The 115343-nt window shown below is 61.7% G+C and carries 90 protein-coding genes, 1 tRNA gene and 1 pseudogene (2 of these 92 cut by a window edge); 46 read left to right on the top strand and 46 right to left on the bottom strand.

The window, feature by feature from the left end:
* From V1278_RS05000 to V1278_RS04990, 3 genes are all read left to right on the top strand, one after another.
* Positions 1-2262: the 3' portion of a marine proteobacterial sortase target protein gene (locus V1278_RS05000; RefSeq protein ID WP_334379892.1), read on the top strand. 9 nt of this gene lie to the left of the window's left edge; 2262 of the gene's 2271 nt are visible here — the last part of the coding sequence; the start codon falls outside the window, past its left edge; the stop codon is at positions 2260-2262.
* 234 nt (positions 2263-2496) lie between these two features.
* Positions 2497-3072 (top strand): class GN sortase, encoded by a 576-nt coding sequence (locus V1278_RS04995; protein ID WP_334379891.1) that lies wholly within the window; start codon positions 2497-2499, stop codon positions 3070-3072.
* Positions 3073-3248: 176 nt separating this feature from the next.
* Positions 3249-5471 carry an acetate--CoA ligase family protein gene (locus V1278_RS04990; RefSeq protein WP_334379890.1) on the top strand — a complete coding sequence of 741 codons (2223 nt, stop codon included), beginning with the start codon at positions 3249-3251 and terminating at the stop codon, positions 5469-5471.
* Positions 5472-5775: 304 nt separating this feature from the next.
* Here V1278_RS04990 and V1278_RS04985 read toward each other — a convergent pair whose 3' ends face one another.
* On the bottom strand, positions 5776-6537 hold the full coding sequence (locus V1278_RS04985) for a S1 family peptidase (RefSeq protein ID WP_334369060.1): 762 nt from the start codon (positions 6535-6537) through the stop codon (positions 5776-5778).
* Positions 6538-6645: 108 nt separating this feature from the next.
* Here V1278_RS04985 and V1278_RS04980 point away from each other — a divergent pair, with 108 nt between their 5' ends.
* The 3 genes from V1278_RS04980 to V1278_RS04970 all read left to right on the top strand — a co-directional run bounded on the left by V1278_RS04980 (position 6646) and on the right by V1278_RS04970 (position 9720).
* Positions 6646-7281 (top strand): HAD-IA family hydrolase, encoded by a 636-nt coding sequence (locus V1278_RS04980; protein ID WP_334365473.1) that lies wholly within the window; start codon positions 6646-6648, stop codon positions 7279-7281.
* Positions 7282-7388: 107 nt separating this feature from the next.
* Positions 7389-8336 carry an AAA family ATPase gene (locus V1278_RS04975; protein ID WP_334379889.1) on the top strand — a complete coding sequence of 316 codons (948 nt, stop codon included), beginning with the start codon at positions 7389-7391 and terminating at the stop codon, positions 8334-8336.
* A 7-nt stretch (positions 8337-8343) separates the two neighbouring features.
* The gene (locus V1278_RS04970) at positions 8344-9720 is read left to right on the top strand and encodes a vWA domain-containing protein (protein ID WP_334379888.1); all 1377 of its coding nucleotides are present in this window, start codon (positions 8344-8346) and stop codon (positions 9718-9720) included.
* A 6-nt stretch (positions 9721-9726) separates the two neighbouring features.
* Here V1278_RS04970 and V1278_RS04965 read toward each other — a convergent pair whose 3' ends face one another.
* Genes V1278_RS04965 through V1278_RS04955 form a run of 3 tightly spaced genes read right to left on the bottom strand, consistent with a single transcriptional unit; the run spans position 9727 to position 13798 of the window.
* Entirely contained in the window at positions 9727-11955 is a 2229-nt protein-coding gene (locus V1278_RS04965) for a xanthine dehydrogenase family protein molybdopterin-binding subunit (protein WP_334379887.1), read from the bottom strand.
* A complete protein-coding gene (locus tag V1278_RS04960; RefSeq protein ID WP_334379886.1) occupies positions 11952-12449 on the bottom strand; it encodes a (2Fe-2S)-binding protein in 498 nt (165 codons plus the stop codon). The genes V1278_RS04965 and V1278_RS04960 overlap by 4 nt, the downstream gene beginning before the upstream one ends.
* Positions 12446-13798: a cytochrome c gene (locus V1278_RS04955; RefSeq protein WP_334379885.1), complete on the bottom strand. Its 1353-nt coding sequence runs from the start codon at positions 13796-13798 to the stop codon at positions 12446-12448. The genes V1278_RS04960 and V1278_RS04955 overlap by 4 nt, the downstream gene beginning before the upstream one ends.
* 241 nt (positions 13799-14039) lie before the next feature.
* Here V1278_RS04955 and recQ point away from each other — a divergent pair, with 241 nt between their 5' ends.
* Positions 14040-15902: a DNA helicase RecQ gene (recQ, locus tag V1278_RS04950; RefSeq protein ID WP_334379884.1), complete on the top strand. Its 1863-nt coding sequence runs from the start codon at positions 14040-14042 to the stop codon at positions 15900-15902.
* A 9-nt stretch (positions 15903-15911) separates the two neighbouring features.
* On the opposite strand, the gene V1278_RS04945 is transcribed toward recQ, so the two are convergent.
* A complete protein-coding gene (locus V1278_RS04945; RefSeq protein WP_334379883.1) occupies positions 15912-16925 on the bottom strand; it encodes a 1-aminocyclopropane-1-carboxylate deaminase in 1014 nt (337 codons plus the stop codon).
* 160 nt (positions 16926-17085) lie between these two features.
* Between V1278_RS04945 and V1278_RS04940 the strand changes: the two genes are divergently transcribed.
* Entirely contained in the window at positions 17086-17550 is a 465-nt protein-coding gene (locus V1278_RS04940; RefSeq protein ID WP_334365480.1) for an Lrp/AsnC family transcriptional regulator, read from the top strand.
* A gap of 95 nt (positions 17551-17645) precedes the next feature.
* Positions 17646-18206, top strand: coding sequence for a hypothetical protein (locus V1278_RS04935; protein WP_334365481.1), 561 nt, complete (start codon positions 17646-17648; stop codon positions 18204-18206).
* A gap of 68 nt (positions 18207-18274) precedes the next feature.
* Here V1278_RS04935 and V1278_RS04930 read toward each other — a convergent pair whose 3' ends face one another.
* Together V1278_RS04930 and V1278_RS04925 are read right to left on the bottom strand one after the other, a co-directional pair.
* Positions 18275-18544: a hypothetical protein gene (locus V1278_RS04930; RefSeq protein WP_334365482.1), complete on the bottom strand. Its 270-nt coding sequence runs from the start codon at positions 18542-18544 to the stop codon at positions 18275-18277.
* A 17-nt stretch (positions 18545-18561) separates the two neighbouring features.
* A complete protein-coding gene (locus V1278_RS04925) occupies positions 18562-18759 on the bottom strand; it encodes a hypothetical protein (protein ID WP_334365483.1) in 198 nt (65 codons plus the stop codon).
* Positions 18760-19012: 253 nt separating this feature from the next.
* Here V1278_RS04925 and V1278_RS04920 point away from each other — a divergent pair, with 253 nt between their 5' ends.
* Both V1278_RS04920 and V1278_RS04915 read left to right on the top strand, forming a co-directional pair.
* On the top strand, positions 19013-19312 hold the full coding sequence (locus V1278_RS04920) for a hypothetical protein (RefSeq protein ID WP_442894618.1): 300 nt from the start codon (positions 19013-19015) through the stop codon (positions 19310-19312).
* Between the two features lie 424 nt (positions 19313-19736).
* Entirely contained in the window at positions 19737-20717 is a 981-nt protein-coding gene (locus tag V1278_RS04915) for a Bug family tripartite tricarboxylate transporter substrate binding protein (RefSeq protein WP_334379882.1), read from the top strand.
* A 60-nt stretch (positions 20718-20777) separates the two neighbouring features.
* On the opposite strand, the gene V1278_RS04910 is transcribed toward V1278_RS04915, so the two are convergent.
* Both V1278_RS04910 and V1278_RS04905 read right to left on the bottom strand, forming a co-directional pair.
* The gene (locus V1278_RS04910; RefSeq protein ID WP_334379881.1) at positions 20778-21647 is read right to left on the bottom strand and encodes a tetratricopeptide repeat protein; all 870 of its coding nucleotides are present in this window, start codon (positions 21645-21647) and stop codon (positions 20778-20780) included.
* Between the two features lie 117 nt (positions 21648-21764).
* Positions 21765-22421 carry a FecR family protein gene (locus tag V1278_RS04905; protein ID WP_334379880.1) on the bottom strand — a complete coding sequence of 219 codons (657 nt, stop codon included), beginning with the start codon at positions 22419-22421 and terminating at the stop codon, positions 21765-21767.
* A 291-nt stretch (positions 22422-22712) separates the two neighbouring features.
* Between V1278_RS04905 and V1278_RS04900 the strand changes: the two genes are divergently transcribed.
* Positions 22713-25307, top strand: coding sequence for a VCBS domain-containing protein (locus V1278_RS04900; protein WP_334379879.1), 2595 nt, complete (start codon positions 22713-22715; stop codon positions 25305-25307).
* A gap of 45 nt (positions 25308-25352) precedes the next feature.
* On the opposite strand, the gene V1278_RS04895 is transcribed toward V1278_RS04900, so the two are convergent.
* A complete protein-coding gene (locus V1278_RS04895; protein ID WP_334379878.1) occupies positions 25353-26345 on the bottom strand; it encodes a Bug family tripartite tricarboxylate transporter substrate binding protein in 993 nt (330 codons plus the stop codon).
* A gap of 234 nt (positions 26346-26579) precedes the next feature.
* On the opposite strand from V1278_RS04895, the gene V1278_RS04890 reads away from it, so the two are divergent.
* Together V1278_RS04890 and V1278_RS04885 are read left to right on the top strand one after the other, a co-directional pair.
* Positions 26580-27494, top strand: coding sequence for a 2-dehydro-3-deoxygalactonokinase (locus tag V1278_RS04890; RefSeq protein WP_334379877.1), 915 nt, complete (start codon positions 26580-26582; stop codon positions 27492-27494).
* Between the two features lie 12 nt (positions 27495-27506).
* A complete protein-coding gene (locus V1278_RS04885) occupies positions 27507-28145 on the top strand; it encodes a 2-dehydro-3-deoxy-6-phosphogalactonate aldolase (protein ID WP_334379876.1) in 639 nt (212 codons plus the stop codon).
* 145 nt (positions 28146-28290) lie between these two features.
* Here V1278_RS04885 and V1278_RS04880 read toward each other — a convergent pair whose 3' ends face one another.
* Positions 28291-29229: an MBL fold metallo-hydrolase gene (locus tag V1278_RS04880; protein ID WP_334365491.1), complete on the bottom strand. Its 939-nt coding sequence runs from the start codon at positions 29227-29229 to the stop codon at positions 28291-28293.
* Positions 29230-29342: 113 nt separating this feature from the next.
* On the opposite strand from V1278_RS04880, the gene V1278_RS04875 reads away from it, so the two are divergent.
* The 3 genes from V1278_RS04875 to V1278_RS04865 all read left to right on the top strand — a co-directional run bounded on the left by V1278_RS04875 (position 29343) and on the right by V1278_RS04865 (position 32833).
* A complete protein-coding gene (locus V1278_RS04875; RefSeq protein ID WP_334365492.1) occupies positions 29343-30338 on the top strand; it encodes a LysR family transcriptional regulator in 996 nt (331 codons plus the stop codon).
* Between the two features lie 377 nt (positions 30339-30715).
* Positions 30716-31291: a TRAP transporter small permease subunit gene (locus V1278_RS04870; RefSeq protein WP_334365493.1), complete on the top strand. Its 576-nt coding sequence runs from the start codon at positions 30716-30718 to the stop codon at positions 31289-31291.
* Between the two features lie 6 nt (positions 31292-31297).
* On the top strand, positions 31298-32833 hold the full coding sequence (locus tag V1278_RS04865) for a TRAP transporter large permease (protein WP_334379875.1): 1536 nt from the start codon (positions 31298-31300) through the stop codon (positions 32831-32833).
* Between the two features lie 202 nt (positions 32834-33035).
* Here V1278_RS04865 and V1278_RS04860 read toward each other — a convergent pair whose 3' ends face one another.
* The 5 genes from V1278_RS04860 to V1278_RS04840 all read right to left on the bottom strand — a co-directional run bounded on the left by V1278_RS04860 (position 33036) and on the right by V1278_RS04840 (position 43862).
* Positions 33036-34145 (bottom strand): TRAP transporter substrate-binding protein, encoded by a 1110-nt coding sequence (locus V1278_RS04860; protein ID WP_334379874.1) that lies wholly within the window; start codon positions 34143-34145, stop codon positions 33036-33038.
* Between the two features lie 575 nt (positions 34146-34720).
* Entirely contained in the window at positions 34721-36424 is a 1704-nt protein-coding gene (locus tag V1278_RS04855; RefSeq protein ID WP_334379873.1) for a phospholipase D-like domain-containing protein, read from the bottom strand.
* Positions 36425-36867: 443 nt separating this feature from the next.
* A complete protein-coding gene (locus tag V1278_RS04850; RefSeq protein WP_334379872.1) occupies positions 36868-42222 on the bottom strand; it encodes an AAA family ATPase in 5355 nt (1784 codons plus the stop codon).
* Between the two features lie 32 nt (positions 42223-42254).
* Positions 42255-42971 (bottom strand): hypothetical protein, encoded by a 717-nt coding sequence (locus V1278_RS04845; RefSeq protein WP_334379871.1) that lies wholly within the window; start codon positions 42969-42971, stop codon positions 42255-42257.
* A gap of 102 nt (positions 42972-43073) precedes the next feature.
* Positions 43074-43862, bottom strand: coding sequence for a gamma-glutamylcyclotransferase (locus V1278_RS04840; RefSeq protein ID WP_334379870.1), 789 nt, complete (start codon positions 43860-43862; stop codon positions 43074-43076).
* 676 nt (positions 43863-44538) lie between these two features.
* Between V1278_RS04840 and V1278_RS04835 the strand changes: the two genes are divergently transcribed.
* On the top strand, positions 44539-45318 hold the full coding sequence (locus V1278_RS04835; RefSeq protein WP_334379869.1) for a DUF2278 family protein: 780 nt from the start codon (positions 44539-44541) through the stop codon (positions 45316-45318).
* 39 nt (positions 45319-45357) lie between these two features.
* Here the strand turns inward: V1278_RS04835 and V1278_RS04830 are convergent, their stop codons facing one another.
* The 6 genes from V1278_RS04830 to V1278_RS04805 all read right to left on the bottom strand — a co-directional run bounded on the left by V1278_RS04830 (position 45358) and on the right by V1278_RS04805 (position 53391).
* Complete coding sequence (locus V1278_RS04830) at positions 45358-46569, bottom strand: hypothetical protein (protein WP_334379868.1); 1212 nt, start codon at positions 46567-46569, stop codon at positions 45358-45360.
* A gap of 119 nt (positions 46570-46688) precedes the next feature.
* On the bottom strand, positions 46689-49211 hold the full coding sequence (locus tag V1278_RS04825) for an alkaline phosphatase family protein (protein ID WP_334379867.1): 2523 nt from the start codon (positions 49209-49211) through the stop codon (positions 46689-46691).
* Between the two features lie 807 nt (positions 49212-50018).
* The gene (locus V1278_RS04820) at positions 50019-50627 is read right to left on the bottom strand and encodes a hypothetical protein (protein ID WP_334379866.1); all 609 of its coding nucleotides are present in this window, start codon (positions 50625-50627) and stop codon (positions 50019-50021) included.
* 96 nt (positions 50628-50723) lie between these two features.
* Positions 50724-50858, bottom strand: a complete 135-nt coding sequence (locus V1278_RS04815) for a hypothetical protein (RefSeq protein WP_334379865.1) — start codon at positions 50856-50858, stop codon at positions 50724-50726.
* A gap of 373 nt (positions 50859-51231) precedes the next feature.
* The gene (locus V1278_RS04810) at positions 51232-52230 is read right to left on the bottom strand and encodes an ABC transporter substrate-binding protein (RefSeq protein ID WP_334379864.1); all 999 of its coding nucleotides are present in this window, start codon (positions 52228-52230) and stop codon (positions 51232-51234) included.
* 198 nt (positions 52231-52428) lie between these two features.
* A complete protein-coding gene (locus V1278_RS04805; protein WP_334379863.1) occupies positions 52429-53391 on the bottom strand; it encodes an ABC transporter substrate-binding protein in 963 nt (320 codons plus the stop codon).
* A gap of 627 nt (positions 53392-54018) precedes the next feature.
* Here V1278_RS04805 and V1278_RS04800 point away from each other — a divergent pair.
* The 3 genes from V1278_RS04800 to V1278_RS04790 are packed head-to-tail and all read left to right on the top strand — an operon-like array spanning position 54019 to position 58522.
* Positions 54019-57006, top strand: coding sequence for a GAF domain-containing protein (locus tag V1278_RS04800; protein ID WP_334379862.1), 2988 nt, complete (start codon positions 54019-54021; stop codon positions 57004-57006).
* Complete coding sequence (locus V1278_RS04795; protein WP_334379861.1) at positions 57003-57368, top strand: response regulator; 366 nt, start codon at positions 57003-57005, stop codon at positions 57366-57368. The genes V1278_RS04800 and V1278_RS04795 overlap by 4 nt, the downstream gene beginning before the upstream one ends.
* 14 nt (positions 57369-57382) lie before the next feature.
* Positions 57383-58522, top strand: a complete 1140-nt coding sequence (locus V1278_RS04790; RefSeq protein WP_334379860.1) for a response regulator — start codon at positions 57383-57385, stop codon at positions 58520-58522.
* Positions 58523-58707: 185 nt separating this feature from the next.
* On the opposite strand, the gene V1278_RS04785 is transcribed toward V1278_RS04790, so the two are convergent.
* The 4 genes from V1278_RS04785 to V1278_RS04770 all read right to left on the bottom strand — a co-directional run bounded on the left by V1278_RS04785 (position 58708) and on the right by V1278_RS04770 (position 63168).
* Entirely contained in the window at positions 58708-59688 is a 981-nt protein-coding gene (locus V1278_RS04785; RefSeq protein WP_334379859.1) for an ABC transporter substrate-binding protein, read from the bottom strand.
* A 244-nt stretch (positions 59689-59932) separates the two neighbouring features.
* Entirely contained in the window at positions 59933-60871 is a 939-nt protein-coding gene (locus V1278_RS04780) for an ABC transporter substrate-binding protein (RefSeq protein ID WP_334379858.1), read from the bottom strand.
* 285 nt (positions 60872-61156) lie between these two features.
* Positions 61157-62131, bottom strand: a complete 975-nt coding sequence (locus V1278_RS04775; protein ID WP_334379857.1) for an ABC transporter substrate-binding protein — start codon at positions 62129-62131, stop codon at positions 61157-61159.
* 47 nt (positions 62132-62178) lie between these two features.
* The gene (locus V1278_RS04770) at positions 62179-63168 is read right to left on the bottom strand and encodes an ABC transporter substrate-binding protein (protein ID WP_334379856.1); all 990 of its coding nucleotides are present in this window, start codon (positions 63166-63168) and stop codon (positions 62179-62181) included.
* A 350-nt stretch (positions 63169-63518) separates the two neighbouring features.
* Here V1278_RS04770 and V1278_RS04765 point away from each other — a divergent pair, with 350 nt between their 5' ends.
* Complete coding sequence (locus V1278_RS04765) at positions 63519-64034, top strand: GNAT family N-acetyltransferase (protein WP_334379855.1); 516 nt, start codon at positions 63519-63521, stop codon at positions 64032-64034.
* A 107-nt stretch (positions 64035-64141) separates the two neighbouring features.
* The gene (locus V1278_RS04760; protein WP_334379854.1) at positions 64142-64495 is read left to right on the top strand and encodes a hypothetical protein; all 354 of its coding nucleotides are present in this window, start codon (positions 64142-64144) and stop codon (positions 64493-64495) included.
* A gap of 140 nt (positions 64496-64635) precedes the next feature.
* On the opposite strand, the gene V1278_RS04755 is transcribed toward V1278_RS04760, so the two are convergent.
* Both V1278_RS04755 and V1278_RS04750 read right to left on the bottom strand, forming a co-directional pair.
* Entirely contained in the window at positions 64636-65322 is a 687-nt protein-coding gene (locus V1278_RS04755; RefSeq protein ID WP_334379853.1) for an ABC transporter substrate-binding protein, read from the bottom strand.
* Positions 65323-65766: 444 nt separating this feature from the next.
* Positions 65767-66774 (bottom strand): ABC transporter substrate-binding protein, encoded by a 1008-nt coding sequence (locus V1278_RS04750; RefSeq protein ID WP_334379852.1) that lies wholly within the window; start codon positions 66772-66774, stop codon positions 65767-65769.
* A 789-nt stretch (positions 66775-67563) separates the two neighbouring features.
* Here V1278_RS04750 and V1278_RS04745 point away from each other — a divergent pair.
* Positions 67564-67848: a hypothetical protein gene (locus V1278_RS04745; protein ID WP_334379851.1), complete on the top strand. Its 285-nt coding sequence runs from the start codon at positions 67564-67566 to the stop codon at positions 67846-67848.
* A gap of 202 nt (positions 67849-68050) precedes the next feature.
* Here V1278_RS04745 and V1278_RS04740 read toward each other — a convergent pair.
* A tRNA-Ser gene (locus V1278_RS04740) sits at positions 68051-68140 on the bottom strand.
* 196 nt (positions 68141-68336) lie between these two features.
* Between V1278_RS04740 and V1278_RS04735 the strand changes: the two genes are divergently transcribed.
* Entirely contained in the window at positions 68337-68687 is a 351-nt protein-coding gene (locus V1278_RS04735; RefSeq protein ID WP_442893687.1) for a hypothetical protein, read from the top strand.
* A 173-nt stretch (positions 68688-68860) separates the two neighbouring features.
* Here the strand turns inward: V1278_RS04735 and V1278_RS04730 are convergent, their stop codons facing one another.
* From V1278_RS04730 to V1278_RS04720, 3 genes are all read right to left on the bottom strand, one after another.
* Positions 68861-70321: a trehalose-6-phosphate synthase gene (locus V1278_RS04730; RefSeq protein ID WP_334379850.1), complete on the bottom strand. Its 1461-nt coding sequence runs from the start codon at positions 70319-70321 to the stop codon at positions 68861-68863.
* A 196-nt stretch (positions 70322-70517) separates the two neighbouring features.
* Positions 70518-71354, bottom strand: a complete 837-nt coding sequence (gene otsB, locus V1278_RS04725; protein WP_334369061.1) for a trehalose-phosphatase — start codon at positions 71352-71354, stop codon at positions 70518-70520.
* 15 nt (positions 71355-71369) lie between these two features.
* On the bottom strand, positions 71370-72863 hold the full coding sequence (locus V1278_RS04720; protein WP_334365498.1) for an MFS transporter: 1494 nt from the start codon (positions 72861-72863) through the stop codon (positions 71370-71372).
* A 483-nt stretch (positions 72864-73346) separates the two neighbouring features.
* Between V1278_RS04720 and V1278_RS04715 the strand changes: the two genes are divergently transcribed.
* Positions 73347-73697, top strand: coding sequence for a DUF3175 domain-containing protein (locus V1278_RS04715; protein WP_334379849.1), 351 nt, complete (start codon positions 73347-73349; stop codon positions 73695-73697).
* 149 nt (positions 73698-73846) lie between these two features.
* Here the strand turns inward: V1278_RS04715 and V1278_RS04710 are convergent, their stop codons facing one another.
* Positions 73847-75817, bottom strand: coding sequence for a methyl-accepting chemotaxis protein (locus V1278_RS04710; RefSeq protein ID WP_334384101.1), 1971 nt, complete (start codon positions 75815-75817; stop codon positions 73847-73849).
* A gap of 505 nt (positions 75818-76322) precedes the next feature.
* Between V1278_RS04710 and V1278_RS04705 the strand changes: the two genes are divergently transcribed.
* The 4 genes from V1278_RS04705 to V1278_RS04690 all read left to right on the top strand — a co-directional run bounded on the left by V1278_RS04705 (position 76323) and on the right by V1278_RS04690 (position 81339).
* Entirely contained in the window at positions 76323-76808 is a 486-nt protein-coding gene (locus V1278_RS04705; RefSeq protein WP_334379848.1) for a (2Fe-2S)-binding protein, read from the top strand.
* 82 nt (positions 76809-76890) lie between these two features.
* The gene (locus V1278_RS04700) at positions 76891-79236 is read left to right on the top strand and encodes a xanthine dehydrogenase family protein molybdopterin-binding subunit (protein ID WP_334379847.1); all 2346 of its coding nucleotides are present in this window, start codon (positions 76891-76893) and stop codon (positions 79234-79236) included.
* 14 nt (positions 79237-79250) lie between these two features.
* Positions 79251-80051 carry an FAD binding domain-containing protein gene (locus tag V1278_RS04695; RefSeq protein WP_334379846.1) on the top strand — a complete coding sequence of 267 codons (801 nt, stop codon included), beginning with the start codon at positions 79251-79253 and terminating at the stop codon, positions 80049-80051.
* Between the two features lie 175 nt (positions 80052-80226).
* Positions 80227-81339, top strand: a complete 1113-nt coding sequence (locus V1278_RS04690) for a CaiB/BaiF CoA transferase family protein (RefSeq protein WP_334379845.1) — start codon at positions 80227-80229, stop codon at positions 81337-81339.
* A gap of 155 nt (positions 81340-81494) precedes the next feature.
* On the opposite strand, the gene hppD is transcribed toward V1278_RS04690, so the two are convergent.
* On the bottom strand, positions 81495-82613 hold the full coding sequence (gene hppD / locus V1278_RS04685; protein ID WP_334379844.1) for a 4-hydroxyphenylpyruvate dioxygenase: 1119 nt from the start codon (positions 82611-82613) through the stop codon (positions 81495-81497).
* 123 nt (positions 82614-82736) lie between these two features.
* On the opposite strand from hppD, the gene V1278_RS04680 reads away from it, so the two are divergent.
* From V1278_RS04680 to V1278_RS04670, 3 genes are all read left to right on the top strand, one after another.
* On the top strand, positions 82737-83201 hold the full coding sequence (locus V1278_RS04680; protein ID WP_334379842.1) for an Lrp/AsnC family transcriptional regulator: 465 nt from the start codon (positions 82737-82739) through the stop codon (positions 83199-83201).
* Positions 83202-83312: 111 nt separating this feature from the next.
* The gene (locus V1278_RS04675; protein ID WP_334365508.1) at positions 83313-83624 is read left to right on the top strand and encodes a DUF1272 domain-containing protein; all 312 of its coding nucleotides are present in this window, start codon (positions 83313-83315) and stop codon (positions 83622-83624) included.
* 135 nt (positions 83625-83759) lie between these two features.
* A complete protein-coding gene (locus V1278_RS04670; RefSeq protein WP_334379841.1) occupies positions 83760-85073 on the top strand; it encodes an IS1182 family transposase in 1314 nt (437 codons plus the stop codon).
* A gap of 109 nt (positions 85074-85182) precedes the next feature.
* Here the strand turns inward: V1278_RS04670 and fahA are convergent, their stop codons facing one another.
* The 5 genes from fahA to V1278_RS04645 form a co-directional block, all read right to left on the bottom strand.
* Positions 85183-86454 (bottom strand): fumarylacetoacetase, encoded by a 1272-nt coding sequence (fahA, locus tag V1278_RS04665; RefSeq protein WP_334379840.1) that lies wholly within the window; start codon positions 86452-86454, stop codon positions 85183-85185.
* 218 nt (positions 86455-86672) lie between these two features.
* Entirely contained in the window at positions 86673-88019 is a 1347-nt protein-coding gene (gene hmgA, locus V1278_RS04660) for a homogentisate 1,2-dioxygenase (protein ID WP_334379839.1), read from the bottom strand.
* A gap of 3 nt (positions 88020-88022) precedes the next feature.
* Positions 88023-88979: an MBL fold metallo-hydrolase gene (locus V1278_RS04655; RefSeq protein WP_028351999.1), complete on the bottom strand. Its 957-nt coding sequence runs from the start codon at positions 88977-88979 to the stop codon at positions 88023-88025.
* A gap of 33 nt (positions 88980-89012) precedes the next feature.
* Positions 89013-89243 (bottom strand): DUF2783 domain-containing protein, encoded by a 231-nt coding sequence (locus V1278_RS04650; protein ID WP_334379838.1) that lies wholly within the window; start codon positions 89241-89243, stop codon positions 89013-89015.
* Between the two features lie 9 nt (positions 89244-89252).
* A complete protein-coding gene (locus V1278_RS04645) occupies positions 89253-90866 on the bottom strand; it encodes an FAD-dependent oxidoreductase (protein ID WP_334379837.1) in 1614 nt (537 codons plus the stop codon).
* Between the two features lie 184 nt (positions 90867-91050).
* Between V1278_RS04645 and V1278_RS04640 the strand changes: the two genes are divergently transcribed.
* A complete protein-coding gene (locus tag V1278_RS04640) occupies positions 91051-91578 on the top strand; it encodes a MarR family winged helix-turn-helix transcriptional regulator (protein WP_334384099.1) in 528 nt (175 codons plus the stop codon).
* A 24-nt stretch (positions 91579-91602) separates the two neighbouring features.
* Here V1278_RS04640 and V1278_RS04635 read toward each other — a convergent pair whose 3' ends face one another.
* From V1278_RS04635 to V1278_RS04625, 3 genes are read right to left on the bottom strand one after another with little or no spacing between them, the layout of a single operon-like run.
* Positions 91603-91947 carry a RidA family protein gene (locus tag V1278_RS04635; RefSeq protein WP_334365514.1) on the bottom strand — a complete coding sequence of 115 codons (345 nt, stop codon included), beginning with the start codon at positions 91945-91947 and terminating at the stop codon, positions 91603-91605.
* 12 nt (positions 91948-91959) lie between these two features.
* A complete protein-coding gene (locus V1278_RS04630; RefSeq protein WP_334379836.1) occupies positions 91960-92841 on the bottom strand; it encodes an NAD(P)-dependent oxidoreductase in 882 nt (293 codons plus the stop codon).
* Positions 92842-92853: 12 nt separating this feature from the next.
* A complete protein-coding gene (locus V1278_RS04625; protein WP_065747884.1) occupies positions 92854-93660 on the bottom strand; it encodes an N-acyl homoserine lactonase family protein in 807 nt (268 codons plus the stop codon).
* A 464-nt stretch (positions 93661-94124) separates the two neighbouring features.
* On the opposite strand from V1278_RS04625, the gene V1278_RS04620 reads away from it, so the two are divergent.
* The 5 genes from V1278_RS04620 (at position 94125) to V1278_RS36820 (ending at position 101030) form a co-directional block, all read left to right on the top strand.
* Positions 94125-95609, top strand: coding sequence for a caspase family protein (locus V1278_RS04620; protein ID WP_334365517.1), 1485 nt, complete (start codon positions 94125-94127; stop codon positions 95607-95609).
* 142 nt (positions 95610-95751) lie between these two features.
* Complete coding sequence (locus V1278_RS04615; RefSeq protein WP_334365518.1) at positions 95752-96429, top strand: OmpA family protein; 678 nt, start codon at positions 95752-95754, stop codon at positions 96427-96429.
* Between the two features lie 145 nt (positions 96430-96574).
* Positions 96575-97498 carry an efflux RND transporter periplasmic adaptor subunit gene (locus V1278_RS04610; RefSeq protein ID WP_334365519.1) on the top strand — a complete coding sequence of 308 codons (924 nt, stop codon included), beginning with the start codon at positions 96575-96577 and terminating at the stop codon, positions 97496-97498.
* On the top strand, positions 97498-100647 hold the full coding sequence (locus V1278_RS04605) for an efflux RND transporter permease subunit (RefSeq protein WP_334379835.1): 3150 nt from the start codon (positions 97498-97500) through the stop codon (positions 100645-100647). The genes V1278_RS04610 and V1278_RS04605 overlap by 1 nt, the downstream gene beginning before the upstream one ends.
* Before the next feature lie 59 nt (positions 100648-100706).
* A complete protein-coding gene (locus tag V1278_RS36820) occupies positions 100707-101030 on the top strand; it encodes a DUF4926 domain-containing protein (RefSeq protein ID WP_442894617.1) in 324 nt (107 codons plus the stop codon).
* Here the strand turns inward: V1278_RS36820 and V1278_RS04600 are convergent.
* Entirely contained in the window at positions 100921-101595 is a 675-nt protein-coding gene (locus V1278_RS04600; RefSeq protein WP_065747796.1) for a Crp/Fnr family transcriptional regulator, read from the bottom strand. The genes V1278_RS36820 and V1278_RS04600 overlap by 110 nt on opposite strands.
* 217 nt (positions 101596-101812) lie before the next feature.
* Between V1278_RS04600 and V1278_RS04595 the strand changes: the two genes are divergently transcribed.
* Together V1278_RS04595 and V1278_RS04590 are read left to right on the top strand one after the other, a co-directional pair.
* Complete coding sequence (locus V1278_RS04595) at positions 101813-103876, top strand: AsmA family protein (RefSeq protein WP_334379834.1); 2064 nt, start codon at positions 101813-101815, stop codon at positions 103874-103876.
* A gap of 229 nt (positions 103877-104105) precedes the next feature.
* Complete coding sequence (locus V1278_RS04590; RefSeq protein WP_334379833.1) at positions 104106-106553, top strand: adenylate/guanylate cyclase domain-containing protein; 2448 nt, start codon at positions 104106-104108, stop codon at positions 106551-106553.
* A 488-nt stretch (positions 106554-107041) separates the two neighbouring features.
* Here V1278_RS04590 and V1278_RS04585 read toward each other — a convergent pair whose 3' ends face one another.
* A complete protein-coding gene (locus V1278_RS04585; RefSeq protein WP_334379832.1) occupies positions 107042-107308 on the bottom strand; it encodes a DUF1127 domain-containing protein in 267 nt (88 codons plus the stop codon).
* A gap of 233 nt (positions 107309-107541) precedes the next feature.
* On the bottom strand, positions 107542-109122 hold the full coding sequence (locus V1278_RS04580; protein WP_334379831.1) for a winged helix-turn-helix domain-containing protein: 1581 nt from the start codon (positions 109120-109122) through the stop codon (positions 107542-107544).
* Between the two features lie 345 nt (positions 109123-109467).
* Between V1278_RS04580 and V1278_RS04575 the strand changes: the two genes are divergently transcribed.
* The 4 genes and pseudogenes from V1278_RS04575 to V1278_RS04560 all read left to right on the top strand — a co-directional run bounded on the left by V1278_RS04575 (position 109468) and on the right by V1278_RS04560 (position 112706).
* Positions 109468-110343: a class I SAM-dependent methyltransferase gene (locus V1278_RS04575; protein ID WP_334379830.1), complete on the top strand. Its 876-nt coding sequence runs from the start codon at positions 109468-109470 to the stop codon at positions 110341-110343.
* Positions 110344-110425: 82 nt separating this feature from the next.
* Positions 110426-111172: pseudogene (locus V1278_RS04570) on the top strand (alpha/beta fold hydrolase); the annotation flags it as partial.
* 198 nt (positions 111173-111370) lie between these two features.
* Complete coding sequence (locus V1278_RS04565) at positions 111371-112273, top strand: efflux RND transporter periplasmic adaptor subunit (RefSeq protein WP_334384098.1); 903 nt, start codon at positions 111371-111373, stop codon at positions 112271-112273.
* Between the two features lie 151 nt (positions 112274-112424).
* On the top strand, positions 112425-112706 hold the full coding sequence (locus V1278_RS04560) for a GIY-YIG nuclease family protein (protein ID WP_334379829.1): 282 nt from the start codon (positions 112425-112427) through the stop codon (positions 112704-112706).
* A gap of 166 nt (positions 112707-112872) precedes the next feature.
* On the opposite strand, the gene V1278_RS04555 is transcribed toward V1278_RS04560, so the two are convergent.
* The gene (locus V1278_RS04555; protein WP_334365529.1) at positions 112873-113709 is read right to left on the bottom strand and encodes a caspase family protein; all 837 of its coding nucleotides are present in this window, start codon (positions 113707-113709) and stop codon (positions 112873-112875) included.
* Between the two features lie 413 nt (positions 113710-114122).
* Here V1278_RS04555 and V1278_RS04550 point away from each other — a divergent pair, with 413 nt between their 5' ends.
* A protein-coding gene (locus V1278_RS04550; protein ID WP_334379828.1) for a hypothetical protein crosses the window boundary here: on the top strand, positions 114123-115343 show its 5' portion. The gene runs 513 nt beyond the window's last position; 1221 of the gene's 1734 nt are visible here — the first part of the coding sequence; its start codon is at positions 114123-114125; its stop codon lies off the right edge, out of view.

The raw sequence follows: 115343 nt of genomic DNA, 5'->3' as shown, positions 1-115343 counted from the left end.
TGCGACGACATCGAGGCCGACAAACGCAACGAACGCCCCAGCCTGGTCAGGCTGGTGCTGTTCTTTGTGATACAAGGCGTTGCCGTAATCCTGGTCGGATTTGCGGCATTATTTTTGAGCTTCGAGCCGGTGTGGTCGGCGGAGCGCCTGCAATCCAATTTCCTCAAGCCCGGCGACGCACGCGCCGGCTCGCTACTCCTCAAGATCGACGAGGGATATGCCGACGCTTCGCGGCTCGGTGTCGACGTCGATCTCACCGTGTCGGGTCCGACCGTTCGTGCCCGCGTCACCCAGATTTTCCGCAACCCTTCGAAAGACTGGGTCGAGGCGGTTTATGTCTACCCGCTGTCGGCCGGCGGCGCGGTCGATTCGCTGAAGATGGTGATCGGCGACCGCGTCGTGGTCGGCGACATCAAGGAGCGACAGCAGGCGAAGGCCATCTACGAACAGGCGAAGCAGAACGGGCAGAAAGCGGCGCTGACCGAACAGGAGCGGCCGAACATCTTCACCAACTCGGTCGCAAATATCGGTCCCGGCGAAACCGTGCTGGTGCAGATCGAGTATCAGGAGCCGATCCAACAATCCGGCGACGTGTTCTCGCTGCGGGTGCCGATGGTGGTGGCCCCACGCTACAATCCCGCGCCCGTCGTGCAAAGCGTCGATTTCAAACCGGGTGGCGGCTGGGGGGCGACCAAGTCCGATCCCGTTCCGGATCGCGACCGCATCTCGCCCGAAGTGCTCGATCCCGCGACCAGCGCGCTGGTCAGCCCGACCCGTATCACCGTGCGACTGCAGGCCGGCTTCCCGCTCGGCGAGATCAAGAGCCACCATCACGCGATCAAAACCGAGAAGCCGGACGCGAATACGAGCATTCTTCGATTGGCCGAAGGCCCGGTGCCGGCGGATCGCGATTTCGAACTGACCTGGAAGCCCGTGGCCGAGACGGCGCCCTCGGTTGGATTGTTCCGCGAGCGCGTCGGCGACAGCGACTATCTGCTAGCCTTCGTCACGCCACCGTCGGTCGAGCAGGCGCAGCAGAAGCCGCTGCCGCGCGAGGTGATTTTCGTGATCGACAATTCCGGTTCGATGGGCGGCGTCTCGATCGTCCAGGCAAAAGCGAGCCTCATCTATGCGCTCGGCCGCCTGCAGCCGAACGACCGCTTCAACGTGATCCGCTTCGACCACACCATGGATCTGTTGTTTCCGTCAGCCGTGCCGGCCGACAGCGAGCATATCGGCCGGGCCACCTCTTTCGTCGGCGCACTGCAAGCCAATGGCGGCACCGAAATGGTGCCCGCGATGCGCGCGGCGCTGTCCGACAAGTCCGGCCATGCCAACTACGTCCGTCAGGTCGTGTTCCTTACCGACGGCGCCATCGGCAACGAGCAGCAATTGTTCGAAACCATCAGCGCGCTGCGTGGCCGCTCGCGTGTCTTCATGGTCGGCATCGGCTCGGCGCCGAACACCTACCTGATGACGCGCGCCGCCGAACTCGGCCGTGGCACCTTCACCCATATCGGCTCGGTCGAGCAGGTCGAAGAGCGCATGCGCGGGCTGTTCGCCAAGCTGGAGAATCCCGCGGTGACCAATCTGGTCGCGAAATTCTCCGACGCCGGTGCCGACATGACGCCGGCCGCGATTCCGGACGTCTACCGCGACGAGCCACTGGTGCTCGCGGCAAGGCTCGACAAGCTCGCGGGCTCGGTCGAGATCAGGGGCCGCATTGGCGATCGCCCATGGAGTGTCACCCTGCCGCTGGCGAATGCAGCCGAAGGCAAAGGCCTGTCCAAACTCTGGGCGCGCCGCAAGATCGCGGACGCCGAGGTTGCGCGCACCACGCGGCAGGCGGCTCCGGAAGATGCGGATAAGGCGATTCTGGCGCTGGCGCTCGAGCATCAACTCGTCACGCGGCTGACCAGCCTGGTCGCAGTCGACAAGACGCCGAGCCGTCCGCAAGGGGAGCCGCTCAAGGTCTCGGAACTGCCGATCAACCTGCCGGCGGGTTGGGATTTTGAAAAAGTGTTCGGCGAGCGCCCACGCGCCCCCGCAATGCCGATGGAACGGCGCGCGGATACGGAGGAGGCGCGGGTCCAGATCGCGGCGCTGAAGCGAGCCCAGCCTGTCGCCACCGCAGCGCCCAGCACGGTTACGCTGCCGAGGACGGCGACCGATGCCGAACTGAAGATGATTGCGGGCGTGATCCTGCTCACGTTCAGCCTGATCGTCTTGGTGTTCAATCGACGTCAGATGTCACTGCGTTGACGTCGGCTGAAAGGAGGAGGGACCCCCGACCTCCTCTTTCCAGAGCGCGCGCGGCTTCCACCCGTCCCCCCAGAGCCGCGCGCGCCGCTTTTTCTCCAACCACCGTCATTGCGAGGAGCAAAGCGACGAAGCAATCCATCTATCCCCGCATGGAGAGGTGGTTTGCTTCGCGGAGCCTGTCATCGGGCGCGCATTCGCGCGACCCGTTGGCTCGCAATGACGGGGAGAGTGTCCATGCGATTCGTCCTTCCTCTCCTTCTCGCACTCATCGGCCTGATCCTGTTCGGCCAAGGGGCGTACATCCACGCCAAGGCGCTGCTCGCGCAGGTCCTGCTCGAACGCGCCTTCGAGGAAACCGTCGCAACCGGGCGCGAGACAAAGCCGTGGTCGCGGGCCGACACCTGGCCGGTTGCTCGTATCGAGGTAAAGCGGCTCGGCGCCCGCGCCATCGTGCTCGCAGGCTCTAGCGGTCAGGCGCTCGCCTTCGGCCCGGGTCACGTCGAACAGACGCCCGACGCCGGCGAACGCGGCGTCGCCGTCTATTCGGCGCATCGCGATACGCATTTTGCCTTCCTGAAGAACGTCATTGTCGGTGACGAAATCGACGTCACGAGACGTGACGGCCGGACGTTCCGCTATCGGGTGGATACGACCTCGGTCGTGCGCTTCGATGCCTCCGGCATCGATCCGCTCGCGGGCGGGCATGAGCTGGTGCTGTCGACCTGCTGGCCGTTCGACGCACTGACTCAGGGGCCGGAGCGTTATCTTGTGCACGCCACGATGATCGGACCCGTATCAGATACGCACTGAATTCTGTGAGCCGGGAAATCTTGCGCGGCGCGAATGGCGCTCATCGCGCAACGCGTGTTGCCACCCTCGCCAAGGCTCAATAAAAAGGTCCTAATCAAAAGAAAATCACGGCGGGACGATCGTTCTCGATCGCCGCGGCCAAGAAACAACCAAGAACAACAGAGTTAGGGATATCCATGGACGCTCAGGCAAGCACCGCATCGCACACGGTCGAAAAATGGTCGCCATCGCCTGACGCCAGCGACATCGTCAAGAGCATCCATGCGATGCTGCACCCACGCAATATCGTGCTGGTCGGCGCCACCGACAAGCCCGGCAACTATGCCGAGCGCATCTGGAACAATCTGATCAAGTACGGTTACGAAGGCGGACTGTTTCCAGTCAACGCCAAGCGCGAAACGATCTGGGGCGTGCCCTGCTACAAGGATTTTACAAGCCTGCCCGAAAAACCCGATCACGTGCTGGTGCTGGTGCCGGCGCGTTTTGCGGTGCAGGTGATCCGCGATGCCGCGGCGGCCGGCGCCCGCTCCGCCACCATCGTCACCTCAGGCTTCAGCGAGTTGCAGGACGAGGAGAGCCAGCAGCTGGCGGTTGAATTGAAAGAGGCGGTGCGCGAAACCGGCCTTGCGGTCACTGGGCCGAACTGCCTCGGCAATTTGAGCGCGGGCGAAAAACTGTTCACCAACATCGACGACCGTATCGTCACCATGGAAGCCGGTCCTGTCGCAATTGTCGGCCAATCCGGCGCAATCGTGATGGCGATCCGGCAGACGCTGGAGGATCGCGGCGTCGGCGTCGGCTATATGGTGACGACCGGCAACGAGACCGGGCTCGAGACGCCGGACCTGATGACCTATTTTGCGGCTGATCCCTCGATCCGCGTCATCGTCGTCTATCTCGAAGGTGTCCGGAACACGAAAGTGTTCCGTGAAGCCTGCAAGGCCGCGCGGGCGGCCGGCAAGCCGGTCATCGCGCTCAAGCTAGGCGCCTCCGAAGGCGGCCGCGCCGCGGCGATGGCGCATACCGGCGCGCTCGCGGGTTCGATCGAAACCTTCGACGCGATCTCGACCCGCGAAGGCGTGATCCGCGTCCGCGGATTGGACGAACTGATCGAGACCACCGAATGTTTCGTCCATGCCGATCCGCCCAAGGGCAACCGGCTCGCCGCGGTATCGCTCTCCGGCGGCAAGCGCGGCCTGTTGATCGACGCGTTCTATTCGGCCGGCATGAATTTCGCGCCGCTCAGCCCGAATGCGACGGCACAATTGGCGCAAATGCTCGGGCCCGGCAGCATCGTCGGCAATCCGCTCGACGCCGGCTTTGCCGCCGTGGTCGACCCCTCCGTCTACATCAAGTCGATCAAGATCATGATCGACGATCCCGACACCGACATCGTCATCATCGACGCCGAATTGCCGAAAGCGCCGCACGAATTGCGCGAGCGCAATCTGCGCCTCGTCAACGAGATGGCGGGCGCCGCCAACAAGCCCGTGGTCTATATCAGCGCGATGTCGATCGGGTTCACCGAGTTCACCAAGGCCCTGCGCAAGTCGCTTCCGAACGTCGCTGTGATGCAGGGCCTCGACCGTGCGGTCGGGGCAATCAAGTCGCTGATCGAATATGCGTCCTTGCGCAAGGAGGTGCCTGACGTCGTCTCGAGCTCGAAAGCTTCCGCGCGCGCAATGCTGGAGAAGACGCTCAAGGCCGCCAATGGCGCCGCCGCACTCGACGAGGTTGCGTCGAAGAAACTGCTGAAAGCCTACGGCATCCCGGTTTCGAAGGAAGAGATTGCGCAGACCGCGGCGGAAGCCGTCAAGATCGCCAAGAAGATCGGCTTCCCCGTGGTGGCTAAGGTGGTCAGCGCCGACATCCTGCACAAGTCGGACATCGGCGGCGTGGTGCTGAACCTCAACAGCACGGCCGAAGTGAAGAAGGCTTTCAACGAAATCACCGCGCGGGTGAAGAAGATCAAGAGCAAGCCGAAGCTCGAGGGCATTCTGATCGCGCAGCAGGTCAAGGCCGATCTCGAACTCGTGGTCGGCGCCTCGCTCGACGCCGAGATGGGTCCCGTCGTGCTGTTCGGCACCGGCGGGGTTGATATCGAACTGATGAAGGACGTGGCGCTCGCCGGCGCGCCGCTGGACGAAGCCGAGGCGAAACAACTGATCGCCAAGACCAAGGCCGGCATCAAGATGAAAGGCTATCGCGGCAAGCCGGCGCTGCACGAGCCTTCCGCCGTGAAGGCGCTGGTCGGCCTCTCCAACCTGATGGCGGATGCCGGCAACCGCATCGCCTCGATCGACGTCAATCCGTTTTTGATCAACAACAAGCTCGGCGTGGCTGTGGATGGCCTGATCGTGCTGAACAACGCCGCCGCGAACAAGGCGGCGGGGCATTAGGTGACTGGTTCGGCAGTTTTCGTCGTCCCTGCGAACGCATGCGAACGCAGGGACCCATAACCACCGTTGCCAGTTGTTACGAAGATAACTAGCCCTGTCGTCTTGCCGATAGGCCGCGGCGTATGGATCCCTGCGTTCGCAGGGACGACAGAATAGAGGCGAGAACCTCTCAACATGTCGCCCCTGCGAACGCAGGGGCCCATACGCCGCGGCCGGCAGAATGGGCACTCGAGGCGACGGCTGCGTTTCAACAATGTGGGCTGGTGGTTATGGGTCCCTGCGTTCGCAGCGACGACGGATGTAGTTACAACCCCGCGCCCCACTTCTGCGCAGACTGCACTATCCAGCCCCGATACAGCGTCAGCGGCGTGACGCCGGTCATGCCGCCGCAGCCTGCGCTGCCGTTCGGCCCGGTCGACCAGCTCACCACGCCGACAATGACGGGACCGCCTGGCTTGTCCTCGAACACCGGCGCGCCGGAATCTCCCGTGCAAGCGCCAAGCCCGTCACGCGTGCCCTGCCCCACCGGATCGACCAGCCTGATCTGCAACGTTCCCGGCCTGCCGGTCGCGATCAGGCTGCCGAGGCGGATGGTGCCGCCGCTCTTGCCGTCGCCGCGGACGGTTACGCCGATGCCCGCGATCGTAAAACGGCTGCCGACGCTGATTGGGATATTCGGCAATCCGAGCACGGCCGCCGTCTTTCCCTTGGGTGGCGCCGCCAGTTGCAGCAACGCGACGTCCGCCGTCGCACGATGTCCTGAGATCGCCTGCATGTTGAAGCCAGGATGAATGGCGATGCTCTTCACATCCTGCAGCGAGGGTTGCCTGTCCGCACCATATTCGACGATCTTGTATTCTGCGCCGGGCTGCACGCAGTGCGCCGCCGTCAACACCAGCCTTGGCGCAATCAAGGCCCCGGTGCAGAAATTACCGCGCGATCCGACGATGGTGATGATGGAGCGGGCCACACCTTCGGTGGACGGCGCACCACCGCCCACGATGGCATGGGCAGGAACAGGGAGCAGCAGCACCAGGCCGGCTATCATTCGAGGCAGGATCTTCATCGGCGCAGCAATAGCTTGTGCGGCGCGCATCGCCAAGCGCGGCGATCGGGCTGGTTCGGGCAGTCAATCCGTGTTAGCCGCTCCCCGGAGTGCTACTTCAGGCAGGGCATGATGATCGAGGCAGTGATCTGGGATTTCGGCGGGGTGCTCACCACCTCGCCATTCGAGGCGTTCACGCGGTTTGAGACCGAGCGCGGGCTGCCGGCCGACATCATCCGGCGCACCAACGCCGCCAATCATTTGGAAAATGCCTGGGCAAAATTCGAGCGCGCTGAGGTCGATATCGAAGCCTTCGACGAATTGTTTGCGGCCGAATCGCTGGCGCTGGGCGCGGCGGTTCGCGGCAAGGACGTGCTGCCGCTACTGTCCGGCGATCTGCGGCCCGAAATGGTCGAGGCACTGAAGCGTGTGAAAGCAAAGTTCAAGACCGGCTGCATCACCAACAACTTGCCCGCCAACGCCATCGGCAGCCACAGCGGGCGCACACTCTATGTCGCCGAAGTGATGGCACTGTTCGACCATGTCATCGAATCCGCGAAAATCGGCCTTCGAAAGCCCGACCCGCGCATCTACCGGATGATGGTTGAAACGCTGAAGGTCGACCCCAAGAACTGCGTCTATCTCGACGACCTCGGCGTCAATCTGAAGCCGGCGCGCGAGATGGGCATGACCACGATCAAGGTGGTCAATGCGGCGCAGGCGATTAATGAACTGGAAGCAGCGACCGGGCTGGCATTGCGCTAGGCGGAAAATAGCGGAACTGCGCGCTCGTTATGACCAAACGGCGCTTGTCCTTTGCCGTGAACGCAGGCAGAACATTCCGAAATCATCGAATTCGGAGTTGAAACCCGGTGGCTGATATCAGGCCTTCGACCTCGATCGAGGCAGTGGAAAGCGGTCTTGCGGCGCAAGGCTATATTGCGAGCCGCCAGATCGCGACCGCGGTCTATCTGGCGCAGCAGATCGAAAAGCCCATTCTGGTCGAAGGTCCGGCCGGCGTCGGCAAGACCGAGCTGGCCAAAGCGATCGCCGCCTGGCGCGGCATGAAGATGATCCGCCTGCAATGCTATGAGGGGCTCGACGAGGCGAAAGCGCTCTACGAGTGGAAATACGCCAAGCAGCTTCTGTACACGCAGATCCTGAAGGACAAGCTCGGCGAAGTGCTCGGCGGCGCGCCGACGCTGGAAGCGGCGCTGAACCAGCTTCACGATTTCGGCGACGTGTTCTTCTCCAAGGAGTTCGTCGAACCGCGGCCATTGTTGCAGGCGCTGGAGCAACCCGCGGGCTGCGTATTGCTGATCGACGAAATCGACAAATCCGACGCTGAATTCGAATCGCTGCTGCTGGAAATCCTCAGCGATTTCCAGGTCACGATTCCGGAACTCGGGACGGTGGTCGCGGTCGCGCCGCCGACCGTGATCCTGACCTCAAACAGCGAGCGCGACCTCGGCGACGCGCTGAAGCGGCGCTGTCTGCATCTGCACATCGGCTTTCCCGAGCAGAAGCTGGAGGAGCGGATCGTCGAGAGCCGGGTGCCCGGCATTTCGCAGACGCTGCGCAGGCAAATGGTAAGCTTCATCCGCGAGGTCCGCACGCTCGACCTGAAGAAATTGCCGTCGGTGAGCGAAACCATCGACTGGGCGCGCGTGCTGGTGCTGCTGCAGGCGCCCGAGCTCGGCCACGAGATGGTCAAGGATACGCTCAACGTTCTCCTGAAATACGAGGCGGATATCGAGGCCACCATGCCGCAGGTCTCTACCTTCATCGCCAAGGCCTCGCGTCAAAACGTCTTCGGGTGAGGCGTGAATGCGCGAGAACCTGCATCGCTTCTTTCGTGCGGCGCGGGGCGCAGGCGTCAGGCTCTCGCCGGCGGAAAGCATCGATGCAATGCGGGCCGTCTCCAAGGTCGGCTTTACCGACCGCGCCATCCTGCGCGACACTTTTCTGCTGACGCTCGCCAAGACGCAGGATGAGAAGAAGGCGCTCGGCGATTGCTTCGACCTGTTCTTCGATCAGCCCGAGCCGCAATCGCCGCCCAAAGACGGCAAGCCGAACGAGCAGGATGCGGACGGATCCAACGCTGCATCCAATTCACCGAGCGAAACGAGCGGCGGGGACGAGCAAGCCGAAGGGCTTGGCGAACTCGCGCAAATGCTGCTGGCGCAGGATCGTAACCAGCTTTCGGCTGCGATTGCCAACGCGGCGAGCGCGGCCTCGCTGTCCGACATCCGATATTTCACCCAGCGCGGCATCTTCTCCGGCCGCCTCCTCGACCAGATGGGCATCCAGCGCCTGCGCGACGATCTCGATAATCTCGCGGCGACCAACCCGGCGCTGGCGGAGCGGCTGACCAACGCGCTGGACGGCCTGCGCGGCACGGTGCGCGACACGGTCTCGCAGGCGCTGATGCTGTACGGCCGCGAGGAAGCGGAAAACCTGCGCAACGAAATTTTGCGCAATGCGCCGCTGTCGCGGATCGAGCCGCGGCAGGTCGAACAGATGCGGCATCTGATCCGCCAGATCGCGCGCCGCCTGCGCGAGCGCTATTCCAAGCCGCGCAAGCGCCAGCGCCGCGGCCATCTCGACGTCCGCCGAACCATCCGCCGCAACGCCGCCTGGGGCGGCGTGCCCTTCCTCACCGCGTGGAAGCGGCGGCATCGCGACAAGCCGAAGATCGTGGCGCTGTGCGACGTTTCGGGCTCCGTGGCGCGGGTTTCGGATTTCTTCCTGCTGCTGATCCATAGCCTGCACGAGGTGGTGGACGACGTCCGCTCGTTCGCGTTCTCCGGACACCTCATCGAAGTCAGCGACATCCTGGAATCCAAATCGCCGGAAGAGGCGATGGCCGAGATCATGTCCAAAGTCGGTTTCGGCTCCTCCGACTACGGCAGTTCGCTTGCTGACTTTGAGGATGAGTGGATGAGCGCGATCACGCCACAGACCACCGTGATCGTGCTCGGCGATGCCCGCAGCAACAATCTCGATCCGCGCGCGGATATCCTTCGTCGAATTGCCGAACGGTCGAAACGGCTGGTCTGGCTCAATCCCGAGGGACGCATGGCCTGGGGCTGGGGCGATTCCGAAATGCCGCGCTATTCGACCTTTTGCACGGTCGTCCGCCAATGCGCTACCGCCAAGCAGCTTGAACGCGCGGTGTCGGACATCGTGGCGAGCTATCAGTAGCCGCCTTCATGCATCGATCGCTTCCTTGATGCGCTTGCGCGTCAGCGGCAAATTCCGCAGTCGCTTTCCCGTGGCGTTGGCGATGGCGTTGGCAATCGAGGCCGCCGCCGGGCCCTGCCCGGTTTCGCCGCTGCCGAGGAACGGCTGCCCTGGACGGTCGATGATGTGAACCTCGATGCGTTCGGGCACTGAATTGAAACGCAGGATCGGATAGGTCTGCCAGTCGATGCTGGTGATCCTGGTCTCGTCAAAGGTTACGCTTTCATACAGCGTCCAGCTCATGGACTGCACGATTGCGCCTTCGATCTGGTTGATCAATCCGTCCGGATTGACCACCTGGCCGCTATCGACCGCCGCCGCCGCGCGGACCAGGCGCGGGCGACCAGTTTCGCGGTTCACCTCCACTTCGGAAGCGACGGCGCAGTAGGCGGCCAGATTCTTGTATCGCGCAAAGGCAAAGCCATAACCGCGATCCGGCGGCGGCTTCTGATCAGGTTTCCATCCGAAGGCTTGCGCGGCCTTTTCGATCACGTCGCGGCCGCGCTGATCGTTGAGATGTTTCAATCTGAACTCGACCGGATCGGCGCCGGCGAGAATGGCGAGCTCATCGATAAAGCTCTCGATCGAGAACACATTGTGGTAGGCGCCGAGCGCCCGCATCGCCGAAATCCGCAATGGCATCTCGGAAATGAAGTGATGTACGACACGCGCATTGGGAAAATTGTAGAACGGGATTGCGTTGCGGTCGCCGCCGCCTTCCGGCAGCGGCAACGGCCTCGGAGCCGGCACGGCAAAGGGCTGCGCCATGTGCTGCGCAGCCAGCATCGATCCGGCGCCGCCCGGCCGCATCGAATGCGTATTGCTCCAGACATCGAAATTCCAGTCGGCAATCTTGCCATTGCCGTCGAGCGAGGCCTTGAGCTTCGTCACCATCGCCGGGCCGAACGGCTCCCAGGCATGTTCCTGTTCGCGCGTCCAGTGCAGGCGAACGGGTCGGCCGGGTAACGCACGGGCGATCAGCGCGGCGTCGGCCGCGGCATCGTCGGCGCCGTTATGGCCATAGCAGCCCGAGCCTTCGACATGGATCAGGCGAACGCTGGCCGGCGGCATGCGGAGCATTTCGGCGATGCCCTGGCGATCGGGATAGACGCCCTGCGTATGCGTCCACACCGTCATCGCACCATCGACGAATTGTGCCACCGCGCAGGACGGCCCAATCGATCCATGCGCCTGATAGGGCCTCGTATAGGTCGCCTCGATAGTCTTGTGGGCCGCGACGGCGGCATTGCTGCGCTCGAAGATCGTCGTGTCCTGCGCGGGCAGGCTGGTCAACACGTTGAGCAGATCATCCTGTTTCGGCAGGCGTGCGGTTTCTTTCCATTTGGCGGCAGCGGCAAGCGCGTTCATCGCCTTGATCGACTGGAATTCCTTTTCCGCGACCACGGCCAGGAAATTGCCATCACGCACGACCTTGACGACGCCGGGCAGCTTCTCGACGGCAGCGGTATCGCATTCGGTCAGTTCCGCGCCGTAGCTCGGCGGCCGCACGACGCGGGCATGCAGCATCCCGGGCAGCCGCATGTCCTGAACATAGGCCTCTCCGCCGGTCACTTTTGCGGGGATGTCGACGCGTGGTACCGGCCGGCCGATCACCTTGAATGTCGCGGGGTCCTTCAGTTTGGATGTTGGCTGCGCCTGAACATGTAACATCTCGCCTGCGACGAGCTCACCATACGACAGGCGCTTGCCATCCGGCGCGATCACCGCGCCGTCTGCCGTGCGCAGGCTCTCGGCCGACAGACCAAGTCGCCGCGCCGCTTCCGCGATCAGCAGCGCGCGGACCTGCGCCGCCGCGTTCTGGATCGCGGTGCCGCTGTCCTTCATCGAATTGCTGCCGGCGGTATAGCCTTCGTTCGCGGTCAGGCGCGTGTCAGCCGTCGTCACCTTGAGCGATTCAAAGGCAATATCGAGCTCCTCGGCCGCGATCTGCTGAAACGCCGTCTTGAAGCCCTGGCCGAGTTCGGCCTTTCCGGTAAACACCTCGACGCCATTGGCATCGATGCGGATCCACGCGTCGAGATAGGGCGATGTTTTCAAGCTGCCGGGCGGGCTCGGTGCGGCAGCCGCGGGCGCATCTTGTTGCTGGGCCGAAGCACTGCCGAGCGAGAAGCTGACGATCAGCGCGCCGCCGCCTGCCAGCACGCGACGGCGATCGATAATGAGGGGGGCGTTCATCGGGCGCTCCTGTTGGCTGCCGGTGACGCATCTGCCGTGTCCATCAGCCGCGCCGCCCTATGCACCGCACGCAGAATCCGCATATGGGTGCCACAGCGGCACAGATGCGGTTCGAGCTCAGCGCGAATTTGCTCGTCGGTCGGTTTCGAATTCTTTTGCAGCAAGGCCTGCGCCCGCATCATCATTCCCGGAATGCAATAGCCGCATTGCGCCGCCTGCTCTTCCATGAACGCCCGCTGGATCGGCGCGGGCTCGGCGATCGTGCCGAGCCCCTCCAGCGTCGTTACTTGCTTGCCTTCGAGCAGCACCATCGGCACGACGCAGGACAGCACCGCCTTGCCGTCCACGATTACCGTGCACGAGCCGCATTGTCCCAGTCCGCAACCGTACTTGGCGGCGTTGAGCTTGAGGTCGTCACGCAGCACGTACAGCAGCGGCGTATCCGCCTCCGCGTCGACCTGATGCTCACGGCCGTTGACCTTCAATGTCATCATGGCTTTTCTCGCTGCTGAGGGTCGGCAGGCGCATTGCGCGGCGCGGGCGAGGTCTGGAGAAATACGGTCTGCGTGCGTCGCGCTTCCGCGATGGTTTTCTTGAGGTCGGCCCATGCCGGCTGGTCGCTGAACCGCGCCCGCAAATAGTTGAGCAAGGCCGAAGCTTGATCATCATTCATGCTGGCGGCAAAGCCCGGCATGATCGGGCTGCGCTCGCCTTCCACCGCGTCAATGCCTGACAGCACGATGTTGGCGAGATTGCGCGGGTCGGGGCTTGAGATCGCGGTGCTGAGGCCGAGATCGACCCCGCCATAAGGAAGCGGCCTGCCACCCTCGTGGCACGACGCGCAGGCGGCAGTGTAGATCGACGCGCCGACCGGGTTTGTCTGCGAAGCCGCCTTGGCGCGCGCCAAGGCATCCTCGCCTGGTCCCGCGCGGCCAGGCGTCGGTGTACCGGAAACGCCGGCCATATAGACCGCGATGGCGCGGACGTCGCTTGCCGGCACCGAGGACAGGTTGCTGACCACCTTCGCCATCGGCCCGCGCGCGGTGCCGTGATCAGGATGCCAGCCTTCGCGCAAATAGCTGAACAATGCATCGGCGGTCCAGGGCATGGGTGAGCGGGACTGGTCGTTGATCGCATAGGCGTGCCAATCGTCGACATCGCCGCCGGCAAACCGTGCGCTGACGCGCTCCGCGCCCAGCGCATTTCGCGGCGTATGGCAGGCCCCGCAATGGGCGAGCCCTTCGACCAGATAGGCTCCGCGGTTCCACTCGGCGCTCTGCCTGGGATCAGGCCGATAGGTGTCGTGGCGAAGGAAAAGCAACTTCCATCCCGCGATGGCGAGCCGCTGGTTGAACGGGAAAGAGAGCTGGTTTTCGCGTGGCGCTGCGCGAACCGGCTGCCGCGTCATCAAGAAGGCATAGAGCGCCCGGTCGTCCTCATCGCTGACGTTGGTGAAGTGGTCGTATGGGAATGTCGGATAAAGGTGCTGGCCTTCACGGTTGACGCCCGACCGCATCGCGCGGCGGAATGCCGCTTCCGACCATCGGCCGATTCCCGTCTCCGGATCCGGCGTGATGTTGGTGGAAAAGATCGTGCCGAACGGGGTCGGCACCGGCAGACCGCCGGCAAAGCTCTTAGCGCCACGCGGCGTATGGCAATCGCTGCAATTGCCGATCGCCGCCAGGTCGCGGCCTCGCTTGACGAGGGCGGCATCGAAGGATTGCGGGTCGGGAGGATCGATTGCCGCGATTGCCGGGCGCCACGCAATGGCAAAGGCTGCGACCGCGGCAGCAATCAGCACGGCGGCAACGATGCCCGCGATGATCCGCGTCGATGCCCGCATGCTCTCGCCTCGGGTTTTTGTTGCTTGGGTTGCCTTCTAACACAAATCTCGCTGCGTCGTTCGCCCCCGGACGCGCTGATCACCGGCAGTTGACCCCTTACTGCGATTGCCGAAACGCCGCGGGAACATCAAAATCAGGCATAGACTTGCCACGATGTTTTTGGCCTATTGATCCCTCAATTCCGCGGCGCCTGCCCCAAAGGCTGGCGCCACACGCCTTCAACCGGACGACCTCACTCTCATGCCTGCCCCTGCAGCCCGGCGCTCTGAATCCGGCAATGCGCCCGACGCGCTGTCCGTCCTGAATTCCGTGTTCGGCCTGCCCGCCTTCCGCGGCGCGCAGGAAGAAATCATCCGGCACGTGACCGAGGGCGGCAATTGCCTAGTGCTGATGCCGACCGGTGGCGGCAAGTCGCTGTGCTACCAGTTGCCGTCGCTGCTGCGCGAGGGCTGCGGCATCGTGGTGTCGCCGCTGATCGCGCTGATGCGCGACCAGGTCGCGGGACTTCTGGAGGCCGGCGTCAACGCGGCCGTGCTGAACTCGACGCTGTCATTCGACGAAGCGTCGGAGGTCGAGCGGCGGCTACTGGCCGGCGACCTCGACCTGCTCTATGTCGCGCCGGAACGGCTCTTGACGCCGCGCTGCCTTTCCCTGCTCGGCCAGGCCAATATCGCGCTGTTTGCGATCGACGAGGCGCATTGCGTGTCGCAATGGGGACACGACTTCCGTCCCGAATATATCGGCCTGTCCGCGATCGCCGAGCGCTTTCCCGACGTTCCGCGCATTGCTCTGACGGCAACCGCCGACGAGATGACGCGCAAGGAGATAGTGACCCGGCTGGGGCTATCAGGCGCGCCAAACTTCATCTCGAGTTTCGATCGCCCGAATATTCGCTACGAGATCGTCGAGAAGCAGAACGCCCCGGCCCAGCTCAAAGCCTTCATCAGCGAGCGGCACGCGGGTGACGCCGGCATCGTGTACTGCCTGTCGCGTGCCAAGGTCGAGGATACCGCCGATGCGCTGAGCAAGGCCGGAATTCCGGCCCTGCCCTATCACGCCGGTCTCGACGCCAGCGTTCGTGCCCGCAACCAGGATCGTTTCATCAACGAGGATGGCGTCGTGATCGTCGCCACCATCGCGTTCGGCATGGGGATCGACAAACCGGACGTGCGCTTCGTGGCGCATCTCGATCTGCCGAAAAGCATCGAGGCCTACTATCAGGAAACCGGCCGCGCCGGACGCGACGGCAAGCCGTCCAGCGCCTGGATGGCCTATGGCCTGACCGACATCGTGCAGCAGCGCCGCATGATCGACGAATCCACTGGCTCCGATACGTTCAAGCGCGTGTCGATCGGCAAGCTCGACGCACTGGTGGCGCTGGCCGAAACCGCGGGCTGCCGGCGCAGCCGCCTGCTCGGCTATTTCGGCGAGGAGGCGACCTCCAGCAATTGCGGCAATTGTGACAACTGCCTGTCGCCGCCGCAGCTTCGCGACGGCAAAGTCGCCGCGCAAAAACTGTTGTCCTGCGCCTACCGCACCGGACAACGTTTCGGCGCTATGCACCTAATCGACGTGCTGGTGGGTCGGCTAACCGAGCGCGTCACGCAATTCGGACATGACAAACTGTCCGTGTTCGGCATTGGCCGAGAGCTCAACGAGAAGCAATGGCGTGCCGTGATCCGCCAGTTGGTCGCCATGGGCCATCTGCGGGCCGACAGCGAGGCCTTCAACGCGCTGAAGCTGACCGAGAGCGCGCGCGGCGTCCTGAAGGGCGAGACCGAAATCATGCTGCGCGAGGCGGCGCCGGGCACGCGCATTCGCGCCAGCCGCGCCAAATCAAGGCGTGGCGATCTCGCGCCACGCGCCGAGGCGAGGCCCGCCGACGCCCCGCTTCAGGCCGCGCTTCGCGCGTGGCGCTCGGAGATCGCGCGCCAGCGAGGCGTGCCGGCCTATGTCGTGCTGCATGATTCCACGCTCGACGGCATTGCCGCCGCACGGCCGGCGACGCTGAACGCGCTGCGCGATATTCCCGGCATCGGCGACAAGAAGCTCGAACATTACGGCGACGAACTGCTCGCGGTGGTGCGGGCAGCCGACGCGTAAGTCTCGACCTCATCCATTGCGGAAGGTGTAAGCGTATCCGTTGATCGCGGGCGCGCCGCCAAGATGGGCGTAGAGCACCTTCGATCCTTTGGGAAAATAGCCCTTGTTCACGAGATCGATCATGCCCTGCATGGATTTTCCCTCGTAGACGGGATCAGTGATCATGCCTTCGAGGCGCGCGCAGAGCCTGATGGCCTCCTTGGTCTCTTCCGACGGAACGCCATAAGCTGGATAGGCGTAGTCCTCGATCAGGACGACGTCGTCCTCGACGAGCTCCCTACCCAGCTCGACGAGATTTGCGGTATTGCGCGCGATGTCGAGCACCTGGGCCTTGGTCTGGGCCGGGGTGAAGGATGCGTCGATGCCGATCACCTTGCGCGCGCGGCCGTCCTTGGCAAATCCCACCAGCATGCCGGCATGGGTCGAGCCGGTGACCGTGCAGACCACGATGTAATCGAAGGCAAAACCTAGCTCTTTCTCCTGCGCGCGGACTTCTTCCGCAAAACCGACATAGCCGAGCCCGCCATATTTGTGCACGGAGGCGCCGGCGGGAATCGCATAGGGCTTGCCGCCCTTCGCCTTCACATCCGCGATCGCCTCTTCCCAGCTCTGGCGGATGCCGATGTCGAAACCTTCATCCACCAGCCGCACGTCCGCGCCCATCACGCGGCTGAGCAGGATGTTGCCGACCCGGTCGTAAACCGCATCCTCATGCGGCACCCAGCTTTCCTGCACCAGGCGGCACTTCATGCCGATCTTGGCCGCCACCGCCGCAACCATGCGGGTGTGGTTGGACTGCACGCCGCCGATCGAGACCAGCGTATCAGCATTGGAGGCGATCGCGTCGGGCACGATGTATTCGAGCTTGCGCAGCTTGTTGCCGCCGAAGGCCAGCCCCGAATTGCAATCCTCGCGCTTGGCATAGAGCTCGACCTGGCCGCCGAGATGCTGCGACAGCCGCTCCAGCTTTTCGACGTGGGTAGGTCCGAAGGTGAGCGGATAGCGTTCGAATTTCTCCAACATGGTCATCCCCGTTGATGGTCTGATGTCGGGGGATGCCTCTATCACCACGGACCAGACAGGTGCTTTCAAAATCGATACGCTGCTAGCGTTATTATTGCATCATTTTGAGATTACGATGCATTATCGGCCATCACTCAGCGCAAGCGCGGAATATTCTTCCATGTCAGGCAGGCTCGACCGCATCGATCTTAAGATATTGCGATTGCTGCAAAATAGCGGCCGGCTGACCAATGCCGAGCTGGCCGAAACGGCCGGTGTCAGCGCCGCAACCTGTCACCGCCGCACCCAGCGCCTGTTCGACGAGGGATTCATAGCAGGGGTCAGGGCGATGGTGGCGCCGCGCAAGGTCGGCAAGGGTGCGCTCGTCATGGTCGGTGTCGTGCTCGACCGCTCGACGCCGGAAAGCTTTGCCGCCTTCGAGCGGGCGATCGCGCAACTCAAATTCGTGCTCGATTGCCATCTGGTGGCGGGCGATTTCGACTATTTCCTCAAGATTCGCGTCGGCGACATGGAGGATTTCAACCGCATCCACGGCGAACGATTGATCGCGCTGCCGGGCGTTCGCCAGACCCGGACCTTCTTCGTCATGAAGGAGGTAGTCGACAACGCGCCGCTCGACTTCTGATGGCCTGAGGTATCACCAAACCGGCGCTATCCTCTTCCGATGTCCGGACTCCGCCGGTCTGGCCAACACGGCGCTCGATGTCGTATCAACCGAACATGACCACGCGCCCTGGCCGTCGGGCTTTCGCCCTTGCCATCCTTCTCACGACAACGCCGGCGCTCGCCTCGGACGAGCCCGATACCATCATCTTCGCACTGATGTCCGGCAAGTGCAGCACGCTGAAGGTTGCCGGACGGGACTTTGCCTGCCGGGCCGTGGCGTTCTTCCAGACCGAGGAAGGCCGCGCCAATTTTACCGTGGCTCTCGACGATCCCAGCGACGGCAGTCACACCATCACGTTCTCCGGTGACAACGGGCGAAGGCCGGAGGCCAACCTGTACGAATTGCCGATTGACCGGATGCTGCTGAAATCCAAGGACAGGCCGAAGGCCGACGGGCTACCGATACCATCAGTTGAATTGACGGCCGGCCTCTGCAAGCAGGTCGGAAACTTCGTGACGCTCGAAGTCTCCAGCATTTCCTGCACCGCGAGCGACAAGAACGGCAAGAAATACGAGCTGCAGTATCAGTCCGACGGCGCGCCGATGGCAGTGCGCCGCATCAAGCGGACGCGCATTGGCCGTCCCGCGGTGTCGCCGTTCGACGATGTTAAATGAAAAGGCCAGCGGCGGAAGACCGCCGGCGGCCGGTGTCGATCCACACATGGCTCGCGACTGCGCCGGCTTTACCGTGCCCTGCTTCGCTCGCGCCCGCTCCGCGTCGGCAGAATGGCGGCTGCGATATCAAACGCGATCGCCCATCTCGGCTTTTCTTCCTCCGCGCCGGGCACGTTGATCTGAACGCCACCGCCGTCGCTGACGGTATAGGAGGCGGCCAGCACGGCGGCCTCGAGGGCGGCGCCCCGCGAATCGTAGACGCCGCCGATCTTGACGTTGTCGGCAAACACCGACCAGCCCAGCGGCGCCTTCACGACTTCGAACACCGATCGCTCCATGTGGCCTCCTATACGCGTCACCTGTATCGCTTCCGCCCCTCGCCGACGCGGCGAATCCGGACGAAGGGAGCGTGGCGTCGGGACGCTGGCTTGTCGCCCATGGTCTTCGCTCTTCCCTCGGAGGCCCGCAGCTCCGTCAGCGAATTCGCCGCCGGCGCCAGCGCGATTTCCTTCCGCACAGCATCGACAATTCGATCGAACTCAACTTCGCTCATCGCACGCTCCATTGCTCCGGGCCGGCATTCTGCCGCCTGGACGATAAGAGGGACCGCGCTGACCACAGATCGCCACGCAAGTTTGTTGTTAGAAGGCTCGCCCGCGGTCGCTTCGATGGCAAAAAAGGGTCGAAATCGGGAAGCGGCCGCCTCCCGCCATGCGAAATCGGTGGGCCCGATGCCCCGCCGGGGGCCCCCTTGGCCCAACTTGCCCCATGCGTGCTAGATTCGGCCACGAATCAGGAGGGTTTGCATGCCGGTAGATAGTGACAGCGCCATTGCGTGGCACCGCGCCCAGCTCAAGAAGCTTCGCGAGACCTTGAGGAGCATCGAGACCGCCAGGTTTACGGTGGGCGAGTCCGCTCAGTCGAGCAGGACCGGCAAGACCCAGAAGACCATTGCCGAGCTCGAGCAGAAAATCCGGCAGTCGCAGCACATCATCGCCGCCTATGAGCGGCAGACCCGGCGGCCGCTGGCGACCGACCAGCGAAGCCTTGCCAAGTGTGAGCTGGAGCGCCTGGAACGCCCAGACTGCGGCAGCAATTCGCGGTAGGCGTTGAAGGAAGTGGGGGCGCAGTTTCTAGTTCTCCGCCGTCTCTTTCTCCTTTGCCTTCGCCTTGCAGGAAATTAAGAACGTAAATCCCCGCGCATTGCGGGCGATTTCGGCCGTCTTCACCTCGGCCTTGGCGTCCGAGATCTGGCGCGATAGCGGCAGTCCGGGCCATTTTGGTACCCTTTGGCGCGGCCGTACGGGAAACGAGCGGTGCCGGCGCCCGCGGGAACGACCATACGCCCCAGGGACTACGACCATTTTCCCCCGGCCGGCCGCTCATTTTGATGGATCGCGCCTGGCATCTTGCATACGGTGCGGGCTCGTTGCCCTGGCCGTCTCCGGAATAAAGCCGGAATCAGGGACGTAAAAGACAATCGCGCCGCCGAGGGCGGACGCCAATTTGCAATACCCGGAGGAGAATACCGTGAAGTCAAGAGTTGTCCGGTACGCCCTGTTTACAGTTCTGGCGGCGGTATCCGCCGTGGCCGGTCAGGCCCAAGCCCAGTCATGGCCGGAGAAGCCGATCACCTTCATCGTGCCGTTCGCGGCCGGCGGCGGCACCGACGCCTTTGCCCGCCCGCTCGCAGCCCAGCTCGACAGCCAGTTGGGAAAACGCGTGCTGATTGAAAACCGCGCCGGCGCGGGCGGCACGGTTGGCGCATCGCTGGCGTCGAAGGCCGCGCCGGATGGCTACACCTTCTTCATGGGCGCAGCGCATCACGCCATTGCACCGTCGCTCTATCCCAATCTCGACTACAATTTCGAGAAGGACTTCGTTGCAGTTGCCCTGGTCGCGCGGCCGCCCCAGGTCGTCGTCGTCAATCCCGAGAAGGTCGCTGCCAAAACGCTGGCTGAATTCATCACCTACGCCAAGGCCAATCCGGGCAAATTGAACTACGGTTCTGCCGGAGCCGGCACCACGCATCACCTAGCGGGTGAGTTGTTCAAAATCCTGACCAAGACCAACATCCAGCACGTCCCCTATCGCGGGGCCGGGCCCGCGATGCAGGACCTCATCGCCGGCCACGTGCCGGTCGTGTTTGACGGGCTCGGCTCGTCAGCCGGGCCCGTCAGGGCCGGACAGTTGCGCGCGCTTGCGGTCGCCGCGCCGAAACGCGTGGCTGCATTCCCCGATCTTCCGACCGCCGCGGAAGCAGGCCTGCCCGGTTATGAAGTATCGACCTGGTATGGCCTGTTCGCACCAAAGAACACGCCGCCGGCAATCGTCCAGCAGATGGCCAAGGAAGTGCAGAAGGCCATGCAGACCGCCGCCATCAAGGAAGCCTGGGAGCGCAACGGCTCCGACGTCCCCGATGTCACGGGTCCTGCGTTCGCGAAAATGGTTTCATCGGAAATCGAGCGCTGGCGTAAGGTCGTGAGCGAGGCGAACGTGAAGCTGGATTAGCCTAGTAGCGCAGGCGCGGCACCCGCTTTCATGGCGAGTTCGCCGCGCCGAGCGCGCTGATCAGTTATCAGCGCTCACCCCATAGCGCACGAAGTCGTCGTCGACACCGGACTGGATTGCCTTTGCTGCGGAAATGTCGGCGTCGCCGCCAGCCTTGTCGCCGCTCCTGAGCCTGGCAAGCCCGCGCCCATAGAATGCACTCGCCAGCTTCGGATCTACCCGCAGTGCGGCACTGAAATCGTCTATTGCCGCGGCAGCTTCTCCTATCTTCAAGCGAATCAATCCGCGCGAGTCATATGTGGCGGCGTCGTTCGGCCATGACTGAAGCACCTTGTTGCAGTCCTCAAGCGCCGCCTGCAACGAGCCGAGGATAGCCCGGGTCCAGCAGCGCCCGCTCCACGCGGCTTCCAGATTGGGCTCAAGACGAATTGCCTCGTCGTAATCCCGCGCCGCGCGATCGTACTCATGCTTTTTCAGGAAGACCCCGGCCCGGTTGACGAAAGCCCGGCCATAGTTCGGCTTCAGCCTGATCGCCTCGTCAAGAGCTTGGAGGGCGAGGTCGTATTCACCCTTCCGTAGGTAAGCCCCGCCGCGGTTATTGAATGCCTTGGCGTAAGTTGGATCGAGCTTGATCGATTTATCGAAATCCAGGAGGGCGCGGTCGACGTCTCCGTTTATCGTATGGGCATTGCCGCGGTTGTTATAGGCAATAGCAAGTGCGGTCTTTGTACCTTGCCCGGAATCGATGAACGCCGTGCAACCACCGATCCGGGCTGCAAGCGAAGTGTGTCCCGGGCCGTTGCACAGCGCGATGTTCTCGAGATAGTCGCTCTTCTTGGGACTCTGCGCCGCAGCGAGTGAGCCGAGCAGCAGCAAGGCAAAAGCGGGCGCGAAGCCGTGGACGATGCGCTTGCTTGCACTAAATTCCATATCAGGCCTTCCGATGTTGGAACTAGCGAATGGGCCCCATTGACGTGATGGTGGCACGCCCGGACTGGTTAACTGATGAATTTCTCGCACCGCAAGCGGCTTGCACCGGAGCGGCGCTTAGCACCCCCGACAGATATTCAGATTTGACTTCGGGAAAGGCTTTTGATCGGGTTGCTGCGCCGCTGGTGCCGTCGGCTTTCTTGCGACTCTGCTCTTGCCTTCTTCAATGAGAGTAGAAAATCTGACTGTCCCGTCATCCGAAATTTCGACGCGTGGCGTGGTGCCTCGAACGCCCATGGTCGCGACCGGGGTGTCGACCTTCATGTCGCCGGTCTTCGCGACTTTGCCTGCGACAAAGGTGAAGGTGCCCTTTGTCAGATTGAACAAGGACGCGTTGGACGTACTATTTGGATCGTACACGAACTCGTTCAAAACCATGCGCGCGTTGTTCGACAGATTGAAGGAAGTGCCATCGGTGAAGTTGATACCGACCCGGCCGTCGGCGCCGGTTGCAACTGCATCGCCCTGATAGACGAGATCACCGACCTTCGCCTGACCGGCTTGACCTGAGGTGCTGGCCTGAACGACCATCGCACTCGCGCGTTCAAGCGTGACCGAACCTGTGGCGACAACAATTTTTCCAATTGGTTTTGACGCTAGATCCTGAACGGCGGGCCTGGCGGAATCGCGTTGCGCGTGAGCCGGCCCAGCAAAAAGCCCGGCGGTCGCCAGAACGAAGCCTGTCACCAATGCAGCAATAGCCTGCGTGCACATGATCCCCCCTTCCTGAGAAGATCTTGTCCGAGAGAGCGCTCACGGTCGCTTTGAACCGTCGGCCAGGGCGACATTAGACCCGATGTCGGGGGAAGGCATTATTCTATTACCCGCTCAAAAGGATTACTCCTTTTGAGCCTAAAGCCTACCGCCCATGGATTGGGTAGCTTGGAGTCTTGGCGGCTAGCCTTCGGCTGGCCGCGCTAGGCTATTTTGACCTGAATATTTTGACCTCATGGGCTGGGCAAAGCCAGACCACGAAAATTTCGCACGAGGGGCGGGGTTGAAGCCATGCTTGTCGGGTCCCACGCCGAGACTGGGGACGAACGTAAGGCCGCGGCAGCTCCGCTTCCCCAAATTATCGGCAACGTTCAGGCCGCGGCCGGCTTCGGCACCCTTAGGCGCGCGGCCTGCACGGCCGCTCAAGCCGCGGCGGGCGATCCGCAAACTCGAACGCATGCCGGCAGGTTCGGCATGCTGTGGCTCACGGCACTGACCTTCTCGCTTGTGAAGGAGGCCCGGGCCGCCGATCCGAACGTCACGCTCCTAGACGACGGCAACATCACATACAAGGACCTTGAGCACGGCGCATTCGAGCTGGTCACCAAGGATGTGATCCCTCGACATATCCTCGTTGACGATCCCGGACAGACCATCATCCTGCGTTCGCAAGGGTCCACGATCAGCGTCAGTCAGAGCACAAACTCCGCTGCGCGAATGGCTGAACTGCAGGCGGCCCAGCAGGAGGCGCTCGCCATCTACGAGAAGGGACTGGGGTCGACGGGATCGAGCACGCCTCCTCCCCTTGAGCAGCTACCGGTGCAACCGATCAATTTCATTCAGATTGATGATTCTTCCCCGGAGCAGGAACTGCCTGCTTTGCCCGCGGTGATCCTCGCATCGGCCCCGGAGATGATTATCGGACAACTGCCGCCTCCGCAGCCGACGCCACCGACGCTGAATGCGGTGATCGGGCCGACCGAAATCGACACCACGGTCTTTGACCTCTTCACCGCGACAAGCGGCACTTTCCATGCCAGTAGCCCCAACAGCGACGCTACGCTGACCTTCGGCATCAGCGGGGGAACCCCCGGCAGCACCGTCATCGACGGGGTGACGTACGATGTATCGAAACCTGGTCCCTACGGCACGCTTTACGTCGACAGCACGACCGGCGCCTATACGTTCGTTCCGGACAATAACGCGATCAATGCGCTGACCGAGCCCACCAGCACGGACTTCATGGTCACCGTATCCGACGGCACGCTCTCGGCCAATCAACTCTTTACGATCGCCATCAACGGCAGCAACGACGCGGCCATCATCTCCGGCGCAACCGATGGCACGGCGATCGAGGCCAGCGGCGTCGCCAACGTCGCGCTCGCCACGCTGAGCGCCACCGGGACGCTCACCAGCGCCGACGTCGATGACGCGCCCAATACTTTTACGACGGTTGGCACTCCGACCGCGAGCGCGCAGGGCTTTGGCACCTTCACGATGACGGCGGCCGGCGTATGGACTTACACGGTCAACGACTCCAACGGCGCGGTGCAGGCACTCAATGTCGGCGATAAACTGACCGACTCCTTCACGGTGACCACGATCGACGGCACCCCCCAGGTCGTGACAGTCACCATCAACGGCACCAACGACGCAGCAGTCATTTCCGGCACCACGACCGGCTCCGTGACCGAGGACGGCGGCACCAAGTGCGATCTGCCGACCGCGACCGGCACGCTGACCGCTACCGACGTCGACAACGCGTCCGGTTTTACGGCGGTCAATTGCCCGACGGCCAGCGACGCCGGCTATGGCACCTTCACGATAACGCCGGACGGCGTGTGGACCTACATGCTCGACGACAGCAATTGCGCGGTGCAGGCACTTAATGTCGGAGACACGTTGACCGACACTTTCAAGGTGACCGCCCTGGATGGCACCGAGCAACTGGTGACGGTTACCATAAACGGTACCAACGACGCCGCCATCATTTGCGGAACCAAGCAAGGCTCGGTCGTCGAGGCTGGCGGCGTGGCCAATTCGGTATCTTGCAAACCAACCGCGACCGGCACACTCACCGACACTGATGTCGACAACGCTCCCAACACATTTACGGCGATCGATTCGCCGAAGCCGAGCGATGGCGGCTATGGCACTTTCACCATGACGACGGATGGCGTCTGGACCTATACGCTCGATAACACCAGCTCTACAGTGCAGGCACTCAATGTCTGCGACAAGCTGACCGACTGCTTTACGGTGACCACCATCGACGGCACCCCGCAGGTGGTGACGATCACCATCAACGGCGCCAACGACGACGCCGTCATTTGCGGCGCCACGACCGGTTCAGTAACCGAAGCTGGCGCCTGCACATACGGTACGCCGATCGCGACCGGCACGCTCACCGACACCGACGTCGACAACACGCCCAATACGTTCACGGAGGTGTGCAGGCCGAAGGCGAGCGATGGCGGCTATGGCACCTTCACAATGACGGCGGATGGCGTCTGGACCTACACGCTCGACAACGCCAATTGCGACGTGGAGGCGCTGAACGACTGCGACACGTTGACCGACACCTTCACGGTAACCACCATCGACGGCACCGCACAGGAAGTGACGATCACGATCAACGGCGCCGACGACACGTTCCACTTCAAGGACAAGATGTCCGACGTCAAAACTTCTGACGTCATCGACCTTTCAGGGGACATCTCATCGTCTGTCAGTTCCCCCGAAGACGCTTCAGGAGCCAGTGTACCGTCGGCGACGACAGAGACAGCCCAAACGATCGAACTGTCTGCACAATGGTCCGACGGTTTCAGTTGGAACCAGCCGGGTATCGCTGTCACTACCCAAGCGCCGCACGATCTGATCGTGTGACGGAGCAGCGCCGGATTCTAGCGCAGCCGTTCCACGCCGCACGCCCTACTTCGCTTCGCTCGCCTTGATTCCCGAGCTTTCAACGAGCTTGGCCACCCGCGTCAGATCGCTGGCGAACAGGCGCGCGTGCGCCTCGGGCGACAGCTCGTTCTCGGGAAACGGCAGCGTACCGAGCTGTTTCAGCTTTTCCAGCAGCGTCGGGTCGGCCAGTGCTGCGCGGAGCGCTGAATTCAGCGCGCCGATGGTTTCCCTGGGCGTGCCCTTCGCGACGTAGAGTCCATGCCACATCGAGTAGCTGACCTCGGGCATGCCAAGCTCGGCGGTGGTCGGCACGTCCTTCAATTGTTCGAGCCGTTCCGGCGAGGTAATGGCGATGCCGTGAAGCGTTCCGGCCTGAATCTGCGGCAGCGCGTTGGTCACCTGATCCCACAAAAGATCGATCTGCCCCGCCAGCAGATCGGAGATCGCTGGAGCTGATCCGCGATAAGCGACAACTGTGGGCTTGAAGCCGAGCACATTGCCCATCATCACGGCGCACAAATGGCTGTTGGTCCCGAGCCCACCATGCGCGAAGTTCGCCTTGTCGCGTTGTGCCTTGATCCAGTCCACAAAATCCTTCGGTCCCGCGCCGGGGATCGACTTGCGGCCAATCAGAACCATCGGCGCGTTGTTGACGAGGCCGACTGCCTCGAATGCCGTTTTGGTATCATAGCGCAGGTTGGTGAACAGGCTGGGAGCCGCAAGCAGCGCGACGTGATTGATGAGGATCGTGGTGCCGTCAGGCGCCGATCGGGCCACGCGATCATTGGCCAGCGTGCTGCCGCCTCCGACCACGTTCTCGATAATGACGGACTGGCCGAGCGTGCGCGACATCCGCTCGCCGATCAGACGCGCGACGGTGTCGGTGCCGCCGCCGGCTGCAAAGGGCACCACCAGCGTCACCGTCTTGGCGGACGATTGCGCGTGCGCCTGCGGCGAGAGTGCCGCAATCAGCAGGCCAAGGCCCATGATTACACGTCTGAAGGAGAAATTGATCACGACGGCGTCCTCCCAAGTCATTCTTTTTCAAGTCATTCTTTTTGTTGTGATGCCGCGTTGTCGCGGACGTGTGCTCGTTGGCAAAGCCACGCCGCAGCAACGGCCTGGCTTCACATGGCCTCGGATCATGCTGATTGCGCTGCCGCAAATCAAATGGAAAGCGAGCGTAGCTCGCCGGCGGATTGGCGTGATACGATGTCCTCGAGGCGCAGATAGCATCGGGACGGATCTGAAATGAGCGAGGCTGCATATGTTGCGGTCGATTGGGGCACGAGCAGTTTTCGGCTTTGGCTGGTCGACCGGACCGGCAACGTGCTGGGGGAGCGGCGCAGCCACGAAGGCATGATGGCGGCAGGCAAGCTTGGCTTCGCAACCGTGCTGCAATCGCATCTGGAAGCCGTCGGCGCCGCGGATGGCCTGCCCGTTGTCATCTGCGGCATGGCCGGCGCCCGGCAGGGGTGGGTCGAGGCCGGTTATGTCGAGACGCCGGCGCCGCTCGCAGCGATCCTGAAGCAGGCCGTCGTGGTGTCGGGACAGGACCGTGACATCCGCATCCTCCCGGGAATAGCGCAACGAGACCCCAAGGCGCCGGATGTCATGCGGGGCGAGGAAACACAGTTGCTCGGCGCCTTGGGCGTGGACGCGGCCGACGAGGCGCTTGTCTGCATGCCGGGCACCCATTCGAAATGGGTCAGGGCGAGTGGCGGCACCGTCGAGCGCTTCGCCACGTTCATGACGGGCGAGCTTTTCGACGTCGTGTCGCGCGAGACGATCCTGTCCCACGCGGTGGCCGGCGCCGATGAAGCGGAAGATGTCGAGACATTCAAGTCGGCGGTCGCCGCCGCGTTCGAGACGCCTGCGCACGCTGCCAATCTGCTGTTTCAGGTGCGATCGGGTCAGCTCCTCTACGGCGGCAAGCCATCCTCGGCCCGCGAAAAAATATCGGGCACCTTGATTGGTCTTGAACTGGCGGCGGGGCTCGCCGGCGAAGCTCCCAAGGCAGGCATCACGCTGGTGGCGTCAGGAAGGCTCCAGATGCTTTACCAATTGGCGTTTGACACGGTTTCCGTTCCCGTCCGATCAATCGGTGCCGAGGATGCGGTCCGTCGCGGTCTTGCGATGGCCGCTCACTCGATTTGGAACGTATGAAGGATCAGACGAATGAGCGTTGTCCCATTTCCCCCGATGAAGCGTCCGCTGGTCGCGATCCTGCGCGGCGTGAGGCCCGAGGAGGCAACGGATATCGTCAGCGTGCTGATCGACAGCGGCATGACGGCGATTGAGATCCCGCTCAACTCGCCGGAGCCGTTCCGCTCCATCGAGATCGCCGTCAGGAAGGCGCCCGCCGAAATCCTGGTTGGGGCTGGCACGGTCTTGACGCTGGAAGCTGTCGAGCGGCTCCACGATGTTGGCTGCCGGCTTCTCGTAACTCCCAACGTCGATCCTGGAATCATAGCCGGCGCCCGGGCACGCGGCATGGTCACGATGCCCGGCGTCTTTACCCCGACGGAGGCGCTGCTTGCCGCCAAGGCTGGCGCCTCAAGCCTCAAATTCTTTCCCGCGAGCGTGCTTGGCGCGGCGGGCATCACCGCGATCCGCGCCGTTCTTCCCGCGGACCTGATGATCGCCGCTGTCGGCGGCGTCTCCGACAAGAACTTCGCGGATTACACGAAGGCCGGCATTCTGGCGTTCGGCCTCGGCAGCAGCCTCTACAAGCCCGGCATGACGGCGGCGGAGGTAGCCACACGCGCCAAGGCGACGATTGAGGCGTACGACATGGCTGTTCAACAGGTAGCGTAGATTAGCGAGAGTCGGTCCCGCCCGCCGTCGCTTGCCCTCCGTCGCGGACATGCCGCGTGCCGAAGCGCACGCGACGGCGGGCTGACGGAGAGAGTGTCAGTCGTCGAAAGGACTCCCGTATCGCCTCGATCCAACTAGGCCAGACTCAAGGCTGATGACCCAACTTCACGATCATCTTCGGGTGACGTTCGCTCAAGGCCTTCAACGCGAGCAAACTCTTCCGATTGCGTTCCCGGTCGTCAATGAAGCTTCCCGGCTCAACGCCGTTCTCCCAACCCCAGCGCGTGTGGCAAGTGTCGCCGGTCAGGAGCACCGGACCTGTCGTGGTGCGCGCGACAAACGCCATGTGGCCCGGAGTGTGTCCCGGACTCTGGATCGCAAAGAACGAACCGTCACCGAAGACGTCGATCACCCCTTCGAGCTTCCCGCCCGGGTCTTTCGAGAACTGGAATTCCTGAAGTGCGGGTCTTCCCTCAAGGAAGCGATCTTCCATCCCCTGGACGAACATGTTCTCGAAGTTCGAGTACTCAGGTTCGCCGGGTCCCGTGTAAATCGGAACGTCCTTGGGAATATCCGGCATCCCGGAGATATGGTCGAAATGGAGATGGGTCATAAAGACACCTTTGAGGGGCATACCTGCCGATTTGATAACCGACAAAGTGTCTTGCCGGACTTGCATCTTGTCTATTTTAGCGAACGTTCTCAGCACCCATCCGACCCCGACACCCGCGGGATTCTCCACCAACCGCTTTGAAACACCTGTGTCGATCAGGAACAATCCCTGCGTCGGGTGCCGCAAGAGATGCGCATAGATCTTGATCGGCTCCTCGCGATCCTTGAGCCCCGCTTCAACGGCTTTTGGATCTTTCAGATTGAGCAGTCCCGAAAGATCGGCAACCCAATCCGCGCCGACGACCGTCTTGAGTTCAATTGGTCCCGGCTGATCAATCAAAGCCTCCATGGCGGCCGAGCTGATTGGCTTGCCGATATCTGCGGGCTTCGCCGGATGGGTCGTCTGCGTGCATGCCGAAAGCGCCGAGATGGCAAGGGCGCCAATGAAAAGCAGTCCAGACTTACGGAGCATGATGTTTTCCTCATTTCTGCTGCCGCTTTTGCCCTGGACGGGTAGAATAGCAATCGTCTAAATTCCTATATAGCCATACATAAATGAATGGCCGCTAGCTGGGAGGGGTGAACGTGGACCTCCAATGGGATGACCTGCGGATTTTTCTCGCCGTTGCGGATGCCGGCAGCCTGAGCGGCGCCGCGCGACGCCTCAAAGTGAGCCAGCCCACCTTGAGCCGCAGGATCGCGGATATGGAGTACGGGCTGGGCCAGCCGCTCTTCGTCCGCAAGAACCAGGGCATCTCCTTGACCAAGACCGGAAGAAGGCTGCTCCCCGCCGCCCAAGGCATGGCGCAATGGGCGACGGAAGCCAATCGTTCACTCGACGCGAAGGACTCGCCCGTGAGCGGCCGCGTGCGCATCACGGCGGCACCATCGTTCGCCTTCGATTTCCTGGCGCCGATCGCGGAAAAGCTCAAGAGGAAGCATCCACAGATCACTCTCGAGGTTCTGGCCAGCACGGAGCGCCTCAATCTCTCGCGCGGCGAGGCGGACATCGCGCTCAGGAAATACCCGTCCGATGATCCTGATCTGATCACAGTCGATGAAGTTATCGTTCCGATCGGCGCCTACGCGAGCAGGGACTACGCACGGAGACTGCCCGCGAAATACGATTTCCGCGACCTCGACTGGATCGCATGGGCGGGAGAGCGCGAGATGGTGAGCCCGAATCCGGAACTCGCGGCCCGGATCCCGGACTTTCGTCCTGCTTTCACATCTGACGATTACAGCGTGCAGGTCGCAGCCTGCCAGGCCGGTGCCGGTGCGATGATCCTTCTGAAGACTTCCCATCGGCTCAAGCGACCGGGCGAGCTCGTGGAACTCAAGCTCGAGCTTCCAACCTCGCTCCGCGCAGAACTCACGATCGTTTGCCACAAGCGCATGGCAGATCTCCCCAAGGTCAGAACCGTCGTGGACCTGCTCAGGCAAGAGTTTGCCGACCTGAGGAAGAGCCAAGTTGCGGAGAGACTTCGAACGGTGACGCCAACAATCCCAAAGCAAGCCAGAGATAAGAAGGAAGCCTCATCCAAACATTCGAGGCGAGAAGTTGAGACAGGAGCGGATTGAACGCGCCCCAATCGAGACCAGTTGCGCGCAATCGTGCGAAATCGTCCAAAATCGTAGGCTGGCCGAGGGAGAGGACCTGCGATCCAATATTCTCCACCCCCGGGCGCTCGTTTATCCCCCCGGCAGAGACCGCGCTGGCGAAACGTGTGAGTCTGAGAAGTGCCCACCAGACATTCGGTCCCGGGCGCCTATCTGTTTGTCGCCGTGGAATTGCTTTTCTGCCTAATTGTGCATCGCAATCCTGAACCGATCGCCGCGGCCATTCATCCGCTGGCACCCGGACGGCCGCTAAGCTAGCATTGGGATCATTTGAATGGAGCGGTGGCGCGCACTCCTATAGGGAAGTCCAAGGCCGGGCGCCGTCTGGGCATACTGCAATGGCCAACATATCTGCTTCGCCAAAGCCCATGCCACCGCGCGGCTATTTGGCCGTCATCCGTAGCATCGACAAGTTCACGGAATTGACCGGGTACCTCTTCGTCCTCTCGATCATTCCCCTGATTTGCGCCAATGTGGTCGAGGTTTTTGCCCGCTACGTCCTGGGGGATCCGACGATCTGGGCCCTCGATGTGACGACGATGTCCTACGCGACCTTGTTCATGCTGGGCTCGGCGTTGGCGCTCCTGAAGGGCGCTCACATCCGCACCGATGTACTGTGGGAAACATTCTCGGATCGCACGAAAGGCATGATCGACAGCCTGGCGTTCCTGCTGTTCTTCCTGCCGACAATGGTCGTGCTGTTCTTTCTGTCGATAGACGATTTCCTCTACTCGCTCTCGATCAACGAACGCGGAAGCTCCGGCGCGTGGACGCCGGTCCTGTGGCCGCTGCGCGGGGTTATTCCGCTGACGGCCTTCATGCTGTTCTTGCAGGGCATCTCGGAGTTGATGAAGAGCCTCTGGGCTTGGCGAACCGGCGCATTCCTGGCCAAACACGAGAAGATCGAGGTCTGAACAACCATGACCGCCGCCGAAGCTCTCGGACTTGCCATGCTCGTCGGTATGGTCTTCGTCATTTTCATCGGTTTCCCGATTTCCTTCACGCTGCTGTTTCTCGCCCTTGTTTTTGGTGGCATTGGCCTCGGGTGGGAACAGACTTTCAATCTCGGCTACCTGCAGATCTGGGGCACGATGAAAGACGAGATCTTTCCCGCCGTGCCGCTGTTCATCTTCATGGGTTACATGACCGAACAGGCCGGACTCATGGAGCGGCTGTTCGTGGCCTTGCGCAGCGTTCTCGCGCCGGTGCGCGGATCGCTGTATTTGGCCGTAATTCTAACGGCGACTATTTTTGCGATGGCGACCGGCATCGTGGGCGCCGCGGTGACCGTGCTCGGCATCATGGCCGGATCGATGATGATCAAAACCGGCTATGACGCGCGGCTGTCAGCGGGTGCAATCGCCGCCGGCGGTACGCTCGGCATTCTGGTCCCTCCGAGCGTAATGCTGGTAGTCATGGGCCCGGTCATGGGCGTGCCCGTCAATCTTCTCTATTCAGCGGCGTTCGGCCCGGGCTTTCTGCTCGCTGGCTGTTATATCACCTATACCCTCGTCCGCAGCTTGATCAATCCGAAGCTCGGTCCAGCCATGACCATGGAGGAGCGCGCAGCCACCTATGACGCGATGACCACTGAAAAGGTAGGCTCTCCTGTAGTCGGATTGGGCCTCGTGTGCTTGGTCGCATTGGCGTATTTGCTGCTCGATTTGTTGTTGAGCCAAGCGCGTGTGCCGCGTCTGGCGTTTACGATCGGACCGTTTGGCCTATCGGCCGTCGCTTCGGTGTTAGCGATTCTGACGGCTTACCCCTACTTCCGGAACGCCTACTTCCGCGCCGTCATGCTCGGCGTTGCGCCTTTGAGCGCGCTGATTGGATTTACCCTGGGAACCATCGTCGGTGGAATCGCCACGCCGACCGAGGCAGCCTCGTGCGGAGCTTTCGGCGCTGTCCTCCTTGCACTCTTTTACGGCCGGCTCAGCATGCAATCGATCACCAATGCGGCCATCGGCACGATGGTGACCTCGGCCATGGTGCTGTTTCTGGCGGTGGCCTCGACGGTGTTCGGCGCTGTCTTCACCAAGCTGGGTACGGCGAACTTGATTACCAACTATCTGCTCGCCCTTCCGTTGAGTGACTGGTGGAAGCTGGCGTTGATCATGGTGATCTTTTTCGTCCTCGGCTGGCCGTTTGAATGGCCCGTGATCATCCTGGTCTTTCTTCCGATCGTTTTGCCGGTGGTCGAAAAGCTTCAGTTCGGCTTGAACAAGCTCGACCTGCTGATCTGGTTTGGCGCACTGACCGCCGTCAATATGCAGACGTCGTACTTGAGCCCGCCCGTTGCAATGTCGGCGTACTACCTGCGGAACGTCGTTCCGCAATGGAGCTTGAGCACGATTTACCGGGGCATGTCCGACTATATGGTGATTCAGGTCGTAGTTCTGGCGCTGCTGCTGTTGTTCCCGCAAATCGCACTGTGGTTGCCGAACCTTGTCAGGTAAGCGCGATCGGCTGCTTATCATACCAAGAAGGGCGGCCGAGGCCGCCCTTCCAGCTATGTCCTCCATTTGCCTGAACATGATCCGGAATAGTTGGTACCGGCTCTCCCTCGGGACAAACGCGAAGCGTTTGCCCTGAGATCATGCTCAATCAACCTGGAGCGCGATGGCGATTCAATAGAATGCCATCGCGTTCAAGGCCGTCTTATTCTTTAACGGGCCAATAGTGGTCCGCCTGCAAAGCGTAGGGCGGGAACATGAAGCGCTTGGCGGGCACGACCTTGGCGGCATAGGCCTTCTGAGATTCGTAGACTTTCTTGAAGAACGGGTTCTTCGCGACCTCCGCCGCGGCAAACTCATCCCAGGCCTTGAGGAAGGCCTGATTGACCTCGGGCGGTGTAGTCAGGAGCTTAACTCCGTGCTTCTCCTTAAACTCTGCGATCGCGTCCGCGTTTTGTCTCTGGAAGCTGGCCCACCAGCGCAGGAACGTCTCTGATGTGGCCGACTTGATGGCTTCCTTGTTCTGATCCGGCAAGCTGTCCCACACGTCCTTGTTGATCGCGATCTCAGCGACAGAGGCGCTCTCATGCATGCCGGGTGTGTAGTGGTATTTCCAGACCGTATGCAGACCGAGGCGCTGATCCTCAATTCCGCCGACCCACTCGGCACAATCGATCGTGCCGCGCTCTGCGGCGGGCAGGATCTCACCACCCGGCATGTTGACAACCGCCATACCCATTTTGGCGTAGAGCTGGGAGACGATGCCGGTCTGGCGGCACTTCATTCCCTTGAAGTCGGGCAGGTCCTTGATCGGACGCTTGAACCAGCCGAGTGCCTGCGGGCTCGGCGGAATGCTCGGAAATGCCACCAGATTGAGCTTGAGCTCCTTCTGGTAGAACTCGTTCCACAGATCGAGGCCGCCACCCTCGTAGACCCATCCGATGAAGTCGACGGCATCCATGCCGAAGATGCCGGCCGGTGTATTGGCGAACAGCGTCGCGGTGACGCTCTTGCCGTACCACCAGTAGGAGATGCCATAGGCACCGTCGATCACCTTCTTGTGCGTGGCATCGAGGATCTCAAACGGCGGAACGACCGCGCCGCCCGGCAGCGCCTCGATCTTGAGATTGCCGCCGGTCAACTTGTCGACGCGGTCGGCAAAAAACTTGAGAGCATCGTGCGTGGTGGACGATGGCGGAACCGCCGATTGTATCTTGAGGACTCGTGGCTGTTGGGCGAGCGCTGTGCCCGCGAACGCCAACGTGGCGGAGGTTGCTGCGATCAGAGCGAATTGACTAAGCGAACTCATTTTCATCGGACGTCTCCCTCCCTTTTGCTTTTCTCCCTTTTGGCAGAGTGTGGGGGCGAGCTCAGTGGCTGGCCAGCACACGAATAGCCTACAGCGGTAGGGTGCTGTCAGCCAGTGCGGCGCTCTGGAGTTCGCTGGCCTCCAATAAGATGAACCCACGGGCCGTTAAAATAGCCGTCCGGCCACCCCGGTTGGTGATTAGGCTAGACAGCCGCTTGCGGTGGCAAAAAGGGCCCTCTGGGCAGCGGCGAAGCTGTTCGAATAGATGGGCCGGACATTTTGAGGGCTGGCGGAGAGAGTGGGAACGAACCCCAGCCCCGTACCTTGCCTTTGATTTATTTAAGATTTTAGGCTCGCTCGGCTTAAATCGTGCACATAAGCGTGTTCGCTTGTCAACGCTGTCACACGGAACACCTGTCGCGCCGATTAACAGTCCTGGCGCACTCCCGTTGCGCACAGGGCGGCGAGAACACGTGGAAAAACCAGAGCCCCTTCGCTTTCGAATGCCGCCCTCTATTGGCAGCCGGAACGCGGGACGATCGGTGAGCCATCGGGAGGAGCGTAACGAGGAAGCCTTCGCATCAGTTCTGATTCATAAAAGCTTCGCGGCGAAGCTTCTTGGGACCCTCCTTGAAATGACCCGGCACCCACTTCGTCCAGTCCTCTTTCAGGAAGCCTGCATCGGGATCGTGGCTACCTTGTTCCTTAATTCTCTTCACCACGTATCGTGAGTAGAAGTGATCGAAAACACGCATAAACTCGCCAAAATAGACATCCGCGACACGTTGGTTGCCACGGATGACCAGCATATTCTCGTCGTTAACGTTTTGGGAAGGCCTGCTGAAGTTCGCGGTGCCCGTCACCACAATCGGATCCCTGCCGAGCGGATCAATCAGCATGAACTTGTCATGGACGTAATAATTCCGGTTGAAGCCCGTAAGCTTCTCGCCAAGGAAAAACTCGAGATCTCCCTTCGACAGCTTGGCGCCTGGGGCTATGACGGTATTCCCGATCACCTTGATCTCGTCTGCCAGCTCATCACCCGGATCCTTGTCGAAAAGCGCGTAACGCAAGGTGCTGTCTTTCCTGACAAGAACGTCATGAAAGTACTGGTCCAGATTGAAGGCAAAGGTGACACAAGCGATGCGCTTGGCGTCCGCGATCAGGCCCGCATACCACTCTAGCGTCTTTTCGTCCCCCTTGTTGTCCCGCGGCGAATAGAGCGTGAGCATGCGATCATCCGGCGGCAGGGTATGGGGTGCTGGTGTCGGCTCTGCGGCAAGGTTGGCTTTTTTTAGGGGAGCGAGCGTTACTTTCGGATTCGCAAGACGCTCCCAATACTCAAGATAGCTTCGAGCCAGATCACGATCCCAAATCACATGGCCAACGTTGGAGTGGCCGAAAATGCCGCCTGCCGAAATATTCGTTGATCCGGTCCACACCGCGACCGGTACGTTTTTGTGAATAAGGATGATGAACTTGTTGTGCCGTATGCCTTCGCGGGATTTCTGCGGCTTGCAAATGCTCTTGATGCGCGCCGCCGCTATCATCTCTTCGTTTTCTTCCTTGTAGGATTGCGCCTCATAGCGAACATCGACGTCAGCGCCAGCGTTCTTCGCTTCCTTGAACGCCAGGCCGACCGGCTTATAGCGAAATTCATAGAGCATCGCGCGCAGCTTGTAGTCGGCAGCGTCTTCTCCGGCTGCGACCCCAATGAATTTGATCAATGCCTCGAACAGGCCGCGGGAGAGCCAAGCCATCGGCTCGGAAGCCGGATCGTCTTCGTCCAGTTCGGCTTTGCCGAACTTGCGAGCAAAGGCCTGAGAACCCGCGGCGCCACGGTTAAAGTAGATGTCGTGCGATGGTTTGGCTACGTTTTCACCGCCCTGCTCGGCTTCGGTGGTTATCTCTATGGTAGTAGCCGAACCCTCATCGAGTTCAAGGAGCTTTGGCTTCCCGTAGACCGGTATAACTTTGAACTCGTACGTGGTAGAGGGCCTGGCTGTGTAGTCACCCCACTGAAATGTCTGGATCGGGTGTTCGGAGGTGGGCACTGGCGTACCAGGAGCCAGCCCCTCGTCCTTGTGCTTGAATCGTTTGATGCCGCGAATGAAATAGCGCTCGACGACCTGGCCATCCTTGATCTCCGATCGTTCGATCGCAAAGCCCAGCAGCCCCTCATGTTTGGCTTCCTGCGCTGGCACGAAGTCCCACGCCAGCGTCACGACGTGCAATCCTCCGATTGCACGCACGTGCAATACGTCGCCCTTAACGAGATTGCGCATGAATGCCCCTCCCGCCTGCTCCGACGTATGCACGCGGAGCCGCAACGTTGTCCAACGTAAACGATTGCATCTTTTCACGACGGCAATTGAAAGTCGATGGCATATTCGAGGATATTGATTCCACACTTTCAGTGTTCACAAACCCACAATCATGCGCCGACAGTGATCGCCTGCACGACGAGCAAGCTCTGCTATTGTATCAACGCTGACTTTGAGAGCGCGATCGAATGTTGCTCAGATGCGCGAGAGGATCGCGCAGCAGAGAGCGCTCGGAAAAAGCAATCGGCTACCTCAGCATCCGCTCTCAAGGAGAGGCGGAAGCTATATCGGACTCAACGCCAACTTGGCCGAGCAGTCGGATAAAACCTCTCAGACGATGAGGCAAAGGGGGATCATTCTTGCATCAAGTGCACGCGAGCACATTGGAAACACGCAACTGTAGTCTATTGTTGGCCCAGTCTCTCAATGCCGTCCCAATTGTCCGGCGGAGGCTGCTGGCGGTAGCGTGCACAACGCTCTAGGAATAGGGTGGGCAGAACGTCCTCGGGACTTTCGGAGCGAGCTCGCTCGAATGCAATTCGGGCGGCGTTGAAATCGCGGCAAAAGTACTTCTCCATCCCTGACCGGAGTAGCTCCACCGTCTTGAGCTTGATTGCACGTCGCTCAGGCGTCTCGGCGTCAAGAACCTCATATATATCGACCCCCTCGTTTTTACCCTTCACCGACACACGGTCAACCATACGGATCGCAAAGGCATTCGGGTCCTTGAGTCCCTGGAGCGTATGCTCGCTGATAAGTAGACGCGCCCGATAGACCTTGGTCAACTGCTCGATGCGCGCCGCCAAGTTTGCGGTGTCACCGATGAACGAACATTGCATGCGGTTGCGGCCGCCGATGACGCCGAGGACCATGAATCCTGTGTTTAGGCCGATCCCCATATGCAGTTGTGGTTGGCTCAAATACACCGAACGTCGATTGAGCTGGTCCAGCGCACGCCACATTCCGACGCCGGCACGCACAGGAGCGTCCGCAGGAGCGTCGAAAAGTGCCTTGATTCGATCCCCATCAAACGAATCGATAAAGCCGCCGACTTGCGAAATTTCTGGCTCCATACTTAGGAAATAACCATTGAGCAGTTCAATCACGGCCCGCGGGTCGAGGCGCTCTGCGAGCGGAGTGAAGTTACGCAAGTCTGCGAATAGAATGCTCATCGTCTTGGCCACGTACTCGCCCGCTTCGACGCGCGCTATATCGGGGCGGTGCAAGCTTTCCAGAAATTCACTTGGCACGAACCGTCGCTGGGCCTCGATCAAACGTTGCTGATCCGCGTACAGCTTTGCGTTTTCGATCGAGATGAAAACCTGTGCAGCCAGCAACTTGATGACTTCTATGCGTTCTTCTGTGAAAGCGCCGGCAGCCAATCGATTTTCCATGTAAATGGCGCCCTCGAGCTTTCCCTGACGCATTAGAGGAATGCACAGCAGCGACCGCGCCTTTCGTGCGAGCAGGTAGGCGTCTTTGGCAAAACGGCCCGCGCGCGCCACGTCGTGCACTATGACCGGGCTGTTCGTATGCAACACGTGATAGACGATCGAGATTGGCAGCGAGAGCGCGCCAGCGGCGCCGTCGATGGGAATCGATCCCGCCGCTTCAGCAACATCGCCCCCAACTTCGCTCAAGCCCTCCATCACAAACTGCCCGCCTTTGCGAACCACAAAACAGCCGCGCTGACCGCCGGCGTTCTCGAGCATGACCCGCATCGTCGTCGCCCATAATCGCTCCAACACGATCTCGCTTGAAATCGCCTGCGACGCCTTTATCACCGAGGCCATGTCAAGCGAGGCGGAATCGAAGCCCGCCGCGGTCGTCGCGGACACCTCGACGGAGCTCCGCGCCGCCTGCGGCGTCAGCAGCTGCGCAAATTCTTCGTCCATGTGCTCGATTTTGCGCTGCGCACCCCAGCGCTCGTAGAGATGTCGCGCCGCCCGGAGATACCCTTCGGCCGCTTTTGGACGCTGCGCGGCAAGCAGATGCCGCGCCGCCAACTCGTTGGCCATCGCTTCGTCACGATGGAATGCACTGGCGCGCGCGGCATCCATCGCCCGCTCGTACAGCCGCAAGGCCGGCTCAACCCGGCCGTCCAACCGCGTCAACTCCGCTTCCATGAGCAACTGCAGATGCAGGAAATTCGCTGGGCAGTGGTTCGCCCAGCGGGTCATTCGCCTGAGATCGGCCTTCATCCGCTTAAGCGTCTGGGTTTTCTCAACCGACTTCATGGCGGGCAGACACACCGCCAATGTTAGGAACGCCACGAAGTAGAAGCGCACGAGTTGGGGGAGCGACATTGCTGATGCAATCAGCTTATCCTGTTCGCGTACGTGGCTTAGTGCTTCGGCATAGTTGCCGTAAAGGAAGCAAATCTCGGCCTTGTATATGTGATAGTTAGCGACGCCAGTCATGAACTGCCGCTGCAGCATGCCCTCCACACAACGTTTTTCGTCGAAGTCGGCGTCGCTCATCGAGCAGAGGTCGTTGGTCCAACCCAAGAAGTTGCGCTGCATTTGCAGGAACAGAGAACCCGAATCAAACGAGTCCTGGTATGCGCAATCGCGAACGACGCTCATGTAGTTGGCGTGCTCTTTCACAGCCGTCTCGAGATCCAGCTTCGGGTCCCAGATTATGCAATCCTGCGCGCTGTAAGCGAGGTACAACAGGTCCCCCGATTGGTAACCGGACTCGATGCCTCTGCGGAACCATGGCGTCATGCTCGACCAGTGGTTGCTCCAGTGATGAATGAACATTGCGTATACGTAGATCACACGTGACTTCAGCGCGATGTCGTCGAAGCGGTCGTTCATCGCCACTGCGAGCTTGCCGAACTCGTAGCCTTGCGCGGGATCTTCCAGCGCGCCGCAAAGTAGCATGCCGTAGCCGGCATAGGCGAAAGCTGATTCCGGGCTGTTCCCATAGCGCAAAGAGATATTGACCGATTTCAGCACCAGGAACGGGAACAGTTCACCGCTTCCGGAGAGGAAAGCAGCCGGAAATATCTCCATCAGGAGTCGGATTGAAACCATCTTGGCGGGATCCGACAGCGCGGGCGCGTTGATCAGGTCGGCGATCCGCCGGCCGGCCAAATTGCGCTTGACCCGCATCCTTTCGCGCCGAATCGCAGCGCGGTCGGGTGATTTGGTGATGCGCACGCCGAGCAAGGACAAGCCAGTTATCGCCGCTTGGATCGAAGCCTCCATCTTGCCGGTGGTGGAGTACTGCCTTGTCCTCATAGACAAGAGTTCGGCCTTCTCAAGGTTGGTGCGCGCCTGCATGAGGAGTTGCTCGATCCATGCCTCGGCCTCGTCGTAGCGCTTGGTGAGGTAGGCGCACTGCTGGTACTCCGTCGCTAGCGCCATGGTGAGGTTGTACTCGGTAGCCCACCTATCGGCCGGTAAGAGTTCAAGACCGATGCATAGATATGACAGCGCCGTCTCGTAAGCCGAGGCTCGCTGTGAGCGAATGCCAGCAGCCAGGTTCAAGCGGGCGAGCTCATTGCGCTCAACCGGATCATCAATCAGCCGACGACCCTCGTTCAGATGGCCTACGATATCGATTAGCCGCTGCTCGCGCTCTTGCGGACTCTCGTGACGCTGCATCAGCCGTCCAACCCTGAGGTGAACCGACTGCTTATGCTCTTGGTCGATCAGGGCATAGGCAGCCTGCTGTACGTGATCGTGCTGGAAGCGATACGTCGGATTTGCTCCATCCGTTAATCCCATATGGTCAGTCGTAGTCGGCGCCTCGCCAACGAGTTTGTAGTCCTCTTGCAGAGGAACGATCACATGCTGCCGTAGCGCCGGCAACAAATGCTCGCTGGCCACACCAATCGAGCTCTCATAAATGATGGCCAAGGTCCGCAGATCGAACGTGTTGCCGATGCACGCAGCCAGCTGCAGGACACGCTGCGTCGCTGGTGGAAGCCGACGCAAGTTGACCACCATGAGCTCAATGACATTGCTTGCAAGCCCACTGCGTCGAACCGCTTCCATGTCCCAGCACCAGCGCCCCCTCTCCGGAGCGAATGCAATCGCCCGCTCCCGCTCGAGCGCCTTGAGCGTCTCAGTGAGGAAGAACGCATTTCCCAACGTCCGCTCATACAACAGCTTGCTAAGGGCCTGACATGAGGCGATGTCGCTCCGCAGGGTTTCTGCGACCAGCTGGTCAACGGCCACGAGGTCCAGCGGCTGCAGCGGAAGCTCGTGGATCGAGCGGGTTTCCTGCAACTCGTTCAGTGCTATCCGCAGCGGGTGACCCATGTCGATCTCGTTACTGCGAAAAGCGCCAATGACCAGGAGATGCGTAAGGTCGCGGGCAGTACCGAGCCAACGGATCACATTCAGCGTTGAGATGTCGCCGAACTGCAGATCGTCAAGGAAGATCACCAAAGCCTGTTCGTTGGCAATCACTTTGACGAAGTTGAGAAAGGTGATCTGAAATCGATTCTGGTCCTCCGTCCGCGGCAGCTCGGGCACCGGCGGTTGCGGGCCGATGATTAGTTCGAGATCCGGAATGAGATCAATTAGGAGCTGAGCGTTCGGCGTAAGGGAAGCCAGCAGTTTTTGGCGCCATTCTTGCTGCCGCTCGTTAGATTCGGCCAGCAACTGCTGGACGAGATCACGGAATGCGAACGCGATGGCGGAATAGGGCGTGCTTCGCTGAAACTGGTCGAATTTTCCTTGAATCAGGTAGCCCTGCCTGCCAACGAGTGGCTTGCTGATCTCGTTGACTAGGGCCGACTTGCCGACGCCCGGGTATCCCGAGACCATACAGAATTCGGTACCTCCCGCAGCGACGCGTTCGAAGAGGGCCAGCAGGACAGCGATTTCCGGCTCGCGTCCATATAGTTTTTGTGGGATCTGAAACTTGCGCGACACGTCGTGCTGGCCCAGCGCGAACATCGGGAGGACGCCAGTATTCGCGAGTTCGCGTTGGCAACGGCCGAGGTCCGAGAGCAGTCCGTAGCTGCTCTGATAACGTTCCTCGGCGTTCTTGGCCATCAGCTTCAAAACGATTGCCGACACGGCCTCTGGGATAGTCGGATCGATTTCGCTCGGGGACGGAGGTGACTTGCTTATGTGACTATGGACCCACTCTAGGACTGAATCGGCCTGGAACGGCAACCTGCCCGTCAACAGCTCGAACAGAGTGACGCCGAGCGAGTAGTAGTCCGAACGGTAATCGAGCTCACGATTCATTCGACCGGTCTGCTCCGGCGACATGTACGGCAAATTACCTTCCCGCCGCTTGGGCAAAGCATACTGCTGGCGCTCAAGTGCGAGCTCCGACGAAATGCCGAAATCGATTAATCGCAAGGTACCCGCGGCGTCTACTAGGACGCTGTGGGGCTCAATATTCTTATGCACTACGTCAAGCTCGTGTACGCCCGCGAGCGTCTCGGCGAGCGACATCGCGATCTTGAAAAAGCCGTCGAGCGGAAAACGTTCTTTCCTCGCCGCGATCTCTTCCGCCAGTGAATGACCAAACGGCTCGAGCACAAGTGCGATATTGCCGTTCCCGTACGTTTCTAGGGCATACACGCGAATGACGCCTTCGATGGACTGCAGCCGTTGAGTGATCTGAAAATCACGCTGCAACCTCGCGACGTCGTGCTTGCTCGGATACTCAGCATTAAGCGTCTTGATGATGACCGGCAAATGATCCGCAACGCGAACTGCGGAATAGATCGATCGCACATGCGATCGATGGACAGGTGCACGGATCTCATACCCCGCTATCGTCACCATGGTGTCGTTCGTCCGGGGGCCATGCCCCACCGTCAGTGGCCGAACATTTCCTGAATCCGCGCCGTGTACGCTTCCTTGGCGGTCTCCCGCAATGGCGCGCCGTGTCCGCACAGCGCGTGCCGAAATGACAATTTGCAGAGCCGGGCGAAGTCATCCGGCTGCGGCTCGTTGATCCGCATCCACAGCGGACCTAAATTGGCCGGCTGGAAGAAGCCCATCTCCGTCATAAGCTGCCGCGACTCGTCAGAGAAGAATTCGTCGGACTCCAACCAGTTCTGCAGCGAATCAGACGAAACGAGAATGCCACCGGCACGGTCGATGCTCAGGATGCACTCCGGCCGTTTGGTTGTTTGAAAAACGAACACGCCGCAGCCCGCGAAGGGCATCTCGCCGTCCGGTCGGAGCTCCCGATCGGCCACAAGACCGTGTTCGTGCGTCATGCCAGCCAGGGCCCAAAGTTTGGCGCCGTAGCGTTGCCGGTAAAATGCATCGTCTCTACCATGCATCGAACCGATCTTAACCACGTTCGCTACGCGGCCAAGCGCTTCAAGTCGGGTCAGGCCGGTCTCGTTGAGACGGATCGAATTGATCAAGGTCAGTGCGTCGCCGTCGCGCACCACAACCATGTTGCGGTTGAATTGCCATGGGACGTCCATTAGCACCGTCTTCATCATACCGGTGACGAAAAAGACGTCGGGAAAAACTTCCTCGAGCAAACCGTGGGGCAGGGCTGGCGGCAATTGGTCCATGGCCTATCCTCCAACACGCGCGGCTAAAGTACTTTGATCCTGTGACTACCGCAAGTGACATTGCCCAGCGCAGGACCTCAAACTGAGAAACGCATAACCTCGTCAGTCGTAAAGGTATCGGCCGGCATAGGCGTACTCGGTACTGTATTCGTGCAGATATTCATTGAGATATCGCCGCTGAGTCGGCGTCAGGCGATCATACTTGATGTCGTCGAGGGTCTCGCTGCCGTCGGAAGTATCGAGCCGCTTGAGGTGAAACAGCGTCATGTCCTTGCCGCCGAACAGACCGCGGAGGAAATGATGCTGCCGGCGTGCCCCGGCCATATCGAAGACGGCACCGGCCAGCGCCGTCAGCGTCGGGTGTCGCATCAGCGTCGCGGCCGTGAATATGGGATACTCGCCGGGAGGAGGCACGAAAACAGGAACGATTGGCGGCTGATGCACGGGATGCCGGCGCAAGGCATCTACATAGTCGGAATCAATTCCGGCTTGGGTCGCCCCCCTTATTAAGATGTTCAGGTATCGCCGGGAAGGACGGCATCCTTCTTGGACGAAAGACGGATCTCCGACATAGGTAACGGCTTCCTGCTCCCCTCGTTGGGTGAACACCCGGATTTTAATCCTATGATAGCCATGGCCGCTTGCCTCTGCCGCGTCGAGCAGCGCCAGATGCTCGTCTTCGCATAGATGAAGCACACCCCAGACGGCGTCGGTGCGATCGTTGGAGCACTCTATGTTGGCGACACCGCCTTCGTGGTCAAAAAAATGACGAACGCTGAAACGCAACCGCCAACCGGGCAAAACGGCACGCTTGGAGGCACGCGGCTCGACGCCTTTGGCGCGGAGCGAGATCAAATCCATGTTGGAGGCATAGCCGAAGTACCAGGCCATATCGCTCCTCCCAGCACCCAGTTTACGTAGCGACGCTTCGCTCGATCGTTCTCGTCGACAGTACCGCAACATTCCATTCGGTGAGTTCACCCGATCCCCGACGTCACACCCATTTGAGCCTATCGGGTAGCACGCCAAAATGGGTCGATATCGGCGCAAAACGCCCCTGTGATTTCCTTCACATCCTCCGAACCGTCGCCGATGCTATAATCGTACAGCACTATTCAACATCTTGCGACGCTCTTGGTAATCGGCCCAAAAGCGGCCGAGAGCGCAGGGAGACCAATTGGCCGCGTTGCGACAGCAACGCGGGTTCGTCTGCCGTCATATCCCAGGGCGCCCGACAGCGACTGTCTAATTTTCCATTCGACCGAGAGCGACAACCATGGCCTCTGGTACGTCAACATCGACAGTGGGCACTCTCTATAGACTGATTTCGGATCGAGCGAAGATCCCGCTGAAGTTTGGCGGCCGACCCAAATGGTCACTTTGCGGCTTATTCGGATCTGCGCAGCAACTATGGCGCAACGGTTTGAGATTATTGGGAGATGGCACATTGCGATCAGCCGATTGCATTATCGCCTCGTCTCGGCAAGGACAACAGAACACCCGCCATTGCGTACCAGCATCTCCTAATCTCAATTTTGGCATACAACGACATGACTGGGAGTGAACCATGCCCTTGGACCACTACGGGGTCGCGATCGGCGACCTTATCCGCTTCTATCGCGATCCGCCGGACAGCTTCGGCCGATGGTTTCACGGGCACGTTGAGATCTCGATGCCTTCCGGGATGTGGACGAGCGCGCTCGACGTCGATACGCCCACAGGGCTCGGGATCAGTTACCGGCTTAGCGGGAATCTGACTCCGGCCGATCTCGGTCCCGTTGCAAGCCTGCCAGACGGCTTTCATCTGTTACCATCGTCACCAGCCTCGGGTGCGATTGACTATCTCCGATCCGCGTTCCTGCAGGACAATTTCCTGTGGTTCTTGAAGGCAAACGCAGTGGGCCTTCCGAGATCCCCACAACCGCTGCCGCCGAAATGGCCGCCTCCGACGGCGATGAAGCCAAAACCGCCGGCGCATGAGGTTCTCCTGCAGAGATTCTTGAACTCGATGCACCGGTTCGACTATTGGCTGCCAAAGGCAATCCCGTTGCACATTCGGCCGTGGCTTAGAAGCGACGGCAACAACGCTTTGACCGCACTCGAAGCGGAATTGGTCGGGAACCGAAAAGTCTATCTTTTCGGCGAACGATTCGACACTGGCCAGGGCGTGCACGACGTCCATCAGAACCAAGGCGACCCTGCCGGATCTCAATGGTGGGACGACAATGGAATCTGGCAGGACGGCGCGGTCGCCGTTCAGCGAGAGGACGCCACGCTGTTCCTCTGGCAGGTCCGCTTCAACTCACAGGCTACAAAAACCGACAATGCCGGCCACCCCGCCGCGTAGCGTGTCGGGCGGGCTTGGGTCGAGTATGGCGTTTCTAGTCTAGTAGGCAGTGTGCAGCACGTCGAGCTCCGCGCCGCTGACGGAACGAATCATGTCAGGTCCGACATTCGTGCAAAGACATTTGGCCTCGTCCGTGGTCTTACTGAATACCTGCCGATAGGACAGCTCGCATATGTCCTTATCACGTCCGGACCAGACTTGCTTGCAGAGTGACAAGGTGGGCTCTGGGCCAGCGGTCGCGTCCATGCCCATTTTCACTTGCCAGCATGCGGCGGTGAGATCTTGCTGCATCATGAACATTGCCCGTGCGAGTTGCCTGTTCGGATCGTCCTTGACGTGCCAGATCGCGCTAGGGTGATTGGCGCCGAGTACCTGCACCTTCATCCCCGATGCCAGCGTCATCACACCCAGTTTAAGCGGCGCAAGGTCGACATTGTGTACGGCCTTAAGCCAGTTTCGCGCTGGAGCGCCGAACGCGATCATGGGCCGGCTGCCTGCTTGCCCAGATGGCGGCAGCCAGAGATTCAGAAGCGCGGTCACGTAGTCGTCGAAATGGGGATAGACGCCGGACCGCGGTGTGGTTGGATCTGCGGTTGCGCATTTCGGGGGACGAGGGTCAAGGAAGCAGGATTCCCGGTCTGGCAGCGCAATCGGCACGATGTCGATTATATTCTGAAAGAGGCCGATATCATCCGAGGCTGCGTTATTCTCTATGAGCAGCTCCGTCCACCGCTTGGTCGTGTTCGCGGCGAGATAATCCTGCTTGTCCAACAGTACGGAATCGGGCGGAAAGTGGAGAAGCTGGACGGTGCGATGCCGGACCATGGCCACGCCATGGGGCAAGAAGAAACGCCAGTTATAGCGCCAGAGCTTGCGGCCGTCGGGGCCAAGGGCGTCGAGCAGCTCACGCGCTCCCTTGAGGCCGAGTGCGCCGGCCTTCAGATATTCTGGCAGCGCTTTGGCATATTCGGCAGCGCCAGCGCCGTTTAGCCGGACGCTGATGCGTCCCGCAGATTCCGAAACATCAACTGTGGTCGCGTCAAAGCCGTCCCGCTTCAAAGAGTGGCTGAGGTAGTGTTCGATCGTCTGCGGAAGCGTTCGGTAAGCCGGGCAGACCTCGGCGCAGTTCGGATAGGAATAAAGGGTCGCGACCTCCCCGATGGGGCCAAGATCGATCGTGACCGGTGTTTGGGCAAACGATGCCGTCGCGGGCAAAAGCGCCAGACAGATGCCGAGCAGAAACCGCTGCATGATGTCCTCCTCCACATGTGTTCAACTAACACCACTCCGTAGAGAACGCTCATCGATCTGGCGATGCGGTCCATAGCGAACGCACGATCGATCTCCACATGACTCGACAATGGAAAACGTTATTTCATTTGCCTTGCCAGGTCTTTGAGCAACATATTCAGCACCTTCTCGTCGGTTGCGCTCTCGAGGATTTTGTTCGCGACGTCACTCGTCTCGCGAGCGGTCCGCTTTCCTCCGACAATCGAATCGACTAGTCGCGGCACGATCAGCTGATGCAGATCGCTCAGCCCTTCGGCTGGAGTACCCGCCGCCCTCTGGGCCTCCTCCGGTGGAGACAATATCGGCGCATCTGTCCTCGGCGATTGGCATTGAAACACGCCTTCAAAGGTCGGAGCATGCTCCGTGCGGTCGCCCAAGCCCCAGCGCCCCTTGGGGATGCCGTACCACGTCAGCAGCGTCGCCAGGATTGACGTTGAGTCGTAGGCAACCTCCGTAGGCGAACGGAAGACAGTTCGTTCCTTTATCCAGGGTGAGACGAGTATCGTGGGCACCCGCACGCCCATGATGTCGTATCGGAAGCCGTCGACCATGTCATTCGGCCATGGATTCCGGGCGTAGGGCGGCGGGACATGATCGAAAAAGCCGCCGTGCTCGTCGAACGTAATGATAAGCAGCGTCTCGTTCCAGTTTGGCCCGGTTCTCAGCGAGTCATAGATCTCGTTGAGCGCCCTTTCGCCGGGCGTCGTGCCTCCCGCCCCATGGGGATGGTACGACGTGGCCGGTTTGTCCGAGGCGATCCAAATCGGTTCTAGAAAACTGAACGCCGGCAGGCGTCCTTCGCTGGCATCTTTCTTGAATTGCTCGATATCGGCAATGTACCTTGCGCTCTGGTCTTTATCGACGGTCGGGATTTGACCTTGAAGAAACAGGTGGTAGGTCAAAACGAACTTCTGCCATTCCACCGAATTGTAGATCTTCCAGTTCTTGAAGCCATTGGCCCACAGCACCTTCCAAATCGATGCGCGGCGGGGCAGATCCGGCCAGTAAGTGTACTCGGGTCCATTCATGAAGTTGTTGAGCTCGCCGAGCGCCGAGCCGGTGAGCGCAAAAGCGCGTTGTGAGTCGGTGGCGCCTGGCATCGAGCAGAACCAACGGTCGGAAATGGCGAACGCCTTTGCCAATCCGTTGAGCACCGGGAGCTGTTCGGGCGTGAAGGTTGACATGATAGCAGAAGTGCCGTTGTTCCAAACGAAGCCGCCCATGTCCGGCGTTGCGCGCCTTGCATAGCCGTCGCGATCCTCGAAAAAGAACTGACGCATCGTGTCCGTCATGTCATGATATGGATCGGACGGTATGATGAACTCGCCTCCCTCGTGCTTTTTGAGGTGCACCTTCTTGGGAGGATCAACGTCGACGTCGAGATTGAACATGTCGGTACTGGCGCCATCGAAGGGCCCTTCGGCCCCTACGAAATTGATGTTGCCTTCACCCTTTTCATAGAGCCAACCGCAGACATGATCGAACGAGCGGTTCTCGACCATGTAGTAAACAACATGTTTGATCTTCGAGCGCATGAAATCGATCGTGCCCGGGACCTCCCTGTTCGTTTTGTCGATCGGGCGCAGCCCTTGGATTGCGGTCAGAGTCGTTTTTGAACCAAACTCCTTAGGCATCGAACCTTTGCGCACCGGACCGGTCAGAGGATTATGTTGTTCTGGATCAAATCCCCACAGTCGATACGAACCCTGCTCTACATCCCAATCGAGCAAATACTCGCCGATCGGAATTAGCTGATGGGTGTTGTCAATGTCACTCCAGTGACCTTGCTGTCTGGCCGGCCGTGCCAGTGGAGTGTCGTTCATCGGATCGAAACTCCATAGCCAATAATCGCTGCCGCCCTTTTTTCTTTTCGCATTCAGCCGATCGAGAACGTAGTTGCCCATAGGAATCAGTTCGTGGCCGAAATTAATCGTTTCGAATGCGCCAGCGACCCAGGTCGGGAACTGGTACAAAGGGTCGACTGATTGCGGATCGAAGTAAAAAAGCTTGAACGTGCCACGTCCCGTGGTTGGAATAATATTGAGGATGTAAGAGCTGAGCGGCAGAAGCATCAGCTTCTCACCTTTGTCGAACTCCTTGGCGGGGCCTTCGGGATTGCCGAAATCTGGCCGCGATCCCCAGAACTTCTTTTTTTCCCACGTGCCCGTCTTCACCGAAGTGAGCTCACCAGGGCTGACGGCCCTGACGCCTAGAGGATTTTTGATGCTCGGGTCGAACTTGAACAGGCGAAAGGGAAAGCTGGGCTTGTAATCTCGAAGAGTGAGTGGCCCCCATTCCAAAACGTAGTCGCCTATCGGGATCAGTTGGTGGTTTCGGTCGAATTTGGCTCCTTCATGCCCCGGCATGAGCTTCAACAATTGCTCATCGTCGTCCAGGTCGACGTACCAGACGCTGTAGTCATCGACCTCGCTTGAACGACAGATCAGGTAGTCGTTGGCGGGTGTGCCGCGATTTGCCTTGCCCGGGCGGTCTTGCGCCGAGCTGGGGCTCGGTCCGAGCGCCAGAGCGCCCAATCCGGCCATCAGGGTGCGTCGACTAAGCCCTTCGTCCGCGAGGTTTTGCAGTTTGATGTTTTCGGCCATAACTGTCCTCCTCCCGAGAGCATGCGGCCGACAGCGGATCGCGTGAGTTGAGTTTCTTATCGCGCGTTTGTCCTTCCGACCCGTTTTGGCGCCGGTCGCCACAATGCAACGACTTCGGCGGCCTTAATGGCTCGCTCCGAGGTCATGAACCCACACACGCAATGATAGCACAGTTCGGTAGGCGAGTATGTGAAGGGCTTCACACTGGGAGCTGCACCGCTGGGCATTAGATAATCCGTGAATCAATTGTCCCACGTGTGCGCAGCAATGGTTTTTGGCTTTGCGGCACCGAGACCGAGCAAATCATTGAAATACCCAACATAAACTATCGAAAAAGGCGAGCTTCGCTGGGGTAGTAAATTCTACCGAGATTTGGCATCCGAACACGTTGCAACCATATGGATATTTGCGCACAACAAGCATAGCCCGCCTACCCGCATTTCGGGGCTCGTTATTGCATGCTACTCCATATCGCTTTGGTCTCCCTCACTAGGGAAGTCTCACTGGCGCAGCTATCGCCGGTGTCTGACGCCATTCAGAAGCAGATCTCGCGCGATTTCGATCCAAAGCTCATCATAGGCCATGGCATCCGACCGCCATTGCACGCAGCTCGATCGACTTTCGCAAGCCGTCCAGCCCCGGTGCTCTGGAAAACTGAGGCTAGGCCTCGGCGTCGGAGATGGGTGTGCGTGGTCAGAACGCGAAGCGGGCAATTAGCAGATTTAACAGAAGCAGCCGCAAGAGTGTCAGCACAGCGCCGGCGCGGGACACAGGACCGACCGCAGTCCCGAAGCTCAATCGCCCGGGTCAGAAAACCTTGGGCGGCGGCAGGTACGGCTTGCCCCAGATGTCGAGGATGTCGACCAAAGTCCAATTATCGCGTTCGTCGGAGGCTAAGGCCAGAGCTCGCCCTGCGCGCGCCTCCTGGATGCTCATCGCAACCCGCATAAGGTGATCAGCGCCCCAAAACGCTACTCGTGGATTTTGGGCCATGAAGCGCAGCGCCGCCTGCGCGATCGCGATCCGACTCTCGGCCTGCGCCTTGCGTTCGATCGGGGCGGCTTGATGCCGAGCCTGCTCGACTTGGAATTTCCGCTCCTCGCTCTCAAGCGCATGTTTCGCTCTGGTGTGATACGCGCGGGCGTAGAGGGCCTGGCGCTGCAATTGCTCCAGCCGAGTTTCGAGCGCTTGCCGGTCCGAATCCTTAGCCGGCCCCCAAAGCCAATGCCACATGGACTGCTTAGGGTAGTCCATTAGCTGCTGTGCCGCGGCGTCGGCCTCGGCCTCCGCGGCGCCTAGGCGTGCGGTCTCCTCTCGGAGCTTTCTCCGGGCGGTGGGCAACGATGTTGGCTCGGGGAGTTCCGTGAATTGACAGGCCGCGGTCTCTCGTTGAATGACCTCGTTGAGATCGCCCATCGTTCGCTCAAGCGGCGGCAACGCCGCACGTCGCGCCTCTGCTAAGAGGTTGATCAGCGTGCCGCTGCGCCCAGCGAGGCTGACCGAGAGGGATGTTCAGCCGTGAATCGCGGCTTTGATCGCCTTGAGCACTGCCGGCTCGTCCAAACGTGCCTCGAGCCTCTCCAGCCGGCCGTGAAGCTGCCCGACTCCGCTCACCACCTGCTGCAGCAGTTCGATGATTGTGTCCATCGGGTTCGGCTGGTTCAGTGCCTCCGTATCTTGCGCGAGGCGCGAAATTGGCTCTATCTGATGCGCGAGGTTGGGCAGAAGTTTGTAGGTGGCCTGATGAATGTTTGGCCGGGCCTGGATTGGTCAGATCTCCTTCCAAAAAGTAGTTATTGCGGCTCCAAAAAACTCTGATGCTTGGAGCTTCGACCGCAAGAGCGGGTCTTTGGGGGAGTCGAAAGAAGTTTGTTCCTTTCTCAACAAACGCGCCTGACATAAATTTGGCAGCGTAATCATCGCGCGATGTCCGCTTCGCTCCGAATGACCGAAATGCTGCGTTGCCCGAAATGACGCGATGGGCCACTTCCGGACTCATTCATCGCAACAAAACAGCATACTATTCGATCACGTCGTCGGCACGGGCGAGCAACGACTCCGAAATCGCGAGTCCAAGGTCCTTGGCAGCCTTCTGATTGATGACGAGTTCGAATTTCGTCGGCCGATAGTAGGGAATATCACCGGGCTTCGCACCCTTGAGGATTTTGTCGATGGAACGAGCGACCTGGTGAAAAAGCTCCACAAAATCGACGCCATAGGCCATGAGCCCCCCGCCGTCTTCTACATACGACCGAAATGGATAAATGGCCGGCAACCGGTATTTCTTAGCCAACTCGCCGATCAGTTGTGCCTTCGTAATGAGTTCCGGACTCCCGTCGACGAAGAGCGCGTCGGCACCTTCCTGCGACATGAAGGCGAAGACACGCTGATACTCCGCTTCGCTTGCATCCTCGAGATAGTAGGGCCCAACGACTACTACGCCCGCTTTCTCTGCCGCCTTCTGCATTAAGGCTCCTGCCGGGTTTTGACGCAGCCCCAGAATTGCCAGCTTCGATATTTTTGGGACGACTTCCCGGAGAAGCTCAAGCCGTTTGCCCCAAATCTCCGATCCAGCATCGACGCTGACGCCCGTGATGTTCCCGCCCGGCCGTGCGATGCTCGGCACAAGGCCAAGATCGACCGGATCTATGGTCATCGCAACGATCGGTATGGTGGACGTTGCCTCTTTGAGAGGCGCCACCACCCAATTCGTAAACGCAACGACAAGATTGGGATTGCTGGCTACGATATCGCGGGCGAGCTTAGGATAGATCGCCGCATGCCCCTCGCCGGAATAACGCTCGATTACCAGGTTCTGTCCCTCGACGTAGCCGAGCCGGCGAATTTCCTGGAAAAGCTCGCGCCAGAACCGATTGCTGCTACTTGCGGTCAGCTCGGCGACCGGCCACAATGGATGCAGTATCGCGATCCGGTACGCCTTCGTCGATTGCTGCGCTCGTGCACTAAGCGGCAGCATGACTCCTGAACCCATGAACGCGATGAACTCACGCCGTCGCATGTGTCCCTCCTACAAGGATCACGTCTGTGGGTGGACGAGAGCCTAGCACCTTTCTGCGACGGCCGCTTCGGGTCAAAAGCGCCGTTTAGACGGCGGGTTGCCCACTTCCGGTCTTCCCCTGGAAACGGACATCGTCAGGGCCGGACGCCATGTCTCAAAGGTGCCAAAACCGGACTCATGCGCCACGGCAAGAAAACGCTATTCGATCACCTCATCCGCGCGCGTAAGCAGCGACGGAGGAATGGTGATGCCAAGCGTTTTGGCGGTCTTGAGATTCACGATTAGCTCAAACCGGGTCGGTTGCGCGACTGGCAAATCGGCCGGGCGTAAGCCCTTCAGTATCTTGTCCACGTATATGGCCACTTCCCGCCACTGGTCGGGATCAGAGGCGCCGTACGACATCAGACCGCCCGAAGAAGGAAACGAACCAACCATCGAGAACGAAGGCATCTGATGCTTCAGTGTGAGTTCGATGACATCCCTCCGTACCAAGGTTGGTTGAATAATAACTGCATCCACCTTGCTTTGGCTCATTCCCTCAAAATGACCCTCGGCATTCTCCGTTGGATGCATCATTACCCGATTGATCTCGATGCCAAGGGCCGGTGCTGCGAGCTCGATCTGACTGAGAAAGGGCTTGCTGAAGGGGTCCACCGTGTTCGCCAGAACTGCAACGCGGCGAGCGGCCGGCAACGTCTCACGAATGAGTTCGACGTTCTTAGCCATGACTTCTGCAGCGATAGCCGTATTTCCGGTGATGTTACCTTCAGGCCGTGCCAGGTTCTTCACAAGTCCGGTAGCAACCGCATCGCCGACTGCCGCCATGATGATGGGAATGCTGTTCGTGGCTTGCTTCGCCGCCATGGCAGATGGCGTTTGCCAAGCGACAATAACGTCGGCTTTGAGGCGAACCAATTCACTAGCCAAATCTCCAAGGGCTACCGCATCGCCACCCGCGGATCGCAGCTCCAGGCGAAAACTCTGGCCTTCGATGTAGCCAATTTTTCCCAGCGCTTCTCGAAGAGCTTTCAAAAAGGGACCGGGATTAGGATTCCCCAAAACGAGTACGCCGATTGTCGGAACTTTGATTTGCTGCCCAAACGCAGCAAAGGGACATATTACGGCTCCGCCGAGGCTTAAGAGAAATTCACGCCGTTTCATCCTTGTCCCTGAGAGCAATGAAGCGCGGCTATTCATTTAACTGCCCGAAGCCCAACGTGGTTTCCGGTGCCTGTTTTAGCCGCTTAACAGCTACCTGTATATCCAATTGGACCCTGCGTGATGTCCGAGTCGGGTCAATCTCGTCATCCCGACCATGCGCCAGTCACTTCCGGTCTACCCCTGAGAGCAGATATTCTTGAGCCGGTCGGCATGTCTCAAAGGGTGCCAACTCCGGACTCATGCACCGAACTACGCCCTCATTGGATCACGTCGTCGGCGCGGCTAAGACATGCGAGGGAAGGTTGTGGGGGAGTGCTATCAGTGTCTCCAAATTACGAAGCGTCCGTCCCGAGTTTGGCTTCGAGATTGGATTGCTGCCGCACTCGCCGCGAGCAGGCAGTCGCCGCGCTGCCAAGGAATGAGATGAATCCTTTCGTCGCATGCGCCCTCCCCTCAGAGGACCACGCCTGTGGCATGGAGAGCTTGGCAGCTTGGTGGTTGGTCGCCAGGGATTGTAGCTTTCGGTACCTCTCTGCCGGGCGAGCAACCCCGGGGTTCCCATCACCGCCTGCCGGCGCCCGATCCGCAGGATGGGACAAGCTGGAGCATTGCTGCTAGATTTGCGCAATGAGCATCTCCCTCCACCCGGATACGCAACGGGGTCGGACGCTAGCGGGATCGCCGGTAGCGAGCGCGGGGTTGGGAGCGGTTTCATCCGGCGCGAGGAACCGCAGCGGGCTCTTCATCAAATACGTTGCGCTGTTTGTCGCCGTGGTTGGCGTGGCGCTGCTCGCCAACGGAAGTTTCGAGGTTTTCTTCTATTACCGCGAGCACAAGGCCTCGCTGATCCGGATTCAGCACGAACAGGCGGTGGCTGCGGCGGCCAAGATCAGCCGGTTCATCAAGGAAATCGAGAGCCAGCTCGGATGGACCACCCAATTACCGTGGTCGGCGGGTTCAATCGAACAGCGCCGCATTGACGCGCTGCGATTGCTGCGTCAGGTGCCAGCGATCACCGAACTCGCGCAGGTGGATTCTACCGGCAAGGAGCGGCTGCGCGTCTCGCGCTTGGCCATGAACGTGATCGACAGCGACCTTGACCTTTCAAAGGAGCCGAAATTCACGGAGGCCGTCGCCCACAAGGTCTACTACGGGCCGGTCTACTTCCGCAGGGAATCCGAGCCCTATATGACGTTGGCGGTGGCCGGCACCCGTAAAGATGCCGGCGTCAGCATCGCCGAGGTCAACTTGAAGCTGATCTGGGACGTGGTGTCCCAGATCAAGGTTGGCGAGCACGGCCGCGCTTATGTTGTTGCCGCGCAGGGCCGGCTGATTGCGCATCCCGACATTAGCCTTGTGCTACGCAACACCGACATGTCCAAGCTCACGCAGGTGCAGGCGGCGCAAGCTGGGCAGGCGGGCGGCACAGCCGACGAGCTGCAGGGCGCGCGCAACATCCAGGGGCAAGAGGTGTTGACCGCATCCGCGCCGATCTTGCCGCTCGGTTGGACCATGTTTGTCGAACTGCCGGTCGAGGAAGCCTATGCCCCGCTTTACACCGCCTTGCAGCGGCTAGCGTTCGTGCTACTTGCGGCATCAGTGTTTGCTGTGCTTGCAGGGATCCTGCTGGCGCGACGCATGGTCGGCCCGATCCAGGCGCTGCGCGCGGGCGCCGCACGCATCGGCGCCGGCGATCTCGGCCAGCGCATCTCAATCAAGACCGGCGACGAACTGGAAAGCCTCGCTGACCAGTTCAACGAAATGGGCGCGCGGTTGCAGGAATCTTATGCCGACCTGGAAAACAAGGTAGAGCAGCGGACCGCAGAATTGCGGGAGTCCCTGCAGCAGCAGACGGCGACCGCGGAAGTGCTCAAGGTAATCAGCCGGTCGGCCTTTGACCTGCAGACGGTGCTCGATACGCTGGTCGAATCTGCCGTACGGCTGTGCGAAGCCGATTCCGCGCTTATCTCCAACCTCGAGGGAGAAGCTTATCGGGTGGTAGCAACTTTTTCCTTTGCGCCCGAATACAACGCGCTCATTCGAGGTCGCGTTTTGCCCGTTGGGCGTGGGAGCATGACCGGACGGGTTGCATCTGAGGGACAGGTCGTCCACATCGCTGACATCGCTTCCGACGAGGAATACTCCATAACCGAGACGGTGACGCTGGAAAAAACTCACACCATGCTCGGCGTGCCTCTACTGCGCGAGGGGGTCGTGGTCGGTACGATCAATCTCGGACGCCAGCGGGTGCAACCCTTTACTGACAGGCAGATCGAGCTGGTTCGGACTTTCGCCGACCAGGCCGTGATCGCGATGGAGAATGTTCGGCTCCTTGATGAGCTTCAGGCGCGAACGGAGGAACTCGGGCGCTCGGTCCAGGAGCTGAAAGCGCTCGGCGACGTCACGCAGGCGGTGAACTCGACGCTTGATCTCGAAACCGTGCTTGCGACCATCGTCGCCAACGCGGTGCAGCTCTCGGGTACCGATGCCGGCGCTATCTACGTGTTCGACGAGGCGCAACAGCAGTTCCGGCTGAGCGCTACCTACGGAATGGACGAGGCGCTGATTGCAGCGATCCGCGACCAACGGATCGGCGCCGGTGAGAGGCTGATGCAGCAGGCCGTTTCGGTTCGCGGACCCCTGCAGGTCCCCGACCTGCGTCAGGAGCCCTCCTCGCCGACGCTGGAGCTCATCCTGCGCGCCGGCTATCGATCGCTGCTGGCTGTGCCGTTGTTCAGCCGCGACACCATCGTCGGCGCCCTGGTGGTACGGCGGCGTGACACCGGTACGTTCTCGGCCGGCAAGATCGACCTCCTGCAGACCTTCGCGGCCCAATCGGTGCTGGCGATCCAGAACGCCAGGTTGTTCCATGAGATCGAGGACAAGAGCCGGCAGCTCGAGATTGCGAGCAAGCACAAATCGCAGTTCCTCGCCAACATGAGTCACGAGCTGCGCACCCCACTCAACGCCATCCTCGGCTACACCGAGCTGATCCTGGACAACATCTATGGTGACATGCCCGACAAGATGCGAGCGGTGCTCGAGCGCGTTCAGAGCAACGGCAAGCACCTTCTTGGTCTGATCAACGACGTCCTTGATCTGTCCAAGATCGAGGCGGGTCAGCTCACCCTGTCGCTGACCGACTATTCACTTGGAGACGTCGTACACGCCGTGGTCGTCGCGGTCGAATCGCTCGCGACCGAAAAGGATCTGGCGCTCAATGTTGAAGTCGCCTCGGATCTGCCCATTGGCCGCGGCGATGAGCGTCGCCTCGCGCAGGTGCTGCTCAACCTTGTCGGCAATGCCATCAAGTTCACGGACCGGGGCTCGGTGTCGATCAAGGCTTCGGCAGCGGATGGCACATTTACGGTCGCCGTTCGTGATACCGGGCCCGGAATTTCGGCAGACCATCAAGTGAAGATCTTCGAGGAGTTTGCTCAGGCCGACACATCCTCGACCCGCAAGAAGGGCGGAACGGGGCTCGGCCTGTCGATCGCCAAGCGGATCATCGAACTGCACCACGGGCGGATTTGGGTGAAATCGGTCCCTGGCGAGGGCGCGACATTTTCCTTTACGGTTCCGGTGCGAGTCGAGCGACAGGCGAGGCAGCCATGACCAAGCGCATCCTGGTGATCGAAGATCAGGAGGACAACCGGCGAATTCTGCGGGATTTGCTTTCGAGCGTCGGATACGAGCTGATCGAAGCCGAAAATGGCGAGGACGGCGTTGCGGCCGCCGCCGTGGATCGGCCCGATCTCATCCTGATGGATATACAGCTGCCGCTTCTGGACGGCTACGAGGCGACACGCCGGATCAAGGCTCAACCGGCACTCTCCGCAATCCCCATTATCGCGGTGACCTCCTACGCCCTGAGCGGAGACGAGGACAAGGCGCGGGCTGCGGGCTGCGAGGGCTATGTCACCAAGCCCTTTAGTCCGCGTGAGCTGCTCGCCAAGATCCGGGAATATCTGCCCTGACGAGCCGAGCTCCGATGCACCATCCTCCGCGCATTCTAATCGTCGACGACAGCGAGGCGAACCGCGACATTCTCAGCGCACGGCTTGCGCCACACGGCTATGAGCTCATGCAGGCGGCCGACGGAGACGAAGCGCTCGCTACCGCCAGAGAAAGCGCCCCGGATCTAATCCTGCTCGACGTCATGATGCCCAAGATCGACGGCATCGAGGTCTGCCGCCGGCTCAAGCAGGATGCCGAGCTTCCGTTCATGCCCATCATTCTGGTGACGGCCAGGGCCGATACCAGGGATGTGGTCACAGGGCTCGAGGCCGGGGCCGACGAATATCTGACCAAGCCGATCGATCAGTCCGCGCTGGTAGCGCGTGTGAAATCGGTCCTGCGCCTCAAGGAGCTTCATGACAAGGTGCAGGGGCAGGCGCGCGAACTCGCCGACTGGAACCGCACGCTCGAGCAGCGCGTCACGGAGCAAGTCGCCGAGATCGAACGCATGGGCCGGCTCAAGAGCTTCCTGGCGCCGCAGATTGCCGAGATCGTTCTGTCCTCGGGCGAAGAGCTCTTGGACAGCCACCGCCGAGATGTGACCGTGTTGTTCTGTGATCTGCGGGGGTTCACGGCCTTTGCGGAGACGGCCGAGCCGGAGGAGGTAATAGCGGTTCTGCGCGAGTACCACGCGGACCTCGGTGGGCTCATACACGAGTTCGAAGGCACGCTGCACCGCTTTACCGGCGATGGCATCATGGTCGTATTCAACGATCCGCTGCCATGTGTCGATCCTGCGCTGCGCGCCGTTCGGCTCGCCGTCGCGATGCGCGACCACGTTGCCGCACTTGCGACCGACTGGCGCAAGTTGAGTCACGAGCTCGGGTTCGGGGTCGGCATCGCCCACGGCTTACGCCACGCTCGGCCGCATCGGTTGCGAGGGCCGGTTCGACTATTCGGCCACCGGCTCGGTCGTCAATCTCGCCGCGCGACTGTGCGCCGAGGCGAAAAACGGACAGATCCTGATCGACAGCAAGGTGTTCGCGGCGATCGAGGAGCTTGCAGAGACCGAGCCTGTCGGCGGGCTCGTGCTCAAGGGCTTTCACCGTCCGGTCCAAGCCTTCAATGTGAATGTGTGCGCTTGACCCGTAAACGAACTTCAAGACTTGGTTGACTGAATCTCCAGACCGGTCGCAATTGTGTCGCTACGCCGACCTGAATCCCCATAGCCCACGTCGCGCCACTTACATGCCCCTCCCGTGGTTCCCTTGGAGGTTTGCGGACGCCGGCGCCGTGTGTGCGGGACCACCATCATGGGGCCGGCATCAGAAACCCTTCGCAAACCCGGAAGTGCCGAACTTATTCGATCACCTCATCGGCGCGAACGAGCAACGATGGCGGCACGGTGAGGCCGAGCGCCTTGGCCGTCTTCATGTTGATCACCAGCTCGAATTTGGTCGGCCGCTCTACCGGCAAGTCGGAAGGCTTGCCGCCTTTGAGTATCTTGTCCACGTAGTCGCCCGCACGCCGGAACAGATCGGCTATATCGGCCCCATATACTGACAATCCGCCATTGGCGTAGTGTCGGAACAAGTAGATTGCTGGCAGATGATACTTCGCCGCGAGTGCGATAACTCGCGGAGCCTGGACAAAGGTCAGAGGATCGCCAAGATCAACTATGCCATCAGCGTGCTGGGCGGCGGCCGAAGCAAAGGCGGTGTCGAGTTCCTCAGCCGTGCTCGCCTCAACTGTCAGCAGAGCCACACCGAGCCTCCGGGCCATGCGGGGTATCTCTTCCGCTAAGTGCAGCATTTGCATTGGGTTGTCCGGATTGACCAAGAGCGCGATTTTCGAGGCGCCGGGTACGAATTCCCGAAGGATCTCGAGACGTTTCGCGAGGAAGTCATCGGGTACCATGGTCGTAAGACCCGTTATGTTGCTACCTGGTCGCGACAGGCTTTGCACGAGGCCGAGCCCCACGGGATCGGCCACAGCCACGAATACAATTGGAATGGTGCCAGTTGCCGATTTCAGGGCTAGGGCTGCCGCCGGTGCCGCGGCTATGAGCACATCGGGATTGAGAGCAATCAGGTCGGCGACTGAAGCTGGCAGTCGATCCGGGGGGTGGGAAAAACGAGACTCGATAATCAGGTTTTTTCCATCTATCCAGCCGTGGTTTCGCAGCCGGGCAAACATCGCTCGCTCGGCTTGATTGAGGGCCTGCCCGCTCCCATCACCTACGGCAAGAAAGCCAAGTCGACGGCGAGCCTCCTGCGCCCACGAACGCCGTAGCGAAACGAGCAGCGCCGCAGTTCCCGCTATGAACTCCCGCCGCTTCATTCAATCCTCATCGCAGCTTGAGGAGGCGGCTTCACGGTATCATGTCTCGATGGTCGTCGCACTCACTGGGCGTGCAAATGTTGCGCCGCAAATGCGGGCGCGGTGCGCATGCCCGCAGTGAGTCATCTGCGTCGATTTGGCCGAACGCAAGACATTTCCGGTCTACCCCTGACAGCCGACAAGTGGACGAATGCTGGATTTCGTCGGGCCAACAAACGGACTCATGCATCGCAGCAAGAAAGCTCTATTCGATCACCTCGTCGGCGCGAACGAGCAACGATGGCGGCACGGTGAGGCCGAGCGCTTTGGCAGTCTTCATGTTGATCACTAACTCGAATTTGGTCGGCTGCTCTACCGGCAGATCAGAGGGCGTGGCTCCTTTGAGTATCTTATCAACATATGTGCCTGCACGCCGAAACAGATCCGGTAAATCGGGGCCATAGACGACTAATCCGCCGGGGGCAAACTGCCGGAAAAAATAGATCGCGGGCAGATGATATTCGGCAGCCAGCGCGACAACCCGGGGACCTTGGAAGACGGTCAGGTAGTCGCCCAGAACGACAATTGCATCGGCATGTTGGTCGGCTGCTGAGGCGAAGGCGACTTTCAGTTCCTCCGGCTTGGTCGCCTCCACCGTCGGCAAAGCGATGCCCAGCTTCCCGGCTGTGCGAGGCAACTCGTCCGCCAATGCCAGTCTTTGCATTTGGTTTTCGGGATTGACCAAGAGCGCAATTTTCGAGGCACTGGGCACCAGTTCCCGAAGGATTTCGATTTGCTTCCCGAAGAAATCCCCGGGCACCACGGTGGTAAGACCGGTAAAGTTGCCACCCGGCCGCGATAGGCTTCGCACGAGACCGGCCCCCACAGGATCAGCCACGGCCACAAACACAATTGGAATGGTGGTGGTTGCCGCTTTTAGGGCTAGGGCTGGTTGCGGTCCCGAGGCAATTATCAATTCGGGAGTTAAGGCCAACAACTCGACGGCTAAATCTGGCAGGCGATCCGGGGCATAACGATATTCGACAAGCAAGTTCTTGCCCTCGATCCAACCCTTTTCGCGCAAGCCGCTGAGCCAAGCGGCGTGAACTCGGTCGCGAGCCGGCTCGTCTGCCCAAGCACCGAGGAAACCAATTCGCCGAGGCGTCCCCTGCGCCCACGAACGCCTTGGCGAAACGAGCAGCATCGCGGCACCCGCTATGAACTCTCGCCGCTTCATTCGATCCTCACAGCAGCTTGAGGACGACGGGACTCTCAGTATCACGTCTCGATGGTCGTCGCACTCATTGCGGGTGCAAATGCTGCGTCGCAAACGCTGCGCGTAGCGCAAACTGCTATGGGTCAAAAGCGCCGCTTTACGCCCGCGCCGATCACTTCCGATCGACCCCCTTATAAGCAGACAATTTTATAGCCAGTCAGCACTTCGCATTTCTGCCAGGAACGGACTCAGGCACCGCGGCTATTATCGTCGCTATTCGATCACCTCGTCGGCCCGGCCGAGCAGCGCAATTGGAATGTCGAGGCCGAGAGCCTTGGCGGTCTTGAGGTTGATATTCAGGGTAATGTCCGTTGCCTGCTCGACGGGAAGCTCCGCCGGACGCGCCCCTTTGAGGATGCGATCAACATAGCCCGCGGCGCGTTGCCATAGCTTGAAAAGGTTGGTCGAGTACGACATTAGTCCCCCTCGCCGGACCGAGTCGCTGAATGGATAGATCGCCGGCAAGCGCCGCTCTGCGGTGAGCGCGATCAGCCGGGGGATGAGGGTTATCAGAGATGGATCGTCGGTGACGATGAGGCCGTCGAGGCGCGTCTCTGCCAGAGCGGCGAAGCTGTTCTCGATGTCCGCCGGCCGCACCGAGAGCGCTGTCAGCTCAAGACCGAGCGCGGGTGCCGCTTTCTGCACGAGTTCGATTTGGTTAGCATTCGTCGGATTGTCAGGATTCCACAACACGGCGACACGATGCACCTTCGGTGCCGCCTCCTTCAGCAGTTCCAGCCATTTGACGCCATATTCACCGGAGAGTGGCGACAGCCCGGTGATGTTGCCGCCCGGTCGAGCAAGACTGGCCACGAGACCGGTTCTGACGGGATCTCCGCTCAGGCAGACAATCGGCACCGTGGATGTTGCACGTTGCGCAGCCAGCGAAGTGGGTGTGCCTGGAGTCACGAGAACATCGACATTGAGCGTGAGAAGTTCGGCGATCAGCGCAGGCACGTGCTCCGGTTTTCCGTCGGCGTAGCGTTCTTCTAAAATCAGGTTGCGCCCGACGACGTACCCCCGGTCCGCAAGTCCCTGACGGAATCCGGTCTGATAGTACACGTCCGTACCGCGGGCGCCGCTCCAGACGTAGCCGACCCGTGGCACGGCTGGTCGCTGCGCGCGGGCTGCGTGGGGCAAGGCTACCACCGCGCCGCCGAGAAACGTGATAAAATCGCGGCGTTTCATTCAGTCACTGCCAGATGCGGACTCAGGCGTCGCAGTAATGTGCCACTTCATTCAATCACCTCGTCGGCCCGGGCGAGCAGCGCCGGGGGCAGGGTCAGGGCGAATGCTTTTGCCGTCTTCAGGTTGATTAGGAGTTCAAATTTGGTCGCCTGATAAATCGGAATGTCACCCGGTTTGGCACCTTTCAGGATTTTGTGCACGTCATCGGCCAACTGCCTGAACAGCTCCGTGAGATCGAGCGCATAACCCATCAGCACGCCGGCTTCGACGTAATCGCGGTACGGACATATCGTCGGCAAGCGTTTTTTCACTGCGAGCTCGGCGATGAGCTGGCGGTTGGCGTAAAGGTCGCCCTCTCCGCTCACCAGCACCGCGTCCGGTTGTTGCTCCGCTATCGCATCGAAGACGCGCTCAATCTCCGAGGGCTTCCCCTCCTGCGGGAAGACAAAAACCAGCGAAATTCCCAAACGCGCGGCGGTATCCCGCAAGACTTGCCCCACAGACCCTTCCCATCCGCCGCGCATCCCCAGGAATACGGCCTTCTGCATCGAAGGAATGGCTTCTTTCAAGAACTCCAGCCGCTTGCCCCAGATCTCGATGCCGGCATCAAGCGTGATGCCGGTGAGGTTACCGCCGGGCCGGTGCAGGTTGGTCACCAGCCCCGCCTGCAGCGGATCCAGCATGAAAGCAACAATCGGTATCGTACCGGTTGCCGCCTTGAACACGCTCACGACGGGATTCGTTCCGGTGACGATCACATCCGGGTTGCGGGTCACGATTTCACGGGCCACTTCGGCATAACGGTCATGACGTCCCTCGGCCCAGTAGCGTTCGATGATCAGACTTTGTCCTTCCACGTAACCCAAACGGCGCAGCTCGCCGAAAAAGGCGCGCCATGCGCTGCCCCCGCCGGTTTCAGTCAGGAGCGCGGGCGGGATTGCCGGATGGAACATCGCCAGCCGCGGCGGTCTCGCCGCTTGCTGCGCGCGCGCCGCCAGCGGCCACACCACCGCCGCGCTGCCAAGCAGAGTAATCAACTCGCGTCGCCTCACTGCCATCGCCTCCCACGCTGACCAAAACGATAGCACACCTCAGTACGGTGAGAGACTGCTGCGCTGCGGAATTCCGGCCCAGCTTAGGACCGGATTGGGTCAAAATGCTAAGAACTCAAGCTAAGCAAATGTCCGCCATGCCTCACTGAGCGGACCTCAATGAGGCGGGTCGCCACTTCGCTGATGTGCCATGAGCTGACGTCCATATACCCAACGGCATCTATCCTTACACATCAGGCGACATCGATCGCTTGATCAACCTAGCTTGTTTGGATTGCGAGTACCCGAGCTGCTATCGTCGCTAAATGTGGGCACTTCCAAAAAGGGAGGTGATCATGTCAGATCATATTGCCAGCGCGAACGCTGATCCGAAAGCGAGCCGCCCGGTGGTTGGCAAACTCGAGGAAGAAGATTTGCCGGAAGCCGCGCGGATATTCCGTCTTGCCTTTGGTACCTTCCTTGGGGCTCCCAACCCGGACATGTTCTGGGCCGATCGGGACTACGTCTATGGCCGCCAGCAGGCGGCTCACGTGGCCTCGTTCGGCGCGACGCTGGATGGAAAGTTAGTCGGCTCCAACTTTGCCACCAATTGGGGAAGCGTCGGCTTCTTCGGTCCATTGACTGTGCGTCCTGATCTCCAGGAGCAAGGTATCGCCCGAGCACTGCTTGCGGTGACCATGCAGCAATTCGATATCTGGAAGACGCAGCATGTCGGGCTGTTCACATTGACAGCGCGAAACATATCGCCCTGTATCAAAGGTACGGCTTTTACGCGCGTTTCCTCACAGCAATCATGTCGGCAAGAGCGGTGCGGCAAACGGCAGCCGGATGGCTGCGCTTCAGCGAGTTGAGCCAAGTGCAGCGAGAGGAAGCTCTCCAGTCGTGCCGGGACGTAGCTGAGACAGTTTACCCTGGTCTCGACTTGTCCGGCGAGATAGGCGCCACACACGCGCAAGGTTTGGGTGATATAGTTTTGGTCGAAGGTGCCCATGGCATCGCGGCGTTCGCGGTGTGTCACTACGGGCCAAGCAGCGAAGCCGGCACAGACACTTGCTACGTTAAATTCGGCGCGGTCCGCGACGCACGATCGGCCGAACACGATTATCTTCGGCTGCTCGACGCGTGCGAGGCGTTGGCGGTCGCTGCCGGCATGTCGAATTTGTTGGCTGGTGCGAACATGGCACGCCACGAAGCCTATCGGCATCTCGTCGCCCGCGGATTTCGCACCGAAATTCTGGGCGTGACCATGCGCAGACAGAACGATCCCGGCTATTGCCGCCCCGGCGCCTACATCATCGACGATTGGCGATAACATCCAATAGGCATGACTTCCGGAACGGGTCAAAATGCGAAGAACTGAAGGTAAGCAAATCTAGTCCGCCATGCCTCACTGAGCGGACCTCAATGAGGCGGGTCGCCACTTCGCTGATGGGCCAGAAGAGGAAAGCCGGCTCATTCGATCACCTCGTCGGCAAACGTCAGCAGCGCGGGCGGTATTTCTAGGCCAAGCGCCCTTGCCGTTTTGAGGTTAATCACGAACTCGAATTTTGTCGGCTGCCAAATGGGAATATCAGCGGGTTTTTCACCCTTTAGGATACGACCAGTATAGATGCCGCCCTGTCGGAAAGCGTCGCTGAGACTGTTGCCATAGCTCATCAAGCCACCAGCGTCTGCGAAATCACGCCACGGATATATTGCAGGTATTGCATTTCGCGCGGCTAACTCTGCAAGCTGATGGCGCTGGCGGTTAAAAAGCGGATCGGACGTCACGAGCAGTGCCTCTCCGCGTTTTTGGACTAGCGTTGCAAACGCCGCATCAAAGTCAGACGCGCGTCGGGCCTCCAGAATGTAGAGTTGCAGCCCCGATGGCGACGCTGCTGCTCTCAAATCTCTTACATGGCTCTGGGCATTTGGATTATCTGGATTGACCAGCGCGCCAACCGACGACACTTGAGGCAAGAGATTGCGCAGCAGCTCGAACCGCTTCGGCTCTAGTGCGCTGACCCGGAATGAGACGCCGGTGGCGTTGCCGCCCGGCCGATTTATCGATGAGACAAGCCCCATGACTACCGGATCGAGACCGACGACAAATACGATCGGGATTCTCGACGTTGCTGCCTTGGCCGCCAGCGCCCCCAACATTATTACCAGTGAAGATTATCGAAACGCCCCGTCGAACCATATCTGCCGCGAACTCCGGTAGGCGAGGAGGGTCGTCTTCGGACAGGTACTGGATTGCTACGTTCTGGCCGTCAACAAACCCCGTTTCCTTGAGGCCGCGCCGGAACGCGCTAAGCAATGGCTCTGTCTCGGAACGCCAGCGGCCGAGAACGCCGATCACTGGAACTGACGATTGCTGCGCGCGGGCCGCCAACGGCGAGGCGAGAGCCATACCACCAAGCATTGTGATCATGAACTCGCGCCGTTGCATCGCGGCTCCCGCTGAACGTACCTCTCTATACCATAGGGGCTCAAAACTGCTGGGGAGCGGTAATTGCATCCGCAGACGTCCAGTTTGGGTCAGAGGCGGACATGCTCACAACCGACGAGGCGAAACACTTCGTCGACAGGCCGCCCCTGCCCTTAATCGATGACCTCGTTCGCCGACACCAAAAGTGCTTGCGGCACGATCAGCCCCAGCGCCCTTGCGGTCTGAAGGTTGACGACGAGATCTATATTGTCCGATTGCTCGACGGGAATATCGGCCGGGCTCGTTCCCTTGAAAATCTTGTCGACGGATATCGCGGCATACCGCCAAGTTTTCGTGATGTTCGGACCGTACGATAAAAAACCACCAGCCCGAGCGAAGTCGGTAAAACCGGAAATCGCAGGAATTTTTTGCTCTGCCGTCATCCGTGCGAATTCCGCAAGATGGACATTGAATATGGGCGACGGGAACAGGATGAGCGCCTCGACCTGCGCGCGACTCGCCGCCCGGAATGCGTCGGGGAGATCGTCAGGCCCATTCACCGCAATAGCGTAATGCTGCAACCCGAGCGACGGCAGCGCCGCCTGCATCGCCTGGAAGCTTGGTTCGAGCGCTTGCCATAGGCGCGCATCCCACAATACGCCCACGCGCGATACGCTCGGCACCGCCTCTTTCAGTAAGGCCAGCTGTTTCGGAATCAGATCAGCATAGCGATCAACTAATCCGGTGACGTTGCCGCCAGGCCGAGAGAAGCTGGAAACGAGGCCATGCTGAACCGGGTCTTCGCCAATGCCTACGAATATGATCGGAATCGTCGTGGTCGCGTTTTTTGCAGCCAAGGCTCCGGGCAACCCCCCACCGGCCATGATGACGTCGACCTTGGCCCGGACCAGATCGGCGGCAAGGTCAGGTAACTTCTCATATCTTCCGTCTGCCGAGCGGTACACGAAGGCGATGTTCCTGCCTTCGACATAGCCGCGTTCGCGCAGAGCCTGGCGAATTGGTGCGTGCCTCGACGGGGCCTCCTGATCACTGCACCCACCGCACAGGATACCGACGCGATGGGTCTTTTCCGCCTGCTGCCCCGCCACGGGTTGCGCGGCTACAGGACTGCCGAATGCAATGCTTAGCGCGGCGAGCCAACACCCAAAACCTTGCTTCATTGCGTGCTCCGCATATTCGTGGATCGCAGCGAATGATCTCGAATGCATGCAGTACCGCCGCGGACATAGTACGACCAATCATGTGATGACGACAAGGTCGAAGCGTCGATTAAACACCAGCGAGCATCGTGGCGTTGCCTAGCTTCATCGCGCCGTACGGGGAGGCGCGGATCTGGCGCTCGGTCCGCTCAGGGTCCAGACTCGGAAGTCTCTAACAGCGCAAACGTAGTCCGTTTTTCCTCCAGCAACCGACGTAGACCCGGACTTAGCTAGTTCGTCAGGTTCATGTTGGCTTCCGGGGATGGAATAGCTCTTCGACGGACTGTTTCGGGTCCTTGATCCGAGAGCGGTCCCTGCGATCGTTCTTTTGTGCTTCGAGCTTCTGCAGGAAGCGGAAACGCGGCGATCGGGTCGCGTGCCCTGATCGGCCGTGCTTGGTCATGCCGAAGCCCTTTTGGCCGCTGTGCGCCATTTGATCACCAACGAAAGCTGTGCGGCTCATTTCTTGCCATTCACGCGCTTCGCCGAAACCACGATCGGAGAGAAAGAATAGCCCTGATCATCAAAAGGCGCGAGGGGACGGTCGGTTTGCGGGAGCGAAATGCTGCAGTGCGGCGCTCGACGAGGTGATCGAATAGAGCTCTCCTGCTGCGACGCATGAGTCCGGTTGTGTGAAGGGTTTATGCCGGCCCCATGCAGGTGGTGCCGCGCACATCGGGGCCGGCGTCCGAAAACCTCCAAGGGAGGAAACCGCGCTGGGGGACGTAGGACGGAAAGACCGACCAGGCGATGCGCGACATCAAAGTCAACACGGTTGGCATCACCACCCATATGCCGATAGGCACGCCAAGCGGGGGCGCCGCCCCTCTCTCGACGACGCCTACCTTGCTGACCATCGAACAGCTTGCACCGAAGACCGCGGTCCTGATCGATCGTTATGAGCCCATGACCGATGGCGACTTCATCACGTTCTACAACGCCGCATTCATCGACCAACTGAATCAAAAGCAAATCATCCGCGCTGCGATCGGACCAGGCGGCCCCTCCGCAAAGTTCGTCGCGGTGATGGCGTAGCAGAGACGCTTCCCTCAACTCACCAACCGTATGCCGGCCGGCCGTCCAACGACAGAGATCAGTTCGCTCTTCAGGGAAACCGGGTTTGCGTACTTAAGCCTACCTAGCGGCTAGTCGTGCGATGAGAAGTATGGGCCGGGATATGGGCTGCCAAACAATCAACTTCGTGAAGCGCTGATAAATAAAAGCTTTTCGGCCTGTATGGCGGAGAGAGTGGGATTCGAACCCACGGTACGGTTTCCCGCACACACGCTTTCCAAGCGTGCGCCTTAAGCCACTCGGCCATCTCTCCGGAGGCCCTCTCTTGAAGGGGCAGCACTGATTTTGCAAGGGACGCCGGGCACAGCCGTCAAAATTTCCCCAATTCCTTGAATTTATTTGGCAATTTGGCACGTTCAGCGTCGGACGATCAGTGCTTTCCGGGCCCTTGAACCGGAATCCGGCCACGATCGACGACCACAGTGGCAACGCAATCGGTGGAGGACGGCATGATCATCGCGCGGGCGCTTCTGTTCGCTATCCTTTTATCGGCGTATGCGGGCGCCGCGGCGGGTCCGGCGATGGCGCAGGCCTGCACGCGTCAGGGCGTGGATGTAAGCTGCGATGACGGCCGGCGCGGCATCTTCGCGGGCGACGCCATCGTGTGGGCCGACGGCTCGCGATCGAGGCTGGCCTCGCCGCATCCGAGCGTCATCATCGGCAACAAATCGTCCGTCGTCATCGGCCCCGGCGTGTTCGCCGGCTCAGGCAAGGGCGGCGGCATGGTGCCGATGGAAAATCCGAGCGCGCCGAACAAGGCGCGCTGCCCGGTGCTGGATGGCGTGTCATATTGCCATTAAGTGCGGCTTGGGTTGCCGGGCACTTTCATTTCGGACCTCAGGATGAGACGTTGGCTCGGTTGAGCCGGGTCCCAGAGCCTTTTCGGTTCTGATTGAATCAGAACCGGGCTCTAGATTCCTGTTTTGACGCGTTTTCTTGACGCGAACCGGTGTCCACTTCGCTGGAAAACGCTCTAATGATACCGCGCGGTGTTGTTGCTGGCGGAACGAAGCGGCCATAGCGGGGGCTCCGCCAGGACAGGCGCCAGTTCGCTGCGATCGAGCTGGCTTTCGCGCAGCGCGTCGGTGAAGTCGGCGAACCATCGCTGGATGGTATGGCCGCGCAGCTTCGCCATCATCGCCTCCCAGCGCATCCGCCGTTCTGTCAGCGGCATCGACAGCGCGATCGCAATGGTGCGCGCCATGCCGTCGATGTCGTGCGGATTGACCAACAGCGCAGTGTCGAGTTCGTTGGAGGCGCCGGCGAATTTCGACAGCACGAGCACGCCGGGGTCGACCGGGTTTTGCGCGGCGACATATTCCTTTGCGACGAGATTCATGCCGTCCTGCAGCGGCGTGACCACGCCGACCTGCGCAGTGCGATAGAGGCCGGCGAGCACGGCCTGGCCGAAGCCCTTGTTGAGATAACGGATCGGCGTCCAGTCGACTTCACCGTGAACACCGTTGACGTCGCTGACCAACCTTGCGACCTCGCTCTGCAAATTGCCGTAGGCCTCGATCGCACCGCGCGACGGCGTTGCGATCTGCAGCAACGACACCGTGCGCGCCAGCGACGGGTGCAAGGTCCACATCCGGTCGAACGCCTTGATGCGGTTGATCAGACCCTTGGAATAATCCAGCCGGTCAACCCCGATGGCGAGCTTCTCGCCATTCAGGCTGCGCCGCAGCCGCGAGACATCGGGATGGGTCGACGCCTTCGTTGCCAACTGCGCGAATAGCTGGGGATCGATGCCGATCGGAAATACCGCAGCGCGCGTTCGGCCGTAGCGCGAAATGATGACGCCGTCATGCACGACGAGGCCGAGGTCGGACTGCGCGTAAGCCAGGAAATTCTCGCAGTCTTCCTCGGTCTGGAAGCCGATCAAATCATAGGCCAGCATCGCCTCGACCAACTCGCGATGGTGCGGCACGCCGCCGATCACCGAACGGGCCGGCCATGGCGTATGGAGGAAGAAACCGATCGGCTCGGTGACGCGGAGATCGCGCAGTTCGGCGCCGAGCGCGAGGAAGTGGTAGTCCTGAATCCAGAACGCGGAATCCGCTTTTCGGAATCGCAACAGCGCGCGCGCCATGAAGGCGTTCACTTCGCGATAGCTGAGATAGTCCTCATGCGACGCGCGGATCAGATCGGCGCGCGAATGCAGCGCCGGCCATAATGCGGAATTCGCAAAACCTTCGTAATAACCGCCGTAATGCGCGGCCGGCAGGTCCAGCATCGCCAGTGCGCCGGCGCCAAGCGCTTCGATCTCGGCAAATGGTTCCTTCTGGTTCCCGTCGCGAACCCGTCCGCTGGAACCAACCCAGATAGCACCCGACTTCTCTACGATCGGCAACAACGCCGCCGCGAGTCCCCCCGTCATGGGTTCGTTGGGTTTTCCGCGCGAAACGCGGTTAGAAACGACGACGAGGTTCACAGGTCCCCTCCCGTTGGTACGCTCGCGTTAACAACCGTTCATCAATATGGTTCCTGATCACCCTTTCAACGAATTGAAACCAAATTCGGGCTGCAGCGCGCAGGAACTCACCGGAACTCACGAAAAATAAAATTTGCCGCGAACCTCGGCGCCAAGCGCGAGAATCTATGTTCGAAACTCGACGGGACGAAAAACATTATGGCAGAGATGCGTCCCTTTCGTCATCAAGCAGGTGTGTAAGGAATTCCCTGACGTCGCTGGGCGCATCGAAGTGTCCGGCCACGCCTTTGGCACGGCGGCCGACGGAGAAGGCGAGGCCATCCAGGTCGGGCATGATCGCAAAGACGCTCTCGTCGGTAACGTCGTCGCCGATGAAGAACGGACGGCGCCCCTTGAACGGCTCGCGCGTCATCAATTCGCGCACCCCGCTCGCCTTGGTGAAGCCGGAGTGCTTGATCTCGCAGACACATTTGCCGGGCAACACTTCGATCGGCGCATTGGGCAGATCGGCCCGGATCAGCGACACCGCGGCATAAATCGCCTTCTCGGCATGCGGCGCGAGGCGATAGTGCAGCGCCAGCGAGTAGCCCTTGTCCTCCAGCAATATTCCCGGGCTCAGCTTTGCGATCGCCGCCAGCCGGCGCTTCAACTCCTTGTCCATCGGCGGAGCGTGGGCGGCTACCGCCTCGCTGTCCGGTTCGATCCGCATTTCGGCGCCGTGGCCGCCGACGGCCGGGAATTGATCGGGCGCGAAAATCAGGTCGATATCGTTGAGCGAACGGCCGCTGACCAGCGCCAGCGCGCCGTTGGTCCTGACCAGCAGGCGGTTCAATGTCTTCGCCAGCCCCGGCGGCACCCACACTTCGCGCGGCGTCGGCATCAGATCGAGCAGCGTGCCGTCAATGTCGAGCAGAATGGCGGACTCGCTTAAGTGCGGCACCATCGAGCGTGGCACCGGAACTGTTTCCAGCGCGGCGTCGTCTTCGCGGGCGATATCGTCTTCCAATGACATTTCGGCCAGATCCTGATTCATGTCGTCCATCTCATCCTACTCCACACATGCAAGCGGCCGTGCGACAGATTCGAGCGATTTGCGCTCGGCCGCAACGGCATACCGCCACGCGACAGCGGCGGCCACGATCATCAATGCCGACCCGAACAGGTAGCCGGCGAAAACGCTGTTGCGCGATCCGGTATCGACCAGCGCACCGAACAGCGCCGGTCCCGCTACGCCGCCGATGCCCGTTCCAATCGCGTAGAACAGCGCAATCGCGAGCGCGCGCACCTCCAGCGGAAACGTCTCGCTGACGGTCAGATAGGCCGCACTCGCCGCTGGCGAGGCAAAGAAGAAGATCACCATCCAGGCGATGGTCTGGGTCTGCGCGCTCAAGGCGCCAATCGAGAACAGGTAGCCCGATAGCGCTAGCAACAGGCCGGAAATGCCATAGGTCGCCGCGATCATCGCGCGGCGGCCGAGCGTATCGAACAGCCGGCCGAGCAACAACGGCCCGAGGAAATTGCCCGCCGCAAAGGGCAGGATGTACCAGCCGACGTCGTTTGACGGAATGCCGAAGAAATCGGTCAGCACCAGCGCGAAGGTGAAGAAGATGGCATTGTAGAAAAACGCCTGCGAGGCCATCAGCACCAGTCCAACCAGCGAACGCTGCCGATAGGTCGTGAACAGCGTTTGCGCCACCTCGCCAAGCGGCGTGTGGCTGCGCATCCGTAAGCGGATCTTCGGGAATATTTCGTCGGCCTCATGATCAGGATGTCTCTTCGACGACCTCTCGATGCCGTCGACAATCGCGTGCGCCTCCTCGGGACGGCCATGGATCATCAGCCAACGCGGGCTTTCCGGAATCCACATCCGCATCACGAAAATGACCAGGCCGAGCGCGGCGCCGATGAAGTAGGCCATCCGCCAGCCGAGATCCGGCGCGAGCACGTTGGGATCGAGCAGCACGATGGCGGCGACCGCGCCGATCGCAGCCCCGATCCAGAAACTGCCGTTGATCACGAGGTCGGTCCAGCCGCGATAGCGCGCCGGCACCAGTTCCTGGATCGTCGAATTGATCGCGGTATATTCGCCGCCGATGCCGGCCCCGGTCAGGAAACGAAACAGCGCGTAACTCGCGACATTCCACGACAGCGCGGTGGCGGCGGTTGCGCTGAGATAGACCGCGAGCGTGATGAAGAACAGTTTCTTGCGCCCGATCCGGTCCGTCAGCCAACCGAAGCCGAGCGCGCCGAGCACGGCGCCGGCGAGATAGGCGCTGTTAGCAAGACCGACATCGAAATTGGAAAATTGCAGCGTCGGGCTTTCCTTCAGCGCGCCCGACAGGGCGCCCGCCAACGTGACTTCCAGCCCGTCCAGAATCCAGGTGATGCCGAGTGCGGCCACGACGCGGGTGTGAAAGCCACCCCAGCGCAGGCAATCGAGCCGCGCCGGTATGCTGGTCTCGACGATGCGAGCATTATCCTGCTGCGTAATGGACGCGCTTTCAGCCACCGCCGCCCCTCGCCGTATCGCTTTCACATCCATCGGATTTGGCCAATGAAAAAACACCCCGGAACGCCCCAGCCCCAGGGTTTTCACGCTCAATTGCGGCAAACATGGTGCCCGCCGTGAAGACAACGCCTTTCAGAGGTTGCGGTTCCAGAGACTTTCGCATGGCGAAATTGCATAGCTGTTGCCGTGCTCTGCGTATCGTGCGGGGCCGATCGACGTCATCGCGAGCGCAGCGAAGCAATCCACCTTTCCTTATGCGGCGGCATGGATTGCTTCGCCGCGCTCGCAATGACGACGAGTGCCGAAGCGCCACAAGCTGTCATCCTCCGCGAAAGCGGATCCAGTACGCCGCGGCTTATCGATTCGATCGCCGCTGTCTCTGAAATGCTGGGTCACCCGCCTTCGCCTTCGCGGGTGACGACGACCTAGTATGAGTTCGCGATCTCGCGGTATCGCAACTGAAGGGAACCGAATAATCTGGCGGCCGTTTTCGGCAAAACAGCAATGGAGTCGAACATGGCGGAACGACGAAGAACCACACCACGGAAGACCGCAGCCCGGAAGAGCAGCCGCACGACAACGGCGAAGAAATCAACGCCGAAACGGTGGTCGCAACGCGTGACACAGGAAAGCGACGCGCTCGATCTGAAGCGCGGCGTCTTCAAGCAGACCAGCGCGAAGAAGATCGCGGCATCGCTCAAACGCTCCGCCGAGCACAGTACGCGTCGCAAGTCAGGCGCCTATCGCTCGGCACTCTCGATGCTGACCTTCTACATCAACCGCGCCGGCAAGACGTTGCCGAAAACGCAGCGCGCGCGGCTGGAGCGCGCGAAGGTGGAGCTGAAGCACCAGTTCGGCAGGGAGTAGTTTCGCGTCGTCCCTGCGAAAGCACGGACCCATACGCCGCGGCCGCCGTAAAGGGCACGCGGTGGACAGCTTTGCTTCAACGACTCCGAGCGGTGGTTATGGGCCCCTGCGTTCGCAGGGGCGACGATGACGAGAGAGAGTGGCGACAGCTACGCCGCCCTGATATTCGCCATGAAGCGGTCGAGCTCTTCGCGAAGGCGCGTGCTTTCGCTGGATAGCGTGCGGGCCGAATTCAGCACTTCCTCGGACGCCGATCCGGTTTCGGTCGCGCCGCGGTTGACGTGCATGACGTTGGCAGCGGCCTCCTGCGTGCCTTCCGCGACGTTCTGGACGCTGCGCGCAATTTCCTGCGTTGCCGCGCTCTGCTGCTCGACGGCGCTCGCGATCGTCGCGGCGATGTCTGAGATCCTGCCGATGGTGCCGCCGATCTCCTTGATCGCGGCGACCGATTCCTGCGTCGCGTCCTGCATGCCCGAGATGTGACTGGAAATCTCGTCGGTCGCCTTCGCGGTCTGGCTGGCGAGCGATTTGACTTCGGATGCAACTACGGCAAAGCCGCGGCCGGCATCGCCCGCGCGGGCGGCCTCGATGGTAGCGTTCAGCGCCAAAAGGTTGGTCTGCTCGGCAATCGCCGTGATCAGCTTGACCACGTCGCCGATCTCCTGCGCGGCACGCGACAGCTTGCCGATCCGCCCGTCGGTCTGTTCGGCCTGACGGACGGCGGCCTCTGCAATCTGGCTGGATTCCTTGACGCGCCGCCCGATCTCGTCGACGGAAGTCGACAGCTCCTCGGTCGCGGAAGCCACCGACTGCATGTTGGTGGAGGCTTCTTCCGAGGCGCCGGCGACCTGGCTCGCGAGGCTCTGGGTGGTTTCCGCCGTCCGCGTCAATTTGCCGGCAGCGGATTCGAGCTGCACGGCCGAGGACGACACGTTGGAGACGATGGCGCCGACCGCGGCTTCGAATTCGTCGGCGAAGCGAATGAGTTCGGCGCGGCGCGCGGCACTCGCCGCCTTGTTCTGCGCTTCCTGGGTGGCGGCGTCGCGCTCGGCGCGGGCGATCGCCTGCACCTTGAACTCCTCGACCGCGCTTGCCATCTCGCCAAGTTCGTCCTTGCGGCCGAGGCCGGGCAGCACGACTTCGAAATTGCCGGCGGCGAGTTCGCGCATCGCGTTGCACATCGCAATCATCGGCCGGGAAATACCTTTGCCGAGGAAGAAGGCCCAGACACAGCCGAGCAGAAAGCCGCCGGCGGCAAGGATCAGGATCAGCCGCTCGGTCTCGCCGATGGTCGCGTCCGACTCCGCTTCGAGCCTCTTCTGATCGGCCAGGAGGTCCGACTTCATGGCGCCCGAGCCCTTGTTGATAGCGGCGGCCGATTCCGTCATTTCCAACGTCAGCTCGTCGATCTCCTTGGAATTGTCGACCAGCTTGGCGAGCGACTTCTGGTACTCCTCCAGCATGCCGGAGATTTCCTTGATCCCCTCGCGGATCTTTTCGTTGTTCGACGAAATCGCCTTGAGCGCGTTCTCGACGAATTTCAGGCGCGCCATCGCACTGGCAGCGACCGTCTTGTCCGAATTGACCACGAACGTATTGGCAAGCGCAGTGACCGCCTGAAACTGCTCGGTCACCTTCTTCGTGCCGAGCGTGATCACCGGCATTTCGTCATCGTCGGCATTACTCGGGAGATCGTCCAGCTTGTAGCGCAGCGAGTTGCCGGTGCGGGTGAGCTGGTTCTGCGTGATGCGCGCACTCTCGTCCTTGACCTTGACGATGTCGGCGAAAATCTTGGTGAAGGCGCGGAACTCCCGCTCCAGTTTCGCGACCTGCTCGAGCCGCGTCGGATTGGTGGTCCCCTTCATCGAGGCAATGATTGCGTCCTTCAGGCCGGCTTCGGCGGCTAGCGCCGTCTTGCCGTCCTCTTCCTTTCCGGTCGCCACGAAATAGCGGGCGAGCGACCGGTACGAAATCAACTCGCGGTCGATGTCGCGCGACAGGTCGGCCTCCAGCACGCTGCGCCGGTAGGACTCCACGCCGGCCGAAACCCGCTCGAACCCGAGATAGGCAAACCCCATGCTGGCGGCCGAAATCGCCAGCACGACGGCAAAGCCGAGCATGATCTTGGCGCGGAACCGCAGGGTCGGGAGCTTGAAAGACGAGCCGCCACGCTTCAGAAATCGCACGTCACCCCCCCGTTTTCGTTCTGAAAAACAGGCATCGGAGGCCCTAGCCCCCGATCCGGTGCGCAAAGTTAAGGCAGAATGGATAAGGGCGGGTAAATCTGGGTAAAACTTGCAAGGTGCCGCCGTCGCCGACCCTCCCCTGGAGGGGGAGGGTCGGCTCGCATGAGCAAAGCGAAATGCGAGACGGGGTGGGGTGATCTCTCCACTCGGGCACTGATCGTGAGGTGAGACCGTCACCCCACCCCGCCACGCATCCTATGATGCGTGGCGACCCTCCCCCTCCAGGGGAGGGTAAGAAAAATTCGCGTCGAGAGTCTTCGGCACGAAGCACGCCGCGCCAATGTCATCACAATGACAGCGCCGACCAAAATCCTAGTTGCAAGTTCCTTCGCCGCTGTTTCTAATTGGAATAATTATAAAACATCGGGAGGTATCACGCGTGTCTACAGTCAAGCTGACGGTAAACGGCAAGGCCGTCTCGGCCGAGGTCGAAGACCGGACCCTTCTCGTCCATCTCCTTCGCGACCATTTGAACCTGACGGGCACGCATGTCGGCTGCGACACCAGCCAGTGCGGCGCCTGCGTCGTCCATATCGACGGCCGGGCGGTGAAATCCTGCACCGTGCTGGCCGGCCAGGCCGCGGGCTCGACCGTCACCACGATCGAGGGCATCGCCAAGGGCGGCGAACTGCACCCGATGCAGGCGGCGTTCCGTGACAATCACGGCCTGCAGTGCGGTTACTGCACCCCGGGCATGATCATGTCGGCGATCGATATTGTGCACCGCCATAACGGCAATCTCGACGAGGCGACCGTCCGGCACGAGTTGGAAGGCAATATCTGCCGCTGCACCGGCTACCACAACATCGTCAAGGCGGTGCTCGACGCGGCCGGACGCATGAAGGTCGCGCAGGCGGCAGAATAGCCGCCGCAGGCCAACATTTTCCGAATTCATACCGCGTTTCGCTGGAAATCGCGGAAACAACAATTCCGGTCGGGAGGACACAATGGGCGTTGAAGGCATTGGCGCAAGCGTCGTGCGCAAGGAAGACCGCCGTTTCATCACAGGCAAGGGCCGTTACGTCGACGATATCAAGCTGGTGGGCATGACCCACGCACACTTCATCCGCAGCCCGCATGCACACGCGAAGATCAAGAGTATCGATACGTCAGAGGCGATGAAGATGCTGGGCGTGGTCGGCGTGCTGACCGGCCAGCAGGTCGTCGACGACAAGATCGGCAATCTGATTTGCGGCTGGGCCATTACCTCCAAGGACGGCACCGGCATGAAGATGGGTGCATGGCCGGCGATGGCGCCAGAAACCGTACGCTTCGTCGGCCAGGCGGTCGCGGTGGTGATCGCCGAGACCAAGAACCAGGCACGCGACGCGGCGGAAGCCGTGGTCGTCAACTATGAGGAATTGCCCGCCGTTCCGGACATTCGCGCCGCGATCGCGCCGGGCGCGCCGCAACTGCACCCGGAAGCGCCGGGCAACGTGATCTACGACTGGACCATCGGCGATGAAGCCGCGACCGATGCCGCCTTCAAATCGGCAGCCAACGTCGTCTCGCTCGACATCACCAACAACCGCCTGGTGCCGAACGCGATGGAGCCGCGCGCGGCGATCGCAGAATATAACGAGCCCGAAGAGCACTTTACGCTCTACACGACCTCGCAGAATCCGCATGTCGCCCGCCTCGTGCTGTCAGCGTTCTACAACATCGCGCAGGAGCACAAGCTGCGGGTGGTGGCGCCCGACGTCGGCGGCGGTTTCGGCTCAAAAATCTTCATCTACCCCGAGGAGATGGTGGCGCTGTGGGCCTCCAAGAAGGTCGGTCGTCCGGTGAAGTGGACCGGCGACCGCACCGAGGCCTTCCTGACCGACGCGCATGGCCGAGATCACCTCACCAAGGCGGAGATGGCGTTCGACAAGGACAACAAGGTCACTGGCTTGCGCGTCAAGACCTACGCCAATCTCGGCGGCTACATGTCGCTGTTCTCCTCCTCGGTGCCAACCTACCTCTATGCGACGCTGCTGTCGGGCCAGTACAACATTCCCAACATCTTCGCCGAGGTGATCAGCGTCTACACCAACACTGTTCCGGTCGACGCCTATCGCGGCGCGGGCCGGCCCGAGGCAAGTTTTGTGGTGGAACGGCTGATGGAAACGGCCGCGCGGCAATTGAAGGTCGATCCGGCGGAGTTGCGGAAGAAGAATTTCATCACGCAGTTTCCGCATCAGACGCCTGTGATCATGGCCTATGACATCGGCGACTTCCACGCCTCGCTAGATGCGGCGATGAAGGCGATCGACTATGCAGGCTTCGCAGGCCGCAAGGCGAAAGCGAAGTCCGAGGGCAAGCTGCGCGGCATCGGCATCTCCTGTTACATCGAGGCCTGCGGCATTGCGCCGTCAAAGGCGGTCGGCAGCCTCGGCGCCGGCGTGGGCCTGTGGGAATCGGCGGAAGTGCGCGTCAATCCGGTGGGGACCATTGAGATCCTCACGGGATCGCACAGCCACGGCCAGGGCCACGAGACGACGTTCTGCCAGCTCATTGCCGAGCGGCTCGGCGTGCCCATCAGCCAGGTCCAGATCGTCCATGGCGATACCGACAAGGTGCAGTTCGGCATGGGCACCTACGGCTCGCGCTCGGCGGCCGTCGGCCTCACCGCCATTCTGAAGGCGATGGAAAAGGTCGAGGCGAAAGCCAAGAAGATCGCAGCGCACCAGCTTGAGGCCTCCGAGAACGACATCGTCATCGAGAACGGCGAGTTCAAGGTCGCCGGCACCGACAAGTCGCTGGCGCTGCCGATGGTCGCGCTCGCCGCCTACACCGCGCACAACCTGCCTGATGGCATGGAGCCGGGCCTGAAGGAGGGCGCGTTCTACGATCCGACCAACTTCACCTTCCCGGCCGGCGCCTATATCTGCGAAATGGAAGTCGATGCCGGCACCGGCAAGAGCACCTTCGTCAACTTCGTGGCGGCGGATGATTTCGGCCGGCTGATCAACCCGATGATCGTCGAAGGCCAGGTCCATGGCGGCCTCGCCCAGGGCATCGGCCAGGCATTGCTGGAGGGCGTGGTGTACGACGCTTCCGGCCAGCTCGTGACCGCGTCGTTCATGGATTACACCATGCCGCGCGCGGATGACCTGCCGTCCTTCAAGCTGTCGCACACGACGACGCTATGTCCGGGCAATCCGCTCGGCGTCAAGGGCTGCGGCGAGGCGGGCGCGATCGGCGCTTCGGCTGCCGTCATCAACGCGATCACGGATGCGATCGGCAACAACAAACTCGAAATGCCGGCGACGCCCGATCGCGTCTGGCATGCGATCCACGGCAACGCGTAAGAGGGAGCACAGCCATGTACCAGACAACCTATCACCGCCCCTCTTCGGTCGACGAAGCGGCAAGCCTGTTCACCAAGGGTTCGGATGCGAAATATTTGGCGGGCGGCCACACGCTGATTCCGGTGATGAAGCAACGGCTAGCCTCGCCATCCGACGTGATTGATCTCTGCAAGATCAAGGAGCTGGTCGGCATCGAGCCAACCGGGGACGGAATCATGATCAAGGCGGCGACGACCCATTCCGACGTGGCCTCAAGCGAAACCGTGCAAAAGGCGATCCCGGCATTGGCTTACCTCGCCTCGCTGATCGGCGACCCGGCGGTGCGGCATCGCGGCACCATCGGCGGCTCGCTCGCCAACAACGATCCCGCGGCCGACTATCCGGCGGCGGTGCTGGCGTGCGGGGCCACCGTGAAGACCAACAAGCGTTCGATATCGGCGGATGATTTCTTCAAGGGCCTGTTCTCGACGGCGCTGGAAGATGGCGAAATCATCACTGCGGTATCGTTCCCGGTTCAGGACAAAGCGGGCTACGCGAAGTTCAACCATCCGGCGTCGCGCTTCGCGCTGACCGGCGTGTTCGTCGCAAGAACCCCGGCGGGTGACGTCCGCGCCGCAGCCACCGGCGCATCGCAAAACGGCGTGATGCGGGTGCCCGCGATCGAGGCGGCGCTGAAGGCCAACTGGTCCGCCGCCGCGCTCGATAGCATCAACATTTCCGCCGACGGCCTGATGAACGACATCCACGGCACCTCGGACTATCGCGCCAACCTGGTTAAGGTGATGGCGCAGCGCGCGGTGACCGCGGCGGGCTGATCAGCACCTGGACGCGACGTTGATATTGAGCGGCGCGCAGCGATGCGCGCCGCTTTCGTATTTTGGCTCGATTTTCGGCAAAAGAAGCTTGCCAGGGCCTCGCTTCGGCGGGACAATTTAGCTAATCAACTAATTAAGACGTTCCCTTCGACGTTCCTTTGGGAGAGAAAACAACGTGCTCGATCAACCAGCCACCCAATCCGCCACCCGCACCTCCGGCCCGCTCGCAGGCTTCCGCATCGTCGAATTCGCCGGCATCGGCCCGGGCCCGTTCGCCTGCATGATGCTGGCCGACATGGGCGCGGAAGTCGTGACGCTCGACCGCATCGGCGCGAAGAAGAATTTGAAGTCGGTGGCGGGGCGCGGCCGGAAAGTGGTCGAGCTCGACCTCAAGGACAAGGCCACGGTCGCGCAGGTGCTCGATCTGCTTAGCCATGCCGACGCGCTGATCGAAGGCTTTCGCCCCGGCGTGATGGAGCGGCTGGGCCTCGGACCCGATGTGGTGATGGCGCGCAATCCGCGGCTGGTGTTCGGCCGGATGACCGGCTGGGGCCAGGAAGGCCCGCTGGCGCACGCGGCCGGCCACGACATCAACTACATCTCGGTCACCGGCGCGCTTGCGGCGATCGGCACCAAGGAGAAGCCGGTGCCGCCGCTCAATCTGGTCGGCGATTTCGGCGGCGGCGCGCTCTATCTCGTGGTCGGCGTGCTGGCGGCGCTATTGGAAGCGTCGAAGTCCGGCAAGGGCCAGGTGGTGGATGCGGCGATGTGCGACGGCGCGGCGTCGCTGATGTCGATGTTCTTCGACATGACCGCGATCGGCCGCTGGGTGGAAGGGCGCGAGCAGAATTTTCTCGACGGCGGCGCGCATTTCTACGGCATCTATGAATGTTCCTGCGGCAACTTCATTTCGATCGGCTCGATCGAACCGCAGTTCTACGCGCTGCTGCGCCAGCATGCCGGCCTCACCGACGCCGATTTCGACGCCCAGATGGACCGCAAGGTCTGGCCGGCACTGAAGGAAAAGCTGATCAAGGTCTTCAAGAGCAAGACGCGCGAGGACTGGTGCAAGATCATGGAAGGCACCGACATCTGCTTCGCGCCGATCCTGACCATGACGGAAGCGCCGAAGCATCCGCACATGGCGGCGCGTCAGGTGTTCGTCGAGCGTCATGGCGTGACGCAGCCCGCGCCTGCCCCGCGCTTCTCGCGCACGCCGTCGGCGATCAGGGATGCGGAGATGGTGGAGCTGGCGGAATTGGCGAGCGCGTGGAAGGTGGGGAGGTAACTCTCTCGTCGTCCCCGCCTAGTGCGCAATTGCGCACGGGGCGCGGGGACCCATAACCACAGGATTTGATTGTTGGACGAAAGCCGTCGAACGGCGGCTCTCAATACAAGCGACACGGCGTATGGGGCCCGGCTCAAGGCCGGGACGACAACAGCTTACGCCGCATTCCCCACCTTCAACACGCCTCGCCGGATCTGATCCTCCTCGATCGATTCGAACAGCGCCTTGAAATTGCCCTCACCAAAGCCGTCATCGCCCTTGCGCTGGATGAATTCGAAGAAGATCGGCCCGATCGCGTTCGCGGAAAAGATCTGCAAGAGCACCTTGGTGTGGCCACCATCGACCACGCCCTCGCCATCAATGAGAATGCCGTCGCGTTGCAGGCGGGCGACATCCTCACCGTGCTGCGGCAGGCGCGCGTCGATCTTCTCGAAATAGGTGTCCGGCGGCGACGGCATGAACGGTAATCCGGCTTCGCGCAGCGTCTCGACGGTGCGGTAGATGTCCCGCGCGCCGCAGGCGATGTGCTGGATGCCCTCGCCGCGATAGATGTTGAGATATTCCTCGATCTGTCCGGAGTCACCGGCATCCTCGTTGATCGGGATCCGGATCTTGCCGTCCGGGCTGGTCAGCGCACGCGAGAACAGGCCGGACGCGCGGCCCTCGATGTCGAAGAAGCGAATCTGGCGGAAGTTGAACAGCTTTTCGTAGAAGCCGGTCCAGACGTCCATGCGGCCGCGATGGACGTTGTGGGTGAGGTGATCGATGTAATAGAGCCCGGCGCCGGCGGGCCGAGGATCGCGGGTATCAAGCCATTCGAACTCGAGATCATAGGCCGATCCCTTGGCGCCGTAACGGTCGGTGAAATAGAGCAGGCTGCCGCCGATGCCCTTGATGGCGGGAACGTCGAGCGTCTTTTGAGCGGACGAAACATCAGCCGGTTCCGCGCCGAGCGAGAGCGCGCGCTCGTAGGCTTGCTTGGCGTCGACCACGCGGAACGCCATCGACGGCGCGCAAGGCCCATGCGCGGCAACGAAGCCATGGCCATGGGTGCCCGGCTCCTCGTTGACGAGATAATTGATGTCGCCCTGACGATAGACCGTGATCCTCTTGGTCTTGTGGCGGGCGACAGGCGCATAGCCCATCAGCTTGAACAGCGCGTGCAGCTCTTCCGGGTTCGGATGCGCATACTCGACGAACTCGAAGCCGTCAGTGCCCATCGGATTGTCAGCGCTGATGGTGGCGGCCGGCGCATCGTGCGGAAACGGACCCATGGCTAAACTCCCGTAAAATTGATCCGGATCAGTATCGGGCGAAGCGGGCGCAAAGTGCATGCAAACCGAGGAGCGTTTGGCTATCATCTCGCACAATTCGTGCACGAAACCGGCAATTGACGCATGATCCCCGTGGACGCCTTCGACCTCAAAATGCTGGCCGCGCTGCAGGATGACGGCCGGCTGACCAACCAGCAACTGGCCGACCTCGTCGGCCTGTCCGCCTCGCAATGCTCGCGGCGGCGGATGCGGCTCGAGGAGGAAAAGGTCATCGCCGGCTACCACGCCGACCTCGCCGGCGAGGCGCTCGGCTTCAACCTCATCGCCTTCATTCACATTACGCTGGCGACGCATTCGCCCGACAATGCCAAGAAGTTCCGCGCACTGGTCAACCGCGTCGACGACATCCAGGAGGCCTATTCGCTCACGGGCGACGCCGATTACGTGCTGAAAGTGGTGCTGCGCAACCTCAAGGACCTCTCGGATCTCGTCAACAACGTGCTGATGCCGCACCAGAGTGTCGCGCATGTCCGCTCGTCGGTCGTGCTGGACCGTCTGAAGGAGAGCGTACGGCTGCCGTTGAAGTGAAGCGGTTCGATGAGGCACTGGGGCCGCATGGCCCAAATCGAGGGAAATTCGTCATTCGCGTTCCCGATCCCATTTGCGATGATCTGCAGGAATCACCCCACGAGACCACGCATGGCGCTGCAACTCCGACCGAACTGTGAATATTGCGACAAGGACCTGCCGCCGAATGCGATGGACGCGCGCATCTGCTCGTATGAATGCACGTTCTGCGCGGATTGCGTCGAGACCAAGCTGCATAATGTCTGCCCGAACTGCGGCGGTGGTTTTGAGCGGCGGCCGATCCGGCCCGCGACCGAGCGACGGCCAGGCGTGTGCGTCGTCAAGCACCCGCCGTCGGACAAGCGGGTGCATTTGAAGTACAGCCTTGAGGATATTGCCGCGCACTGTGCGCGGCTGCGGGATATACCGCCGCAGGAGCGCTGAAGTCTCCACGTCATCGCGAGCGGAGCGAAGCAATCCATCCCACCGCGCGTGAGGAGAGATGGATTGCTCCGTCGGGCCTGTCATTTTTTTGGTGAAGTCGTGCGATTCATTGCCTGCGTGGATTCGGAGCGCATGATGGACATTCGTATTCGGCAAGCGGAGCGGAGGCAGACCGGTTTTGAACTGGTCGACCTTGAGAGCCTGGTGGTCGAGGATCATCCAGTGCGTGCGGTGTGGTCGTTCGTTGAAGGCTTGGACCTGCAGGTGTTTTACGACCGCATCAGGGCGCGCGGCGAGACGCCGGGTCGACCGGCGACCGACCCGCGCATTCTGCTTGCGCTTTGGCTGTACGCGACGGCCGATGGGATTGGATCGGCTCGCGCGCTGGCGCGGCTGTGCGAGCATCATACGATCTATCGCTGGATTTGCGGTGGGGTCGGGGTGAATCACACGATGCTGTCGGAGTTCCGTCTGGACAGCGGCGAGTTTCTCGATCGTCTTCTGACAGGCAGTCTGGCGGTTTTGATGAAGGAAGGCCTGATCACGCTGGACGAGGTCATCACCGACGGCACCAAGGTCAGGGCCGCCGCGAGCCGTTCGTCGATGCGCCGCAGGCAAACCCTCGGCGAACTGGAAGAGAAAGCCCGCGCCCGGGTTGCCGAACTGAAGCAGGAATTGGAGACCGATTCTGCCGCGGGTGAACGGCGGCTTTCGAAGCGTCGCCTCTCTGCGGCCGAAGACCGCGCCCGTCGTGTCGCAGCAGCACTGGCCAAATCTCCTGCCGCAACGCCGGAAGGCAAGGAGAAGGACCGGGATGGGGATGACGAGCCCCCGCCTGCGAGCGGCAAAGGCAGCAAGAAGCCCAAGCAAGAACGGGTCTCGACCACCGATCCGGATGCACCGCTGATGAAGATGGCGGACGGCGCGGTACGGCCTGCCTATAACGTGCAAGTGGCGAGCGCTTGTGGCTTCGTGGTCGCGATCGAGCCGATGCCGCGGCGCAATGACCGTGGTCTGGCACCGGCGATGGTGGCGCAGGTCGAACAGCGTTGCGGCAAGGTGCCGGATCGACTGCTGGCCGATATCGGCGCGATGACCGCGGCCGATATCGTCACGATTGCGCAAACTCACCCCTCCGTGCAGGTGTTCAGCCCGCCTCCGGCCCGCAAGGAGGCCTCCAAACCGGCGAGCAAGGCGCGATATGAGCGCAACCGCGCCGCCGAACCGCAATGCTTGAAGGAGTGGCGCGCCCGCATGGACAGCGAAGAAGGCCAAGCCGTCTACAAACGGCGCAGCAATACCGAACATGTCCATGCCCGCATGAAGAACCGCGGCTTTGGCCGGATGGTCCTTCGCGGCATCGCCAAAGTGCGCATCGCCTGTTTACTTCACGCCGTGGCTCACAACATGATGTGGGCGCTCAGCCGCCGCGCCCTGAAGGCCGCCTGATGCCAACCATCACACCACCCAGCTCCAATACAATCCCGTGCTGTCCGGCGCGAGCGGACGAAAAACTTACACGCCCGTCGCTTCGCTCCTCGCAATGACGGGGAGAGAGTTACCCCACCGCCAAAATCGTCCCTTCGACCTCGCCAAATCCGACGCGATAGCCGTTGCCCTGGCACCAGCCGCGCAGCACGAGCGAGTCGCCGTCCTCCAGGAACGAGCGCTTCACGTCCTCGGCCAGCTCGACCGGCTCGGTGCCGTTCCAGCTTATCTCCAACAGGCTGCCGCGCTGGTCCTTCTCCGGACCGGAGATGGTGCCGGACCCCAAGAGATCTCCGACGTTCATGGCGCAGCCGCACGCAGCATGGTGCACGAGTTGCTGCACCGACGACCAGTACATGTATTTGAAATTGGTGCGGCTGACATTTTTCGGCGCATTCATCGGCGCCGCGCGCAAGTCCACCTCTAGCGCCATGTCGTAATTGTTCGGTTGCGTCTGCTGCAAGTACGGCAGTGGCTTCGGATCCTGCACAGGGCCGTTGAGGCGGAACGGCTCCAGCGCCTCGCGCGTCACCACCCACGGGCTGATCGAGGTCGCGAACACCTTGGCCTGGAACGGTCCGAGCGGCACGTATTCCCACTGCTGGATATCGCGCGCGCTCCAGTCGTTCAGGATGACGAAGCCGAAGATCATCTCTTCGGCCTGCTTCTCGGTGAGCATTTCGCCCATCACCGATGGCTGGCCGATCACCACGCCCATTTCCAACTCGAAATCGAGCCGCTTGCAGGGGCCGAAACTCGGCATGTCGGCCGTCGGCGGCTTCAATTGGCCGCGCGGCCGGCGCACCGGCGTGCCGCTGACGACAACCGTCGATGCGCGGCCGTTATAGCCGATCGGCATGTGCAGCCAGTTCGGCTGCAGCGCATTGTCCTTGCCGCGGAACATCACGCCGACATTGGTGGCGTGCTCCTTGGACGAATAGAAATCGGTGTAGCCGGAGACCGCGAACGGCAGGTGCAGCTTCACGTCCGCCATCGGCACCAGCGCGCGCTTGCGGAGTTTCTCATTGTCACGAAGTTCGGGATGATCATCCCGCAGAAGCTCGCTGATCCGCGCCCGCGCGCTCGACCAGACCTTTGGCCCCATCGCCATGAACGCATTGAGCTGCGGCGCGGCGAATACCGCCGGCTCAACGAGATCGAAGCGGCAGTCCTGCGCGAGCTGCCAGAGGTCGAGCACGTAATCGCCGATCGCTACACCGATGCGTGGGGCAAGCCCGTCCTTGGCGGAGAACACGCCGTAGGGGAGATTCTGGATCGGGAAATGGGAATCGGGCGCGACGTCGATGAAGGAGCGGAGTTTGGGATCGTTGGGGTGGGGCATGGGCTTTCCCGAATATCGCTAAGGCTGGTTCTTTCACCCTCCCCTGGAGGGGTCCGAGACGAGCGAAGCTCGCTCGTGGGTCGACGCTCATGAAATGAGCGGCGGGGTGGGGTGACGGTCTCTCCTCTCGAACAGTGCCCGAGTGGAGAGATCACCCCACCCCGTCTCGCATTTCGCTGCGCTCATGCGAGCCGACCCTCCCCCTCCAGGGGAGGAGATCACGGCTTGTTCGGATCGAACCGTTTCTCGAGGCCTTTCCAGCAATCGGCGTAGTCGTTCTGCAGCGTCGCCGACGTCGCCGCGTGCTGGGTCACGCGCTGCGGAAAGCGCGTCTCGAACATGAAGGCCATGGTGCCGGTCAGCTTCACCGGCTTCAGCTCGCCATTGCTGGCATGATCGAAGGCCTCGCGGTCGGGGCCGTGCGGCAGCATGCAGTTGTGCAAGCTGATGCCGCCCGGAACAAAACCCTGCGGCTTGGCGTCGTAGACGCCGTAGATCAGCCCCATAAACTCACTCATGATGTTCATGTGATACCAAGGCGGGCGGAAGGTGTTTTCGGCGACCGCCCAACGCTCCGGGAAGATGACGAAATCGATGTTCGCGGTACCCGCCGTTTCCGACGGCGAGGTCAGCACCGTGAAGATCGAGGGGTCGGGATGGTCGAAGCTGATGGCGCCGACCGGCGAGAAGGTGCGCAGATCGTATTTGTAGGGCGCGTAATTGCCGTGCCACGCCACCACGTCGATCGGCGAATGCGGCAGCGTCGTCTTGAACAGCGAGCCGCCCCATTTCACGTACAGTTCCGTCGGCGTGTCCTTGTCCTCATAGAAGGCGACCGGCGTCAGGAAGTCGCGCGAGTTGGCGAGGCAGTTGGCGCCGATCGGCCCGCGCTCCGGCAGCGTGAACGCGCCGCCGTAATTCTCGCAGAGATAGCCGCGCGCGGGTCCATTCGGAATCTCCACCCGGAATTTCACGCCGCGCGGAATTACCGCGATTTCGCCTGGCTCGATGTCGATGCGGCCAAATTCGGTGACGAGACGCAGGTTGCCCTGCTGGGCCACGAACATCATCTCGCCGTCGGCATTGTAGAAATGCTGATCGACCATTGACTTGGTGATGAGATAGACGTGCGCGGCCATGCCTCCTTGCGTATTGGCGTCGCCCGCCGTCGTCATGGTCTGCACGCCCTGCAGGAAAGTCTTGTCTTCCTTCGGGATCGGCGCCGGATCCCAGCGCAGTTGCGCAATCGGCAAATCATATTCGTGGCACGGCGCGGTGCGCCACAGTCCGGCATCGACCTTTTCAAAGCGGCCCGAATGCTTCACCGATGGGCGGATGCGATAGAGCCAGGAGCGCTCATTGCTGCCACGCGGTGCGGTGAAGGGCGAACCGGAGAGCTGTTCGGCGTAGAGCCCGTAGGCGCAGCGCTGCGGCGAATTGCGGCCCATTGGCAGCGCGCCGGGCAAGGCCTCGGTTTCAAAACTGTTGCCGAAACCGGACATATAGCCCGGCGTCAGTTGTGCGGTGCTGCGAACGATCTGATCAGGCGAGGTGTTGATATTCATGGTCTATCCTCCTCCTTGCAGGGCGGCCCACATTTCCTGGTCGCGCTTGTCGGTCCAGATCACGGGATCGTCTATTCCCGAAGCCTCGTCGAACGCGCGCGAGACGTTGAACGGCAGGCAGTGCTCGTAAATGGCGAAGCTGGAAAATTTTGGATCCATCACCTCGCGCGTCGCGGCAAAGGTCTCTTTCAGCGTGCGGCCCTTGGCAACCGAGCTTTCCGCGGCGCCATAGAGCGTCGTGACGAAGTCGCGCGTCATCGCGATCGCGTCGCGCCCGGTCGAAAGTCCCTTCAGCGCGTCGCCGCGGCCCGGCGCGATCGCCTTCGGATTGAAGGCGCGGATTTCGTTCAGCGTCATCGGCCATTCGCGCAAATGCGCATCGCCGCAATAGCAGGCCGAGTGATATTCGATGAGGTCGCCGGAAAACATCACTTCGGCATCCGGCACCCAGGCCACGATGTCGCCCGACGTGTGCCCGGCGCCGAGTTGCATCAGCCGCACCTCTCGTTTTCCTAAGTAAATCGACATCTCGCCTTCAAAGGTCAGCGTCGGCCAAGTCAGCCCGGGAATGCTTTGCGCATCCTGGAACAGGCGGGGAAAGCGGCCGTATTCGGAATCCCAATCCTGCTGGCCGCGCTCCTCGATCAGCCGATAGGTTTCGGCCGACGCCACGATGCCCTGTGCCTTGTAGGCGGAAGCGCCGAGCACGCGCACGGCGTGATAATGCGACAGCACGACATATTTGATCGGCTTGTCGGTGACGGTCCGAACCCGCTCGATCACCTTGTTGGCCATCGCCGGCGTCGCCTGCGCGTCGAACACAAGGCAGCCATCGTCGCCAACGATGATCGCGGAGTTCGGATCGCCCTCGGCGGTGAACGCGTAGAGATCAGTGCCGATTTCGGAGAAGGTGATTTTCTTCTCCGCGAGATCGGTGGTGGACGCGAAACCTTTAGCCATCAATTCGATTCCTGACTTCGTTCGAGACGTGAATTATTGTTGCTGCTGTTGCTGTGGCTGGTGGCTCGCATCGAGCATCCGCCGAGCGGCGAGCGCAATCGCCTCCTTCAGCACATCGAGATCGCCGATGTGATTGGCGAGGATGAGAACCAGTGCCGCATCGAGATCGGCGCTTTGCTCGTCGTTCAGTCCACGATGCGCCTCGACGATGGCGCGGAACGCGTCATCAGGCTTGGCAAAGTTCGAACTGGTCGATAGCGCCATGACGAAACCTCAGTTGTGGCCGGCGGCACGCGCGAGCGCGGCGTCGAATGCTGCCCGGGTCGGATGCCGAAAGCGCGCCGCGACGTAGCCATCGGGACGCAGCAGATAGGCCGTTCCGGGCTCGGCGTCGTAACGCGTAGCAGCAAGACCTGCAGAATCGGCCAGACCGCCTTTGCCGCCAATCCGGATTGTGGCTATTTCCTCAGGCAGCTCCGGCATAGCTCCATTGCTAAACTCCAGCAGCGTGAACCCCGTTCCCGCCCCGATGAAAGCATCGGTGAGATACATCGGTTCGCCGCTCTGGCCTGCAACCGGCGCGTCCGGCATCGAGGCGCCGGGACGCGGGCCGCCGCGCCATGAATCGCCATCGGCGGTCGAAAGCGGCGTTTCGTAGATCGAGGGCGTCGAGAGACGGCCGGCATTCACCATCCGCTTACCGAACTCGGTTTCCCGGGCGAGCGATAGCACCGCCTTGCGCAACCGCGCCTCCTGGTGGGAGTTGGGCGCCATGAAATCGGTCGAGCGGGTGGATTCGCGGATGTTCTCGTCGGCCGCGGCGCTGCGCTCGATATGATAACTCTCAAGCAGCGCCTCGGGCGAGATACCCCGCAGCACGCGATCGAGTTTCCATGCCAGATTCTCGGCGTCCTCGAGCCCGGAATTGGCGCCACGCGCGCCGAACGGTGAGACCTGATGCGCAGCATCGCCGGCAAAGATCACGCGGCCATGGATGAACTTGTTCATGCGCCGGCACTGGAATTTGTACAGCGAGATCCATTCGAAATCGAACTCGTCATGACCGAGCATGCGGGCGACGCGCGGCCGCACGTTTTCCGGCAGCTTTTCAACCGCCGGATCGGCATCCCGGCTGAGCTGCAGGTCGATCCGCCAGATATCATCGGGCTGCTTGTGCAGAAGTGCGGAGCGTCCAGCATGGAACGGCGGATCGAACCAGAACCAGCGTTCGGTTGGAAACGCCGCGGTCATCTTGACGTCGGCGATCAGGAACTGGTCTTCGAACACCTGGCCCGCAAACTCCGCTCCCACCATTTGCCGCAGCGAGGATCGGGCGCCATCGCAGGCGATCACGTATTGCGCCGCCAACCGATAGGGGCCGTCGGGCGTCTGGATCGACAGCACCACATGGTCGTTGTGCGGCTCGAGCCCGGTCACCTTGTTGCGCCAGCGCAGGTCGACCTCGGGGAGTTCCTCGACACGATCGACCAGATAGGCCTCAGCGTAGAATTGCTGCAGGTTGATGAAGGCCGGCCGCTTGTGGCCCTCCTCGGGCAGCAGGTTGAACTGATAGAGCTGGGAATCGCCGTGAAAGATCTTGCCGACGCTCCATACCACGCCCTTGTCGACCATGCGCTGGCCGATGCCGAGCCGGTCCCAGAATTCGAGCGAGCGTTTCGAGAAGCAGATCGCCCGCGAGCCCTCGCCGATCCGGTCAGCGTCGTCGAGCAGCACGACCGCTTGCCCGCGCTGCGCCAGACCGATCGCAAGCGACAGCCCCACTGGACCAGCGCCCACAACGACGATCGGGTGCTCGGCCACGTTCGCACCCGCCCGATCCTGGTCGGAGTGGCGACGATAGCCGAATTGGGTCTTAGTCAGCGCCATGCGGGTCAACCCGTGACTAGAGATCTTGTTTTGACGCGTTTTCTTGACGCGAACCGGTATCCACTTCGCTCGAAAACGCTGGCTAGCGGCCTGCAACCCTGCTAATTAGTCTCACATGCAACTATCTTAAACCTCCGGCCGGGTCCGGCGTCAACTCAAATCGAGGCGATTCTTGCCAAAAGCGATGTCAGGCGAAATGGCGGCTGGTCCGCGGGAAGAGAGCGCGCAGAAAAGGGCCGCACGACTGGACCTCTTCAAGTTCGTGCCGTTCCGGCTTAACCGACTGGCGGCCGAAGTCAGCTCCGCACTCTCGGCCGAGTATGCGGCGCGCTATGGGCTCGATATTCCGGAATGGCGCGTGCTGGCGACGCTCGGCTTCCGCCACGATGCCTGCAGCGCGCAATACATCGCCCACTGCACCCGCACCCACAAATCCACCATCAGCCGCGCAGTCACGTCGCTGATGAAGCGAGAGATGATCGAGCGCGTCGAGAACGAGGACGACCGCCGCGAATTCCGCCTGCGTCTGACGCACAAGGGCGAAGCGCTCTATGAGGAGTTGATCCCACGGCTGCTGCGCAGGGAACAGGAGATTCTCTCCTGCCTGTCCACGCAGGAGCGCAAGGATTTCGCAAGGCTGCTCGGAAAGGTCGAGGCGAGCCTCGACCTGGTGCAGACCAGCGAAGAGGCGGACGCGAAAGAGGCTTACTGACCCGCTTGAGCGCTGTGCCGAGGCTCACTTCACGGCCGTCACCACGATCTCCACGATATGCGGCGGCTCGAGATCGACGCCGATGCAGGCGCGCATTGGCGGATTCTTGGTATCGACCCATTCATCCCAGGCACGGTTCATCTCGCCTTTGCGTTTGATGTCGGTGATGTAGACGATAGCCGAGAGAATCTTGCTCTTGTCCGTGCCGCACAGCGCGAGGCTTTCGTCGATCCGGGCGAGCGCCTTTACGCTCTGCTCGTACATCGACGGGGTGACCGGGTCGGGCGCGACAGCCACCGTGAATACCAGATCGTCGTGAGCGACGGCACGGCTACGGGTTGGCGTAAGCCCGGGAAAACGTTGAATCATGATTGTCTCCGCTTAGCGGCCGCCAATATGTTTCGCGATGACAGGAAAATAATTGTCGCCCGAGCCGGTGTCGATCGCTTCCTGCAACACCGTACCGACCAACTCCGCACCACGGATTTTCAATCCCGCATCGGCCGCGAGCTCCAGCGCATAGGAAAGATCCTTCAGCGCATATTCGGTCGAGAACGCGCGCTCCGGAAAATTGCCCGGCACGATCGCCTTCATGCCGTGATTGCGCAGCGCAAAACTGTCGGCCGAGCCCTTGGAAAGCGTATCGAGCAGCAGCTTTGGGTCGACACCATTATGCTTCGCGACAGCGACCGCTTCGGCCAGCGCGTTCACCGTCTCGAACAGCACCATGTTGTTGAGGATCTTCGTCACCTGCCCCGCGCCAATGTCGCCGCAATGGGTGACATCAGTGGCAAAGCAGCGGATCAAGGGCTCGATCTCGGCATAAAGCGCGGGCGCCGCGCCAACCATCACGCTCAGCGTGCCGTCCTGCGCCGCCTGGCGCGTGCGCGCGATCGGCGCGTCGGCCCAGGATGCACCCTTGGCCTGCAGCAGCTTGGCAAACTCACGGGTTTGGCCGACTGACGACGTACCGAGATCGACGACGACCTTGCCGCTGCGGATGTTCGCCAGGATGCCGTCGCCCTCGAACACCACGCGCACATGCTTGGCGCTGGGCAGGCAGAGGAACAGCAAGTCGCTTTGCCGGACGATGTCGGCGACGGAGCCTGCGGCCTCCGCGCCCTCGGCCTGCAGCCGCGCCAGCGGCTCGGCCGCAAGATCGAACGCGATCACGCGCTTGCCGCTCTTCTTCACCAGATTGCGGCAGATCGGCTCGCCCATCACGCCGAGGCCGATGAAGCCGATCGTGTTGTACGCTGGCATCATGACCGCCCGCTATTTCGCGAAAGAACGCGACGGCGCCAGGTGCAGCGCGAATGCATCGACCTTGTCGCTGGCGCGCGGGTAGATCTCGCTCACGATCGGATCGTGGCCGGGAATGAAACGGTCGGGATGGCCGGCCAGGCGCTCGACGATTTCCCAGCCCTGCGCCATGTCGCCGACATTGTAGACGATCGGAAACGGGCTGCGCTTGTGCAAATTGGCGTAGTAGTGCGAAGCGTCCGACGCCAGCACCACCGGCCCCCGCGCAGTTTCGACGCGCACGACCTGCAGGCCATCGGAATGGCCGCCGACGCGATGCACCGTCACGCCGGGGACGATCTCGCCGTCGCCGGAATGGAAGGTGACGCGCTCGCCATAGACGTGGCGCACCATCGTGGTGACGTGCTCGACCGAAAACGGATGCCGCAACATGCCGTTGCACATGCAGCGCCCGGTCGCGTAGCTCATCTCGCGGTCCTGCAGATGAAACCGCGCGTTCGGGAAGCGATCGAGATTGCCGGCGTGATCGTAATGCAGATGGGTAACGATCACGTCGCGAATCGTATCGGCGGCAACGCCGAAATCCGCCAGTGCGTCGACCGGATTGAGCGTGAGTTTGCGCGAACGCGCCTTCGCCTCCTCGGCGTTGAAGCCGGTGTCGACCAGGATGTCGCGGCCGCCCCCTCGGATCAGCCAGACGAAGTAATCCAGATCCTGCGCCGTGGTTTCGTGCGGATCGGGGATCAGAAAATTCAAATGAGGAGTGCGGGGCGACATCGTCGCATAGCGCAGGGCGTAGATCTCGTAGGCGTTTCCCATCGGTGTCGCTTTTCTTTTGTGCTGAACTTTTCTTTGCTGAACTTGGCCGGTCCCGGCAGCAAGCCATTGTCATCTGCGAAGGTCAAACGCCGTGCGCGAATGACGACCGCGCGGCATTGCAGAGCATTATGTGAGAGGAGTCACATTTCCATGGTGGCCGTCAACGGCGGGTGACCCGGGTATGACCGGCATATTCGGACGCAGCCAGGCATCACGAAAGGATGGTCGAGCAGATCGGGAACCGATCGCGCGGACCAAGTCCGCGCGCCGAGGTGTTGCCGCCCGTCAACATTGTTTATTCCCCTTCATCCATGCGGTGCGGTCGCGGTTAATTGCCGCAATTAGTGCCGAGATCGCAAGCGGTTGACGAGCTGTGCGCGCGGTTTGATAATGCAGAGTGCGTAGAGTAAGGTCGCCGCGGCGCAAGCTGGTATCGGCGCCATTTTGGCTGGATTGCCGTCAATATGAAAACCCGCCTTGTATTGCTCCTTTCCCTGATTTTTGCGGTCGCGTCGGTAGCCCCGTCGCTCGCAGCCGGCGAACGTTATGCGCTGGTGATCGGCAACGCGAAATATCCGGACGCCGAGGCGCCCCTGAAGGAACCGATCAATGATGCGCGCGACATCGCCGAAGAGCTCAAGCGCGACGGCTTCAATGTCGATATCGGCGAGAACCTGACCGGCGAGCAGATGCGCCGCGCTTTCGAGCGGCTCTACGGCAAAATCAAGCCCGGCTCGGTCGCGCTGATCTTCTTTTCGGGCTTTGGCGTGCAGTCGAGCCGCCAGAGCTACATGATCCCCGTCGATGCGCAGATCTGGACCGAGGCCGACGTTCGCCGCGACGGTTTCAGCCTCGAAACCGTGCTGGGGGAGATCAACAGTCGCGGCGCGGGCGTCAAGATCGCGCTGATCGACGCCAGCAGGCGCAATCCGTTCGAGCGCCGGTTCCGCAGCTTTTCCGCTGGCCTTGCGCCGGTTATCGCCCCGAACGGCACGCTGGTGATGTATTCGGCCGCGCTCTCGTCCGTCGTTTCCGACAATGGCAGCGACCGCAGCCTGTTTGTGAAAGAGCTGCTGAAGGAAATCCGCACCCCCGATTTGATGGCGGAGGAAACGCTGAACCGCACCCGCGTCGGTGTCACCCGCGCCTCGCGCCAGGAGCAGGTGCCGTGGATCTCGTCGTCGCTTGCCGAGGATTTCTCCTTTATTCCCAGCGGCGGCCCGCGGCCGGCGAGCCCGCCGCCAGCTCCGGTGGCCGCAGCGCCAACCACTCCCGCGCCTGCTCCCGCTCCTTCCCCTGCTCCCGCTCCCGCACCTGCCGCGCCCCAGGTGGCCGCGCCTGCTCCGCCACCGCCTCCTCCGGCGCCGCCGAAGCCGGCTGAAGCCGCGATTCCTCCGCCTCCGCCGCCCGCCAAGCCAACCGAGAGCCCCAGCCCGACGGCGGTTGCGCTGGCCGACGACCCGACCATCAAGAACCTGACCACCAGGCTCAACGACAATCCGGACGATGCCGCCGCGCTGTACCGGCGCGGACAGGTCTATGCGAGCAAGGGCGCCTACGAGCTCGCCATCAAGGACTTCAACAATTCGCTGCGGCTGAATCCGAAGGATGTGGAAGCTTACAACAACCGCTGCTGGGCCCGCACGGTGATCGGGGACCTGCAGGCGGCACTGAAGGATTGCAACGAGGCGTTGCGGCTGCGGCCGAATTTCGTCGACGCGCTCGACAGCCGCGGCCTCGTTAACCTGAAAAGCGGCCAGAACAAGAATGCAATTGCTGATTTCGACGCCGCCCTCAGGATCAACCCGAGATTGACGTCGTCGCTGTACGGCCGCGGTCTTGCCAAGAAGCGCAACGGCTCGATTTCGGAAGGCGATCTCGATATTAACAATGCGAAGGCGATGGACCCCAATATCGTCAAGGAATTCGCCGATTACGGGGTGCAGTGACGATTTTTAGGTATGAAGGCTGGCGGCGCCTCGAACCCTGCGGCGGGCGCCCAGACTAAAGTAAAGCAGCCGGCCGCAAACCAAGGTGCGGCAGCTCATTTGGATGACCTTAGAACCGCGTGCCCGCAGGAGGGGACTGGCAATGGCAAATTTCTCAGCAACGAAGATCCTTACAGCAATCGTCTCGGTTGCGGCGCTGGGCGCCGCAATCGACTTAAGTGCGGGAACTGCCCTCGCGCAGGAGAGGAACGTCACCGAAGATCAGATCGTCCGCGCGCTGGCGCCGGAGAAGAAGCCGCTCACCCGCGGCCTTTCGGTCGGCCCGCACCAAACCGTCGATCCGACCGCGGCCGCTACCGAAACCAAATTCGTCCAGAAGATCCGTGGCCGCTCCACGCGGTCGCTCTCGACCGCCGAGCGCGAGGAAATCGCCACCATCGTCAAGGACAAGCCGAAGATCGATCTGGAGATCAATTTCGACTACAACTCGGCCGACATCAGCGCGAAGTCGCTGCCGTCGGTTCAGGCGCTCGGCCGCGCGCTCACCAACAATGATCTGAGGGGCTCGACCTTCGTGGTCGCGGGCCACACCGACGCGGCCGGCGGCGAAGCCTACAACCAGGATTTGTCCGAGCGCCGCGCCGACGCGATCAAGCGCTATCTCGTCGACAAATACGGCATCAACGGCACCGATCTCGTCACCGTCGGATACGGCAAGAGCAAGCTCAAGGACCCGAGCCAGCCGATGGCGGAAGTGAACCGCCGCGTTCAGGTCGTCAACATGGAAAACAAGGCCACGGCGTCGAACGCATCCAAGTAAGGGCGTGGCGCCGAGCATTGGTTTCCGGCTACAATAACGTCCCGCAGCACCCGTGCGGGACGTATTCGTTTTGGGCGAGATCGCAGGCCTTCGGCCAGCCAATGCGCCTTGTTTGATTTGACTTCCAGTCTGGATTGATCCGGCGATGAAATTCTCCGAATACTTCAAACCCGCGCTCGGGGTGGCCTTCGTTGCCGTTGTGGCCGTCGGCTATTACTGGTTCGAGCACCGTCCGCGCGCGGAAGAAAAGGAAACGCCGGGCCAGGCGTTGGTGATCGTGACCAAATCCACCAATGCCTGTTTCTCCGACATGGTGCGCGTCACCGGCTTTATCGTGCCGCGGCGCGAGGCCCAGATCGGCGTCGATCAGGAGGGCTCGAGGGTCACTGATCTGTTCATCAAGGAAGGCGATACGGTTACCGAAAATCAGGAGATGGCGCGCCTCACCCCGCCGCCGCAACAGCCGGGAGCCCCGGGAGGCCGGTCTGGACCGATATCTCTTCGCGCGCCGGCTGCCGGTCTCGTTACCGAAGTCAGGACTGCGGTCGGCGCGCCGGCTTCGCCGCAGGCCGGCCCGATGTTCCGTGTCTCCGTGAACAATGAAATCGAGCTCGAAGCCGAAGTGCCGAGCGTTCATCTGCTCAAGCTCAATCCGGGTGCGACGGTACGCATCAGCCGTGACGATGCGCCCGATGTCGTCGGCAAGGTCCGGCAGATCTCGCCGCAGATCGACCGCACCACCCAACTCGGCAAGGTCCGGATTTCGCTGAACAACAATCCCTCGCTCAAGGTCGGCATGTTTGCCCGCGCCAATATCGATGCCAAGCGCTCCTGCGGCGTAGCTGTCCCGCGCACCGCCATCGACCGCCTGACCCTGCAGGTCGTGAAGGGCAACACCATCGAGACGCGAAAGGTGCGGGTCGGCCTGACCTCCGAAACCTCAACTGAAATTCTTGAAGGCCTCGACGTCGGCGAAACCGTCGTGGCCGATGCTGGCACCTCGCTGCATGACGGCGACCAGGTCAAGACCATGTTCGCCGATGAACTCGAGCGCACGCGGGCACGCTAATGGCTTTGAACATCTCGGCTTGGTCGATCCGGAACCCGCTTCCTTCGATCGTCTTTTCAATCATTCTCCTGGTCTTGGGCTGGGTCAGCTTCACCAAGCTCGCGGTGACGCGGCTGCCGAGCGCCGACATCCCCGTGATCTCGGTCGCTGTCGCGCAATTCGGCGCTGCTCCCGCCGAACTGGAAGCGCAGGTCACCAAGACCATCGAGGACGGCGTATCCGGCGTCGAAGGCGTTCGGCACATTTCGTCCTCAATCACCGACGGCCTGTCGGTGACGACGATCCAGTTCGCGCTCGAGACCAACACCGATCGCGCGCTCAACGACGTCAAGGATGCCGTCACCCGTGTACGCGCCAACCTGCCGCAGAACGTCAACGAGCCGCTGATCCAGCGCGTCGACGTGATCGGCCTGCCGATCGTCACCTATGCCGCGATATCGCCGGGCAAGACGCCGGAGCAGCTTTCCTATTTCGTCGACGACGTCGTCAAGCGCGCGCTGCAGGGCGTCCGCGGCGTTGCGCAGGTCGAGCGCATCGGCGGTGTCGAGCGCGAAATTCTCGTTTCGCTCGATCCCGACCGGCTGCAGGCGGCGGGGCTCACCGCCGTCAATGTCAGCCAGATCCTTCGCGGCACCAATGTGGACCTCGCCGGCGGCCGCGCCGAAATCGGCAAGAACGACCAGGCGATCCGCACGCTGGCCGGCGCCAAGACGCTGAACGATCTCGCCGGCACGATGATCCCGCTGTTCGGCGGCGGCGAAGTCCGGCTCGACGACCTCGGCACCGTCACCGACACCATTGCCGATCGCCGGACCTTTGCCCGCTTCAACGGCGAACCGGTGGTGGCGCTCGGCATCAAGCGCTCCAAGGGCGCCAGCGACGTAGTGGTGGCGGAGGCCGTGCAGAAGCGCATCGATGCGCTGAAGGTCGCCTATCCCGACGTCGACCTGAAACTGATCGACACCTCGGTCAACTTCACCAAGGGCAATTACGATGCGGCGATCTCGACCTTGTTCGAGGGCGCGATCCTCGCGGTGATCGTCGTGCTGCTGTTCCTGCGCGATATCAGAGCCACCATCATCGCCGCGATCTCGCTGCCGCTGTCGATCTTCCCAGCGTTCTGGGCGATGGACCTGCTCGGCTTCTCGCTGAACCTCGTCTCCTTCCTCGCCATTACGCTGTCGACGGGCATTCTGGTCGACGACGCTATCGTCGAAATCGAGAACATCGTGCGCCACATGCGCATGGGCAAGTCGCCCTATCGCGCGGCGCTCGAGGCTGCCGACGAAATCGGTCTCGCGGTGATCGCGATTTCGCTGACGATTATTGCGATCTTTGCTCCCGCCAGCTTCATGTCCGGTATCGCCGGACAGTTCTTCAAGCAGTTCGGCATCACCGTGTCGGTGCAGGTGTTCTTCTCGCTGCTCGCCGCGCGCTTCGTCACGCCGGTGCTCGCGGCCTACTTCCTCAAGGATCACCCGCATGAGGACCCGCCGCCTGGGCGCATCCTGCAGACCTACTCCAAACTCGTGACCTGGTCGGTGAAGCACTACTTCATCACGGTGTTGATCGGCTTCGGCGTCTTCGCCGCTTCGATCTGGAGCATCACGCTGCTGCCGCAGGGCTTCCTGCCCGCGCAGGACACCGCGCGCTCGCTGCTGGCAATGGAATTGCCGCCAGGTTCGCAGCTTGCATATACCGAGAAGGTGACGGAAGAAATCGTCGCCCGTCTGCGCAAGCGTCCCGAGGTGAAGAGCATCTTCGTCGATGGCGGCCGGGTGCCGCCGGGGACGCAGGAAGTCCGGCGCGCCGCGCTGATCATCAACTACACGCCGAAGGCCGATCGCAACATCACCCAGCGGCAGCTCGAACTCGAGATCGGCCAGGAGCTGGAAAACGTTCCCGATATCCGCTTCTGGTTCCTCGACGAAAACGGCCTGCGCGCGATTTCGCTGGTCGTGACCGGCACCGACAGCAACATTGTCAACAACGTCGCCAGCGAGCTGGCGACGCAGATGAAGCGGATCCCGATCATCGCCAACGTGATCTCGGAAACCGCGCTCGATCGCCCCGAGCTTCGCATCCGGCCGCGGGCCGAACTGGCGGCACGTCTTGGCGTTTCGACGGAGAGCCTGTCGCAGACGATTCGTGTCGCCACTATTGGCGACGTCGGTCCGGCATTGGCAAAATTCGACGCCGGCGACCGTCAGGTGCCGATCCGGGTCCAGCTCGAGGACAGTGCGCGCAGCGATCTGCAGATGTTGCAGCAATTGCGGGTGCCGCTCGGCCAGCGCGGCGAACGCGGCGGCGTGCCGCTGTCTGTCGTCGCCGACATCCAGCTCGATCAGGGCCCGACCAGCATCAACCGCTATGATCGCGAACGGCAGGCAACCGTCGCCGCCGACCTCGTCGGCACTGCGGCACTCGGCGACGCCACAAAGTTGATCTACGATCTTCCGGTCATGAAGAGCCTGCCGAAGGGCGTGAAGGTGAGCCCGTCGGGCGACGCCGAAAGCCTCAACGAATTGTCGGAGGGCTTTGCGACTGCGATCACCGCCGGCCTGATGATGGTCTATGCGGTGCTGGTGCTGTTGTTCGGCACTTTCCTGCAACCGATCACCATCCTGTTCTCGCTGCCGCTGTCGATCGGCGGCGCGATCGCAGCCTTGCTGCTGACCGGCAAGCAGCTCACCACGCCGGTATGGATCGGCATCCTGATGCTGATGGGCATCGTCACCAAGAACGCCATCATGCTGGTCGAATTCGCGACTACGGCGATCCGCGAGGGCAAGAAGCGCGAAGACGCCATGATCGACGCCGGCATGAAGCGCGCGCGCCCGATCGTGATGACGACGATTGCGATGGCGGCGGGCATGATGCCGTCAGCGCTGGCGTTCGGCGCCGGCGGTGAATTCCGCTCGCCGATGGCGCTCGCGGTGATCGGCGGCCTGATCTTCTCCACCATTCTGTCGCTGGTGTTCGTGCCCGCGATGTTCATGGTGATGGACGATTTCGGCGCCCTGTGCTGGCGCCTCGGCAAGAAGCTGATCGTCTCCAGCGCGGAGACGGAGTCTGGAGACCACGGACCGGACCATCACGGCAAGCCGCCGGCCAAGGGCCCGCCCGCGATGTCGCCCGCGGCGGAGTAGGTAAAGTGGATCGTGCGAGCCGGTGAAGACCGGCCTGTGTTCGTTACCTGTTGGGTACGATGATGACGTCGAAAGATAAGAACGAAGGGCCCTCCCTGCTCGACGTTGTCGCGCTGCTATCGGACATCCCGGCGCAGCAGCTTACACGTGGGCAAGTTGGCACGGTGGTGGAACTCTTGGACGATAGCACTTCGCTTGTGGAATTCAGTGACGAGCAGGGCCAAGCCTACGCCGTCGTCCCCTGCCCGCGCGCAGAATTGCCGAGCGATTACTTTACTCGTTCCTCGCCACCGCCGTCAGCTTGGTCATGTTCTGCAGCAGGATTCTCCCTCGCTGCAGGTCCAGGATGCCGTCCTTGCGCCAGAGCTGCAGTTGCCGATTGACGCTTTCGCGAGCGGCGCCGACGAAGACGCCGAGCTGCTCCTGCGAGATGTGAACTTCGGAACCGAAATCGGAAGCGAGCGCAACGAGCCTCCGCGCCAGCCGGACCGGCAGCGGCTGCAGCACGGATTCTTCCATCCGTTCGCTCTGCCAGCGGATGCGCTGACACAACAGCGTGATGATCTTGATCGCGACCTTGGGCTCGCGCTCCAGGAAGGCGAGGAAATCCTCGCGCCGCAGCACGAACAGTTCCGACGGCTCGCCGGCGGTAGCGTCCGCGGTGCGGCTCTGGCCGTCGAGCACGGCGACTTCGCCGAAGAGATCGCCGGAGCCCATGAAATTCAACGTCAGGCGGCTGCCGTCGGAGGCGCCGGTTTCGATCCGAATCTGGCCGCGGCGGACGCCGTACAGGGCGTCGCCGGGATCACCCTTCTGGAACAACATTTCGCCGACGCCGAGCTGCTGGGTATGGCAAAGGCCGGAGATACGCTGCAATTCGTCGGCGCCCAAATCCGCAAACATCGGGTTCATTTTCAAAATGACCGCAAATTCGGCCTGTTTAGTCATTGTATCGCCTTCCAGATCGGCTCCACCGCCCCCGAACGCCGTTAGCAGGATTCCACTGCCGGCAAGTGTGTCATAAGTCACATAACTTTGCAGTACCCCCGGATTATTTTTGGCTGCTTTGGGCGCTATCCCTTTCCGGGATAAGCTCGCCCGACCGGTTGCGACGGCGTGTCGAGCCACCGAAATAAGAGCCGTTTGCGCGGTCTGGAATGTCGATATGAGAGCACTGAAAATTGCCGGCGCCATCATTGCCGCCGTGATCGTCGTCTTCGCGCTGCTGCTGGTGATCGGCATCCCCTCGGGCTACCTGAAGGCCGAGATCCAGGAGCGGATCGAGCGCGAGACCGGCTACAAGCTCGCCATCAATGGCGGTGCCAAGATCGGCCTGTGGCCACAGCTCAACATCCGGCTGAACGATGTCACGCTGCAAGATCCGAAGGATCGCGACATCAACCATCGTTTCACCGCCTCAAGCATCGAGGCGGACGTGACGCTGGCGAGCCTGTGGGCCGGCCGGCCGCAGATCACCGAGCTCGTCATCATTCGCCCGGTGGTGAATTTGCCCCTGAAGCGCGAGCGCGTGAGGGAGGCCAATCCTCCCTCGAAGCCCGCCGGCGGCAAGGCGGCGGATGCCTTTTCGATTGAGCATGTCAGCGTCACCGGCGGCACCATCGTGTTCTCCAATTTGCGCGACCGCGTCGAGAACAGGATCGAGACCGTCAACGCCGACATCACGATTGATGCCGACCGCAAGGTTACGCTGACCGGCAGCGCGCGCAGCGGCGGCCATCCGCTGAAAGTCGAAGCCAAGGCGGCGCTGCCCGCCGCGCCGCTCGAACGGCAGAATATTCCGGCCGAGATCAAGATCGACGCGCCGGGCCTGTTGCACGCGCAGCTCATGGCCAAGGCCGAAGCGCGGCTCAACGGCTCGGTCGTGATGATCAACGGCGTCACCGGCGCCCTCGGCGACGGCGCGTTCAACGGCTGGGCCTCGGTCGATCTGTCGAGCAAGCCGCTGGTCAAGCTCGACCTCGATTTCCAGAAGCTCACGGTCGCGATGTCGCGCAGCACCGATTCTTCCTCAGGCCAGCCCTGGAGCAACGCGACGATCGACGTCAATGGGCTCAACTACGTCGACCTGCAGGCGCGGATTTCCGCGGCCGAACTCAAGATCGGCGACGCGCGCTTCACCCCTGCCGCGATCGACGCCACGCTCGCAAGCGGCATATTGAAGACGCAGGTTTCCAACCTTGGCGCCTATGACGGCAACGCCAATGGCGACCTGACCGTCGATGTCTCCACCGCCAATCCCATTTATGCGATGCGGGCCGATCTCACCGGCGTGCGCGCGCTGCCGCTGCTGGATGGTCTTGCTGATTTCGACAGGATCGACGGCAGGATGCAGGCGAAGATCAGCGTGCGCTCCTCCGGCACCAGCCAGCGCGCGATCATGTCGAACATGGCGGGCACCGCCTTCGTCGTGTTCCAGGACGGCGCCATCAAGGGACTCAATGTCGCGCAGATGATCCGCTCGCTGACAGCAAGCACCTTGTCCGGCTGGCAGGCGAGCGATGAGAAGGCGACGGATCTTTCGCAGTTGTCGGCATCGTTCAAGATCGACAAGGGGCAGGCGCAGACCACCGATCTCAACCTCGTCGGCCCGCTGGTGAAGATGACCGGCGTCGGCACCGTCGATCTCGGCACCAAGCAGATCGGCTTCCGTGTCGAGCCGAAACTGGTGATGACCACCGAAGGCCAGGGCCGCGTCAGCGATCCGGTCGGGCTCGGCATTCCCGTGATGATCGAGGGCCCATGGGGGAGCCCACGGATTTATCCGGAGATGCAGGGCATTCTCGACAATCCGGAGGGGGCCTATGCCAAGCTGAGGGAAATGGGCAAGGGCCTGTTCGGACCGAACGGCGCCGGGCTTGGCGCTGCGATCGGCAACCTGCTCGGCGGCGGACAACAGGGTGCGGCCGGCGGACAGGGCACTGCGCCCGGCAGCGGCCAGACGGGCGGCAAGCCGAATGATCCGCTCGGCGGACAGCTTGGTGAGACCATCGGCAATCTCATTCAGGGCTTGGGTGGATTGGGCCAGAATCAGCCTCAAGGCGGCGCGCGCCCGGGCGGTCAACGGAGCCTGACGCCGACCTCGCCCGCCGAGGCGCCGACGCAAGCCGCGCCGGCCGAGCCCGCGCCTCCAGCAGCGCCAAGCGATACAACCGCGCAGCAGGACAGCCAGCCGATGAACGAGGTGTTGCGGCAGTTGTTCAATCGGTGAGTTTGATACTCCCTCGCCCCGCTCTTCGCGGGGGGAGGTTAAGCGGGGCCTGCGCATGACGACGAATCTGCGGATTCCTGCCTAAAATCGGGGCTAACCATGCTGGCGGAGGGCCCGCTGGTCCCCTCAATTCGTGCTAAACAGGCCTCATCCGGGGCTCCCCAATAGCGCCCCGTGGCAAGCGACGAACGGATGCGCATGCTTAAGGGCGTGGCGCACGAGGGTCCGGATGAGCGAGGGCAACGATAGAGCAAGGTTTCTGCGCGAGGGGCTGTTCGCCAAATACGTCGTCGCGCTGGTCGGGCTTGTCGTGTTCGTGCTGGCCATCAACGGCGCGATGGAAATCTGGATCACCTATCGCGGCATCAAGAGCTCGCTCCACGACGGCATGTCCGACAAGGCGGAGGCGACCGCGAAGCGGATCGCGCAGTCGATCTCCGAGCTGGAGCGGCAGATCTCCTGGGTGACGCGCGCTTCCACCAAGACGATCGAGGATCGCCGCGCCGACTACTCCCAATTGCTGCGGCAGGTGCCGCAGGTCAGCCAGCTCTCGCTGCTTGGCAGCAACGGCCGCGAGCAGCTCCGCCTGACGCGACAGACCGTCACGCTCGGCAGCAACGCCGATTTCTCCCGCGATGTCCGCTTCACCGAAACCGTCTCGCGCGGCACCAGCTTTGCGCCGGCCTATCTGCGCGACCAGCAGCCATTCATGTCGATCGCGCTGTCGCATGCCGACGGCAGCATCACGATTGCCGAAATCGATCTCGATTTCCTCTCCGAATTCCTGATCGACGCCCAGGTCGGCAAGGTGGCGTACGCCTATGTCACTGACGCCAAGGGCGAAGTGCTGGCCAGGTCCTCGAACGGGCCCGAGGTCGGCAAGAATCTGTCGGCACTGCCGCAGGTCGCCGCTGTCAGCAAGCCCGGCGGCGTCGCGCCAGCGTCAGGCCTGGATGCCAATGGCGACGCCGTGCTGACGACGTCGAGCTTGGTGCCGAAACTCGGCTGGCGCGTGTTCTTCGAACAGCCGACGGCGCAGGCGCTGACGCCGATCCGCGATCAATTGGTGCGGATCGCGCTTTTGATCGCGCTTGGCCTCGTGGTCGCGATCATCGCCGGCACCATTATGGCGCGGCGCCTGCTGGTGCCGATCACGGCGCTGCAGGCCGGCGCGCGGCGGCTCGGCGCCGGCGATTTCGGTCACCGCATCGAGGTGAAGACATCAGACGAACTGGAGGAGCTAGCCAACCAGTTCAACGGCATGGCGGGGCAGCTCGCCGAGACCTATTCGAACCTCGAAGCCAAGGTGAACGAGCGGACGCGGGACCTGGCGCAATCGATCAACGAGCTCAAGGTGCTCGAGGAGGTCGGCCGCGCGGTCGCCTCCTCGCTCGATCTCGACGCCGTACTGCCCACGGTTGCCGCGCGCGCGCTCGAGATCACCCACGCCGACGCCGTGCTGATCTATGGCTATGACGCCGGCAATCACCAGTTCAGCCTGACCGAAGCCATCGGCATCGACAAGGCTGCCGAAGGCCGCCATCGCGCCATCGACGCCGACCATTCGCCGCTCGGCGAGGCCGCGACCAGCGGCGAGCCGATCGCCATTCCCCAGCTCGGCGCAACGCCCGAACATCCGCTTCGCGATGTCGCGATGGAAGCCGGCTTCCACTCGGTGCTGGTGGTGCCCTTGGTTGACCAGACCGGCATCTTGGGATCGCTGGTGGTACTGCGGCGGAACCAGGGCGAGTTTTCCGCCAACCTGATCGGCCTGATGAAGACGTTTGCGCACCAGGCGGTGCTGGCGATGCGCAATGCGCGCCTCTTCACCGAAGTGGACCACAAGAGCCGCGAGCTGCTCGCCGCCAATGACATTGTGCGCGAACAGGCGAGCAAGCTGCAAGAGCAGACCGACCAGCTCCGCGACTGGAATCGCTCGCTGGAGGAGCGGGTGGAGACGCAGCTCGGCGAGATCGAGCGCATCCGGCGGCTGGAGCGTTTCCTGGCGCCGCAGGTGGCGCAGCTTATCGCCTCCTCCGACGGCCATGAGGGCCTGCTCGACAGCCACCGCCGCGAGGTGACGGTGGTGTTCTGCGACTTGCGCGGCTTCACCGCGTTCACCGAGACCACCGAGCCGGAAGAGGCGATGAACGTGCTGCGCGAATATCACGCAGCGCTCGGCGAGCTGATCTTCAAGTATGAGGGTACGCTCGACCGCTATGCCGGCGACGGCGTGATGATCCTGTTCAACGCGCCGATCCAGTTCGATGACCACACCGCGCGCGCGGTGCGGATGGCGGTGGAGATGCGCGACACCATCGGCGGCCTGACCGAGAAGTGGCGCAACCGCGGCCACAATCTCGGCTTCGGCATCGGCATCGCCCTCGGCTACGCCACCCTCGGCCAGATCGGTTTCGAGCAGCGCCTGGAATACGCCGCGATCGGCAGTGTCACCAATCTTGCCTCGCGTCTCTGCGACGAGGCCAAGGCCAACCAGATCGTGGTGAGCCGCCGCGTCTATGGCATGGTCGAGCCTTGGGTCGAGGGACGGCCGATCGACGATTTGAATTTGAAGGGATTCAACCATCCGATTTTAGCGGCCGAGATCACCGCCTGGCGCGAGTCGGTCGACAACGTGGTCGATGCCGCTGCGGCGCGACGGAAGAAGATGCAGTAGCCGCCGTCCCCTCCTGTCGCCCCTGCGAACGTTTCCGTCGTCCCTGCGAACGCACTAGTGGATGCACACATGTTGCAGTGCGATTCAGGCTTCATATGCAATTTTAGAATCGAAGATGCGAGCTCATCGAAATTTTGGAATCGAGGCTGGCGTTTTCGCGCAAGATCGGAATCCAGCGCTTCGGTGGGGTGGAGAGCGCGCGCAGCAAAACTACGTCGCAACACTTGAGAAGTGCAAAAACCCTTGGCTTTTCATGAGTATTTGCGGCGCAACAAGTGTGCATGCCCTAGTGCGAACGCAGGGACGACGGTGAATGTGCCGCGCGTTCGCTTCGAAATTTCAAACAGCGGAAATCCTCCCGCAGCGCGGTTGCGCCCGAGGATTTTCTTCATTCATTCGCCCATGAAAATCAGAGGGCGCTGGGAACGAGCGGGTGCTTGCAGCCGTTGCGGCCGCCTGACAACAAGCCGCGTCGGCGCACGCGCCTGTCAGTGCCAACCGGGCTGCTGCATTCGCGCGCGGGTCTGTGCCAATTCTCCGAGGCTGCTGTCGATCTGCGTGCGGTACATGCCGAGATCCTCGAGATGGCGATCGTCGAGCTTGCGCAGGGCCTCGCGCATGGCGTGCCGTTCGTGGCGCGCAATGACCGCTGCGAGGAAGCTGTTGACGAGACGGCGCAGGCGCGCGAGCCAAATCGCAGTTCGCCAGGCAAATGGCCTGATGGCGGAGGTCGGAATGGTGGTCAGCATAGTCATGGCTATTTTCTTTCAAACGGTAGCCGGAACCCGGTGAGCTTGCCGGGCACCCTTTCTATCGAAGGCCTGCTGCCAGCATGGTGTCAGCAGGCTTCGGTACGTACGCCCGAAGGCGCGAGGAGCACCGACCTCGCGGCAGCGAGGGCAGCGTCAAACATGCCCATTGCGACCGGCCAAGACTTTCAGACCGCTCTGATTTACCGTCCAGACTCTCTTGAGATATCGCCGCGAAGCTATTGCAGACCGGCGCGCCGAAACCCTTCCAGGTAATGCGCCTTGTCAGCCTCGTGCTCGAACGGCAGTCCGCTGGCCAGCCAGGCGAGCGAGAAGTTGGGCTGGGCGCCGCGGAGGCCCTCGACGGCTGCTTTGGCGGCGTCAGTGTCGCCGGCCATGCCGAGGGAGGCCGTCAGCACGCGGTGGGCGCCGACGAAGTCGGCGCGCTGCCGCAGCGCTTCACGCGACAGGCGGATCGCCTCTGCGTAATTTTTGCCGACATACTGGCAATAGGCGGCGACGCCGCAATAGATCGCGGCAAAGGGATCGCGGGGTGAGAGTTTCAGCGCCTCGCGCGCCGCGCGATCACCGTCTTCCCAGCGCCCGCGATAGGACAGCGCAACACCATAGATGCCGCGCGCGGGCGAAAAATTCGGATTGAGCCGCAGCGCCAGCTCGAATTCGGCGATGCAATCATCGAAGCGCCGGTTGAACAGATAGACGCTGGCCAGCGCATAATGCGCCCACGCGTCCTCGCTGTCGGCCCGGATCGCTGCCAGCGCCGCGCGCTCCGCCGTTGGTACGGCCATGGACATTTCCTGCCAACCCATATGGGCGCCGAACGTATGGCAGGCAGCCAGCAGGCTGAGCGCCTGGCCGTAAGAAGGATCGACGCTGATCGCCTTTTCCAAGAGCGCCTGCGCGACCAGATTGTCCTGCCGCGTCACGCGCCAATAATGCGATAGCGCCCGCATCACCAGATCCCAGGCATCCATGTTGTCAGGCGCCTTGCGCCGGGCCCGGAAATCCTCGGCAGCGTAGAGTTGCGGCTCGATCGCCGCGACGACCGCCTGCGTGATTTCGTCCTGCACGGCGAACACGTCGGCGAGATTGCGGTCGTAGCGCTCCGCCCAGAGGTGACTGCCACTCGCCACGTCGACGAGCTGGGCCGTGATGCGCACATGGTCGCCATCCTTGCGCACGCTGCCTTCGACGACATAGCCGACGCCGAGCTCCTCGCCGATCTGCTGGTGATGGACGGATTTCCCCCGGTAGATGAACGAGGAATTTCGCGCGATCACATAGAACCAGCGCAGCTTCGACAGCGCGGTGATGATGTCCTCGCTGATGCCTTCCGAAAAATACTCCTGCTCCGGCTCGCCAGAGAGATTGGCAAACGGCAGCACTGCAATCGCGGTGCGATCGAGCGCCGGGAGGGGCGGGTGCAGCGGCTCGCCGGCGAGGTCGAGCGGCTGGGGCGCACCGGCACGCGCTCCGCGGCCGTTCGCGGCTTTCGGCTGCACGTCACCGACGAAGCGAAAACCTTTTCGCGCGAGCGTGCGGATCATGATTTGATCCTTGCCGCTGTCCCCGACCGCCCTGCGCGCGGCGTTGATCCGGCTCGTCAGCGTGGATTCGGAGATAATGCGGCCGTCCCACACCTTCTCGATCAGATCGTCCTTGGTGACGACGCGGTCGCGGTTTTCGATCAGATGAACCAATAGATCGAACACCTGCGGTTCGACCGCCACGCTCTCGCCGCCGCGGGTCAGCTCGCGAAGGTCGACATCCAGGACATGGTTGGAAAAGTGAAATTGCACGGCGTCATCCCGGTTAAATCGTCATAAGTCATTTCGGATCGGCACGTAAATTTCCGGTCACTTTGTCCCGCACTTCTTGTTTGACCATGATCTCCGGGCAAACGCTCCGCGCTTGTCCGAGGGAAAACCGGTATCCACTTTTCCGGATCATGCTCCCGGAGGAGGTAGAGCGAATTTCCCGGCGGGGCCCTGTGAAAAATCTCACAGAAACAGGCATCTCACTGAAAAATCAGGGTCCCCTCAAGGCAAAATCAGCCCCGCATCACAGTCTTTAGGTCCGCCCAAGGCCATGTTTGGTTCATCGCGGCCCTTTCCGTGGCCGCAGCATCCCAAAAGGAGACATCGATGGCCGCCCAGAGCGCGATCGCAGCGACCCAAACCCAAGCCGATTCTGCCCAAGCCGATTCTGCCCAACCTGCCCCCGACCTTGCCGCCCTCAAGACGCGTCAGCAGGCCGCATGGTCGTCAGGCAACTACGCCATTGTCGGCTCGACGCTGCAGATCGTCGGCGAGGAACTCTGCGAGGCGCTCGATCTCAAGGCCGGCTCAAAGGTGCTCGATGTCGCCGCCGGCAATGGCATGGCGAGCCTCGCTGCGGCTCGGCGGTGGTGCGACGTCACCTCGACCGACTATGTGCCGGCGTTGCTGGAGCGCGGCCGGGCGCGCGCAGCGGCGGAAGGCATGCCAATCGAATTCAGGGAAGCTGACGCGGAAAACCTGCCGTTCGATGATAACAGTTTTGACACGGTGCTCTCCACCTTCGGCGTCATGTTCACACCGAACCAGGACCGCGCGGCCGCCGAGCTGATGCGGGTCTGCAAGCCCAAGGGCCGGATCGGCCTGGCGAACTGGACGCCGGACGGTTTTATCGGACAGGTCTTCAGGACGCTCGGCAAATATCTGCCACCGCCCGCCGGGACCAAATCGCCGGCGCTGTGGGGAACGAGCGCGCGGCTGACCGAAATGTTCGACGCTGACGCGCGCTCGATCCGAGCGGAATCGCGCCTGTTCAGGTTTCGCTATCGCTCGCCGGCGCACTTCCTCGACGTGTTCAAGACGTATTACGGCCCGGTGCTGAAAGCGTTCGCAGCCCTCGATCCGGCGAAACAGGAAGAACTGCATAACGACCTGCATGCCCTGATCGTTCGCATGAACCGCTCCGGCGACGGCACGATGGTGGTGCCCAGCGAATATCTCGAGGTCGTCATCACCAAGCAGTGAAACGTCGCGCCAGCAATATCTTAGCGGAGCCATTGGCGTGGCTCCGCCGGTGGCGTCCCGCATAAAAATCAGCAGCATTTCAATGACCAATGTGATTCCAATCTCGCGCGCAGAGCGCGAAAAGGCTTGCGTCGTGGCGCTGCATTGCTCGCTGGGCTCGGGCCGCCAATGGAAGACGCTCGCCGATGAACTCGGGCGCGCGCATCGATTCTTCGCCCCTGACATCGCGGGCTATGGCACCAATAGCTGCTGCGCGGCGGATCTGCCGCTGACGCTCGCGGAGGAAGTTCGATGCCTGAGCGGCCAGCTCCACGATGCGGACGGCCCCATCCATCTCGTCGGCCATTCTTACGGCGGCGCGATTGCGTTCAAGATCGCGACCTGCTCCCCGTTCGCGCATCGCCTGCGCAGCCTGACGTTGATCGAGCCGGTGCTGCCGACACTGCTGTGCGAAAGCGAGGCGGACCGGCGGCTGCACGCGCGTTTCGCCCAGGTCGCGCGTGACGTTTCCGAGGACCTCTGGAATGGATCGGCGCTGGAAGCGATCGACATGTTCATCGAATTCTGGAACGGCTCCGGCCCGCAGGATCCGCTGCCGGCCAGCGCGCGCCTGCGCGTGATCGAGCGCGCCGACAAGCTTGCATTCGATTTCACGGCGGCGTTCGCCGAAGCGAATGTCGCCACCGCGGCGGCCTCGCTTCGCGTGCCGACGCTATTGTTTTCGGGAGGGCTGTCGCCCTATCTCACCCAACGCATCGTGCAGCGGCTCGGCGCGATCATGGACTGCGCCGAGGTGCAACATTTGCCGGCTGCCGGCCATATGCTCCCGCTTACCCATGCCTCGTCAGTCAATCCCGCGATCGCGAGACACATCGCCCGCGCGGACGAACTCGCAGGCGTTCCGCTGGCGCTCGAAAACGGCGCTGGCAGAGGCCGGCAGCCGGGCGGAGGGGTGACATTCTTGGCGCTTGGCTCTCCCGCCGGCCTTCTGGTATCGGTTAAGGCCGAAACCGGGAACGAAATGCCGATGACCATCCTCCGCGCGCGCGACCTTACACTGAGGCTCACTGCCCTGATTGCCGTGGGCATGATCTGCCTTTCCACCTCCCCGCTCCGCGCCGCCGAGGACACCGACCCCGCCGCCCCGAAGGGCGCCGCGGTCACCGTGCTCAAGGCGCAAAAATCCTGCTTCGCCAATATCGTCGAGGTGTCCGGCACCATCATTGCGCGCGAGGAGACGCAGGTGCGGCCCGAGCGGATGGGGCTGAAGGTGGCCGAGGTGATGGTGGATGCGGGCGACAGCGTCACCGCGGGGCAGGTGCTGGCGCGGCTCGCTTTGCCGGAAGGCGGGCAGATTTCGGTGCAGGCGCCGGTGGGCGGCGTGATCTCGGCCACGACGGCGTCGGTCGGCGCGATGGCGTCGGGCAAGGGCGAAGCGCTGTTCTCGATCATCGCGCGCGGCGAGTTCGACCTGGTCGGCATGGTGCCGACGCGCGATATCGCCAAATTGCAGATCAACCAGACCGCGCGGATCAAGGTGATCGGCGCCGGCGAGGTCGATGGAAAGGTGCGGCGGCTGTCGACCACGGTGGAGCCGAACAGCCAGCTCGCGCAAGTGTTCGTCGGCGTCACCACCAACCGGCGGCTGCTCGTCAATTCGAGTGGCCGCGCGCAGATCAGGACCGGACAGAGCTGCGGCGTCGCGGTGCCGCTGACCGCGATCCTCTATGGCACCGCCGGCACCGTGGTGCAGGTGGTGCGGCGCGCCCGCGTCGAAACGCGGCGGGTGGAGACCGGGCTGATGTCGGCCGGCCAGGTCGAGATCACCTCGGGCCTGCAGGAAGGCGACATCGTGGTGGCGCGCGCCGGCGCGCTGCTGCGCGAGGGCGATCCGGTGCGGGCGGTGACGGCGAGCGCGGACGCGAAGTAGCTGGGCGGCTGCAACTCTCACCGTCGCCCCTGCGAACGCAGGGGCCCATAACCACCGGCTTTCGTTGTGTGATAAGGTGTCTGCTACCGCGCTTCCTCGGTAGATCACGCGGTATAGGTCCCTGCGTTCGCAGGGACGACGAGAGCCGCGCATGTACTACGTCTGCATCCTCGCGAGCCGGCGTCATGGGACGCTGTATATCGGGGTGACCAATTCGCTGGCGAAACGGATGGAGCAGCATCGCAACGGCGAGGGGTCATCGTTCGTCAAAACCTACGGCGTTTACCGGCTGGTTTATGTCGAGGCGTTCGAGCGAGCGGATGAAGCGATTGCGCGGGAAAAGCAGCTCAAGCGCTGGAAGCGCGATTGGAAGATTGAGCTGATCGAGCGGGAAAATCTGGAGTGGCGGGATCTTAGTGATTTGATTGTTTAAGGCTCGCTATCGCCACGTAATCGTTGTCGCCCCTGCGAACGCAGGGGCCCATAACCACTGCACTTCGTCGTTGAAGCAAAGCCGTCTCGCCGTGTGCCATTTCCGCGGGCCGCGGCCGTATGGGTCCCTGCGTTCGCAGGGACGACGGGAGGGAGCTCGGCCCGCCTTACCCTCCGAGGCGGACGTCTTCCAGCAAGGACGATGACACCTGCGGCACCTGCTCGCCGTCGGAGGCGCGGGAGATGGAGATGCGGGTTTTGTTGAATGCGCTGGCGACGCCGGACTGCGAATTCAGATTGTTGAGCAGCTCGGTGACCAGCACGCTGTACTGGCCCTTGCCGTCGTCGGCCACCTTGCCCGGCGTGGCCGAGGTCAGGATCAGCGCGTTCTCCGGCGTGGAGATCGGGGCCAGCCCATGAGAATAGGAGCGGAAGCGGCGCTCGTAAGGATTGCGGCGGGAGGCGTCGACGACGACGAGCTTGGCGCTGGCGCCCTTCTCGGTCATCGCATCAAGCACCTGCTCGATCGAGACGCCGTCGCGGCGGACGTCGGCTTCCTTCCAGATCGCGGCGTCGACCGGGATCATAAAGCTCTCGCGTCCGACCTGGACGCCGTAGCCGCCGAAGAACAGCAGCGCGACGGTGTCCGGCTTGATCTTGTCTTTCAGGCGAGCGACGGCGCGAGCCATGTCGTCCTTGGTGGCGTCTTCGACCACGTCGACATCGAACCCCTTGGCGCGCAGTGCGGCGGTGAGGCCGCGGGCATCGTTGATCGGCTGGGACAAAGGCGCTGCGGCATCCGGATAATGGCCGTTGCCGATCACCAGGGCGACGCGGGCGGAGGTGCCGATCACGCCGGTCTGCTCGGTGCCGATTGCCTTGGCGGCGTCGAGCGAACGCTTGTTCAGCGCGGCATGGGCGCCGATCGCCAGCGACACCAGGCCGATAAAAGCAACGGCAATGGTGACGGTGCGGCGGGAAATGCAGAGCTGACCAAGGTTCATCGCGTTTCCATTCCCAAGTTTGTCCATCGCGCCAAGCAAGACCGCGCCAGTTAGTCGCGTGCGGACCGTTCAGGTTTGATGGGGTTGCCGGGTGTGTGCCGTCTAATTGCGCTCAATTTGCGGCACCGCAACAACGGTCTTTTAGCCTGTCGGGCCCATCCGGACAACCTCATTCGACGCATGGAACCAATTGCAGCCGATTATGGGAGAGGGTTAACGCCAGGTAAGTGACCCATATCACATTGTGTTCCCCGCCGGATTTGGTTAGTTCTCAAGGGCTTGCAGGCCCATCCGGCCGGCGGTGGCTGCGTGGACTCCCCATCGAGCCCGTTCCAAAACCCCGGGACTACCGGGGTTTTACGGATCGTGCTCAACGTGGCCCTCCCTTCACCGTTCCGGCGGAAAGAAACTGCATGGGCTTTTCTACCATCGCCGGCGCCGCATTTCGGGCGCTGACCGCGCGGAAAGACGGCCCGTCGCTCTACGACGTCTGCGACCCCGTGCTGCTGAAATACCGCGGCGGCGACCCCCATCTGGGAAAATTCTATCGCACGGCGCTGGGCAACCCGGCGCTGCGGCCGCTGTTGCGGCGGACCGGGCACCCGGCCTTGCGCGACCAGAAGCGGCTCGGCGCCTTGCAGGAGGCGCTGCGAAGGGCGCGCGACGATGCCGAGCCTGACTGGGCCGCGGTGGGGCAGCCGATTGCCGAGCTGATGGCGGGTATTAATGTCCGCCACCCCGCCCCCGGGCCGGTGGCGGCGCGGGGGCGGGTGCCCGATGATGCCGAGATCGACCGGGTGATCCGCCACTGCGGCGCGCATCTGCTCGGCTCATTCGCCAAAAACGGCTTCATCCCGACCTATGCCGCCTTCAACCTGATCGGCGACGCCGACATGGGCGGGCGCGAGATGCTGATGGCGCTGACCGGGCTGAACTCGCGCGGCTACAAGAACTCGACGCTCCTGTTCAGCCTGGCGCGGATCTTCATCGCGCATTCGCCAGCGCGCGCGCTCATCAACCCGCCCTGGCGAGGGATTGCAGAGCCGATGTGGCAGCCGATGCAGATCCGCCACCGCTCGGCCTATTACGACGCCTTCTTCACCGAGGCGCTGCTCAGTTACGTCGAGACCGGGCTGGCGTCTTCGGACGAGGCCGCGGCCTCAAGGCGCGCGATTTCGGAGATGGTCGATTTTTGTCTCAAGACCTCAGCCGAGGAAGTGCCCGCGCATGACGGCACCACCGTGAACGTGATCACGGCCTTGGCGCCGCTGCCGCATCCGCGCTTTTCAAAATTCTTCTCGCAGATCAAGCAGGATTTGGGCTTCGGCATCTACGTGCCGGACTGCGACACCACGGCGTGCTCGTTCTCGGCCGCCACACAAGCCGGCTGCACCGATCCGATCCTCGACCAGCCGCTGCTCGACTTCTATCGCGGCTACCAGGTGCGCGAGGGCGCCAACGAGCCGCGCGTCACCGTGCCCTTGAACGACAATATCGATTACGAGGGCGGCGTCGTCACCTGGATCGATAATCTCGCGGGCGACCGGCCCTATGGCAACGATCTAGATCCGACGCTCAACCTCGATATTCTCGAGGTAAGTTTCCGCAACCTTTCGCGCTGGAAGATTTTGGAG

Origin of the sequence: Bradyrhizobium sp. AZCC 1577, from assembly GCF_036924575.1 — a bacterium.
Classification (GTDB): domain Bacteria; phylum Pseudomonadota; class Alphaproteobacteria; order Rhizobiales; family Xanthobacteraceae; genus Bradyrhizobium.
The sequence above is the reverse complement of the archived record's forward strand: the minus strand, read 5'-3'. Positions and strand labels throughout refer to the sequence as shown.

Bases quoted from the DNA above. Each gene is read 5' to 3' on its own strand.
- V1278_RS04995 (WP_334379891.1), top strand. From the start codon at position 2,497: ATGCGATTCGTCCTTCCTCTCCTTCTCGCACTCATCGGCCTGATCCTG.
- V1278_RS04990 (WP_334379890.1), top strand. From the start codon at position 3,249: ATGGACGCTCAGGCAAGCACCGCATCGCACACGGTCGAAAAATGGTCG.
- V1278_RS04985 (WP_334369060.1), bottom strand. From the start codon at position 6,537: ATGAAGATCCTGCCTCGAATGATAGCCGGCCTGGTGCTGCTGCTCCCT.
- V1278_RS04980 (WP_334365473.1), top strand. From the start codon at position 6,646: ATGATGATCGAGGCAGTGATCTGGGATTTCGGCGGGGTGCTCACCACC.
- V1278_RS04970 (WP_334379888.1), top strand. From the start codon at position 8,344: ATGCGCGAGAACCTGCATCGCTTCTTTCGTGCGGCGCGGGGCGCAGGC.
- V1278_RS04965 (WP_334379887.1), bottom strand. From the start codon at position 11,955: ATGAACGCCCCCCTCATTATCGATCGCCGTCGCGTGCTGGCAGGCGGC.
- V1278_RS04960 (WP_334379886.1), bottom strand. From the start codon at position 12,449: ATGATGACATTGAAGGTCAACGGCCGTGAGCATCAGGTCGACGCGGAG.
- V1278_RS04955 (WP_334379885.1), bottom strand. From the start codon at position 13,798: ATGCGGGCATCGACGCGGATCATCGCGGGCATCGTTGCCGCCGTGCTG.
- recQ (WP_334379884.1), top strand. From the start codon at position 14,040: ATGCCTGCCCCTGCAGCCCGGCGCTCTGAATCCGGCAATGCGCCCGAC.
- V1278_RS04945 (WP_334379883.1), bottom strand. From the start codon at position 16,925: ATGTTGGAGAAATTCGAACGCTATCCGCTCACCTTCGGACCTACCCAC.
- V1278_RS04940 (WP_334365480.1), top strand. From the start codon at position 17,086: ATGTCAGGCAGGCTCGACCGCATCGATCTTAAGATATTGCGATTGCTG.
- V1278_RS04935 (WP_334365481.1), top strand. From the start codon at position 17,646: ATGACCACGCGCCCTGGCCGTCGGGCTTTCGCCCTTGCCATCCTTCTC.
- V1278_RS04930 (WP_334365482.1), bottom strand. From the start codon at position 18,544: ATGGAGCGATCGGTGTTCGAAGTCGTGAAGGCGCCGCTGGGCTGGTCG.
- V1278_RS04925 (WP_334365483.1), bottom strand. From the start codon at position 18,759: ATGAGCGAAGTTGAGTTCGATCGAATTGTCGATGCTGTGCGGAAGGAA.
- V1278_RS04920 (WP_442894618.1), top strand. From the start codon at position 19,013: ATGCCGGTAGATAGTGACAGCGCCATTGCGTGGCACCGCGCCCAGCTC.
- V1278_RS04910 (WP_334379881.1), bottom strand. From the start codon at position 21,647: ATGGAATTTAGTGCAAGCAAGCGCATCGTCCACGGCTTCGCGCCCGCT.
- V1278_RS04905 (WP_334379880.1), bottom strand. From the start codon at position 22,421: ATGTGCACGCAGGCTATTGCTGCATTGGTGACAGGCTTCGTTCTGGCG.
- V1278_RS04900 (WP_334379879.1), top strand. From the start codon at position 22,713: ATGCTTGTCGGGTCCCACGCCGAGACTGGGGACGAACGTAAGGCCGCG.
- V1278_RS04890 (WP_334379877.1), top strand. From the start codon at position 26,580: ATGAGCGAGGCTGCATATGTTGCGGTCGATTGGGGCACGAGCAGTTTT.
- V1278_RS04885 (WP_334379876.1), top strand. From the start codon at position 27,507: ATGAGCGTTGTCCCATTTCCCCCGATGAAGCGTCCGCTGGTCGCGATC.
- V1278_RS04880 (WP_334365491.1), bottom strand. From the start codon at position 29,229: ATGCTCCGTAAGTCTGGACTGCTTTTCATTGGCGCCCTTGCCATCTCG.
- V1278_RS04870 (WP_334365493.1), top strand. From the start codon at position 30,716: ATGGCCAACATATCTGCTTCGCCAAAGCCCATGCCACCGCGCGGCTAT.
- V1278_RS04865 (WP_334379875.1), top strand. From the start codon at position 31,298: ATGACCGCCGCCGAAGCTCTCGGACTTGCCATGCTCGTCGGTATGGTC.
- V1278_RS04860 (WP_334379874.1), bottom strand. From the start codon at position 34,145: ATGAAAATGAGTTCGCTTAGTCAATTCGCTCTGATCGCAGCAACCTCC.
- V1278_RS04855 (WP_334379873.1), bottom strand. From the start codon at position 36,424: ATGCGCAATCTCGTTAAGGGCGACGTATTGCACGTGCGTGCAATCGGA.
- V1278_RS04850 (WP_334379872.1), bottom strand. From the start codon at position 42,222: ATGGTGACGATAGCGGGGTATGAGATCCGTGCACCTGTCCATCGATCG.
- V1278_RS04845 (WP_334379871.1), bottom strand. From the start codon at position 42,971: ATGGACCAATTGCCGCCAGCCCTGCCCCACGGTTTGCTCGAGGAAGTT.
- V1278_RS04840 (WP_334379870.1), bottom strand. From the start codon at position 43,862: ATGGCCTGGTACTTCGGCTATGCCTCCAACATGGATTTGATCTCGCTC.
- V1278_RS04835 (WP_334379869.1), top strand. From the start codon at position 44,539: ATGCCCTTGGACCACTACGGGGTCGCGATCGGCGACCTTATCCGCTTC.
- V1278_RS04830 (WP_334379868.1), bottom strand. From the start codon at position 46,569: ATGCAGCGGTTTCTGCTCGGCATCTGTCTGGCGCTTTTGCCCGCGACG.
- V1278_RS04825 (WP_334379867.1), bottom strand. From the start codon at position 49,211: ATGGCCGAAAACATCAAACTGCAAAACCTCGCGGACGAAGGGCTTAGT.
- V1278_RS04820 (WP_334379866.1), bottom strand. From the start codon at position 50,627: ATGGGCGATCTCAACGAGGTCATTCAACGAGAGACCGCGGCCTGTCAA.
- V1278_RS04815 (WP_334379865.1), bottom strand. From the start codon at position 50,858: ATGGACACAATCATCGAACTGCTGCAGCAGGTGGTGAGCGGAGTCGGG.
- V1278_RS04810 (WP_334379864.1), bottom strand. From the start codon at position 52,230: ATGCGACGGCGTGAGTTCATCGCGTTCATGGGTTCAGGAGTCATGCTG.
- V1278_RS04805 (WP_334379863.1), bottom strand. From the start codon at position 53,391: ATGAAACGGCGTGAATTTCTCTTAAGCCTCGGCGGAGCCGTAATATGT.
- V1278_RS04800 (WP_334379862.1), top strand. From the start codon at position 54,019: ATGAGCATCTCCCTCCACCCGGATACGCAACGGGGTCGGACGCTAGCG.
- V1278_RS04795 (WP_334379861.1), top strand. From the start codon at position 57,003: ATGACCAAGCGCATCCTGGTGATCGAAGATCAGGAGGACAACCGGCGA.
- V1278_RS04790 (WP_334379860.1), top strand. From the start codon at position 57,383: ATGCACCATCCTCCGCGCATTCTAATCGTCGACGACAGCGAGGCGAAC.
- V1278_RS04785 (WP_334379859.1), bottom strand. From the start codon at position 59,688: ATGAAGCGGCGGGAGTTCATAGCGGGAACTGCGGCGCTGCTCGTTTCG.
- V1278_RS04780 (WP_334379858.1), bottom strand. From the start codon at position 60,871: ATGCTGCTCGTTTCGCCAAGGCGTTCGTGGGCGCAGGGGACGCCTCGG.
- V1278_RS04775 (WP_334379857.1), bottom strand. From the start codon at position 62,131: ATGAAACGCCGCGATTTTATCACGTTTCTCGGCGGCGCGGTGGTAGCC.
- V1278_RS04765 (WP_334379855.1), top strand. From the start codon at position 63,519: ATGTCAGATCATATTGCCAGCGCGAACGCTGATCCGAAAGCGAGCCGC.
- V1278_RS04750 (WP_334379852.1), bottom strand. From the start codon at position 66,774: ATGAAGCAAGGTTTTGGGTGTTGGCTCGCCGCGCTAAGCATTGCATTC.
- V1278_RS04745 (WP_334379851.1), top strand. From the start codon at position 67,564: ATGCGCGACATCAAAGTCAACACGGTTGGCATCACCACCCATATGCCG.
- V1278_RS04735 (WP_442893687.1), top strand. From the start codon at position 68,337: ATGATCATCGCGCGGGCGCTTCTGTTCGCTATCCTTTTATCGGCGTAT.
- otsB (WP_334369061.1), bottom strand. From the start codon at position 71,354: ATGAATCAGGATCTGGCCGAAATGTCATTGGAAGACGATATCGCCCGC.
- V1278_RS04720 (WP_334365498.1), bottom strand. From the start codon at position 72,863: ATGGATGTGAAAGCGATACGGCGAGGGGCGGCGGTGGCTGAAAGCGCG.
- V1278_RS04715 (WP_334379849.1), top strand. From the start codon at position 73,347: ATGGCGGAACGACGAAGAACCACACCACGGAAGACCGCAGCCCGGAAG.
- V1278_RS04710 (WP_334384101.1), bottom strand. From the start codon at position 75,817: ATGCTCGGCTTTGCCGTCGTGCTGGCGATTTCGGCCGCCAGCATGGGG.
- V1278_RS04700 (WP_334379847.1), top strand. From the start codon at position 76,891: ATGGGCGTTGAAGGCATTGGCGCAAGCGTCGTGCGCAAGGAAGACCGC.
- V1278_RS04695 (WP_334379846.1), top strand. From the start codon at position 79,251: ATGTACCAGACAACCTATCACCGCCCCTCTTCGGTCGACGAAGCGGCA.
- hppD (WP_334379844.1), bottom strand. From the start codon at position 82,613: ATGGGTCCGTTTCCGCACGATGCGCCGGCCGCCACCATCAGCGCTGAC.
- V1278_RS04680 (WP_334379842.1), top strand. From the start codon at position 82,737: ATGATCCCCGTGGACGCCTTCGACCTCAAAATGCTGGCCGCGCTGCAG.
- V1278_RS04675 (WP_334365508.1), top strand. From the start codon at position 83,313: ATGGCGCTGCAACTCCGACCGAACTGTGAATATTGCGACAAGGACCTG.
- V1278_RS04670 (WP_334379841.1), top strand. From the start codon at position 83,760: ATGGACATTCGTATTCGGCAAGCGGAGCGGAGGCAGACCGGTTTTGAA.
- fahA (WP_334379840.1), bottom strand. From the start codon at position 86,454: ATGCCCCACCCCAACGATCCCAAACTCCGCTCCTTCATCGACGTCGCG.
- hmgA (WP_334379839.1), bottom strand. From the start codon at position 88,019: ATGAATATCAACACCTCGCCTGATCAGATCGTTCGCAGCACCGCACAA.
- V1278_RS04655 (WP_028351999.1), bottom strand. From the start codon at position 88,979: ATGGCTAAAGGTTTCGCGTCCACCACCGATCTCGCGGAGAAGAAAATC.
- V1278_RS04650 (WP_334379838.1), bottom strand. From the start codon at position 89,243: ATGGCGCTATCGACCAGTTCGAACTTTGCCAAGCCTGATGACGCGTTC.
- V1278_RS04645 (WP_334379837.1), bottom strand. From the start codon at position 90,866: ATGGCGCTGACTAAGACCCAATTCGGCTATCGTCGCCACTCCGACCAG.
- V1278_RS04640 (WP_334384099.1), top strand. From the start codon at position 91,051: ATGTCAGGCGAAATGGCGGCTGGTCCGCGGGAAGAGAGCGCGCAGAAA.
- V1278_RS04635 (WP_334365514.1), bottom strand. From the start codon at position 91,947: ATGATTCAACGTTTTCCCGGGCTTACGCCAACCCGTAGCCGTGCCGTC.
- V1278_RS04630 (WP_334379836.1), bottom strand. From the start codon at position 92,841: ATGCCAGCGTACAACACGATCGGCTTCATCGGCCTCGGCGTGATGGGC.
- V1278_RS04625 (WP_065747884.1), bottom strand. From the start codon at position 93,660: ATGGGAAACGCCTACGAGATCTACGCCCTGCGCTATGCGACGATGTCG.
- V1278_RS04620 (WP_334365517.1), top strand. From the start codon at position 94,125: ATGAAAACCCGCCTTGTATTGCTCCTTTCCCTGATTTTTGCGGTCGCG.
- V1278_RS04615 (WP_334365518.1), top strand. From the start codon at position 95,752: ATGGCAAATTTCTCAGCAACGAAGATCCTTACAGCAATCGTCTCGGTT.
- V1278_RS04610 (WP_334365519.1), top strand. From the start codon at position 96,575: ATGAAATTCTCCGAATACTTCAAACCCGCGCTCGGGGTGGCCTTCGTT.
- V1278_RS04605 (WP_334379835.1), top strand. From the start codon at position 97,498: ATGGCTTTGAACATCTCGGCTTGGTCGATCCGGAACCCGCTTCCTTCG.
- V1278_RS36820 (WP_442894617.1), top strand. From the start codon at position 100,707: ATGATGACGTCGAAAGATAAGAACGAAGGGCCCTCCCTGCTCGACGTT.
- V1278_RS04600 (WP_065747796.1), bottom strand. From the start codon at position 101,595: ATGACTAAACAGGCCGAATTTGCGGTCATTTTGAAAATGAACCCGATG.
- V1278_RS04595 (WP_334379834.1), top strand. From the start codon at position 101,813: ATGAGAGCACTGAAAATTGCCGGCGCCATCATTGCCGCCGTGATCGTC.
- V1278_RS04590 (WP_334379833.1), top strand. From the start codon at position 104,106: ATGAGCGAGGGCAACGATAGAGCAAGGTTTCTGCGCGAGGGGCTGTTC.
- V1278_RS04585 (WP_334379832.1), bottom strand. From the start codon at position 107,308: ATGACTATGCTGACCACCATTCCGACCTCCGCCATCAGGCCATTTGCC.
- V1278_RS04575 (WP_334379830.1), top strand. From the start codon at position 109,468: ATGGCCGCCCAGAGCGCGATCGCAGCGACCCAAACCCAAGCCGATTCT.
- V1278_RS04565 (WP_334384098.1), top strand. From the start codon at position 111,371: ATGACCATCCTCCGCGCGCGCGACCTTACACTGAGGCTCACTGCCCTG.
- V1278_RS04560 (WP_334379829.1), top strand. From the start codon at position 112,425: ATGTACTACGTCTGCATCCTCGCGAGCCGGCGTCATGGGACGCTGTAT.
- V1278_RS04555 (WP_334365529.1), bottom strand. From the start codon at position 113,709: ATGAACCTTGGTCAGCTCTGCATTTCCCGCCGCACCGTCACCATTGCC.